General features: G+C 52.7%; 106 protein-coding genes, 1 tRNA gene, 1 other RNA gene, 1 pseudogene and 1 other annotated feature (2 of these 110 running past the window's edge). Of the genes and pseudogenes, 55 read left to right on the top strand and 54 right to left on the bottom strand.

Going from position 1 to position 115,343, the window contains the following annotated elements:
* A protein-coding gene (gene rclA / locus OGV89_RS18330) for a reactive chlorine resistance oxidoreductase RclA (protein WP_174501072.1) crosses the window boundary here: on the bottom strand, positions 1 to 68 show its 5' portion. The gene continues 1,258 nt to the left of window position 1, outside the view; 68 of the gene's 1,326 nt are visible here — the first part of the coding sequence; it begins with the start codon at positions 66 to 68; its stop codon lies off the left edge, out of view.
* A 235-nt stretch (positions 69 to 303) separates the two neighbouring features.
* Here rclA and rclR point away from each other — a divergent pair, with 235 nt between their 5' ends.
* Positions 304 to 1,158 carry a reactive chlorine-specific transcriptional regulator RclR gene (gene rclR, locus OGV89_RS18325; protein ID WP_003847476.1) on the top strand — a complete coding sequence of 285 codons (855 nt, stop codon included), beginning with the start codon at positions 304 to 306 and terminating at the stop codon, positions 1,156 to 1,158.
* Positions 1,159 to 1,209: 51 nt separating this feature from the next.
* Here rclR and OGV89_RS18320 read toward each other — a convergent pair whose 3' ends face one another.
* The 4 genes from OGV89_RS18320 to OGV89_RS18305 all read right to left on the bottom strand — a co-directional run bounded on the left by OGV89_RS18320 (position 1,210) and on the right by OGV89_RS18305 (position 7,496).
* The gene (locus tag OGV89_RS18320) at positions 1,210 to 4,353 is read right to left on the bottom strand and encodes a CusA/CzcA family heavy metal efflux RND transporter (RefSeq protein WP_286559081.1); all 3,144 of its coding nucleotides are present in this window, start codon (positions 4,351 to 4,353) and stop codon (positions 1,210 to 1,212) included.
* Between the two features lie 11 nt (positions 4,354 to 4,364).
* Positions 4,365 to 5,657: an efflux RND transporter periplasmic adaptor subunit gene (locus OGV89_RS18315; RefSeq protein WP_286559078.1), complete on the bottom strand. Its 1,293-nt coding sequence runs from the start codon at positions 5,655 to 5,657 to the stop codon at positions 4,365 to 4,367.
* Positions 5,658 to 5,733: 76 nt separating this feature from the next.
* Positions 5,734 to 6,081: a cation efflux system protein CusF gene (gene cusF, locus OGV89_RS18310; RefSeq protein WP_003835715.1), complete on the bottom strand. Its 348-nt coding sequence runs from the start codon at positions 6,079 to 6,081 to the stop codon at positions 5,734 to 5,736.
* Between the two features lie 32 nt (positions 6,082 to 6,113).
* Complete coding sequence (locus tag OGV89_RS18305; RefSeq protein ID WP_286559076.1) at positions 6,114 to 7,496, bottom strand: efflux transporter outer membrane subunit; 1,383 nt, start codon at positions 7,494 to 7,496, stop codon at positions 6,114 to 6,116.
* Positions 7,497 to 7,691: 195 nt separating this feature from the next.
* On the opposite strand from OGV89_RS18305, the gene cusR reads away from it, so the two are divergent.
* The 5 genes from cusR to OGV89_RS18280 all read left to right on the top strand — a co-directional run bounded on the left by cusR (position 7,692) and on the right by OGV89_RS18280 (position 12,034).
* Positions 7,692 to 8,375 carry a copper response regulator transcription factor CusR gene (gene cusR / locus OGV89_RS18300; RefSeq protein ID WP_065944981.1) on the top strand — a complete coding sequence of 228 codons (684 nt, stop codon included), beginning with the start codon at positions 7,692 to 7,694 and terminating at the stop codon, positions 8,373 to 8,375.
* The gene (locus OGV89_RS18295; RefSeq protein ID WP_286559075.1) at positions 8,365 to 9,816 is read left to right on the top strand and encodes a Cu(+)/Ag(+) sensor histidine kinase; all 1,452 of its coding nucleotides are present in this window, start codon (positions 8,365 to 8,367) and stop codon (positions 9,814 to 9,816) included. The genes cusR and OGV89_RS18295 overlap by 11 nt, the downstream gene beginning before the upstream one ends.
* Positions 9,817 to 9,941: 125 nt before the next feature.
* Positions 9,942 to 10,268 (top strand): PcoE/SilE family metal-binding protein, encoded by a 327-nt coding sequence (locus OGV89_RS18290; RefSeq protein WP_003847480.1) that lies wholly within the window; start codon positions 9,942 to 9,944, stop codon positions 10,266 to 10,268.
* A 372-nt stretch (positions 10,269 to 10,640) separates the two neighbouring features.
* Positions 10,641 to 11,147: a hypothetical protein gene (locus OGV89_RS18285; protein ID WP_286559073.1), complete on the top strand. Its 507-nt coding sequence runs from the start codon at positions 10,641 to 10,643 to the stop codon at positions 11,145 to 11,147.
* A gap of 83 nt (positions 11,148 to 11,230) precedes the next feature.
* Positions 11,231 to 12,034 carry an MBL fold metallo-hydrolase gene (locus OGV89_RS18280; protein WP_016149743.1) on the top strand — a complete coding sequence of 268 codons (804 nt, stop codon included), beginning with the start codon at positions 11,231 to 11,233 and terminating at the stop codon, positions 12,032 to 12,034.
* Positions 12,035 to 12,106: 72 nt separating this feature from the next.
* Here the strand turns inward: OGV89_RS18280 and OGV89_RS18275 are convergent, their stop codons facing one another.
* Together OGV89_RS18275 and OGV89_RS18270 are read right to left on the bottom strand one after the other, a co-directional pair.
* On the bottom strand, positions 12,107 to 14,551 hold the full coding sequence (locus tag OGV89_RS18275; RefSeq protein ID WP_003021928.1) for a trimethylamine-N-oxide reductase 2: 2,445 nt from the start codon (positions 14,549 to 14,551) through the stop codon (positions 12,107 to 12,109).
* A gap of 20 nt (positions 14,552 to 14,571) precedes the next feature.
* Complete coding sequence (locus tag OGV89_RS18270) at positions 14,572 to 15,666, bottom strand: NapC/NirT family cytochrome c (RefSeq protein ID WP_003835730.1); 1,095 nt, start codon at positions 15,664 to 15,666, stop codon at positions 14,572 to 14,574.
* Between the two features lie 528 nt (positions 15,667 to 16,194).
* Here OGV89_RS18270 and uspF point away from each other — a divergent pair.
* Positions 16,195 to 16,623 (top strand): universal stress protein UspF, encoded by a 429-nt coding sequence (gene uspF / locus OGV89_RS18265; protein ID WP_003835732.1) that lies wholly within the window; start codon positions 16,195 to 16,197, stop codon positions 16,621 to 16,623.
* 478 nt (positions 16,624 to 17,101) lie between these two features.
* Here uspF and torD read toward each other — a convergent pair whose 3' ends face one another.
* The 3 genes from torD to torC are packed head-to-tail and all read right to left on the bottom strand — an operon-like array spanning position 17,102 to position 21,421.
* Complete coding sequence (gene torD / locus OGV89_RS18260; RefSeq protein ID WP_032936924.1) at positions 17,102 to 17,716, bottom strand: molecular chaperone TorD; 615 nt, start codon at positions 17,714 to 17,716, stop codon at positions 17,102 to 17,104.
* On the bottom strand, positions 17,713 to 20,253 hold the full coding sequence (torA, locus tag OGV89_RS18255; protein ID WP_286559071.1) for a trimethylamine-N-oxide reductase TorA: 2,541 nt from the start codon (positions 20,251 to 20,253) through the stop codon (positions 17,713 to 17,715). Before torA ends, torD begins: the two co-directional genes overlap by 4 nt.
* Positions 20,243 to 21,421: a pentaheme c-type cytochrome TorC gene (torC, locus tag OGV89_RS18250; protein ID WP_286559069.1), complete on the bottom strand. Its 1,179-nt coding sequence runs from the start codon at positions 21,419 to 21,421 to the stop codon at positions 20,243 to 20,245. The genes torA and torC overlap by 11 nt, the downstream gene beginning before the upstream one ends.
* Before the next feature lie 131 nt (positions 21,422 to 21,552).
* Between torC and torR the strand changes: the two genes are divergently transcribed.
* A complete protein-coding gene (gene torR, locus OGV89_RS18245) occupies positions 21,553 to 22,245 on the top strand; it encodes a two-component system response regulator TorR (protein WP_003021912.1) in 693 nt (230 codons plus the stop codon).
* Here torR and torT read toward each other — a convergent pair.
* On the bottom strand, positions 22,218 to 23,249 hold the full coding sequence (torT, locus tag OGV89_RS18240; protein WP_057063235.1) for a TMAO reductase system periplasmic protein TorT: 1,032 nt from the start codon (positions 23,247 to 23,249) through the stop codon (positions 22,218 to 22,220). The genes torR and torT overlap by 28 nt on opposite strands.
* Before the next feature lie 82 nt (positions 23,250 to 23,331).
* Here torT and torS point away from each other — a divergent pair, with 82 nt between their 5' ends.
* Positions 23,332 to 26,097 (top strand): TMAO reductase system sensor histidine kinase/response regulator TorS, encoded by a 2,766-nt coding sequence (torS, locus tag OGV89_RS18235; protein ID WP_286559067.1) that lies wholly within the window; start codon positions 23,332 to 23,334, stop codon positions 26,095 to 26,097.
* Between the two features lie 37 nt (positions 26,098 to 26,134).
* Here the strand turns inward: torS and OGV89_RS18230 are convergent.
* A tRNA-Arg gene (locus OGV89_RS18230) sits at positions 26,135 to 26,211 on the bottom strand.
* Positions 26,212 to 26,464: 253 nt separating this feature from the next.
* Between OGV89_RS18230 and fimW the strand changes: the two genes are divergently transcribed.
* From fimW to fimZ, 4 genes are all read left to right on the top strand, one after another.
* Positions 26,465 to 27,058, top strand: coding sequence for a fimbria biosynthesis transcriptional regulator FimW (gene fimW, locus OGV89_RS18225; RefSeq protein ID WP_044699458.1), 594 nt, complete (start codon positions 26,465 to 26,467; stop codon positions 27,056 to 27,058).
* A gap of 231 nt (positions 27,059 to 27,289) precedes the next feature.
* Complete coding sequence (locus tag OGV89_RS18220) at positions 27,290 to 27,493, top strand: hypothetical protein (protein WP_127785952.1); 204 nt, start codon at positions 27,290 to 27,292, stop codon at positions 27,491 to 27,493.
* A complete protein-coding gene (gene fimY, locus OGV89_RS18215) occupies positions 27,444 to 28,166 on the top strand; it encodes a fimbria biosynthesis regulator FimY (protein WP_003021904.1) in 723 nt (240 codons plus the stop codon). The genes OGV89_RS18220 and fimY overlap by 50 nt, the downstream gene beginning before the upstream one ends.
* Before the next feature lie 587 nt (positions 28,167 to 28,753).
* Positions 28,754 to 29,386 (top strand): fimbria biosynthesis transcriptional regulator FimZ, encoded by a 633-nt coding sequence (gene fimZ / locus OGV89_RS18210; RefSeq protein WP_003021902.1) that lies wholly within the window; start codon positions 28,754 to 28,756, stop codon positions 29,384 to 29,386.
* A 49-nt stretch (positions 29,387 to 29,435) separates the two neighbouring features.
* Here fimZ and sfmF read toward each other — a convergent pair whose 3' ends face one another.
* The 6 genes from sfmF to fimA all read right to left on the bottom strand — a co-directional run bounded on the left by sfmF (position 29,436) and on the right by fimA (position 35,505).
* On the bottom strand, positions 29,436 to 29,972 hold the full coding sequence (gene sfmF / locus OGV89_RS18205) for a fimbria assembly protein (RefSeq protein ID WP_003021899.1): 537 nt from the start codon (positions 29,970 to 29,972) through the stop codon (positions 29,436 to 29,438).
* Positions 29,965 to 30,972 carry a type 1 fimbria D-mannose specific adhesin FimH gene (fimH, locus tag OGV89_RS18200; RefSeq protein WP_003847494.1) on the bottom strand — a complete coding sequence of 336 codons (1,008 nt, stop codon included), beginning with the start codon at positions 30,970 to 30,972 and terminating at the stop codon, positions 29,965 to 29,967. The genes sfmF and fimH overlap by 8 nt, the downstream gene beginning before the upstream one ends.
* A gap of 4 nt (positions 30,973 to 30,976) precedes the next feature.
* Positions 30,977 to 33,598 carry a fimbrial biogenesis usher protein gene (locus OGV89_RS18195; protein ID WP_121539809.1) on the bottom strand — a complete coding sequence of 874 codons (2,622 nt, stop codon included), beginning with the start codon at positions 33,596 to 33,598 and terminating at the stop codon, positions 30,977 to 30,979.
* Positions 33,599 to 33,605: 7 nt separating this feature from the next.
* Positions 33,606 to 34,298, bottom strand: coding sequence for a type 1 fimbria chaperone FimC (gene fimC / locus OGV89_RS18190; RefSeq protein WP_003835750.1), 693 nt, complete (start codon positions 34,296 to 34,298; stop codon positions 33,606 to 33,608).
* A 41-nt stretch (positions 34,299 to 34,339) separates the two neighbouring features.
* Complete coding sequence (gene fimI, locus OGV89_RS18185) at positions 34,340 to 34,873, bottom strand: type 1 fimbrial protein subunit FimI (protein WP_003847496.1); 534 nt, start codon at positions 34,871 to 34,873, stop codon at positions 34,340 to 34,342.
* A gap of 77 nt (positions 34,874 to 34,950) precedes the next feature.
* Positions 34,951 to 35,505 carry a type 1 fimbrial major subunit FimA gene (fimA, locus tag OGV89_RS18180; RefSeq protein ID WP_003835752.1) on the bottom strand — a complete coding sequence of 185 codons (555 nt, stop codon included), beginning with the start codon at positions 35,503 to 35,505 and terminating at the stop codon, positions 34,951 to 34,953.
* A 571-nt stretch (positions 35,506 to 36,076) separates the two neighbouring features.
* Between fimA and folD the strand changes: the two genes are divergently transcribed.
* The 3 genes from folD (at position 36,077) to OGV89_RS18165 (ending at position 37,807) form a co-directional block, all read left to right on the top strand.
* Positions 36,077 to 36,943, top strand: coding sequence for a bifunctional methylenetetrahydrofolate dehydrogenase/methenyltetrahydrofolate cyclohydrolase FolD (folD, locus tag OGV89_RS18175; protein WP_003021887.1), 867 nt, complete (start codon positions 36,077 to 36,079; stop codon positions 36,941 to 36,943).
* A 1-nt stretch (position 36,944) separates the two neighbouring features.
* A complete protein-coding gene (gene ybcJ / locus OGV89_RS18170; RefSeq protein WP_003021885.1) occupies positions 36,945 to 37,157 on the top strand; it encodes a ribosome-associated protein YbcJ in 213 nt (70 codons plus the stop codon).
* A gap of 125 nt (positions 37,158 to 37,282) precedes the next feature.
* On the top strand, positions 37,283 to 37,807 hold the full coding sequence (locus OGV89_RS18165; protein WP_003835753.1) for a metal-dependent hydrolase: 525 nt from the start codon (positions 37,283 to 37,285) through the stop codon (positions 37,805 to 37,807).
* Positions 37,808 to 37,898: 91 nt separating this feature from the next.
* Here the strand turns inward: OGV89_RS18165 and cysS are convergent, their stop codons facing one another.
* On the bottom strand, positions 37,899 to 39,284 hold the full coding sequence (cysS, locus tag OGV89_RS18160) for a cysteine--tRNA ligase (protein ID WP_003831109.1): 1,386 nt from the start codon (positions 39,282 to 39,284) through the stop codon (positions 37,899 to 37,901).
* A 173-nt stretch (positions 39,285 to 39,457) separates the two neighbouring features.
* Here cysS and ppiB point away from each other — a divergent pair, with 173 nt between their 5' ends.
* The 5 genes from ppiB to mnmH all read left to right on the top strand — a co-directional run bounded on the left by ppiB (position 39,458) and on the right by mnmH (position 43,671).
* Positions 39,458 to 39,952: a peptidylprolyl isomerase B gene (gene ppiB, locus OGV89_RS18155; protein ID WP_003021875.1), complete on the top strand. Its 495-nt coding sequence runs from the start codon at positions 39,458 to 39,460 to the stop codon at positions 39,950 to 39,952.
* Positions 39,953 to 39,954: 2 nt separating this feature from the next.
* Positions 39,955 to 40,677: a UDP-2,3-diacylglucosamine diphosphatase gene (lpxH, locus tag OGV89_RS18150; RefSeq protein ID WP_048216735.1), complete on the top strand. Its 723-nt coding sequence runs from the start codon at positions 39,955 to 39,957 to the stop codon at positions 40,675 to 40,677.
* Positions 40,678 to 40,915: 238 nt separating this feature from the next.
* Positions 40,916 to 41,425: a 5-(carboxyamino)imidazole ribonucleotide mutase gene (purE, locus tag OGV89_RS18145; RefSeq protein ID WP_003835756.1), complete on the top strand. Its 510-nt coding sequence runs from the start codon at positions 40,916 to 40,918 to the stop codon at positions 41,423 to 41,425.
* Positions 41,422 to 42,489, top strand: coding sequence for a 5-(carboxyamino)imidazole ribonucleotide synthase (purK, locus tag OGV89_RS18140; RefSeq protein WP_003835757.1), 1,068 nt, complete (start codon positions 41,422 to 41,424; stop codon positions 42,487 to 42,489). Before purE ends, purK begins: the two co-directional genes overlap by 4 nt.
* A 96-nt stretch (positions 42,490 to 42,585) precedes the next feature.
* Entirely contained in the window at positions 42,586 to 43,671 is a 1,086-nt protein-coding gene (mnmH, locus tag OGV89_RS18135) for a tRNA 2-selenouridine(34) synthase MnmH (RefSeq protein ID WP_193339346.1), read from the top strand.
* Here the strand turns inward: mnmH and OGV89_RS18130 are convergent, their stop codons facing one another.
* From OGV89_RS18130 to ybbA, 6 genes are all read right to left on the bottom strand, one after another.
* Entirely contained in the window at positions 43,672 to 44,331 is a 660-nt protein-coding gene (locus tag OGV89_RS18130) for a methionine ABC transporter permease (RefSeq protein ID WP_003021866.1), read from the bottom strand.
* Positions 44,324 to 45,340, bottom strand: a complete 1,017-nt coding sequence (gene sfbB / locus OGV89_RS18125; protein ID WP_003021864.1) for a virulence-associated ABC transporter ATP-binding protein SfbB — start codon at positions 45,338 to 45,340, stop codon at positions 44,324 to 44,326. Before sfbB ends, OGV89_RS18130 begins: the two co-directional genes overlap by 8 nt.
* A 63-nt stretch (positions 45,341 to 45,403) precedes the next feature.
* The gene (locus tag OGV89_RS18120) at positions 45,404 to 46,234 is read right to left on the bottom strand and encodes a MetQ/NlpA family ABC transporter substrate-binding protein (protein ID WP_003021862.1); all 831 of its coding nucleotides are present in this window, start codon (positions 46,232 to 46,234) and stop codon (positions 45,404 to 45,406) included.
* A gap of 269 nt (positions 46,235 to 46,503) precedes the next feature.
* A complete protein-coding gene (locus OGV89_RS18115) occupies positions 46,504 to 47,637 on the bottom strand; it encodes a porin (RefSeq protein ID WP_003021860.1) in 1,134 nt (377 codons plus the stop codon).
* Positions 47,638 to 47,825: 188 nt separating this feature from the next.
* Positions 47,826 to 50,240 carry a putative ABC transporter permease subunit YbbP gene (gene ybbP / locus OGV89_RS18110; RefSeq protein WP_286559066.1) on the bottom strand — a complete coding sequence of 805 codons (2,415 nt, stop codon included), beginning with the start codon at positions 50,238 to 50,240 and terminating at the stop codon, positions 47,826 to 47,828.
* Positions 50,237 to 50,923 carry a putative ABC transporter ATP-binding protein YbbA gene (gene ybbA, locus OGV89_RS18105; protein ID WP_003847505.1) on the bottom strand — a complete coding sequence of 229 codons (687 nt, stop codon included), beginning with the start codon at positions 50,921 to 50,923 and terminating at the stop codon, positions 50,237 to 50,239. The genes ybbP and ybbA overlap by 4 nt, the downstream gene beginning before the upstream one ends.
* On the opposite strand from ybbA, the gene tesA reads away from it, so the two are divergent.
* The 3 genes from tesA to OGV89_RS18090 are packed head-to-tail and all read left to right on the top strand — an operon-like array spanning position 50,894 to position 53,229.
* Positions 50,894 to 51,517, top strand: a complete 624-nt coding sequence (gene tesA, locus OGV89_RS18100; RefSeq protein ID WP_032939314.1) for a multifunctional acyl-CoA thioesterase I/protease I/lysophospholipase L1 — start codon at positions 50,894 to 50,896, stop codon at positions 51,515 to 51,517. The genes ybbA and tesA overlap by 30 nt on opposite strands.
* Positions 51,507 to 52,316, top strand: coding sequence for an SDR family oxidoreductase (locus tag OGV89_RS18095; RefSeq protein ID WP_286559065.1), 810 nt, complete (start codon positions 51,507 to 51,509; stop codon positions 52,314 to 52,316). Before tesA ends, OGV89_RS18095 begins: the two co-directional genes overlap by 11 nt.
* Positions 52,317 to 52,374: 58 nt before the next feature.
* Entirely contained in the window at positions 52,375 to 53,229 is an 855-nt protein-coding gene (locus OGV89_RS18090) for a co-chaperone YbbN (protein WP_003847508.1), read from the top strand.
* 78 nt (positions 53,230 to 53,307) lie between these two features.
* Here the strand turns inward: OGV89_RS18090 and fetB are convergent, their stop codons facing one another.
* Together fetB and fetA are read right to left on the bottom strand one after the other, a co-directional pair.
* Positions 53,308 to 54,087, bottom strand: coding sequence for an iron efflux ABC transporter permease subunit FetB (gene fetB / locus OGV89_RS18085; RefSeq protein WP_003021842.1), 780 nt, complete (start codon positions 54,085 to 54,087; stop codon positions 53,308 to 53,310).
* The gene (gene fetA / locus OGV89_RS18080) at positions 54,074 to 54,751 is read right to left on the bottom strand and encodes an iron efflux ABC transporter ATP-binding subunit FetA (protein ID WP_003847509.1); all 678 of its coding nucleotides are present in this window, start codon (positions 54,749 to 54,751) and stop codon (positions 54,074 to 54,076) included. The genes fetB and fetA overlap by 14 nt, the downstream gene beginning before the upstream one ends.
* 134 nt (positions 54,752 to 54,885) lie before the next feature.
* Here fetA and OGV89_RS18075 point away from each other — a divergent pair, with 134 nt between their 5' ends.
* From OGV89_RS18075 to OGV89_RS18060, 4 genes are read left to right on the top strand one after another with little or no spacing between them, the layout of a single operon-like run.
* Positions 54,886 to 55,803, top strand: coding sequence for an SPFH domain-containing protein (locus OGV89_RS18075; RefSeq protein WP_003021835.1), 918 nt, complete (start codon positions 54,886 to 54,888; stop codon positions 55,801 to 55,803).
* Entirely contained in the window at positions 55,800 to 56,258 is a 459-nt protein-coding gene (locus OGV89_RS18070; protein WP_119174003.1) for an NfeD family protein, read from the top strand. Before OGV89_RS18075 ends, OGV89_RS18070 begins: the two co-directional genes overlap by 4 nt.
* A 19-nt stretch (positions 56,259 to 56,277) precedes the next feature.
* Positions 56,278 to 58,422: a PA5441 family protein gene (locus OGV89_RS18065; protein ID WP_119174002.1), complete on the top strand. Its 2,145-nt coding sequence runs from the start codon at positions 56,278 to 56,280 to the stop codon at positions 58,420 to 58,422.
* Positions 58,392 to 59,108, top strand: a complete 717-nt coding sequence (locus OGV89_RS18060) for a DUF3142 domain-containing protein (protein WP_003835804.1) — start codon at positions 58,392 to 58,394, stop codon at positions 59,106 to 59,108. Before OGV89_RS18065 ends, OGV89_RS18060 begins: the two co-directional genes overlap by 31 nt.
* On the opposite strand, the gene cueR is transcribed toward OGV89_RS18060, so the two are convergent.
* The gene (cueR, locus tag OGV89_RS18055; protein WP_003021822.1) at positions 59,105 to 59,515 is read right to left on the bottom strand and encodes a Cu(I)-responsive transcriptional regulator; all 411 of its coding nucleotides are present in this window, start codon (positions 59,513 to 59,515) and stop codon (positions 59,105 to 59,107) included. The genes OGV89_RS18060 and cueR overlap by 4 nt on opposite strands.
* A gap of 289 nt (positions 59,516 to 59,804) precedes the next feature.
* On the opposite strand from cueR, the gene OGV89_RS18050 reads away from it, so the two are divergent.
* The 10 genes from OGV89_RS18050 to ybaK all read left to right on the top strand — a co-directional run bounded on the left by OGV89_RS18050 (position 59,805) and on the right by ybaK (position 71,299).
* Complete coding sequence (locus OGV89_RS18050; protein ID WP_286559062.1) at positions 59,805 to 61,949, top strand: TonB-dependent receptor plug domain-containing protein; 2,145 nt, start codon at positions 59,805 to 59,807, stop codon at positions 61,947 to 61,949.
* 2 nt (positions 61,950 to 61,951) lie between these two features.
* A complete protein-coding gene (locus OGV89_RS18045) occupies positions 61,952 to 62,776 on the top strand; it encodes a heme/hemin ABC transporter substrate-binding protein (RefSeq protein ID WP_087879039.1) in 825 nt (274 codons plus the stop codon).
* A gap of 18 nt (positions 62,777 to 62,794) precedes the next feature.
* Positions 62,795 to 64,132 (top strand): heme anaerobic degradation radical SAM methyltransferase ChuW/HutW, encoded by a 1,338-nt coding sequence (gene hutW, locus OGV89_RS18040; RefSeq protein ID WP_048233199.1) that lies wholly within the window; start codon positions 62,795 to 62,797, stop codon positions 64,130 to 64,132.
* A gap of 12 nt (positions 64,133 to 64,144) precedes the next feature.
* Positions 64,145 to 64,639: a heme utilization cystosolic carrier protein HutX gene (gene hutX, locus OGV89_RS18035; RefSeq protein ID WP_003835812.1), complete on the top strand. Its 495-nt coding sequence runs from the start codon at positions 64,145 to 64,147 to the stop codon at positions 64,637 to 64,639.
* Positions 64,639 to 65,262: an anaerobilin reductase gene (chuY, locus tag OGV89_RS18030; protein ID WP_003021809.1), complete on the top strand. Its 624-nt coding sequence runs from the start codon at positions 64,639 to 64,641 to the stop codon at positions 65,260 to 65,262. The genes hutX and chuY overlap by 1 nt, the downstream gene beginning before the upstream one ends.
* A gap of 51 nt (positions 65,263 to 65,313) precedes the next feature.
* Positions 65,314 to 66,306, top strand: coding sequence for a FecCD family ABC transporter permease (locus tag OGV89_RS18025; RefSeq protein ID WP_071696862.1), 993 nt, complete (start codon positions 65,314 to 65,316; stop codon positions 66,304 to 66,306).
* The gene (locus OGV89_RS18020; protein ID WP_048233197.1) at positions 66,303 to 67,073 is read left to right on the top strand and encodes a heme ABC transporter ATP-binding protein; all 771 of its coding nucleotides are present in this window, start codon (positions 66,303 to 66,305) and stop codon (positions 67,071 to 67,073) included. Before OGV89_RS18025 ends, OGV89_RS18020 begins: the two co-directional genes overlap by 4 nt.
* 148 nt (positions 67,074 to 67,221) lie before the next feature.
* Positions 67,222 to 69,723 (top strand): copper-exporting P-type ATPase CopA, encoded by a 2,502-nt coding sequence (copA, locus tag OGV89_RS18015; RefSeq protein ID WP_286559058.1) that lies wholly within the window; start codon positions 67,222 to 67,224, stop codon positions 69,721 to 69,723.
* A gap of 100 nt (positions 69,724 to 69,823) precedes the next feature.
* On the top strand, positions 69,824 to 70,618 hold the full coding sequence (locus OGV89_RS18010; RefSeq protein ID WP_016149720.1) for a TraB/GumN family protein: 795 nt from the start codon (positions 69,824 to 69,826) through the stop codon (positions 70,616 to 70,618).
* Positions 70,619 to 70,819: 201 nt separating this feature from the next.
* On the top strand, positions 70,820 to 71,299 hold the full coding sequence (gene ybaK / locus OGV89_RS18005; RefSeq protein ID WP_003021794.1) for a Cys-tRNA(Pro)/Cys-tRNA(Cys) deacylase YbaK: 480 nt from the start codon (positions 70,820 to 70,822) through the stop codon (positions 71,297 to 71,299).
* Between the two features lie 107 nt (positions 71,300 to 71,406).
* On the opposite strand, the gene ushA is transcribed toward ybaK, so the two are convergent.
* On the bottom strand, positions 71,407 to 73,059 hold the full coding sequence (gene ushA, locus OGV89_RS18000) for a bifunctional UDP-sugar hydrolase/5'-nucleotidase UshA (RefSeq protein WP_171862243.1): 1,653 nt from the start codon (positions 73,057 to 73,059) through the stop codon (positions 71,407 to 71,409).
* 174 nt (positions 73,060 to 73,233) lie between these two features.
* On the opposite strand from ushA, the gene fsr reads away from it, so the two are divergent.
* Together fsr and ybaL are read left to right on the top strand one after the other, a co-directional pair.
* On the top strand, positions 73,234 to 74,454 hold the full coding sequence (gene fsr / locus OGV89_RS17995) for a fosmidomycin MFS transporter (protein WP_003021788.1): 1,221 nt from the start codon (positions 73,234 to 73,236) through the stop codon (positions 74,452 to 74,454).
* Between the two features lie 225 nt (positions 74,455 to 74,679).
* Positions 74,680 to 76,359 carry a YbaL family putative K(+) efflux transporter gene (gene ybaL / locus OGV89_RS17990; RefSeq protein ID WP_003835904.1) on the top strand — a complete coding sequence of 560 codons (1,680 nt, stop codon included), beginning with the start codon at positions 74,680 to 74,682 and terminating at the stop codon, positions 76,357 to 76,359.
* A 91-nt stretch (positions 76,360 to 76,450) separates the two neighbouring features.
* On the opposite strand, the gene gsk is transcribed toward ybaL, so the two are convergent.
* A complete protein-coding gene (gene gsk / locus OGV89_RS17985) occupies positions 76,451 to 77,755 on the bottom strand; it encodes an inosine/guanosine kinase (RefSeq protein WP_003021781.1) in 1,305 nt (434 codons plus the stop codon).
* A gap of 152 nt (positions 77,756 to 77,907) precedes the next feature.
* On the opposite strand from gsk, the gene aes reads away from it, so the two are divergent.
* Entirely contained in the window at positions 77,908 to 78,867 is a 960-nt protein-coding gene (aes, locus tag OGV89_RS17980) for an acetyl esterase (protein ID WP_193339486.1), read from the top strand.
* Here the strand turns inward: aes and hemH are convergent.
* From hemH to OGV89_RS17940, 8 genes are all read right to left on the bottom strand, one after another.
* Entirely contained in the window at positions 78,864 to 79,826 is a 963-nt protein-coding gene (gene hemH / locus OGV89_RS17975; protein WP_003021775.1) for a ferrochelatase, read from the bottom strand. The two genes, aes and hemH, sit on opposite strands and share 4 nt — an antisense overlap.
* A gap of 163 nt (positions 79,827 to 79,989) precedes the next feature.
* Positions 79,990 to 80,634: an adenylate kinase gene (adk, locus tag OGV89_RS17970; RefSeq protein WP_003021773.1), complete on the bottom strand. Its 645-nt coding sequence runs from the start codon at positions 80,632 to 80,634 to the stop codon at positions 79,990 to 79,992.
* A 232-nt stretch (positions 80,635 to 80,866) separates the two neighbouring features.
* On the bottom strand, positions 80,867 to 82,741 hold the full coding sequence (htpG, locus tag OGV89_RS17965) for a molecular chaperone HtpG (protein ID WP_003021770.1): 1,875 nt from the start codon (positions 82,739 to 82,741) through the stop codon (positions 80,867 to 80,869).
* Positions 82,742 to 82,851: 110 nt separating this feature from the next.
* On the bottom strand, positions 82,852 to 83,457 hold the full coding sequence (recR, locus tag OGV89_RS17960; protein ID WP_003021767.1) for a recombination mediator RecR: 606 nt from the start codon (positions 83,455 to 83,457) through the stop codon (positions 82,852 to 82,854).
* Entirely contained in the window at positions 83,457 to 83,786 is a 330-nt protein-coding gene (locus tag OGV89_RS17955) for a YbaB/EbfC family nucleoid-associated protein (protein WP_003021764.1), read from the bottom strand. The genes recR and OGV89_RS17955 overlap by 1 nt, the downstream gene beginning before the upstream one ends.
* Positions 83,787 to 83,843: 57 nt before the next feature.
* Positions 83,844 to 85,775, bottom strand: a complete 1,932-nt coding sequence (dnaX, locus tag OGV89_RS17950) for a DNA polymerase III subunit gamma/tau (RefSeq protein ID WP_003847532.1) — start codon at positions 85,773 to 85,775, stop codon at positions 83,844 to 83,846.
* Positions 84,447 to 84,511: a sequence feature (DnaX frameshifting element), on the bottom strand. (Overlaps the previous gene by 65 nt.)
* A 210-nt stretch (positions 85,776 to 85,985) precedes the next feature.
* Entirely contained in the window at positions 85,986 to 86,537 is a 552-nt protein-coding gene (gene apt, locus OGV89_RS17945) for an adenine phosphoribosyltransferase (RefSeq protein WP_003021759.1), read from the bottom strand.
* Positions 86,538 to 86,730: 193 nt separating this feature from the next.
* Entirely contained in the window at positions 86,731 to 87,108 is a 378-nt protein-coding gene (locus tag OGV89_RS17940; protein WP_003847534.1) for a DUF454 family protein, read from the bottom strand.
* A gap of 69 nt (positions 87,109 to 87,177) precedes the next feature.
* Between OGV89_RS17940 and priC the strand changes: the two genes are divergently transcribed.
* Positions 87,178 to 87,705, top strand: coding sequence for a primosomal replication protein N'' (gene priC / locus OGV89_RS17935; protein WP_003021753.1), 528 nt, complete (start codon positions 87,178 to 87,180; stop codon positions 87,703 to 87,705).
* Positions 87,706 to 87,719: 14 nt separating this feature from the next.
* Positions 87,720 to 87,881, top strand: a complete 162-nt coding sequence (gene rsmS, locus OGV89_RS17930; RefSeq protein ID WP_003021750.1) for a pleiotropic regulatory protein RsmS — start codon at positions 87,720 to 87,722, stop codon at positions 87,879 to 87,881.
* A gap of 75 nt (positions 87,882 to 87,956) precedes the next feature.
* Here rsmS and mscK read toward each other — a convergent pair whose 3' ends face one another.
* Both mscK and acrR read right to left on the bottom strand, forming a co-directional pair.
* Positions 87,957 to 91,322, bottom strand: coding sequence for a mechanosensitive channel MscK (gene mscK, locus OGV89_RS17925; RefSeq protein ID WP_003835917.1), 3,366 nt, complete (start codon positions 91,320 to 91,322; stop codon positions 87,957 to 87,959).
* Between the two features lie 126 nt (positions 91,323 to 91,448).
* Positions 91,449 to 92,099, bottom strand: a complete 651-nt coding sequence (acrR, locus tag OGV89_RS17920; RefSeq protein ID WP_003021744.1) for a multidrug efflux transporter transcriptional repressor AcrR — start codon at positions 92,097 to 92,099, stop codon at positions 91,449 to 91,451.
* 141 nt (positions 92,100 to 92,240) lie between these two features.
* Here acrR and acrA point away from each other — a divergent pair, with 141 nt between their 5' ends.
* The 6 genes from acrA to OGV89_RS17890 all read left to right on the top strand — a co-directional run bounded on the left by acrA (position 92,241) and on the right by OGV89_RS17890 (position 99,035).
* Entirely contained in the window at positions 92,241 to 93,434 is a 1,194-nt protein-coding gene (gene acrA / locus OGV89_RS17915) for a multidrug efflux RND transporter periplasmic adaptor subunit AcrA (protein ID WP_003835922.1), read from the top strand.
* A gap of 22 nt (positions 93,435 to 93,456) precedes the next feature.
* Positions 93,457 to 96,606 carry an efflux RND transporter permease AcrB gene (gene acrB / locus OGV89_RS17910; protein ID WP_003021736.1) on the top strand — a complete coding sequence of 1,050 codons (3,150 nt, stop codon included), beginning with the start codon at positions 93,457 to 93,459 and terminating at the stop codon, positions 96,604 to 96,606.
* Positions 96,607 to 97,094: 488 nt separating this feature from the next.
* Positions 97,095 to 97,469: an Hha toxicity modulator TomB gene (tomB, locus tag OGV89_RS17905; protein WP_003021733.1), complete on the top strand. Its 375-nt coding sequence runs from the start codon at positions 97,095 to 97,097 to the stop codon at positions 97,467 to 97,469.
* 27 nt (positions 97,470 to 97,496) lie between these two features.
* On the top strand, positions 97,497 to 97,715 hold the full coding sequence (hha, locus tag OGV89_RS17900) for a hemolysin expression-modulating protein Hha (RefSeq protein ID WP_002892050.1): 219 nt from the start codon (positions 97,497 to 97,499) through the stop codon (positions 97,713 to 97,715).
* Between the two features lie 181 nt (positions 97,716 to 97,896).
* Positions 97,897 to 98,448 carry a maltose O-acetyltransferase gene (maa, locus tag OGV89_RS17895; protein WP_003835924.1) on the top strand — a complete coding sequence of 184 codons (552 nt, stop codon included), beginning with the start codon at positions 97,897 to 97,899 and terminating at the stop codon, positions 98,446 to 98,448.
* 116 nt (positions 98,449 to 98,564) lie between these two features.
* A complete protein-coding gene (locus tag OGV89_RS17890) occupies positions 98,565 to 99,035 on the top strand; it encodes a YlaC family protein (protein ID WP_003021724.1) in 471 nt (156 codons plus the stop codon).
* A 78-nt stretch (positions 99,036 to 99,113) separates the two neighbouring features.
* Here OGV89_RS17890 and ykgO read toward each other — a convergent pair whose 3' ends face one another.
* Positions 99,114 to 99,254: a type B 50S ribosomal protein L36 gene (gene ykgO, locus OGV89_RS17885; protein WP_005125190.1), complete on the bottom strand. Its 141-nt coding sequence runs from the start codon at positions 99,252 to 99,254 to the stop codon at positions 99,114 to 99,116.
* A gap of 1 nt (position 99,255) precedes the next feature.
* On the bottom strand, positions 99,256 to 99,516 hold the full coding sequence (locus OGV89_RS17880; protein WP_003835926.1) for a type B 50S ribosomal protein L31: 261 nt from the start codon (positions 99,514 to 99,516) through the stop codon (positions 99,256 to 99,258).
* Positions 99,517 to 99,704: 188 nt separating this feature from the next.
* Between OGV89_RS17880 and pdeB the strand changes: the two genes are divergently transcribed.
* Positions 99,705 to 101,258, top strand: a complete 1,554-nt coding sequence (pdeB, locus tag OGV89_RS17875; RefSeq protein ID WP_003835927.1) for a cyclic di-3',5'-guanosine monophosphate phosphodiesterase PdeB — start codon at positions 99,705 to 99,707, stop codon at positions 101,256 to 101,258.
* 51 nt (positions 101,259 to 101,309) lie between these two features.
* On the opposite strand, the gene OGV89_RS17870 is transcribed toward pdeB, so the two are convergent.
* Together OGV89_RS17870 and yczE are read right to left on the bottom strand one after the other, a co-directional pair.
* On the bottom strand, positions 101,310 to 101,663 hold the full coding sequence (locus tag OGV89_RS17870) for a DUF1428 domain-containing protein (RefSeq protein ID WP_003831033.1): 354 nt from the start codon (positions 101,661 to 101,663) through the stop codon (positions 101,310 to 101,312).
* A 64-nt stretch (positions 101,664 to 101,727) separates the two neighbouring features.
* Entirely contained in the window at positions 101,728 to 102,357 is a 630-nt protein-coding gene (gene yczE / locus OGV89_RS17865; RefSeq protein ID WP_003835929.1) for a membrane protein YczE, read from the bottom strand.
* Between the two features lie 87 nt (positions 102,358 to 102,444).
* Between yczE and yczR the strand changes: the two genes are divergently transcribed.
* The gene (yczR, locus tag OGV89_RS17860; RefSeq protein WP_286559051.1) at positions 102,445 to 103,872 is read left to right on the top strand and encodes a MocR-like transcription factor YczR; all 1,428 of its coding nucleotides are present in this window, start codon (positions 102,445 to 102,447) and stop codon (positions 103,870 to 103,872) included.
* A 59-nt stretch (positions 103,873 to 103,931) separates the two neighbouring features.
* On the opposite strand, the gene OGV89_RS17855 is transcribed toward yczR, so the two are convergent.
* The 3 genes from OGV89_RS17855 to ffs form a co-directional block, all read right to left on the bottom strand.
* Entirely contained in the window at positions 103,932 to 104,150 is a 219-nt protein-coding gene (locus OGV89_RS17855) for a hypothetical protein (RefSeq protein ID WP_003021701.1), read from the bottom strand.
* Positions 104,147 to 104,398: a hypothetical protein gene (locus OGV89_RS17850; protein ID WP_003021699.1), complete on the bottom strand. Its 252-nt coding sequence runs from the start codon at positions 104,396 to 104,398 to the stop codon at positions 104,147 to 104,149. Before OGV89_RS17850 ends, OGV89_RS17855 begins: the two co-directional genes overlap by 4 nt.
* 199 nt (positions 104,399 to 104,597) lie before the next feature.
* Positions 104,598 to 104,694: signal recognition particle sRNA small type (gene ffs / locus OGV89_RS17845), an RNA gene on the bottom strand.
* 84 nt (positions 104,695 to 104,778) lie between these two features.
* Between ffs and OGV89_RS17840 the strand changes: the two are divergent.
* Positions 104,779 to 105,168, top strand: a pseudogene (locus OGV89_RS17840) (MGMT family protein).
* A 31-nt stretch (positions 105,169 to 105,199) separates the two neighbouring features.
* On the opposite strand, the gene OGV89_RS17835 reads toward OGV89_RS17840, so the two are convergent.
* Positions 105,200 to 105,769: a YbaY family lipoprotein gene (locus OGV89_RS17835; protein ID WP_003021666.1), complete on the bottom strand. Its 570-nt coding sequence runs from the start codon at positions 105,767 to 105,769 to the stop codon at positions 105,200 to 105,202.
* Between the two features lie 212 nt (positions 105,770 to 105,981).
* On the opposite strand from OGV89_RS17835, the gene tesB reads away from it, so the two are divergent.
* Complete coding sequence (tesB, locus tag OGV89_RS17830; RefSeq protein WP_286559049.1) at positions 105,982 to 106,842, top strand: acyl-CoA thioesterase II; 861 nt, start codon at positions 105,982 to 105,984, stop codon at positions 106,840 to 106,842.
* Positions 106,843 to 106,892: 50 nt separating this feature from the next.
* Here the strand turns inward: tesB and amtB are convergent, their stop codons facing one another.
* From amtB to OGV89_RS17805, 5 genes are all read right to left on the bottom strand, one after another.
* Entirely contained in the window at positions 106,893 to 108,179 is a 1,287-nt protein-coding gene (gene amtB, locus OGV89_RS17825; protein WP_003835936.1) for an ammonium transporter AmtB, read from the bottom strand.
* A 31-nt stretch (positions 108,180 to 108,210) separates the two neighbouring features.
* Positions 108,211 to 108,549: a P-II family nitrogen regulator gene (gene glnK, locus OGV89_RS17820; protein ID WP_003021657.1), complete on the bottom strand. Its 339-nt coding sequence runs from the start codon at positions 108,547 to 108,549 to the stop codon at positions 108,211 to 108,213.
* A 256-nt stretch (positions 108,550 to 108,805) separates the two neighbouring features.
* Positions 108,806 to 110,584, bottom strand: coding sequence for a SmdB family multidrug efflux ABC transporter permease/ATP-binding protein (locus tag OGV89_RS17815; protein ID WP_003021654.1), 1,779 nt, complete (start codon positions 110,582 to 110,584; stop codon positions 108,806 to 108,808).
* Positions 110,577 to 112,349, bottom strand: a complete 1,773-nt coding sequence (locus tag OGV89_RS17810) for a SmdA family multidrug ABC transporter permease/ATP-binding protein (protein WP_016149705.1) — start codon at positions 112,347 to 112,349, stop codon at positions 110,577 to 110,579. The genes OGV89_RS17815 and OGV89_RS17810 overlap by 8 nt, the downstream gene beginning before the upstream one ends.
* 44 nt (positions 112,350 to 112,393) lie before the next feature.
* On the bottom strand, positions 112,394 to 112,852 hold the full coding sequence (locus OGV89_RS17805) for an Lrp/AsnC family transcriptional regulator (protein ID WP_003021649.1): 459 nt from the start codon (positions 112,850 to 112,852) through the stop codon (positions 112,394 to 112,396).
* 116 nt (positions 112,853 to 112,968) lie between these two features.
* Here OGV89_RS17805 and OGV89_RS17800 point away from each other — a divergent pair, with 116 nt between their 5' ends.
* A complete protein-coding gene (locus OGV89_RS17800) occupies positions 112,969 to 114,024 on the top strand; it encodes a PLP-dependent cysteine synthase family protein (protein ID WP_219619315.1) in 1,056 nt (351 codons plus the stop codon).
* Between the two features lie 50 nt (positions 114,025 to 114,074).
* On the opposite strand, the gene cof is transcribed toward OGV89_RS17800, so the two are convergent.
* The gene (gene cof, locus OGV89_RS17795) at positions 114,075 to 114,893 is read right to left on the bottom strand and encodes an HMP-PP phosphatase (RefSeq protein WP_003021643.1); all 819 of its coding nucleotides are present in this window, start codon (positions 114,891 to 114,893) and stop codon (positions 114,075 to 114,077) included.
* A 100-nt stretch (positions 114,894 to 114,993) separates the two neighbouring features.
* Between cof and OGV89_RS17790 the strand changes: the two genes are divergently transcribed.
* Positions 114,994 to 115,343: the beginning of an SgrR family transcriptional regulator gene (locus OGV89_RS17790; RefSeq protein WP_032936972.1), read on the top strand. 1,351 nt of this gene lie beyond the right edge of the window; 350 of the gene's 1,701 nt are visible here — the first part of the coding sequence; the start codon lies at positions 114,994 to 114,996; its stop codon lies off the right edge, out of view.

Below are 115,343 nucleotides of genomic sequence, written 5' to 3'. Positions count from 1 at the left end.
GCCAGTGTTGCCGCCAGCGTTTTACCCGCTTTACCAAATCCGATAACAATCGCCTGATACTGATTCATGCTGTCTCTCCGCCATGTCACTGTTCATTTGTTGAACTGAATTATAGGTTTAGCGATGCAAGACCAATGTATCCATAACGCGCCAATTACTGTCAGATCGTCTAAAAACCACTCTTCCCCTTCCACTCAACTTATTGAGTAATTAAACTAATACCATAAAATTATTAATAAAATTATGTGTAATAGCATTGTTTTCATCTCAATTAGCATTAGCAAAAACTGCCCAGGAGTCTTCATGGACGCACTTAGCCGATTACTTATGCTTAACGACCCGCAGGGCTCGATTGATCAAAACTGCCTGTTGAGCAGGGACTGGCAACTACCGCATGCGGCGGGTGAACTGTCCGTTATTCGCTGGCATACGGTAACCCAGGGATTCGCTCAACTGGATATGCCTGACGGAACATCTTCCACATTACGCCCTGGAACAATAGTCATTCTGCCGCAAAACTCCGCGCATCGTCTGTGCCAGACAGGGGAAGAACAAACGCATATTGTCTGCGGGAGCCTGCGATTACAGGCATCTTCACGCTATTTTTTAACCGCGCTTCCGGAAGTATTATTACTGGCGCCTGAGGAGAACAGCCCCGTCAGCCATTGGCTGAAGGCCATGATTGCGCTAATGCAGGAGGAATACATCAACGACCTGCCTGGCTCCAGCATCGTTTGCAGCCAGCAATGCGCTACGCTGTTCGCGTTAACCGTTCGCGAGTGGCTCGCCCAGTCGACACCCGCTAAAAATGTGCTGAATTTACTGCTGCACCCCAGGCTTGGATCCGTTGTATTCATGATGCTGGAGTCACCGGCTTTTGCCTGGACCGTCGAAGAACTGGCAAAACGAGCACATATGTCGCGGGCCAGTTTCGCACAGCTATTCCGTGAAGTATCAAACTCCACGCCGCTGGCGGTGTTAACCGCGCTGCGCCTGCAGTTCGCAGCCCAGATGCTATCGCGCGGTACACAGCCGTTAATCGTTATTGCCGAGTCGGTGGGTTACGCCAGCGAATCGTCGTTTCATAAAGTCTTTTTACGAGAATTTGGCTGCACGCCGGGCGAGTACCGCAAACGCGTGAAAGCGTTGGCGGTATAACGCAACGCCTGCTTCGGCAGTAAAACCGAGGCAGACGAGCGCTTCAGGGCATTACTTTTGGTGGCGATGCCTGTGCAGCCACATCAGCTTATAAGCGGCCGGAATAATGAACAGAGAGAGCAATGGTGCGGTGATCATGCCGCCAATCATCGGCGCGGCTATGCGGCTCATGACTTCTGAGCCAGCTCCCGTCCCCCACAATATAGGTAACAGACCTGCAATAATCACCGCCACGGTCATCGCTTTCGGGCGCACGCGCAGCACAGCACCGTGATATAACGCTTCATCCAGCTTATCCGCCGTAAAGGTTTGCGGATTTTCCAACGCAGGTTCGGCTTCAATAGCGTGGCGCAAGTACATCAGCATCACCACGCCAAACTCCGCAGCAACACCTGCCAGGGCGATAAATCCGGTTCCAGTTGCAACCGACATATGGAACCCCATCCAGTAAAGGAACCAGATGCCGCCCACCAGCGCAAAAGGCACACTGGTGATAATCAGCAGCGCTTCACCAAAGCGACGGAAGGCCAGATAAAGCAGAACGAAGATTATCATCAGCGTCATCGGCACCATCAGTTTGAGCTTATGACTGGCGCGCTCAAGCAGCTCGAACTGCCCGGAAAACGCCACGCTGGTCCCCGGCTTTAACTGTACGTTTTCAGCGATCGCTTTTTTCAGATCGTTCACCACTGAGACCATGTCACGATCGCGGGCGTCGATGTAAATCCAGCTGGTTGGTCGCGCATCTTCGGTTTTCAGCATCGAAGGCCCCGAAACCACCGTCACATCGGCGACATCCGCCAGCGTGATTTGCTGTTTCATGGGCGTCAGAATGGGCAGATTACGCAGCGCTTCCGGGCTATCACGATAGCTCTGCGCATAGCGAAGGTTAATCGGATAACGTGCAATCCCTTCCACCGTTTCGCCGACCATTGCGCCTCCGACCGCAGAGGTGACAAACAGTTGCACCGCGCCGACGGTCATTCCGTACCGGGCCGCTTTCTCCCGATTAATATCCACATTAATATAGCGCCCCCCGACCAGGCGCTCAGCCAGCGCCGAAGAGACGCCCGGCACGGTTCTGGCCACCTCTTCAATTTGCTCCGCCGTGGCGTCGATATCTGCCAGAACGTTACCTGACACCTTAATGCCAATTGGGCTTTTGATCCCCGTAGAGAGCATGTCGATACGGTTACGAATCGGCGGAACCCACAGATTCGCCAGTCCCGGCAAGCGTACGGTTTTATCCAGCTCGGCAATGATTTTGTCCATCGTCATCCCCGGACGCCACTGGTCCTGCGGCTTCAGTTGGATCGTCGTTTCAACCATTTCCAGCGGTGCAGAGTCTGTTGCGGTTTCTGCCTTACCGGTTTTACCAAACACGCGCGCCACTTCCGGAACGGTCATGATCAGCTTGTCGGTTTTTTGCAGCATGTCCGCTGCCTGCGCCGCTGAGATCCCCGGCAATGTCGAAGGCATATACAGCAGGTCACCTTCGTTAATCTGCGGCAGGAATTCGCCACCGACTTTTTTCAGCGGGTAGATAACCGTCAGTATTGAAAGCACCGCCACCAGAATGGTGGTCTTGGGCCAGTGCAATACCTTCAGCAATAGCGGATGGTAAATACGGATCAGGAAACGGTTAAGCGGGTTGCTGCTTTCTGCAGGTATTTTTCCGCGGATCCAGAATCCCATCAGGATTGGAATAACCACGATGGCCAGAAACGCCGCACCTGCCATGGCATACGTTTTGGTGAACGCCAGCGGCCCGAACAGTCGCCCCTCTTGCCCCTCAAGCGTGAAAATAGGGATAAACGACAATGTGATAATCAGCAGGCTGATGAACAATGCCGGGCCGACTTCTACAGAGGCGTCAGTAATGACCTTCCAGCGCGTTGCGTTATCCAGCTTTTCATGCGGATGCTGATGCCCCCACTCTTCCAGCCGCTTATGGGCGTTTTCAATCATCACGATGGCGGCGTCGACCATCGCCCCGACGGCAATGGCAATGCCCCCCAGCGACATGATATTGGCGTTCAGCCCCTGGAAATGCATCACGATGAACGCGATACACAGCCCCAGCGGCAGGGAAATAATCGCCACCAGCGCAGAACGCAGATGCCACAGGAACAATGCACACACCAGCGCAACAACGATAAACTCTTCCAGCAGCTTGTAGCTCAGGTTATCAATGGCGCGGTCAATGAGCTGACTGCGATCGTATGTTGTAACTATTTCTACGCCTTCCGGCAGGCTACTTTTCAGCGTATCGAGCTTGGCTTTAACCGCGGAGATCACCTCACGCGCATTTTTACCGGACCGCAGAATAACCACCCCGCCCGCCACTTCGCCTTCGCCATTCAGTTCGGCGATCCCACGGCGCATTTCCGGCCCAATCTGTACGCGCGCCACATCGCGCAGGTAAACAGGTACACCGTCGGCCCCTGTTTTCAGGACGATGTTATTGAAATCATCGAGAGTTTGCAGATATCCACTGGCGCGGACCATATATTCCGCTTCAGCCATCTCAACAGATGAGCCGCCCGCTTCCTGATTCGACGTATCCAGCGCTGATTTCACGTCCGCCAGACTGATGCCATATTGCGTCAGCTTCATCGGATCAATAACGACCTGATACTGTTTAACCACGCCGCCTACCGAGGCGACTTCCGCCACGTTGGGAATCGTTTTTAACTCATACTTTAAAAACCAGTCCTGAAGAGAACGTAATTCCGCCAGATCGTGTTTCCCGCTGCGATCCACCAGCGCGTACTCAAATATCCAGCCGACACCCGTGGCGTCCGGTCCCATTTCCGCGCTAACGCCAGCCGGCAATTTTCCCTGAACCTGGTTGAGGTACTCCAGTACGCGCGAGCGCGCCCAGTAAGGATCGGTACCATCTTCGAAAATGACGTACACGTAGGAATCACCAAACTGCGAGAAACCACGCACAGTTTTCGCGCCCGGTACCGACAGCATGGTGGTGGTCAGCGGGTAGGTCACCTGATTTTCAACAATTTGCGGCGCCTGACCCGGATAGCTGGTTTTGACGATCACCTGAACATCAGAGAGATCGGGCAGCGCATCAACCGGGGTATTGATGATGGTCCAGGTTCCCCAAATACTGAGAAACAGCGCCCCCATCATCACCAGAAAACGGTTTGCCACCGAGCGGCGGATAATCCATTCAATCATTTATCATATCCTCAGTGTGAATGGGTCGCCTGGGCTGGCATGGCGGCTGCGTCTTGCGTCTTACTGTTCTGGGCGCGCATACGGTCCAGTGCGCCAGAGATATTCGCTTCGGAATCAATCAGGAACAGACCGCTGGAAACCACTTTTTCGCCTTCGGTCAGGCCGGAGCGGATAGCCGTCAGTCCTTGAGATTCATGGAATACCGCAACCTGTTTCGGCACAAATCGGCCTTCGTTATCAACGGTGATTACCCGCTGCTCGGTACCCGTATCAATTAGCGCTTTAGACGGGATCAGCAGCATTGGCTCGCTTTGTGTTTTCAGTTGCAGGTAAGCATTCATCCCGGGCTTGAGCGCCTCGTCAGGATTATCGACCTGTAAACGGAGCTGGAGCGTACGCGTGGTAGCATCAACGCTGGGTAAGATACTCCACTTGCTGATGGTGAAAGGCTTATCCGGCCAGGCGGGCACGGTGATGGTAAATTGCGAGGCATCTTTAATCAGCCAGGCGATAGATTCCGGGACCGACGCGCTGACCCATACCGGGTCCATACCCTGAATTTTCGCGACCACATTGTCTTTGGAAATGTTCATACCAGTACGCAAATCGAATGCGGTGATCACCCCATCAATAGGCGCTTTCAGGGTAAAGCGGGTCTGAATTTTACGCGTCGATTTTAAACGCTGAATATCCGCTTCAGGCATTCCAGCCAGACGTAATCTCTCCAGAATTCCTTCCACCTGCGTCGCGCTGCCGCCAGTTTCCCGCAGCAATAAATATTCGCTCTGCGCCTCAACCCAATCGGGGATAGTCAGGTCGATCAGCGGCGCGCCTTGCTTAATTTTGTCCCCCACGGTCAGTGGGTAAACCTTCTCGATAAAGCCCGCTGCGCGTGCCTGGACAATAACAAACTGGTATTCGTTATAACTAACGTTGGCCGGGAAAGTTTGCGCGTAGTGCAGTGGTCCACGACGCACTGGCTCTGTTTTCAGCCCCAAGTTCTGGGTTTGTGTAGGATCGATGCGCACGCCTGGTGATGACGCGTTCGCGGTCTCTTCATCGGCATATTTCGGGATCAGATCCATATCCATAAATGGCGATTTACCCGGTTTTTCAAAACGCGTGTTTGGGTACATGGGGTCGTACCAGAACAACACTTTTCTGGCTTCTTTTGGCGAAGCCTGCCCGGTTTCAGCCGTTGCTTTTGCGGATGAATAATAAGTATAAATACCGACAGAAATAACCCCACCGGCAATCATGCCAGCAAGAATAAGCGCGGTATTTTTAATATTTAAAGACGCCATAGTGATTTCCATTGCGCGATAGTCTCACCCGCGTTCGCAAAAACCCGGGCAAGAATAAAAGAGACCAACGAGAACGTTATTTACTGATGTGAATATCGCGTAACACAGAGAGATTTCCCTGCTGAACAAACGTAAACGCGACCTTATCGCCTGGCTTAATATCATCAGCCTTCGTATCGGCAACCCGTGTAAAACGCATCGTCATGGCTGGCCAGTTCACCGCAGGAATAGGATCATGCTTGATCGTAATCTTTTTACTTCCCATATCAACAGCTTCAATCACCCCGGTAGCGCTAATGAGTTGTTCCTGTTGAGCCGCTGGCTGCATATTCATCATCTCACCATGCTGATGCTCATTGGCCTGAGCGTTAAACATGATCATAGAGAAAAGACTAAACAGCACAGCTTTGGCGGTCGTATTCATAATTGATGCTCCTGAAAGATTAATATTAAGGATTACTCCACCCAACCGCCGCCTAAGGCAGCAAACAGCTTAATTTCATTAACCTGTTGGGCGTAATTAAGATCGAGCAGCGATTGCCGCGTAGCGAATAAAGAACGTTCTGCGTCTAATACTTCGATATAGCTAACTGCACCATTCTGATAAAGCGCTCTGGCGCGTTGTAGTGTGATTTGCAATGAATCCAGATAACGCTGCTGCCCGCTAATTTGATCGGCAATGCTTTGGCGCAACACCAGTGCATCCGCCACTTCTTTAAACGCGTTCTGAATTTTTTGTTCGTAATTCACTACCGACTGTTGCTGGCGAATTTCTGCCAGGTCGAGATTGGACTGATTACGTCCGGCGTTAAATATTGGAATATCTATTTTGGGGACAAAATTCCACATGCCGCTGGCGGCATTAAATAAACTGGAAAGATCGCTGCTGCTACTGGACACGGAACTGGTTAACGTTATAGACGGAAAAAATGCCGCCCGCGCAGCACCGATATTGGCATTTGCCGCCAATAATCCGTGCTCAGCTTCCATAATATCCGGGCGCTGCAACAGTATTTGCGACGAGAGCGATGGCGGCAGCGTTACCGGTTTAATATCCCCAGGGCTGCGCGCGTGGTCATCAGGTAATTTCCCGTATGTACCCAGCAACAGCTGCAGCGCGTTATTGGCCTGCGCCAGATCACCTTTACGCTTGGCAATTTCGCTACGCGTACTTTCGATCACTCCGCGCGCTTGTTCCAACGCCAGTACGTTGGTGCTACCGGTTACCAGTTGCTTCTCTACAAAAGCGTAAGAGCGCTGGTAGTTTTGCAGCGTTTCTTCAGCAACTTGCAACTGCGCGTAAGCCAGACGCTGATTAAAATAACTTTGCGACACGTTGGAGATTAATGAGATATGCACCGCCCGACGCGCTTCTTCGCTGGCAAAGAAATTCTGTCGCTCAGCTTCACTCATATTTTTTAGCCGCCCAAAGAAATCCAGGTCGAAACTAAGATTGAGTCCAGCTTCGAATTCACGATCGGTGCTGCTATCACCTTTTAATTTACCGCTGTAAGTACCACTGGAGCCTGCCGTGAGCTGCGGGTAGCGGTCAGCGTCCGTGACGCCATATTGAGCTCTCGCTTCCTGAACTTTTAGCACAGCCATACGTAAATCGCGGTTATTAACCAACGCCTCGCCAATCAGCGCCTTTACCTGGGAGTCAACGAAGAAGCTCCGCCAGCCCGTGTCCTGATATTCACCAGGAGCCGCTACCAGGGCATTCTGGCTTAAAGAAAATTGCTGCGGCACCGGCAAAGCCGGGCGCTGATAGTCCGGCGCCAATGAACAACCGGCGAGCACGAATATAGCGCTGAGGGTAAGAAGCTTAAATTTGCTCATAGTTCTTCTCGTCCTGACCGGACTGATGTCCCTAAAATGTGTAGGAATTTATAGTGCAGTACTTTAACCAAGTGACTCTGTTTAACCGGTGACAGGAAAATGACAAAACTGTCATTTTCCCAATAACCGATTGCTATCCGATCCCGCTTCCCTAGAATTGAAAGTCCGCACAACCCGTGCGTGAAGGAGAATGCGATGAAGGTTTTGATAGTCGAAGATGAGAAAAAAACCGGTGAATATCTGACAAAAGGCCTGACGGAAGCGGGTTTTGTCGTGGATTTAGCGGATAACGGCCTGAACGGGTATCACCTGGCGATGACCGGCGATTACGACCTACTCATACTCGACATCATGCTGCCGGATGTAAACGGCTGGGATATCGTGCGAATGCTGCGTTCCGCCAACAAAGGAATGCCCATTCTTCTCCTCACCGCACTGGGTACCATTGAACATCGAGTTAAAGGTCTGGAATTGGGTGCTGATGATTACCTGATTAAACCGTTTGCCTTCGCCGAACTGCTGGCACGGGTCAGAACGCTGTTGCGTCGAGGCGCGGCGGTGATTGTCGAAAGCCAGTTTCAGGTCGCGGATTTAATGGTCGATCTGGTCAGCAGAAAAGTTACCCGCAGCGGTACGCGCATCACTCTGACCAGCAAAGAGTTTACGCTGCTTGAGTTTTTCCTGCGCCATCAGGGGGAAGTTTTACCCCGCTCGCTGATCGCCTCCCAGGTCTGGGATATGAATTTTGACAGCGATACTAATGCCATCGATGTCGCCGTTAAGCGTCTGCGCGCCAAAATTGATAACGATTATGAGCCGAAACTGATTCAGACCGTGCGCGGCGTGGGATATATGCTTGAGGTTCCTGATGGCCAGTAAACGATGGCGGCGCCCTTTTTCACTGGCGACACGACTAACCTTTTTTATCAGTCTGGCGACAATTGCGTCATTTTTCGCCTTTGCATGGATAATGATCCACTCCGTGAAAGTCCACTTCGCCGAGCAGGACATCAATGATTTACAAGAGATTAGCACCACGCTGGAGCGGATTATTAACCAACCTAACGAGCCAGAATCACGCCGACTGGAAACGCTAAAAAATGTGGTGGCGGGTTACTCGAACGTCATTATTTCTCTGGTAGATAGCAACCAGAAGGCCATTTTTCATTCGCCCAATGCGCCGGATCTTCGGCAATTTATCGCCAGCGCAAGGCCGGATAAAAATGCTCATGCCAGCGACGTTTTTATTATCTCAGGTCCTACACTGCAAACCTCCAGACATATCCACGGACAGAAAACATCGTCTAACTGGCGAATGATTCGTCTGCCAGTAGGAAAGCTTGCCGATGGAAAACCAGCATATACGCTGTATCTGGCGTTATCGATCGATTTTCACCTGCACTATATTAACGATCTGAAAAACAAGTTAATTATGACGGCTTCGCTGATTAGCATCATGATTGTTTTTATCGTGCTGTTCGCCGTATACAAAGGCCATGAACCGATCCGTAATGTTAGTCGTCGCATCCAAAATATCACCTCGAAAGATCTCGATGTCCGTCTCGATCCGCAGGCTGTGCCTATTGAACTGGAACAACTGGTTAGTTCGTTTAATCACATGCTCGAACGCATCGAGGACGTATTTAAACGTCAGTCGAACTTCTCGGCGGATATTGCCCATGAGATCCGCACGCCAATAACTAACCTCGTCACCCAAACGGAAATTGCGCTCAGCCAGACCCGCAGCCAAAAAGAACTGGAAGATGTGCTGTATTCCAATCTCGAAGAGTTTGGCCGTATGTCGAAAATGGTGAGTGATATGCTGTTTCTGGCGCAGGCAGATAACAATCAGCTGATCCCAGAAAAAAAAGCGCTCAATCTGGCTGATGAGGTCGGTAAAGTGTTCGACTTTTTCGAAGCCTGGGCAGAGGAGCGTGAGGTTGGTTTACGGTTTGAAGGACGCGCATGCTGGGTTTCAGGCGACCCATTAATGTTACGCCGGGCAATGAGTAACCTGCTGTCAAATGCCATGCGCTATACGCCAAAAGGTGAGTCGGTAACCGTGCGGGTGAAAGAGGCGGATGGTCTGGTCCAGATAGTCGTTGAGAATCCCGGCCCCCCCATTCCCCCGCATCATCTTCCGCGACTCTTTGACCGCTTTTATCGCGTGGACCCTTCACGACAGCGTAAGGGCGAAGGCAGCGGTATTGGTCTGGCGATTGTGAAATCGATTGTGATTGCCCATCACGGAAAAGTCTCGGTAACTTCCGATCCTTATTTCACTCGCTTTATTCTGACGCTTCCCAAGCACGCGATGTAATTTATGGTGATGACGCTTATACCTGTCATCACCTATTCTCTGACACAACCGTCATAATCCTGTCACGCCACTGACAGTCCCCATTAATTATACTTTCTTCCGTAAACCCAAACAGGAGAAATATGATGAATAAGATGTCCTCTTTTTTAGCTATCGCGTTTTTTATTTCAGTTGGCGTTAATGCGGCAGAAACACCTAAAATGCATCAACAGGCCGCAATGGCTCATGAAATGATGAATAACAGTCATGCCTCTGCACATCAACAAATGGCGCAGACACACGCCTCGCAGGCAAATAATTCATCGTCAACACCAACCAATGCGCAATCATTTTCACAAATGAATGAACATGAAAAAGCAATGGTTGTTCACCAATCAGTAAATAACGGCCATTCATTTGCTCATGAGATACAGGCCGAGCAGCACCGCGCACAGATCTCCACTCAAGGGTAAAGACGAGCTATATTGACGACAATATCCATAAATACGCTAAGTTTGAATATTGTGGACTACTCTCCCCGTGCAGGCCTGTTTATATACAAGCCTGCATCCTTGTTCATCGTTAATGTCAATATTAATAATTCATTAAATCTTCCATTAAAAAGTAAAAACCTTTTAACTCTTTATTCAGATTGTATGAAAATCGTAAATCAACTACTTATTATGTTGCGTATCACAACATTTATCACCTCACCCTAATTATAAATTAGGATTTCCCCTGGTATGCGTCGTTAATATTTAATGGGAGACTGCCATCGTCGTAAAAATGACAGCCAAAAAGTTCGTGTTCCTATAAATAAACTTAATGATGATAGTGAGTGAAAAATGAATAAACGTCTGCTGACCCTCCTGGTCCTTGGTCTGACAACGGCCACAACGGCATATGCAATTACCCCGGCAATGCAGAAAAAATATGAACGTTCAGGTTGTACGCAAATGAGCGAACTCAATGGTTGTGATGTGAACAAATCCTATCAGTGGAACCACGATCATGGCTTTATCGAGAGCGATAACAGCCAGCAAAATCGTCATCATCGCCATGGTGAAGAGCAGCAAAATACCACAGGCCGGGATAACCACGATAATGCGGGTATTGATGGCAAATTCAGCGGAAATTACGTGGCCAAATTTGCCAATGGTCAACGCAGCGTTGATATTCACGTCGAAGGTTCCGGCGTTTACGTCAATGGTAAGGAAGTACGTGACGTAAATACCTATAAGGATACGATGACCTTCCGCGTCGGTTATGCCACTTACACCATTAAAACAAATGGTCGCGGTAGCTGGAATGACAGCGATGCAGGAAACGCTGGCAAAATTGTGCGTGAATAACAGATACCGCTAAAGAGCGCTGCGATCACAGCACCCTCAACAGCCATGCATTACAGTATGCCGTTTTAATACTGGAGTCAGACATGGCTTTGACCCTCACGGTGCTGCTTGAAAACCGACGTGCTGCTGGCGCTGGAAAAACATTACTGGCAAAGCCTGGATTAAGTCTGTTAGTTCAGGATGAAACGACCACAATATTGTTTGATACCGGGCCGGATGGCAGCTTCATGCATAACGCTGCACAAATGGGCGTGGACCTGACGCACTTAACCGCCGTGGTGCTGTCGCACGGCCATTACGATCACTGCGGCGGCGTGCCGTGGCTTGCGGATAACAGCCGTATCATTTGTCATCCCCAAATAGCCTGTGAACGATACGCCTCAGTTACGGTTGCGGGAACACCACGAAAAATTAAAAAACTCTCGCATGATAACAACTACTCTCGATTCATCATGGAATACACCCGCGAGCCGCTGGCTATCAGCGATCGCTTTTTGTGGTCCGGGGAAATTAGCGTCCCCACGCCACAGTCCTATGGTGTGATTAGCGAGAAAACACTCCAACCAGATTACATCAGTGACGAAGGCGTGTTGATCTATAAATCTGAACGCGGGTTAGTCATCATTACTGGTTGCGGGCATCGGGGAATAGAGAACATCGTACGCCATTGCCAGAAAATCACAGGGGTTAACCAAATTTATGCCCTGGTCGGTGGGTTTCATTTACGTGCTGCCTCCCCCGCTAAGCTATGGCGGACCCGACAATTTATTAAGCAACAACAACCCGAAAAACTACTCGGCTGTCATTGCACTGGTTCATGGGGTCGATTGTGGCTACCGGGAACTGACGCACCGGCAACGGGAGATGTGATTGAACTGGCTGAGTAACAACAGTAAAACGTTGCCCAAACAGTAATAAAAAACGGGAGCCTTACGGCCCCCGTTTATCAGCCATCATCATTACATGGTGACAATTGCTGGCTCATCAAAGACGGTGAGTTTTGGCGCTTCACCGGTGAATTTTTCTGCATATACCAGGCTGGTATTCCCCGCACAGCCATTCGCCAGCCGTGAGGTTGGGATATCCGCCGTCAGCACGTTCGCACCGCCATTTTTACAGATACCGTTTTCAATATCCGGCCATGCGCCTTCATGGATACAGATGATTCCCGGTTTGATACCGTCGCTGACGTGCGCCCCCACCAGAACCTGTCCACGAGCATTCCATACACGAACCAGATCGCCCTCGACAATCCCTCTGGCTTTCGCGTCATCCGGATGAATCGTCACCGGTTCACGATTGGCAATCGCGTATTCTTTACGCAGCGACGCGTAGTTCAGCTGGCTATGCAGACGATGTGCCGGGTGCGCCGTCAGTAGCTGCAGCTGATCTTTATCCGCAGTTCCTTTCCATTCATCCGGTTCAATCCAGGACGCATGCGGCGGACAGTCTTTATACTGATAACCTTCAATCGTTTTCGAGTAGATTTCTATCTTGCCGCTCGGCGTTCCCAGCGCATTCATCACCGGATCGCTGCGGAAATCCGCGTAGCGCACATATTTGTTATTCTTTTCATTCTCACGCATTTCGATCAGTTTATTCTGCTGCCAGAACGCGTTGAACTGAGGCATGGCGACACGCTGGGCGCGGGCGGCTTTTTGCGCGACGTCATAGAACTGCTTCAGCCACGCCATTTCGTCTTTGCCTTCGGTGTAGACCGCCTTACCACCCGGCTTGAGCATCTCAGCCAGATCGGCAAATACGTCAAAATCACTACGCGCTTCAAACTGCGGCGCGATGACCTGCTTCATAGGCACCAGATGCTGGTTACTGTAATCACCGGTCATGGTCAGATCATTACGCTCAAACGAGGTGGTGATTGGCAGAACGATATCGGCGTGTTTGGCCGCTGCGGTCCAGTAACACTCAGAGATGACAACCAGTTCAGGCTTCTGCCAGGCTTTGATTAAGCGGTTGGTATCCTGATGATGGGTAAAGTTAGCGCCACCCGCCCACCAGATCATTTTGATATCCGGGAAGGTTTGCTCTTTACCGTTATGCTGATATTTGCCGCCTGGGTTTTCCAGCGCCTCGACAATTCGCGCTACCGGCAGGCTGGTCACCGCATCGGAAACCGCCCAGTCGTTGCCAGCAGATGATCCCCCCTCAATTTTGGCGGAAATTGCTGGCAATACCCCACCGGTGCGTGTTGGGTTACCGCCGTTAGAATAGTGATAAGAGAACCCGAAACCACCGCCTTCGGTACCAATTTGCCCCAGCATCGCCGCCAGAGTCACCAGCATCCAGTGTTTTTGCTCACCGTATTGCTGACGCTGAATCCCCCAGCCTGCCATGAGCATGGTTTTGTTGCTGGAGAAAATTTCCGCCAGCTTTTCCAGTTGCTCAGCAGGCACGCCACACACGCCAGATGCCCACTCGGCGGTTTTCTCAATTTTGTCGCTCTTGCCGAGCAGGTACTCTTCAAACTGCGGATATCCAGTGGTGTATTTTTCCAGGAAGGCTTTGTCGTGAAGATTTTTCTTCACCAGCGTGTGGGCGATCCCTAACATCATCGCCACATCGGTCCCCATATGTGGCGCAATCCAGGTCGCATTATCACCAAAGAACTCGATGGTTTCAGAACGCATCGGATCGATGGCGATGACGCTTTTCCCTGATTTTTTCAGCAGATTAAAGTATTCAATCCCCTGTTCATCCGTGCTGCTCCAGGCAATTTTGAGGGTATTGAGCGGGTTCATCCCCCACAGCACCACGACCTGACTGTGCTCTAGCACCATCGGCCAGGTGGTTTGCTGCTCATAGACTTCAACCGATCCCACAACGTAAGGCATGATCACCTGCGCGGCCCCGGTTGAATAATCTCCGGTATGACCGGCATAACCACCGGCCATGCTCATATAGCGTTGCAGTAGGGTTTGCGCCTTATGCAGAACGCCGCTGGAGCGCCAGCCATAGGAACCGGCAAATATTGAGGACGGGCCATAGCTGCTACGGATCCGGCTATGCTGCTCGTGAATGAGCTTCAGCGCTTGTTCCCAACTCACACGCACGAAAGGATCGTTACCACGTTTACCATCCGCTTTACCCGGGTTTTCCAGATAGCTTTTGCGCACCATCGGATACTTAACGCGGATATTGGTATGAACCTGATCCGGCGCGGTTTGCTGTAATGAATTCGGCACCGTTTTCGGCAACGCACCTTTTGAGGAAACCACTTTGCCGTCTTTTACTTCCACGTATACCGCACCCCAACGTGCTGCCGTCAGGATTGCCCCGCCATTCTGGCCTTCGGCCCAGGCCGGCATTGGGATCACCGAAGAAATCGCCATTGTCCCGGTTGCCGCGCCAGCCGTCTTGATAAAGTCACGTCTTGTGAGTTTCATGATTTCTCCTGATTTATCGCTTATTTGTTCATGTCTTTCGCGTTGTACTGGAAGTAACGGCTCAGGATATCCAGTTCGTTTTCACTGATATTGGTACGAGCACCCATCCCTTTTGCCACAGAAGGCCAGGCGTTGAGCGTGAAATGATTCGCCGGAATTGGCGCATGACAACCCGCGCAGTACACATTGTCGAGTTTGCGTGCGTAATCCCACATGGGTTCGCGGCTGGCGAGAGCGGAACCGCTCCATTCGCCCTGCAGCACGACATCTCGCCACGCATTGCCGTAGTCATCTTTTTTCCAGTCGGAGAGGATCTTCAGCGACTGCTGACCTTTTTCACTCAGGCTGGCAAGAATCAAACGCTGCCCTGCTGCGTAGTAAATAACCTGTTCACTTCCTTGCATCTGGCTACCGCGAATCTCGACCAGTCGTGCGTTGTCCGTTGTTTTCAGAACCTGCATTTTTGTTGCCGGGTAAACGGTTCCCAGATCGCCAAGCGCGGTATTGCTTACGGCATAAAGCTCAGTTGCTGAGGCTGGAGTAGAGGCTGACTGCGCTTCAAGCCCTTTAAGCGCACTGTCATCCATTTTTATTTCAGGTGGGAAATGGGCGACGCCTTTATGGCAATCAATACAGGTTTGCTTTTCCGCGATGCCCATTTTGTGCATCTTCTGGGCATCCGCGCTTTGTGCAGCAAGATCCATGGCGTCCATACTGTGGCAGCTACGGCAGGTCGCAGAATCACTCGCCTTGAGCTGTGCCCAGACGGTTTGCGCCATCTCCAGACGATGTTCTTCAAATTTTTCCGGGGTATCGATTTTTTTGGTTATGAACTGGTGATAAACATCTTTTGAGGCCCGCAGCTTAGCCACCAGATAATCCAGCCCGCCCTCCGGGATATGACAGTCCGCGCACTCTGCACGAATGCCTTTCTGATTCTGGAAGTGAACCGAGCCGGTATATTCCTCGTAAGGTGCCTGCATCGTATGGCACGACAAACAAAATTCCGTGCTCGAGGTTTTGTGCAATGTCCATTGCCCTGCCAAAACAATAACTGCACCAAGAACAATGCACAGCAGCATCGTCCATATGATAGTTTTATTTATTTTTCTCATCTTATATTTCCATCAGACGAATACCCTTTTAGAGGTAGACAATAAATATACTAAAGCAGCTACTTATTGATATTCATCAAGCGAAGAGAGAAATAAGAATCAGCCAACGGGTAAGTTTGAAGGGGCTCGCATAATTAATGAGAACGAAATGTAAATATCAAATTTCGTTTAAAATTAGAATTTTAAACCAAACATAAAGTTTAATTAACTATTAATCACACAAACATCAGAATAAAAGTTTGATAACGATTAAAAGCTGCTGAAATTAATCCTTTGGCGACAATCGTTATATAATTAAATATATAATGAAAACACATAAAAAAGAACCCTTTTCTGTTTTTCGATTACACGTATTAATGAAGATATCTGTCTTACAATTTTGCTCACATATACATATACGGCCAGACATGCGACACACACATTTCATTGACGCACATTTATGCACGTAACCTTGATCTGGTCACTTATTATACAAAGACAACTTTCGCTACACTCAGAGTAGAGGTAAACAAACAGGAGGTAGTGAATATGTATCGCTCAATTCTGGTGCCCATTGATATCTCTGAAACCGATTTGACTCGCCATGTTGTTCCACAGGTTCAGGCGCATGCCAAAACCGCGAAGGTTCACTTTTTAGCCGTTATTCCTACCGTTCCGTTCTATGCCTCGCTGGGGCTGGCCTACTCTACCGAATTCCCGGACAGAAGTGGTCTGCAGGCCAAGGCCAGCGAAAAACTCGAAGAGATTATTAAGCAGTTCAATATTCCTGCAGGCAGGAGTCAAACTCATGTCGTTTACGGCCCGCCAAAGGATCAGATCCTCAAACTGGCGGAATCAGTAGACGCCGAGCTTATTGTCATCGCCTCACATAAACCCGGTTTTAGCACTTATCTGCTGGGTTCAACGGCAGCAGCCGTGGTACGCCACGCGAAATGTCCGGTGCTGGTTGTACGGTGATAGGGTTAAAACGGGAGCGAATGTGCTAATGCCATTCAGTTCACGAAGATGAAAGACCATGGAAATAACTGGGAGTGGAACAACCATAGCGAGGTCATCGCTTCAACGCCCTAATTTCCAGTTAAATCTGTTTTGCTGTTCAGCGATTTTCAAATAAAAGCGCAGGAGGTCAAGTGTGGACTGGTCCGGCTGAAAATTGCCGACGTGTTTCCGTAAGGCCGGGAGAACCCACAGGGATGCGGGTTCAGGGCGCGTTTTACAGGGATGTTGCCTCGCGCCCGGCCCGGTAGCCTGAAGGAATAAGCGGAGAGTATTGCGCAGCAACAATTTTCCCGCCGGGAGCCGGGATTGTTAAGGGTACGGCGATAGTACCCTTAACACGTTCACAGACAGTATCGTTTCAGAGAAGTGAAAAACATAAGGTGAACGTAGCAATACGACGGAGGCAACAGATTCATTACTGCCGGATGTGCTGCTCTCAGCGCTGATTATCCAGTCTGACCAAAGCCAGCAACAGCTGACTTAGCGCGCCGTAAAAACCAAAGTCATCATACCGACAGCATTTAGTGGTGAACTCCGGTAACCAGCGTAACAGCCCTGCCAGCGTTTCTCTGCGCAACGCATCCACCTGCTGATGACGCGGTCCTGCCTCTGCCAGGGAAAAATGCAGATGGCTCAGCAGTTCGATAAAAATCGCCAGATGATCGGCTGACTCGCTAAACGTATCGCTTACCTGCATGCCCGCATCAGATAATAGTTGTTTAATGACCCCATAGTTTGGCCCTCCTTCAAGATGAGCCGATGCATAGGGTAACGCCGCGTGTTTATCCGACATCAGGAACAGGCTGCAAAAATCAGCCGCCAGTTCCAGGGTAGCGTCTTCCCGCACCTTGAGCGCGGCAATTTTCGCCTCTAGCAGAAGGACCTGCGCCTCAAGCAGAGGCTCGCCTTTGAGCACCGCGAACCACTCAGCCATTTCGCTGGACTGCAAAAGCCCCAGGCTTTCATCGTCACGCTCCCGGGAAAACAACTGCGCCAGCCAGGCGTACACGCAGGCCATTTGTTCTTTTGTCAGGGAGGTGTCTTTCATCATGACTTCACCTGCTCAGCCGGGACATATTCACACTGCGCCACCATTTTTATCGGGCCACTGAACGCCGTCACGTTATCCACCTTGCCGGTATACTTCTCAATTTCCACCAGCGTAGTATGGGCGCTGGTTGCCTGCGCCAGCTGAGACGTGCCGATATCTATCGTTAACACGTTCGGATTGCCGTATTTACACAGCGATCCGGTTTCTCCACCGTTATCAGGGTCGTACCAGGCACCTTCATGGATGCGCGCCACGCCCGGCGAGTAGAGATCGGAGACAACCGCCCCGGCCAGCACTTGTCCACGCGCGTTAAATACACGAACTATATCGCCGTTGCGAATGCCCCTGGCGTTGGCATCCTGTGGGTTAATAAACACCGGCTCTTTGCCACCTACCGCGTAATGCTTACGCAACGCTTCGGACTCGCAGAGCTGTGAATGCAGACGGAAATCCGGGTGGACGGATTGCAGATGCAGCGGCCAACGTTGCGACCCTGGCCCACCGTGTGAACGTTCGATTTTCTCGAACCACATCGGATGCCCCTGGCAATCGTCATATTGCATATCGGCAATGGTTTTCGAATATATCTCGATCAAACCGCTTGGCGTCCCCAACGGTTCAAGGTCGGGATCTTCGCGGAAGGCCTGATGACGAACAAACATCTGCGGATGTTCGAATTCAACGTACTCTTGCTGATTCCAGAAAACGTCGAAGGCCGGAAGATGAACGCCGCGTCCCTTCCCTTGCTGACTTCCTTCCTGCCAGATGCGCTTCAACCAGCCCATCTCATCCAGCCCTTCAGTGAACGCTTCTTCACGGTTAAAGCGGCGGCAAAGATCGCGGAAAATATCGAAATCATTACGCGCTTCAAACTGCGGCTGCACCAACTGCTTCATGGCGATAATTCCGCGGTTGGAGTGGTTGCCATATTGGTCAAGATCGTTACGTTCAAACTGGGTCGTCGCCGGCAATACGATGTCGGCGAATCGACAGGTCGACGTCCACTGATTATCGATGGCGATGACGGTTTCCAGCTTACGCCATCCCTCAATAATGCGATTAATCTGCTGGTGACGATGAAAAGGGTTGGTCCCGGCAAAAACGCACATCTTCAGCGGCGGTAACTTAACGGTTTTGCCGTTCCAGTTAATGATTTTGCCCGGCTCCAGAATCGCATCGATAAAACGCGCGATCGGAATAGTACTGCTGTAGCCCTTATAATCGGTGCTGTCATGCACAGGAGGTACGGTGGTGGAGCCAGAAAAACCGCTCAGGATAATCCCTTTACGCCCCGGGGTGCCCGCACCGTTGTAATGCCAGCCAAAGCCAAAGCCGCCGCCGGGTAAACCGATTTGTCCGAGCATCGAGGCCAGCACCACGATCATCCACGCCCACTGTTCCCCATGCTGCATACGCTGGACGCACCAGCCGGCAATAATTTGCGTTCTGCCGCCCGCCATCTGCCGCGCCAGTTCACGAATCGTATCTGCATCAATTCCGCAGATTTTTTCCGCCCACTGGGCATCTTTAGGCTGTCCGTCACTTTCGCCCAGCAGATAAGGTAGAAATTGCTCAAACCCAACGCTGTAGTTATCGAGGAAATGCTTATCGTAGAGCTTCTCGGTATACAGCGTGTGTGCCAACGCCAGCTGTAGCGGCACATCAGCCTGCGGGTTCACGGCGATGTGCTTAACCTTGTCGCGGCCCAGATAGTCATGCGTTGAGGTGACGACCGGGTCAACGCTGATGACCGAAATCTCACCCCGCGCCACTTTATCCTTCAGTTGCTCGTAGTATTCGTAGACATCATGATCCGGACACCACCAGTTCGCCTGCTGGTTTTTGATGAGATCGGAACCCCACAGCACAATGGTTTTGCTGTTTTCTAGTACCAGCGGCCAGGAGGTCTGCTGTTCATATACCTCCATTGACCCTACCACGCGCGGCAGAATAACCTGAGCGGCGCCGGTGGAATAGTCTCCCCCGGTACTCACGCTGTTGCCATGCAGCGCAATGGCACGTGCCAGCATCCCGGAAGCATTGTGGAACATCCCGGTCGATTGCCAGCCGCTGGCAGTCAGCAGCGCGCTCGGACCATAGGTCTTCTGAATGCGTTCCAGCTCCTGGTAGAAGAAGTCCAGCGCTTCATCCCACGAAACGCGTACAAAACGGTTATCTCCGCGCTGAGTGGTATCGCTCTGATGGCGCTTACGCAACCAGTCCACGCGGACCATCGGGTAGCGAATACGCGCTCCACCGTGTACGTGATCCGGGAGTCCAGCGATCATTTTTGACGGGTATTTATCATGCTCAAACGGTTTGGCCTCAATAAAACGACCATCAACCACGGTGGCACGGATAGCCCCCCAGTGAGAACCGGTCAGAATCCCCTCTTTGACGCCAGTGCCCTGGACTTCTGCGGCGTTGGCGCTACGCGGCGTGAGCAGCGAAGGCCCTAACATACCAGCTACGGTCAAGCCCCCCAACTGCATTAGAAAACGTCGGCGAGATGCCTGAAAGAGATCGTTACTTTTCATTGTTTTCTCCCTTATCGCCATGCGGCTTATCCGTAGTGTCAGAGGCATTCATCTGCAAATATTTCAGTAAGGTACGTTCTTCACGTTTATCCAGACTGGTAAAGCCAATCATGCCGTTCAACGTGCCAATCCAACCGTTAGCATCAAAGTGATCTTTCTCTGGCGCGCCGTGGCATTGGTTACAGGTTCCGTTATAGAGCGAGTCGGCATAAGCCCAGATAGGTTTGATGTCGTTGACCATATCGCCCTTCTGCATCCAGGCGGTGGCCTGCAATTTACTCCATGGCGTATTCGTTTCCGCAACGGTGGTTTGCTCCAGCGTCTTCACGTGCTGCTGGATGTCGCCACGAATGGAAGCCACAAAAATGCGCTTGCCCGGCAGTTGCGCCAACACGCGCTGACGCCCATTACTCTCGGTCCAGCCCACAATTTCAATTTGCAGCCAGTCACCGTCACGCTTTAACACTTTCACTTCAGAAGCGGGCAGCAGTGAGCCTGCAGGTTCTTTATCACCTTTGGCGGCATAAATAGGTTTGATGTCCAGAGAGTAGAGCGTCTCGCCATCATCGTTTGCATTGGCGCGTAACTGGTCAAACTGCTTACGGAAACCGCTGCTCATATCGGGAAGCTGGTGCGCGATTCCTTTATGGCAGTCGATACAGGATTGGTTGTCCTTGGCCGCAATCTTCATCTGCCGCGCAGCTTCAGGATGCTGTTTAGCGTGGTCCATCGCATCATAGTCATGACAAGAACGACAGGTCGCGGAGTTGTTCTCCTTCATTCGCGCCCATTCGCGCTCCGCCAGCTCAGCGCGTTTGGCTTCGAATTTCTCTGGAGTATCAATAGAGTGGGCAACAAAGGTTTGGTAAATATCGTTGCTGGCCTCCAGCTTACGTTTCACCATGCCTGGAATATCGGATGGAATGTGGCAGTCATGACATTCTGCGCGTACCCCGGAGGCATTCTGAAAATGCGCAGACTGTTTATATTCTTCGTAAACCGGCTGCATACTGTGGCAGCTCACGCAAAACTCGGTAGAACTGGTTAATTTAATACCAACGTGCGGCAAGACGATCAGCGCAATACCGACCACAATCCCGATAACGACCAGCGCCAACACTGACCAACGTGCGCTCGGTCTGAGCAGCGCCCTCCATAGTTTCCGCATAATAGCCCCTGTAATCTTATGGTTTAGTTACAGAGGATCTTATTTCTCAAATGTGAACAGCAACACTGGTCAGGATGAATGACTTACGGCACAATGTGAACAGATATGAACAGAAAGAGCACGCCATCAGGATGTCGCATCACATTGTAATTGTTGAAGATGAACCCGTCACCCAGGCGAGGTTACAGGCATACTTTGAACAGGAGGGTTACCACGTCTCGGTCACCGCCAGCGCTACAGGCCTACGTGAAATCATGTCACAACATCCTGTCGATCTTATTCTGTTGGATATCAACCTCCCGGACGAAAATGGCTTAATGCTGACCCGTGCCCTGCGCGAACGCTCAACGGTAGGGATCATTCTGGTGACGGGTCGTAGCGATCAAATTGACCGGATCGTTGGCTTGGAAATGGGTGCTGATGATTATGTCACCAAGCCGCTGGAGCTACGTGAACTGGTGGTTCGGGTTAAAAATTTGCTCTGGCGTATCGATCTTGCCCGCCAGGCACAGCCGGAGACCAAAGATAACTGCTATCAGTTTGCCGGATACTGTCTGAATGTCTCCCGGCATACCCTGGAGTTGGGCGATGAGACGATCAAACTCACCCGCGCCGAGTATGAAATGCTGGTCGCCTTTGTCACCAATCCGGGGGAAATTCTCAGCCGCGAACGTTTACTGCGTATGCTTTCGGCACGACGGGTAGACAATCCAGACTTACGCACCGTGGATGTATTGATCCGCCGTTTGCGCCATAAGCTACGGGCTGATTTACTGGTGACGCAGCACGGCGAAGGTTATTTTTTAGCGGCCGACGTGTACTGATACAGATAAACCGGACGGAACCCGCCAGGAGAAAGTGAGCGCTGAACATGCTGGCTGTCGGCATTTTTCGGGGTGAGCACCAGGATCGGCGGACTGATATTTTCCGGTACCGGTTGCCCTTGTAATACTCTGATAGCCTGTTGAATCGCCAGTTCACCTTGCCAGACCATTTGATCGCTGGCAGCCATAATGATTCTTTCGCGTTTAAGTCCGCGATACACCTGATGCGACAGATAAAAAGAGACAACGGTTAGCGGCGTCCCCTGATTCCGCTTCTCTCCCATCGCTGCTTCCGCTGCAATTGCTGTACCGGCAACCACATCGACATCCGGGTGACGTTCAAGCATCTCTTGTAACAGGTTGCGCTGAACTTCAATATCATTATCCCCCAACGCCACATCCACGATGTGCACCTGACTACCGGCAATCGCCTGACGGAATCCTGCCACCATTTCGCGGCTGCCTCCGGCGTCATCAGGTCCGGGCAATAATAAAACCTTTAACGGTTTTCCCGCGCTCCACTTAACCAGATAGCGGCCTGGCTGGTAACCCATCTGGAACCATGGAACTCCGACCCGTGCTTTCACCGTCGGATCGTGTATCGCATTCACTACCTCAATGACCGGCAACGTACCAACCTGCGCCTGCAAATCCGGAAAAGTCGTTGTGCTGCTGCCCAATAAAATGGCATCCGCTCCCCACTGCTGGCACTGGGCGATTTGTGTTTTTTGCGTGGTGAACTGACGATACCCTCCCGCCTCAAACACCTTCAGGCTTACTCCATATTTTTTTGCTGCCTCAAGCATGCCGTAATTCACTGAAAGCCAGTAGGAATCCTTCAGGCTGGGATACAACGCGCACAGTTTCCAGACTTTGCTTGCAGTAACGTCCGTCTGCGGCACCGAGACTGACTGCCGGGTATCCTGCCAGCGCAGCAGTGCAGACCCGGCCGCGTGACTTAAGCCGGGAAAAAGTGTGATAAGCAGGAAAACCAATACGCGCATGATAGCCTCAACATTGATAAGGCTTTATCCTAGTTGCTTTCCTCTTTTGGACTCAACCTTTTTAATCTGTGGCGACCAGACAGTGAATTTATCTCTGACCAAACGACTGTGGATAGGCTTTGCGCTGATGGCGGCACTGACTCTTATCAGTACGCTGACAGGCTGGTATAACCTGCGTTTTGTCAGCCAGGTTGAGCAGGCCAATACCCAGGCGCTAATTCCAACCATGGATATGGCACGCCAGCTCAGCGAGGCCAGTGCCTGGGAACTGTTTTCAGCACAAAATCTAACCACTGCAGACAATGAAAATATGTGGCTGGCTCAGGGGAGAATGCTAACCGCCCAGAGTCTGAAAATAACCACATTACTCAAAACTCTTCGTGAACAGGGCTTTGATACCTCGGCCATTGAACAACAGGAAAAAGAGATCGCCCAGTCGTTAAGCCATCAGGGGGAGATGGTTGGCGAACGCCTGAAATTACGCGCTCAACAGCAACAACTTAGCCAGAAAATTATTGAGGCCACCGCTGACGTTGCCGAAATGGCGCGCGGCCAGGCCAGCAATGCAGCTACTTCGGCGGGCGCCACGCAGGCAAGCATTTATGATTTAATTGAGAGTCATCAGGGGCAAGCGGCTGAACACGCGTTGGACAGGCTCATCGATATCGATCTGGAATATTATAACCAGATGAATGAGCTGCGCCTGAGCGCGCTACGCGTGCAGCAAATGGTGATGAATCTGGGGAATAACCAGGCGCAGAATAACCTGGCTGCGCTGGAAAGCCAGTTGAATGCCGCCGTCAGAGTGCTTCACCGCCGACAAATACGTATTGAAGATCCAGTGGTGCGCACTCAGGTGGCCGACACCGTCAATACGATTAGCCGTTATATTGAGCTGCTGTCCCTGTATCGCCAGGATAATGACTTCACGACCCAATTGCAGATCTTATCGCAGAATAATATCGAACAATTTACCCGTTTCAGTAGCGAAGTCAGCCAGTTGGTGGAAATCATCGGCCAACGCAATCAAAGCGGACTCGCGCATCTCAAACAGGCCAGCCAGCGCGGGCAACACTTGCTGCTGCTGTTAGGTGGCGTGTCATTATGTTTGCTGATTCTTATACTTTGGCGTGTGGTTTATCGCTCAGTCACACGCCCACTGGCACAGCAAACCCAGGCGTTGCAGCGTCTACTTGAGGGGGATATTGACTCCCCCTTTCCGGAAACCGCAGGCGTTCGCGAGCTGGATACCATCGGGCGGTTGATGGATGCCTTTCGCAGTAGCGTTCACGCCCTCAATAACCATCGCAAACATCTGGCCGCACAGGTTAAAGCTCGCACCGCCGAGCTGCATTCTATGGTATCTGAACACCGGCAGGCCCGTGCAGAAGCTGAAAAAGCTAACCAGGCAAAATCGGCGTTTCTTGCCGCCATGAGTCATGAAATACGCACTCCGTTGTATGGTATCCTCGGCACTGCGCAGTTGCTCTCAGACAATCCAGCCCTGGCACAGCATCGGGAAAATCTACGCGCAATCACCGACTCGGGCGAGTCTCTGCTGACCATCCTCAACGATATCCTCGACTATTCCGCCATCGAAGCCGGTGGAAAGAATGTGGCGATAGGCGATGAGCCTTTTGAACCCAAACCCTTGCTGGAAAGTACGCTTCAACTCATGAACAGCCGCGTTAGCGGTCGCCCGGTCGTGCTGGTTGCGGATTTTGCCGATGACGTTCCCGCTTCCCTGCGTGGCGATCCGCGCCGTATCCGGCAAATCATTACTAACTTATTAAACAACGCACTACGCTTTACCGATCGAGGACACATTATCCTGCGTAGTCGGCGTGAAGATCAGGACTGGTATATTGAGGTTGAGGATACAGGATGCGGAATTGACCCTGCCCGTCAGCACGATATTTTTCAGCCGTTCGTTCAGGTAAGCGGTAAACGCGGAGGAACCGGGCTCGGACTCACCATCAGCGCCAGTCTCGCCAAGGCAATGCAGGGAGAGCTAAGCGTTACCAGCACACCCGGCGTCGGGAGTTGTTTCCAGCTGCGTCTGCCATTGCGGGCAACCACAATGCCCGTCATTAAACCCGCACAACGCTCCATATCGTTACAGGGCTTACGCTTATTGCTTATCGAGGATAATCCTCTTACGCAGCGCATCAGCACAGAAATGCTCACTCTCAATGGCGCACAGGTCACCGCTGTCGACTGTGCCGAGGAGGCGTTAAGCCTGTTGCGGGAAGATGCCAGCTTTAATGCTGCTCTGGTTGATTTCGATCTTCCTGATATCGACGGGATCACGCTGGCACAGCAGTTAGCCCACGACTATCCGGCACTTAACCTGATCGGCTTTAGCGCACACGTCATCGACGAAACACTAAACCAAAGAACCAGCACCCTGTTTCTCGGCATTATTCAAAAACCGGTTCCCCGGGATGAACTCAGTCGACTTATTACGCATTATCTGCACGCCAACGAGTCTCTCCCGCTTGCATCAGACAATAACAACAAACGGTTAGATTTTCAGCAATTGGCTGGGGATATCCAGGTCATGGGATGGCAAAAGGTGCACGAATGGTTAGCGCTCTTTAAGCAACACGCCCTTCCTTTATTAGATGAAATTGACACGGCGCGAGATTTAAATAAGCGCGAGCAGATAAAACGTCTGGCACATCAGCTCAAAAGCAGCTGCGCCAGCATGGGAATGCGCTCAGCCAGCACGATGTGTGTAGCACTTGAACAGCAGCCGTTGGGTGATTTTTCACTCAGAGAGGAGATCCAACAAAGTCTTTATGAGGTAGAACGTTGGCTGGAAGCAGAAAAACCGTCCCGCGCGTAACGGTGCGTTGAAGCTGAGCATAGGGACTAACTTTGAATGGTACGCCCTGTAGGATTCGAACCTACGACCTACGGCTTAGAAGGCCGTTGCTCTATCCAACTGAGCTAAGGGCGCATTGCGAAGTGATTACTTCATGCAGATGAAACGCGTGAATTATACGGTCAGCGCCTGCTGAGTCAATGCCTTTTATTTCAGTTGCTGGCGAAGTGTACGAATGTTGATTTTTTCTGCTTGTTCAAGGGTATCCAGGAAATCACCTGGTAACAACTCAGCCCACGAAACGCCAGATTTAAGGATACATGTATTTAGAATATTTATGATTTTGCTTAACATTCCCTTACCCCTCCAGTGGTTCAGGAACTCTTTAATGTTAAGTATCGCCATCAAGGAAGAAAACAGTCACTTCGAACATGGACTGAAAATCATCATCTCCCATCTGTCAAATCAGTGGCATCAGGAGATCTGCTTTTTACCTGTCGAGAATATCGATCGCGCTGACATCGCGTTTATCTCCCTGGATGAAGATTGGCTCAGCGCCGATTGCTATCAGATTCCGATCCATACCCGCCGCCAACACCGGGTTGTCATCTGCAACAGAAATGATAAAGATAAGCTGATGTTCCGGCCCTGCCTGTACATGTTGCCGTTGATCTATCGGGAAGATGACGTTGAGGAAATGACTAAAAAATTAGTCCCCATCCTGCAAAAACGTGCGCTGCGCAACAACGTGCCTGCAACTATCTGCCATTACTGCACTACCCGCAACTTTTCTGTCGACGAACGCAAGTTTTTAATGTTTCTCGCCAGCGGGTATACCTTAGCCGAAACGGCTCACCTACTCTCAATAAGCGATCTTCAGGCCAAAGCGACCCGCCGCGGCATAATGAAAAAGCTGCATGTGAAAAACGATCAGCAATTCTTAAGATACATCCGCGCCCATCTGAATTTTCTACAAAATTAGACGGGGTATCTCTGCCTAATTTTTATTGAGAAATATCTCATCCTCGATTAAGTATCGACTCCTACTGTACCTATCCGCAGACTGCCAGAATAATCCAGCCATACTATTTCCGGGGTAACAGAAAGACACACCCGGTAATATTTTATCTAATATCAGAGAGAGGTTGAACTGGATAAAACGATCTTTTGGGCATTGAGTAAGACATCAGAAAACTTCCGGCAGATTATTCTGATGGGATACGCAATTGCCAGTCTGATGATTGTTGAAGTACTGAAACCCAACGGCACAAGGACATTGACCTTTACGCTGGCAAAAATTTGGGTCAGGGATGTTTATAGTCAGCAATTTATCCAGACCTGCCGCAACAGAAATGGAATGGAAAAGGATGCACAGCGCAAAACGCCGGGACCGCTATCGCCGCATACGAAACACTAACTGTACCTGGCAATATCCCCACTGTACCTCACAAGTATTTGACAGGCTCGAGTATCTGGCGCAAAAACTCGAATACACATTACCGGACGACACTATATCTCAGGCGATAATTACAACAGACTACTACCTGGCCTATGCGTTAAGTCGACATTTATTCTCAGGCACACGTACGGCGGTCTTCCAGAGCGTTGAGTCGGCCTTACCCAGCATGCAAGAACCAGTAATTAGCCAGTTAGTGATTGACATAGAAAGCTTAACACTCCCCTATTTCGATATACTTGAACGTTTGCGCCAGCTAATTAAGCAGCGTAATGACATCCAGATCTTCATAATGCTTTCAAGTCGTGATGAAGACCTGACTACCTTTATTTCACTATCCGGTCCATTTTATATCCTATCACGCAATTTACGCCTTCCGGAGGTGCGTCACGCCTTATTATCGCCGGTTCCTGACTATATTCATTCCAGACGCATAAATCAGCTCGATTGGGAGATGATTGCCTTACTTTTACAAGGTAACTCCTTAAAAAAGATTGCATTGTTACAAACACAACCTTACCACCGTATCATCTATCGCCTGAACCAATTGATTACGCGCCTGGGGTTACCCAGCAGACAACGCTTTTTGCATCTGATACACCGCCTCAACGTTACCTCTCTTCATTTAATTTAACACCATAACCCTATGTGCGATAAGATTTTTTAGGAAACTACTTATTCTTGAATAAGAAAAAAGATCTAATTTTTACAAATATTTAATATTTACAACTATTCCTGGTATTATGCTTGGTGCCACTGTCACACTTAACCTTACTGATTCTGTGCATTTCAATATAAAAAAGCCTAATTGCAGCCTTAACAAAACCTAAACAATTGGTTTATTGTATCGTTTTTACTATTTAAAAAAAATTTTCAATCTGCCATAATTCGAACTGCAGATAAATAATACCAATAGTCATTAACACATCTGGATCTTTCAGAATATCCTAACTGACATTAACAACCGGGATGTTGTAAGTCTTTTCCGAAAGAACAGAGCAGGTATAATCCCCACAGTTTCCTGATTAATTGTTAGTTTTCCCGGTGTGAAATGGATTTTCCACAAATTCATTGTTCTGCAGAAGAACAACCGAATAAACAAGGATGAAATAATATTTATTCGGTTTTCCCGCAGAACAACTCTTGGCTATTTGACAATATTATAACGCCTGATGTTTTATCAAATTCGCAAGATACGCAAACAGTTTGAGGCATACAACAATGAAACCAGCATCCGTTATCATTATGGACGAACACCCTATTGTCAGAATGTCGATAGAAGTACTACTCGAGAAAAACAGTAATATTCAGGTAGTATTGAAAACCGACGACAGCCGTACGGCAATAGAACACCTGCGCACATACCCGGTCGATCTTGTCATCCTGGATATTGAACTACCTGGTTCGGATGGATTTACATTACTCAAGAGAATAAAGTCTCTGCAGGAGAAAACTCGGGTGCTGTTTCTCTCTTCCAAATCGGAGTCTTTTTATGCCGGGCGTGCTATCCGGGCCGGTGCAAATGGTTTTGTCAGTAAACGAAAGGATCTCAATGATATCTACAATGCAGTAAAAATGATTTTATCGGGATATTCTTTTTTCCCGTCGGACACCCTTAATTTCATTAACAATATAAACGCACAAAAAGGTGTGCTGAATGACATGCCGCTCTCTAACCGCGAGGTTACGGTTTTGCGTTATCTGGCAAACGGTCTGTCCAATAAGGAAATTGCTGAACAGTTGTTACTCAGCAATAAAACGATTAGCGCTCACAAGGCGAATATCTACTCCAAGCTCGGGTTGCACACCATCGTTGAGCTGATCGATTATGCAAAAATGCATGAGTTAATGTAATAACACTCCCGGCGAGATGTCGTTCGGGAGCGTTTTGTCAGCTTATTGATTAGTTATAGTTAATCATAAACGTGGCATCAGCCCTGGCGACGCCAGGCTGAACTCCATCGGCTAACGCGATATAGTTGGCGAAAAAGGTCAGCGTGGCATTGCCGTTCTCATCAATCCCCACGGCCTGGCTCGCCTGTTCGAGCGGTAATCGCGTACGATCGCTGTCGTGCAGTTCAATCGCCACCTTTTGCGCCATGACCGCATCATCAAGCGCCAACAGCGTCGTGCCCGGAGCCGGAGTACCGGAAAACGTTATCGATGCGGATCCCGGCGGGCAACCTTCAAGCTTCAGCGTAAACGCGACCGGTTGAGTGGTATCTCCGCTGGTCTGAAGCTGCTTTGTCGGCCAGGTCCCCAACTCCACCGACTTATTGCTGTCGCTGGCAATCACCGCACAGGTAAAGTCCACCACGTTGCCACGCAGCTCAATATTGATTTCCCCCAGCGACGAGGCGGCATGGCCCAACGAACTGAATGTTAGCAGGGACACCATCGCCAGAAGCGCCCCTGCGAATGGCGTTTGCTTGTTAGTCATAATCCACTCGCAGATAACCACGAGCCGTAAAAGGCCCTTCGGTAGGTTTATTCCCCGTCACGCTGACCGGCCATGCCCGAATACCGACCCTGGCTGCGGCGTTATCATCCAATTGAAATGGGATATTGCTGGACAAATTGTTAGGCGTCAGCGGGTTACCACTGCTATCGGCGACGATAAAACCTAAATCCGGGTTGTCAGAAACCATCATTTGTCCGGTGGCTTTCTCAGCCTCTACACGCATGGTCAAGTAGGCCTGTGCGGCGACGTTGGTGCATTTTATCGCCACGGTTTTGGTCTGCGGATTAATGCCTTCGGGCCGGTTTCCTGCCCCCGCCTTGCTAAACAACGATGCGCCAATATCGCCAAAATCAAACTCAACAATCTGCCCGGCGTTCACTTCACAGTTTTGTGGAACCTCCACCTTACCGCTGTAGCTGATGGTGTACACCGGCGTGCTTAGCGCATCTCCGGTACTGGTCGTGACATAGACGCTGAACATCGTCTGACGCGGAATCGGAACCATGTTAATAAACGAGCGGATCACTTTGAGTTTAAACACCAGCTTTGAATCCATTACGCCAAAAGGCTGCTGCTTAGGTACGTTGGGGTGAGTCCCCATACGGATATAGCTACGCGGAGGATAAAACAACCCGGCATAGCTGTCGGTGATGCTCATGGCTCCCAGCAGGTAGTCATTGAGCTTCAGATACTGAAAACCGCCCTCGGTACTTTGCACCGGAAGTTCAGTGACATAGCTTCGGTAGGTGTAATTCACCGACGTTCCGGCCGGACAGGTGGCATTCACGCCAATCCAGCCCGATTTTTCCGGTAACGTTACCACCTGTCCCGGCTGGTTGTTGCTGCTGTTAAAGACATTCGACAAATCGTAAAAAACATCCGTTGGCGTGCCATTCGAGTTATGGCAGACCGTCGCCCATGACGAATGGGCCATCAGCAGTAAAGCGCTTCCCAGTAACAAACCCGTTTGTCTTTTCATCGTATTATTCCTGTCGTGCCGTTGGAGATTCGCACGTCACATTCGTGAGCGTCACCGCCTGTTTCAGACTCTCCTCAGGCAAGGCATAGCGCGCCACGCAGCGAGCGTTTGCGCCTTCCCCCCATTGGATCAGCAACTCGCCTTTTAGCGGCAGACCACTGAGATAAATTTGCCCGTCTTCGCCCACCATACTGGCCACGCCACTGGTGTTTTCCCGCACAATAGAGCCAAACGGCACGGGTTTACCGGCATGTTTGGCGGTAATCAGCGCCCGCACACCGATTCGTGTATCAAACGCCGCTCGCACCAGCGCCCCTTGCGTTGGCACTACGCTGCTGACGTTATTTTCCACATCGGTATTGTTGTTCATGGAATTGGTGTCTAACGCGACACGGTTATAGCGATAGACGGTGGCATACGGCATCACCGCGTATCCACGCCAGTCGGTTTGAACGCCGGTCTGGTTTTCTATCCGCACACCCTGTGCGCCAGGCGCTTTAATCAGCACGTTGGTATCACCCAGAGGCTGACTGAGCGTAATGCCATCCGCATGCCCCACCACGCCGCCAGAGAGTTGCCAGTTGTAGTCATGCTGATCGCGATCGTAGTTGTATCCCACGCCCAGCGTGCCATAGGCCGCCTGCCAGTTGGCACTGGCGTTTCCGCTGTAGCCATTGGTGCTGCTGTGCCCCTGATTCACGCTGTAGCTCAGGTTGCGTCCATCCAGCAACGTACCGCCGATCCCGCTCTGCCAACTGTTTTGTCCATTGCTATTACGGTTAGCATTAAAGGTGGCGTAGGTGCGATCGAAGGCGCTATCTCGCGAGTAGCGCCGTCCGCTCAGCAGGCTGAACGGTATTGACATATTGAACGCGACAATACGGTCGGTGTCGGAGATGCCAACCGATTCATTCCACGACCAGGAGAGTGAATAGCTAATACCTTGCCAGCCGCTGGCATAGCCCAGTTGATACCAGGTATTGGTGTCTGAGGTATTCCAGTACGTTTGCTGACTACCCGAGACATACAGCGATCCGTAATCCCCCAGATTCTGCGAAATGTTTATCTGGAAACGGCCCTTTTTGCTGTAGCTCAGGTTGTGGTAACTCTTCACATCGGGCACATCGTGGCGATTGCCCTCACTGTCGTATTCGTACTCATAGCCTTCCATACTGCGATACGCCACATCGTCGAGGGTATAGAAACCACGCGTAGAGTAGCGATATCCCAACAACTGAAAGTTGGTGCCAAAATTGTTCAGCGATTTCGCATATAGAAAACGCAATGACTGCCCCTGGTGTGTACTGTCATCCGCCAGTTGGCTGCGGGCATGGGTCAGATCGACAGAAACCGCCCCCCAGTCCCCCAGGTTTCGGCCGGTGCCTAAAACCACCGCCGTGTAGCGTGAGGCCAACTGCGTACCGCCGTAAGCGGTGTAGCCTTCTGGTAACCCAGCAATTAATGTTCCCTGGAAAAAGAATGGAGAAGATTGTTGGCTATTGCCGCTGCGAAAATCCCCTGCGACCACGTCATATTTGAAACGCCCTTCTCGTTGTAACAAGGGAACCGTGGAGTACGGCACCGTATAGCGCTGTTGGCTGCCGTCCTTTTCGTCCACCGTCACCTCAAGGTCACCGCTGGATGACGTCGGGTTGAGATCGGTTATCGAGAAAGCGCCCGGTGAAACATAGCTTTGATAAATCACATAGCCATTCTGACGAATGGTTAGCTTTGCCGCTGTTCGCGCAATACCGCGAACGGTAGGCGCGTAGCCCTGTAAGCTGTCGGGATACATACTGTCTGAGGAATAGAGCCGCGCCCCGCGAAATCCGACGCTGTCAAAAACGTCGTTGCCGGTGTTGCTGTCACCCATCACCAGCTCGCCCTTCAGCGGGATAATCGCGCGCTGAAGCCATGTGCCGATGTTTTTCCAGCTTTGTGAGTGATATCCGTCACCTTTGGAATAGCTCCATGCGCCGTTATTTCTCAAGCGCCAGGGGCCATAGTTCAGGCCACTGAGCATACTTAAGAAATAGCTGTCCGTATCACTCCCGCGACTGCCGGTGAAACTGTAGTTAACCAGCGCGGCCGGGATGCCTTCATCCCACTCTTCCGGTGGAATATAGCCACGCGCGCTGTTTAACATCGACGCCTGCGGCAGGCTGACGTTTAGTCGCAGGGTAGAAAAATCAAACGCAATCTCGCTGCCTGGAATCGCCTCAGGTAGATTGATGCAGGTATCGTTCGCATCCTTACTGAGTGCCGGAAACGCGGCGATATTGACGCCAAGGCGCTTCACCCAGTCGAGCCCAAAGCACGGCATCAGCCCACCGGACTTCTCCCCGGATTTACCCGCGCTGGTCGTAAAACGAATATCCTGAGTAGCCACAAACTCATCATTGCGCCAGATATCCACGCGATAAACACCTTCAGGCTGGTGATTACCTTTCTCAAAACGTGATAAATCCGCCACGGTTGCCGTATCCGCAGATAAAAAGGCCGGATTAAAATAGCTTTCACCATGGCTTAAAGAGGGAAAGAGCGCCGCCAGCGTGGACAACGCCACCCCCGCCAGCGGTGGCGTAACCCCCGGAAACAGGCCAGGAAAATACGTTGTCTTATTCATCGTTATCTCAACGCACGCTAACCGTTTGGGCCGGGGTCACAGCGCCATAATCATTGACCGTCTGGAACGTAACGTTGCCCTGCACGCCTGTTGGCAACAGAACCTGCGCATCGCTTTTCGGTGCAACCATCACGTTATCGACCTTCGTTTTCCCCACGTTGAGATTGACCAACGTGACGTAATACGCTGACGGATTGTTAATTTTCAGGTGGTTGCCGGAACGGGAAAACGTCAGCATCCCCGGGGCATCTTCCGGGATTTGCGGCAAATTATTCGGACGGACGAAAAGCTTGATGCGGGACAGAATCGCCAGTTGCAGAACGTTTTTGCCCTCAAGACTGTTTTTATTGACTGACGGAATGGCTTTTACGTTCATCCAGAACAGCGACTCACGATCTTTGGGCAACGGAACACCTGCATAGATAATACGCAACGTGTTTTCGCTTTTGGGCTCGCTGACAAACAACGGAGGCGTAACCACAAACGATTTTTCTTTAACACCTGCGCTATTCTCAATCCATGAATTGACCAGGTAACGTTCTTTGGTATCACTATTGCTAATAGACAGTGACGTTTGTTTGGCATCGGCTGGATAAATAACTCGGGTAGCGCCTAATGCAATGCCTCCGGCAGCCTGAACACTGGCAACAGGAAATAAGAACAGTAAAAGGATAAAACCTGATTTTAGATAATTAAACATAGCTACAAATACCTTTGGTGTGATTATCGTTGGGAAATAAATCAGGGATAAACCAACGTAAACCACACGTCTGAACGAAGCGTTCCCGGCGTTATATTTTCCGAGACAGCCCGATAACGAGCAGTGAAATGAAACGTCATCTCTTGCGTTATAATCGGCGCATAATGAAGCGGCAGCGCGTTCGGAATAATTTGCCGTTGGCGCTGGTCAAATAACGCCAGGCCGATCCCCGAAGCCGCAGACGCATCTCCACTGGCAAGGAAAACCTGCGGATCTTCCGCTGGCGTCACGCCTGCAAACGCAATCCCAACGTGGTCATAAACATCGGAGCTGCATGACGTTAAGCGCAGTGAAAACGGCACGCTGGTAGAGGCAAAGCTCCCCGTCCCGGAGAAAGCATTGGTGCGATACTGCCCCATTTGCACCCGCAAATTTTGGCTGTCAGTAGCGACCGTGCAGGCACCATTGACGAGCTGCCCCCGTAAGTGAAGGCGGCCACTTTCCAGTATTACCGTATGTGCAAACACAGGCAGTACGCACAGCATTCCCGCCAGCGCCACGCCTTTCCCTATCATCTGCCGCATCCTTCATCATCCCCGGAAATTGCCTCATCCAGTGAGGCGAACGTCATCCTTGCGCAAATCAAAACGGCTTATTCGTACTTCATGATGAACGTCGCGTCGGCATTTGCCTGACCCGGCGTAGCGCTGGTGGCAGTGGCTTTGTAACGTGCAGAGAAACGCAGGGTGTTGGTCCCTTCTACCAGAGCCTGAGCGGTAGAGAAGGTGGCACCATCTGGCTTCAGCGCGGTGGACGTGTTGTCCAGAATTTCAATCCCGACACCGCTGGCAGTGGTACCGTTATCTGCAGAAGTGACAGCCAGCAGATTGTTGTTGGTAATATCGGATTGACCAGAGAAAGCCACAGCTGCGGTTGCGGCAACTTTCGGGTCACAGTCGTTCAGCACGATGGAGAACGGAATTTGTGCCGTTGTATCACCTACTGCGGCAAAACTGGCAGTACGATACTGGCCTAAGGTAACAACCTGATCGGATGACTGAGTACTGACTGCACAGGCTGCATTGACCAGTTCACCTTCAAAATGCACAGTACCGCCGCTCACGCTTACCGGATCGGCTGCAACCGCAGCACCTGCGACTAACATCAGGCTGGCAATAACAGAAGAGGTCATTAATTTACGTTTCATGGATTTCCCTTGAATTACACACATCCGGCTCCAGCATCCTGCGGGATCCGTTTTCATTATCGACATTAAATGTCAGGCTAATTATCTCTGCATCCTGTAAAGATATATATCGCAAGAGAATTAGCTAACCTTTTACCCCGACTCTCCTGAGTATTTGATTTACTAATTATCCTTCGCGAATATGACTATTCGTCACAGCGATAAATTAAACATTTCAATTAATGAAAAATACCTGCAAATCCTTTTAATAGCCCTGGCTAATTCTTAATGGGATCTAAGAAAAGTCTTGGTTAATATTACCTAAATGCCGCCGTAATAGTACGTAACAGTCTGGTTTATGAAGCATTACCCATAAAGAACCCAGGGTGATGAGATGTTTCATTCACGTTAATTTTAATTAGCATGCTTACTATTTATTCGTAAGGCTTCAGCCTTTGTGCTGACACCATTTGCAGCCCGTGACGGCCCTGGCGCACATAAAAACGCAAACGAAAACTGACAGCACGTCCCGCTTCTGACAAAATAGTGGCATCCCCTTCGATTTAACGTAACAGACGGAATCCTCTCTCTGATGGCAGCAAAGATTATTGACGGTAAAACGATTGCGCAGCAGGTGCGCTCTGAGGTTGCTCAAAAAGTTCAGGCGCGTTTAGCGGCTGGATTACGCGCCCCTGGCCTGGCTGTTGTGCTGGTAGGCAGCAATCCGGCTTCGCAAATTTACGTCGCGAGTAAACGCAAAGCCTGCGACGAAGTGGGGTTCGTCTCCCGCTCCTATGACCTGCCCGAAACCACGAGCGAGGCGGAGCTTCTTGAGCTGATCGATACGCTCAATGCAGATACCACCATCGACGGTATTCTGGTACAGCTGCCGTTACCTGCCGGTATCGACAACGTTAAAGTGCTGGAGCGCATTGCACCGGATAAAGACGTTGACGGTTTTCATCCATATAACGTCGGTCGCCTGTGTCAGCGTGCGCCGCGCCTGCGTCCTTGTACCCCGCGCGGTATCGTGACCCTGCTTGAGCGTTACAACATCGACACCTACGGCCTGAATGCGGTCGTTATTGGCGCTTCAAATATCGTCGGTCGCCCAATGAGCATGGAACTGCTGCTGGCTGGCTGCACCACCACCGTTACCCATCGCTTCACCAAAGATCTGCGTCGCCACGTTGAGCATGCTGACCTGCTAATTGTTGCCGTCGGTAAACCGGGCTTTATTCCTGGCGAGTGGATCAAAGAAGGTGCGATTGTGATTGATGTCGGCATCAACCGTCTGGAGAATGGTAAGGTTGTTGGCGATGTGGTCTTTGAAGATGCTGCCGCACGCGCGTCATATATCACGCCGGTCCCCGGCGGCGTAGGCCCAATGACGGTCGCCACACTTATCGAAAACACGCTGCAGGCGTGTGTTGAATATCATGATGTAAAGGACGTTTAAGATGGCCACATTTTCACTGGGTAAACACCCACATGTTGAACTCTGCGATCTGCTGAAGCTGGAAGGCTGGAGCGAAAGCGGCGCCCAGGCAAAAATTGCTATTGGCGAAGGGTTAGTGAAGGTCGATGGTGTTGTTGAAACGCGTAAACGCTGCAAAATCGTTGCCGGACAGACCGTGAGCTTTGAAGGTCACAGCATTAGCGTCGTGGCATGACCCTAAGTGCCGGATGAGGTAAACACCGTATCCGGCCACTTCTCCCTCTCGTTTTCAGATAATGACTTCATCCCCGCTTCACAGTGAACTGTTAGCATGTTGTTTTTCCACACGAAGCGATCATCATGCCCACTATTGTTACCCACGCAGCCGTTCCGCTCTGTTTAGGGTTAGGTCTCGGACTTAAAGTCATCCCCCCACGATTACTGTTTGCTGGCGTCGTTCTGGCTATGCTGCCAGATGCCGATGTGTTGTCATTTAAGTTCGGTGTCGCCTATGGCAATGTGTTTGGCCACCGGGGATTTACCCACTCACTGCTGTTCGCCTTCGTGGTACCGCTGCTCTGCGTATTGATTGGCCGACGATGGTTTAAGGCGGGATTGATTCGCTGCTGGCTATTCCTGACGGTTTCACTGCTGTCACACAGTCTGCTGGATTCCGTTACGACAGGCGGCAAAGGCGTCGGCTGGCTGTGGCCATGGTCGGATGAACGCTTCTTTGCACCGTGGCAGGTGATTAAAGTCGCCCCGTTTGCGCTATCACGCTACGCCACACCGTATGGGCATCAGGTAATAACTTCGGAGTTGATGTGGGTATGGCTGCCGGCCGTTATGATGATGGGTGTGCTGTGGTGGTACAAACGTCATTAATAGTGCCTGATGGCGCTACGCTTATCAGGCCTACCGATCATTCCATCGTAGGCCGGATAAGGCGTAAGCCGCCATCCGGCAATATAGAGAGTTACTTACGACGCCAGGTGGTGCCCTGCGGGCCGTCTTCCAGCACGATGCCCATCTCATTGAGACGGTCACGCGCGGCATCAGCCGCCGCCCAGTCTTTCGCTTTACGCGCATCCAGACGCTGTTGGATTAACGCTTCAATTTCAGCAACTTCACCGTCATCCGCCTGCGCCCCGCTTTGCAGGAACGCTTCCGGATCCTGTTCCAGCAGTCCCAGCACGCTGGAGAGCTTGCGCAGATGCGCAGCCATACCGTTAGCCGCCGCCATATCTTCACCCTTCAAGCGGTTAACTTCACGCGCCATATCAAACAGCACGGAGTAAGCTTCCGGCGTGTTGAAGTCATCGTCCATCGCTTCAATGAAACGTGCTTCAAAGGCCTCGCCACCCGCAGGGGCAACGGATTTGTCGGTACCGCGCAGTGCAGTGTACAGACGCTCCAGCGCAGAACGCGCCTGTTTCAGGTTCTCTTCGCTGTAGTTGAGCTGGCTACGATAGTGACCCGACATCAGGAAGTAGCGAATGGTTTCGGCGTCGTAGTATTTCAGCACATCGCGCACGGTAAAGAAGTTGCCCAGCGATTTAGACATTTTCTCGCGGTCAACCATCACCATCCCGGAGTGCATCCAGTAATTAACGTACTCACCGTCATGCGCACAGGTGGACTGCGCGATTTCGTTTTCATGATGCGGGAACATCAGGTCCGAACCGCCGCCGTGAATATCGAAATGGTTACCCAGTTGTTTGCAGTTCATCGCCGAACATTCGATGTGCCAGCCCGGACGACCTGCGCCCCATGGAGACGGCCAGCTCGGCTCGCCTTCTTTGGACATTTTCCACAGCACGAAGTCCATCGGGTTACGCTTCACATCAACCACGTCAACGCGAGCACCCGCCTGCAGCTGATCCAGATCCTGGCGTGACAACTGACCGTAGTTCGGGTCAGTCGGCACGTCGAACATCACGTCGCCGTTATCAGCAACGTAAGCGTGACCTTTGGCAATCAACTGCTCAGTGATTTCGATAATTTCAGCGATATGGTGCGTAGCGCGCGGCTCCAGATCCGGGCGCAGAATATTCAGCGCATCGAAATCGCTATGCATTTCCGCGATCATTCTGTCGACCAACGCGACAAAGCTTTCACCGTTTTCATTCGCGCGCTTGATGATTTTGTCATCAATATCGGTAATGTTGCGTACATACTTCAGCTTATAGCCGAGGAAGCGCAGGTAGCGCGCGACGACGTCGAAAGAAACAAAGGTACGTCCGTGGCCAATATGACAGAGATCGTAAACGGTAATACCACACACGTACATGCCGACTTCCCCGGCATGAATAGGTTTGAATTCCTCTTTTTGGCGCGTCAGTGTATTAAAGATTTTTAACATCGAAGATTCCGTGTAGACGTGTGTGGATAGTAAAGTCTGTATAATACCCATAATTTAGACCGGAAGCAGCACACTTTGCGAGGTGATCACAGCTTGCGGTTATGCTATAACACACCCCTAACTCTGACCCTTGACGGGGTCGAAGCACCAATCTATCGGAACAGGATGCAAAAATGGTTACTTTCCACACTAATCACGGCGATATCGTAATCAAAACGTTTGATGATAAAGCGCCTGAAACAGTTAAAAACTTCCTGGACTACTGCCGCGAAGGTTTTTACAACAACACCATTTTCCACCGTGTTATTAACGGTTTCATGATCCAGGGCGGCGGTTTCGAGCCAGGCATGAAGCAAAAAGCCACGAAAGAAGCGATCAAAAACGAAGCGAACAACGGTCTGAAAAACACCCGTGGTACGCTGGCAATGGCGCGTACTCAGGCTCCGCACTCCGCAACCGCACAGTTCTTCATCAACGTTGCTGACAACGACTTCCTGAACTTCTCCGGTGAAAGCATGCAGGGTTGGGGTTACTGCGTGTTCGCTGAAGTTGTTGAAGGCATGGACGTGGTTGATAAAATCAAAGGCGTTTCCACCGGTCGCAGCGGTATGCACCAGGATGTGCCAAAAGAAGACGTCATCATTGAAAACGTGACCGTCAGCGAGTAATCGTGGCGACACTGTTTATTGCAGATCTTCACCTCTGCACAGAAGAACCGGCGATCACCGCCGGTTTTCTGCGTTTTTTAGCCGGCGATGCACGCAATGCCGATGCGCTATACATTCTCGGCGACCTGTTTGAAGCCTGGATTGGCGATGACGACCCGAATCCACTGCATCATGAAATGGCCGCAGCGATAAAATCACTGGCTGATTCCGGCGTTCCCTGCTTTTTTATTCACGGCAACCGTGATTTTCTGCTCGGCAAGCGTTTTGCCCGTGCGAGCGGCATGACCTTGCTTCCCGAAGAAAAAGTGCTCGACCTGTATGGCCGCAAGGTGCTGATCATGCATGGCGACACCTTATGCACCGACGACGCAGGCTATCAGGCGTTTCGCGCCAAAGTACATCAACCCTGGCTACAGAAGCTGTTTCTCGCCCTGCCCCTGTTTGTTCGCCAGCGCATTGCCGCAAAAATGCGCGCCAACAGTAAAGCCGCCAACAGCAGTAAATCGCTGGAAATCATGGATGTGAATCCGCAGGCCGTGATTAACGAGATGGAAAAACATCAGGTCCAGTGGTTAATTCACGGACATACACATCGTCCGGCTGTCCACGAACTCACGGCCAATGAGCAACCCGCTTTCCGCGTGGTATTAGGCGCATGGCATACCGAAGGCTCAATGGTGAAAGTTACGCCCAGCGACGTTGAGCTGATCGCGTTTCCGTTTTAATTCTGCAGATATCCAGCTCCTCTTTACACAAAACTATTCGAGTTGCATCGAGGCGGCAAATCTGTGAGTCCCCAGGAGCTTACAAAAGTAAGTGACTGGGGTGAGCCGATACAGCCAACAAAGAGGCAGCTTGAAGAGTGAAGTGTAGATCGCGCAATCGTTTTCCTTGAAGGTTAATTATGCTATTCTCTGTGGCCTCAAAAGTCGAGTGTAGTGCACCACAGGAGTTTTCAGACGCATGTCTTCCCGCAATAATCCGGCGCGTGTCGCCATCGTGATGGGGTCCAAAAGCGACTGGGCTACCATGCAGTTCGCCGCCGAAATCTTCGAAATCCTGGACGTTCCGCATCATGTTGAAGTCGTCTCCGCCCACCGCACCCCAGACAAATTGTTCAGCTTCGCCGAAAGCGCTGAAGAGAACGGTTATCAGGTGATTATTGCCGGAGCCGGTGGCGCAGCGCATTTGCCTGGCATGATTGCGGCGAAAACGCTGGTGCCTGTTTTAGGCGTCCCGGTGCAAAGCGCAGCGTTGAGCGGTGTAGATAGCCTCTACTCCATTGTTCAAATGCCTCGCGGTATTCCCGTTGGAACACTGGCGATCGGCAAAGCGGGTGCGGCCAATGCGGCCCTACTGGCAGCGCAAATTCTGGCTACACACGACAAAGCATTACACCAGCGTCTGGACGACTGGCGCAAAGCACAAACCGATGAAGTGCTGGAAAACCCGGACCCGCGAGGTGCGGCATGAAGCAGGTCTGCGTACTCGGTAACGGTCAGCTAGGACGCATGCTGCGTCAGGCCGGCGAGCCGCTGGGCATTGCGGTCTGGCCCGTCGGGCTGGACGCTGAACCGGCTGCTGTCCCTTTTCAGCAAAGCGTGATCACCGCTGAGATTGAGCGCTGGCCGGAAACGGCACTCACCCGCGAACTGGCGCGCCACCCGGCATTTGTTAACCGCGACGTCTTCCCGATTATTGCCGACCGTCTGACGCAAAAGCAGCTTTTTGACAAGCTCGGTCTGGCGACTGCGCCGTGGCAACTGCTGGCAGATAAAAGCGAATGGTCTGCGGTATTCGACAAACTCGGCGAGCTGGCGATCGTCAAACGTCGCGTCGGCGGCTACGACGGTCGTGGGCAGTGGCGTTTGCGCGCAAATGAAACCGCACAACTGCCGGATGATTGCTATGGCGAGTGCATCGTCGAGCGGGGAATCAACTTCTCTGGCGAAGTCTCACTGGTTGGCGCTCGGGCGCATGACGGCAGCACCGTTTTCTATCCGCTAACCCATAACCTGCATCAGGACGGCATTCTGCGCACCAGCGTGGTGTTCCCGCAGGCTAACGCCAGACAGCAGGCACAGGCTGAAGCGATGCTCTCCGCCATCATGCAGGAGCTGGGCTATGTCGGCGTGATGGCGATGGAATGTTTCATCACCCCGGAAGGTCTGCTGATCAACGAACTGGCTCCGCGCGTGCACAACAGCGGACACTGGACGCAAAACGGCGCCAGCATCAGCCAGTTTGAGCTGCACCTGCGCGCCATTACCAACCTGCCGTTACCTACGCCGGTGGTGAATAATCCTTCGGTGATGGTAAACCTGATTGGTAGCGACCTGAACTACGACTGGCTGAAGCTACCGCTGGTACACCTGCACTGGTATGACAAAGAAGTGCGTGAAGGGCGTAAGGTGGGTCACCTGAACCTGAGCGACAGCGATACCGCGCGCCTTAGCGCGACACTGGAAGCGCTTATCCCCCTGCTGCCGCCGGAATATGCCAGCGGTATTATCTGGGCGCAGTCAAAGCTGAAATAAGCCATTAATGCCGGGGAATGGATTTTATCCTTCCCCGGCCCCTCTCCTGGCGCGTAAAATCCCCTCCATTGCTGTTTTGTATTTTCAGGATCAAACATGAACGATGGAACGGACTATCGCGCAATTCTGCTCGCCGGTACGCCTTTAATCGATGTACGCGCCCCCGTCGAATTTCAGCAGGGCGCCATGCCGGGCGCAATAAACCTTCCCTTAATGAACGATGACGAACGTGCTGCCGTGGGTACCTGTTATAAACGTCAGGGGCCTGAGGCCGCCCTCGCGCTCGGCCATCAACTGGTCTGTGGCGAGACTCGCCAGCAACGCATGAAGGCCTGGCTTAATGCCTGTCGTCAAAATCCTGCGGGCTACTTATGCTGCGCGCGCGGCGGCCAGCGTTCGCACATTGTGCAGCAATGGTTGCACGAGTCCGGTACTGACTACCCGCTAATACAAGGCGGTTATAAAGCATTGCGTCAGGCGGTGATTCAACTGACTGAAGAGTTGGTGCAAAAACCGATCGTCTTAATTGGCGGCTGTACCGGGAACGGTAAAACGCAACTGGTGCAACAGCAGCCAAACGGTGTGGATCTCGAAGGTCTGGCGCACCATCGCGGTTCCTCATTTGGTCGCACCGTTGAACCGCAGCTGAGCCAGGCAAGCTTTGAAAACCTGCTGGCGGTCGAAATGCTGAAAACCGACAGCCGTCAGGATCTGCGTCTGTGGGTACTTGAGGACGAAGGCCGCATGATCGGCGCTAATCATCTGCCCGAATGTTTGCGCGAACGCATGAGCCAGGCCGCTATTGCGGTGGTGGACGATCCTTTTGAGCTACGGCTGGAGCGGCTGCGCGAAGAGTATTTTGTGCGTATGCACCACGATTTCACTCACGCTTATGGCGAGAGTCAGGGCTGGCAGGAGTACAGCGAGTATCTGCACCACGGTCTGTTTGCTATCCGCCGTCGTCTGGGTTTGCAACGTTTTGCCGAGCTGACCACCCTGCTCGACGTGGCTCTGCGCGAACAGCAGGCAACGGGCAGCACCGACGCGCATATGAGCTGGCTGGTACCGTTGCTCAACGAGTATTACGACCCGATGTATCGCTATCAGCTGGAAAAGAAAGCCGCGAAAATCGTCTTTCGCGGCTCATGGCCGGAGGTGGCTGACTGGCTTAGCGTACAGTAATCAATGTCTGTCGCGCTTGTCTGCGCGTTTCGCCAACCAGTCGCCCAGCACCTGAACGACCTGCACCAGAATAATCAGCGCCACCACGGTGACGATCATGACCTGGGTTTCGTAGCGGTAATAACCAAAGCGAATCGCCAGGTCGCCGACTCCACCGCCGCCAACGATACCGGCCATTGCGGAGTAACCGATCAGACTCACCAGCGTTATCGTCAGCCCACGCAGCAGACCCGCGCTCGCCTCCGGTAACAGAACGGTGCAGATGATGCGCATCGGGCTGGCGCCAAACGCTTCCGCCGCCTCGATAATGCCTTTATCGACTTCACGTAGCGCGCTATCAACCAGACGGGCATAGAAAGCAATTGCTGCTACCGACAGCGGAACCGACGCCGCGATGGGTCCAATGGTATTGCCGAGCAAAAACTGGGTTAGCGGCAACAACAGAACCAGCAGGATCACAAACGGCACCGAGCGGATAATATTCACCAGCACGGAGCTGAGCAGATACACAAAACGGTTTTGCCAGAATAAATGCCGGTCGGTAACGAAAATAAGAAAACCGAGCGGCAGACCGCCAATAATCGCCAACAGCGTAGAGATGCTCAGCATCTGGAAGGTTTCATTAAACGCCAGCGTCAAATCAGGCAATAAATCATCCACGAATCACCTCCACCTGTGCAGTACGTTGACGAATATGTTCCACGGCGACATCCACCGCAGAAGGGTTATGCGGCGCGGTCAGTTGCACCACCAGAATCCCCAGCGCACGTTCGCCGATATATTCAATTTTGCCGTGCAGAATGTTCACCGCCACGCCAAATTTAACCGCCACTTCTGACAACACCGGCTGTTCTGCCGAATCGCCGATAAAAAGAATTTTCAGCAACTGGCCGGGCAGATGCTGGCGCAGACGCTCGGGTAGCGTCAGATTGAGGGTATGCGACACCAGTTGCTGAGTGAAAGCGTGCTGCGGGTGAGCAAAAACATCAAACACCTCACCAGACTCCACCACCTTGCCACCGGACATCACCGCCACGCGATCGCAAATGGATTTGATCACGTTCATCTCATGGGTGATCAGCACGATCGTGATCCCTAACTGTTGGTTGATCTGCTTAAGCAACGCCAGAATCGTGGCCGAGGTTTCGAGATCTAACGCGGAAGTGGGTTCATCACACAGCAGCACATCCGGGTGATTGGCAATTGCGCGGGCAATACCCACACGCTGCTTTTGCCCACCGCTGAGCTGAACCGGAAAACGGTTCGCCTTGTCTGACAGCCCCACCAGCGACAGGATTTCGCTCACGCGCGGGCCAATTTTACTGCGTTCCCATCCGGCAGCCTTCAGGCTAAAGGCGACGTTTTGCGCCACGGTACGGGTATGCATCAGATTAAAATGTTGAAAAATCATCCCGATACGCTGACGGGCTTTACGTAGATGCACGCCTTCCAGTGCGGAAATTTCTACGCCGTTCACCTTCACGCTTCCCTGGCTCGGACGCGTTAAGGCGTTCAGGGTGCGCAGCAGCGTACTTTTCCCCGCGCCACTGGTCCCGACAATGCCAAATATCTCACCTGCGCCAATGCGCAAGCTAACGTCATCAACCGCCCGGGTTGATGCTCCACGGCCTGCGCTAAAATCCACGCAAACTTTCTCAATCTCAATCATAGCTACCTCAGAAATGCGAAAAGGGCAGTCGTCGCTGCCCCTGTTAACCCTTGTGCGCAGCGATTATTGGGCTGCCGACATCCATTCCGGTTTCTGGAAGGCGCTGTAGATATTTTGCGGATCGTCGATCACCGCACGATACGCCGGAGATTTCACCGCCTCGACAATATCTTTCGCGAATGGTTTATCCGCATCTTCACTGCGTACCGCGATGATATTTTTCAGATTTTCGTCCAGGTGTTCCTGCTTGATGGCGCTGGCGAGATCCAGTTTTGCCGCTACGGCAAAGTTGCCGTTGACCAGCGCACCGGTCACACCGTCCAGCGTACGCGGCAGTTGTGCCGCTTCCAGCGGTTTAAACACCAGCCCTTTCGGGTTGCTGGCAATATCGCGCTCGGAGGCTTTAGTTGGATCGATGTTATCTTTGATGGTGATAAGGCCAATAGACTGCAGGAAACGCAGACCGCGAGCCAGGTTGGTGGGATCGTTGGAAAGCGTGATCACATCCCCTTTTTTCAATTCATCCAGGCTTTTGATTTTATGTGAGTAAAAACCCATCCCGGCCGTCGGGACCACAATCAGCTTGCTCAGCTTCAGGCCTTTATCGGCGGTGAATTTGTCAAAGTAGAGTGAATGCTGGAACAGGTTAGCATCGATGCTGCCATTGGAGAGCGCCATGTTAGGTTGCACGTAGTCGCTGAATTCGCGCACTACTACCTTATAGCCTTTCTCTTTCAGCGTAGGGGCAATGGCTTGTTTTACCATATCGCCGTACGGCCCAGGTGCGACGCCAAATACGATGGTGTGCGGATCACTGTTCGCATGAGCAAATTGTAATCCACAGGCCAGTAACAGCGCCCCGGTCGCGACGCGTAAACTCTGACGCAATCCCATAATCTCTCCATTTTAACGTTGTGGTGTCATGTCTCACGCCGTTCTTGCGGCGTTGTTCTTGTTGGCCTGTTAACAGGCTGATTGTTAACATGACACAGATCACAACCTGCTGTCCTTGAAATTATTTCATGATGTTGCAGAGTGTGTTTTTAAATGTGAGAAGGCATGAAAAAGCCGGATGTCGGCACAAGTGCCTTATCCGGCCTACAAATAACGCGATCCCCCTGCTCTCGTAGGCCCGATAAACGCATCGGGCGGCAGGCGTTCGATTAGAAGTCGTAACGCAGACGCACCAGGTTCATGTCGCCCAGATTGTCGGTGCTGGAGGTGAAGACGTGTTCGTAATCCACACGGAAACCGTAATCCAGCTGGAAGCTGATACCCACACCGTTGTCGGTACGCAGGTAGTTACGGCCATTCACGTATTCAATACGATCGCCCATAAAGTATGGCTGCACGGATTTCAGCGCATACTGGCCAACCGGGAAGGTGTATCCCGCAAAGTATTCCAGACCCCAGGCGTCACCGGCAAAATAGTCATTAACAGAGACTTTTTTGGTGGTCATGAAGTTTTGATACCAACCGCCGCCCAGCGAGAAGGTCCAGTTGTCCGGTTTCCAGCTCAGCGCAGTACCGACGATGTTTTGATCGTAGGTTTTGCTGGTGTTGCCACGCATTTCCGCGCGGGTGTAGTTCCACGCCGTACCCCAGGTCAGGTCATCGGTGATGTGATAATCCACACCCAGGGAGCCGCCGCCTTTACGTTTGTAGCGCAAACCGTTGTTCGGGTTGTAGTCATCGCTGAACAGATAAGACGCGTAAAGATCAACATCGCCTACCGTATTTTTATACTTCAGTGACTTACGTGTACGATAGGAACCGTCGTAGTCGCCATTGATACCGTTACCTGGCGCCTGGCCAATCATGTCGTAGTCCCAGATATCCGTTTTCGCACCCACCACATCATAGTAAATGCTGTTCTGTTGACCGAAGGTCAGCGTACCCCAGGTCGCGCTCTTCAGACCGGTGTACAGCATACGACGCGTAGTATCGTTGGCGCCGTTAGCATAGTGATTGTCCCAGTTGAACATCGCCGGGAAGTTAACGCCCAGCTCGTAATAGCTCACCCAGCTGATGTCATCAAACAGATAGTAGTCAGCAGCGAAGCGGAAACGCGTTCCACCGTCGAAGCCATTACGTTTGTAGCCATTCTTACCATCGTCACCGGCCATATTCTGGAACTGCGGACGAATACTCCCGCCGACGGTGAAATTAAGACGGCTCAGCGGGTTGCCCGCCTGCGGATCTTGTTTCAGGACCGTGATTTCCGCCTGGGAGGCGAAAGTCGTTAATGCCACTGCTGCGCCGATCGATACCGCCAGCGCCGTTTTTTTTATAGTCATTATTTGTACCTTGATAGATAGCCTGCCAATTATTCAGCATACAAATATTAACGTTTATTAATACACTCGTGTTGTCGGGTTTTTATTGTTCTGTGCTGTTAAATATCAATGAGTTATCATTTTGTGCTACATAGATAAAAAAACGCACCGATTTAAAAAAACCGGTGCGTAATCATCACGAATATGAATTAACTGCTGAACTGACGGAACAGCGCTTTGCCTTTAAGAAGACGTGAACCGAGCCATCCGCCGCAGAGAGAGAGCAGCAATGCCCCACAAAGCGGCAACACAACCCACAGCCGCCAGTCTGGCTCCCAGGGGAAATCAAACACGCGGGTTTGCAGCACCGCCAGCGCAGTTTCCGCCCCGATGGCCGCCACCAGTCCGGCGACCATCCCGAGCATCGCGAACTCGCACCACAGCGTGGTACGCAGCAACTTCTTACCCGCTCCCAGCGTGCGCCAGACCACCAGTTCCTGATGACGCTGACGCATCCCGACCTGCACCTGCGCCAATAGCAGCAACATACCGCAAGCGGTGACCAGCACTACCATCACCTCCAGCGCGCGGCTCACCTGCTCCAGCACCTGACTCACCTGTTTGAGAATGGCACCAATATCCAGCAGGCTGATAGTCGGGAATTCGCGGTTAAGCTGCGTCAGCATGCCGTTGCCGTTCTCCCAGCGAAAGCTGGTTAACCAGCTTTGTGGCTGAGCATCCAGCGCGCCGGAAGGGAAGATAAAGAAAAAGTTTGGTCGCAGGCTTTCCCAGTCCACTTTGCGCAGACTGCTGACCGTAGCGCTGAAATCCTGGGTATCCCCCATAAAGGTCACCCGATCGCCAAGCTTAACGCTCAGTCGTTTCGCCAGCCCCTCTTCCATCGACACTTCGCCCGCTTTTGGCGGCCAGCTCCCGGCAACGATCGGGTTATGATCCGGGCGGGTATCCTGCCAGGTCAGATTAAGCTCGCGGTTCAGCGCTTCATCCTGATTGCCTTCGGTCGATTTATCATTGATCGCCGTCAGACGGGCCCGCACTATCGGGTAGAACGACTCTGGGATCACCTGATGCTCAGCAAGGAAAGCCTTCAGCGGAGCCACCTGCTCAGTGGCAATGTTGATCAGAAAATAGTTTGGACTTTCCGGCGGCATTTGCTGCTGCCAGCGGTCGAGGAGATCGCCGCGCAGCACCAGCAACAGCGCCAGCAGCATAAAGGACAGCGAAAATGCCGACAGTTGACTCAGCGTTGACCACGGCTGGCGCAACAGCCGGCTGACCGCCAAACGCAGCGGCAGCGAGGTCAGCGTCAGACCACGCAGCAGGTTAAGCAACATCCAGCCCAACACGCCGCACAGCAGCGCCAGCACCACAGCCCCGGCCAGTACCGCCCACAGCAGCATACTTCCGCCCATCAATCCGGCCAGCAGCGCAACCACAACTATCGTTGCTACGGGCAGATAGACCTTAAGCGGCCAGACGTTTGCCACCACGTCGCGACGCAGTACCCGCAGCGGCTGCGTCGCCAGCAGCAAGCGATAAGGGCGTAGCCCCACCAGCAGAGAAATGACGGTCATCGTACCGAGTGCCCACAGCCACGGCCACAGGCTGGCGGGCGGTAGCTCACCGGGCAGAACTGGCTTCAGTAATACCACCAGCACCCGCTCAAATAACAGCCCGAACAGCCCGCCGGTCAAGCCAGACAGCGCCAGCACCATCAGCCACTGGCCAATAATCAGCTTGCGCAGCTGCGCCCTGCCCGCACCGAGCGTTTTTAATATCGCCACCAAATCGTAACGACTGCGACAGTAATGATTCATCGCCACGGCAACGGCAGCAACCGCCAGCAGTAGCGTTAACAGTGCCGACAGCAGCAGGAACTGTTGCGAACGCTCCAGTGATTTCCCCAACGCCCCTTCATCCTGCTCCAGCCCATACCAACGCTGTTCTGGCTTTAACTGCGGAAGCAGCCATTTTTCATAGGCTTCCAGTTGCTGTGGCGTACCACCAAATTTATAGCGCCAGGTCACACGGCTTCCCGGCTGGACCGCCGCCGTTTTTTCGACATCCGCCATGTTCATCATCAGGCGCGGCGCTATCTGGAAGGGATTAAAACCGGAATCCGGTTCCTGCACCACTTCTCCGGCGATGCGCAGGGTGGCATCGCCAACGTCGATGGAATCACCGATTTTTAAGTTGAGTAGCGCCATCAGACGCGGGGCCAACAGCACTGAGCCCGGCTGCGGTTTCAGCCCCGGCGGATTGGTTTGCAGCGTGCCGTACATCGGATACACATCATCCACTGCCTTGACGTTCGCCAGTTGAGGCGTATCCCGGGCAAAGGTCATGGTGGCAAAGGTTAGCTGTTCACCCACCTTCAGACCACGCTGTCGCGCCTCGTCAATCCACGCTTTCGGCACAGCGCGCGAACTTTGCAGCGACCGGTCCCCCGCCATAAACTCACGGCTTTGCTGGCTCAGCCCTTTTTCCATGCGATCGCTGATATTGCCCAGCGCCAGTACACAGGCCACCGCCAGGCTTAACGCCAGCCAGACAATCAGTAATGAAGGCGAGCGCCATTCGCGCCAGAACCAGCGTGCAATCATGCCTCCTCCTGCAACTGTCCGTTCACCAGGCGTAAACGCCTATCGCAACGCGCCGCCAGCTGCGGGTCATGGGTCACCAGAATCAGGGTGGTACCGTGTTCCCGGTTCAGAGAAAACAGCAGGTCGGCGATTTTGTCTCCGGTCTGGCGGTCCAGATTGCCCGTTGGTTCATCGGCAAACAGCACGTCAGGCCGTCCGTTAAACGCCCGTGCCAGCGCTACGCGTTGCTGCTCCCCGCCGGAAAGCTGGGCCGGAAGATGATCAAGGCGTTTTCCCAACCCCAGTTGCTCCAGCAGCGTTTTTGCCCCGTCACGACTTTTTCCGCTATTTTCGCCGCGTAGCAGCGCGGGCAGTTCGACGTTTTCCAGCGCGTTGAGGGTTGGAATTAACATGAATGACTGGAAGACAAAACCTACGTGTCGCGCCCGCAGCTGCGCCCGGGCTTCTTCGTCCATGGCGTGCAGCGCCTGCCCCACCAGGCTGACTTCACCGCTGGAGCCATCGTCCAGCCCGGCGAGGATCGCCAGCAGCGTGGATTTCCCCGATCCCGACTCGCCAATCAACGCAATGGTCTCGGCGCGTTTGACAACCAGTTCAACTCCGGTAAGGATGGATAGCTCTTGCTCACCCTGACCGACGGATTTCTTAAGATGATGAACTTCAACAATGTTTTCCGCTGGCATTGGCCTTTCCTGTTCCTGGTCCTGTTAACTTTCCGCGCCGCCGCTGCGGACACGTTATTAATTCTGGGTGACAGCCTGAGCGCCGGATACCGTATGTCCGCCAGCGCCGCGTGGCCTGCGCTACTTAATGATAAATGGCAAACCAAAACGCCAGTGGTGAATGCCAGCATTAGCGGCGACACCTCGCAGCAAGGTCTGGCCCGTCTGCCTGCATTACTCAAGCAGCACCAGCCGCGCTGGGTGCTGGTCGAACTTGGCGGTAACGATGGCCTGCGCGGATTTGCGCCTGCGCAAACCGAACAAACCCTGCGCACGATTCTGCAGGATGTGAAAGCGGCAAATGCCGAACCGCTGCTGATGCAAATTCGTCTGCCAGCAAACTATGGTCGCCGTTATAATGAAACCTTTAGCGCGATTTATCCAAAGCTCGCCAAAGAGTTTGATATTCCTCTGCTGCCATTTTTTATGGAAGAGGTTTATCTGAAACCCCAGTGGATGCAGGATGATGGTATTCATCCTAACCGTGACGCTCAGCCGTTTATTGCCGACTGGATGGCGCAACATCTCACACCTCTAGTAAATCATGAGTCGTAATGCTACGGAGATCCTGACAGGTAAAGTTATGCAAAAATCGGTCTTAATAACAGGATGTTCCAGCGGAATCGGTCTGGAAAGCGCGCTTGAACTAAAGCGCCAGGGTTTTCAAATTCTGGCAGGATGTCGCAAACCTGACGATGTCGCGCGTATGAACAGTATGGGATTCACTGGCATATTGCTGGATCTGGATTCACCCGAAAGCGTGGATCGTACCGCCGATGAAGTGATCGCCCTGACCGATAATCGTTTATATGGGATCTTTAACAACGCCGGATACGGTGTCTATGGTCCCCTGCCCACCATCAGCCGTGAACAGATGGAACAGCAATTTTCCGCCAACTTCTTTGGCGCACATCAGCTTACCATGCGCCTGTTGCCCGCTATGCTCCCTCACGGCGAAGGACGTATCGTGATGACCTCATCGGTGATGGGATTGATCTCAACGCCGGGACGCGGCGCCTATGCCGCCAGCAAATATGCACTGGAAGCCTGGTCCGACGCGCTGCGTATGGAACTGCGCCACAGCGGGATTAAGGTCAGCCTGATTGAGCCCGGCCCCATCCGTACCCGCTTTACCGAAAACGTCAACCAGACCCAGAGCGATAAGCCCGTCGAGAACCCCGGCATTGCCGCGCGTTTTACGCTGGGACCAGAAGCGGTTGTCGCCAAAGTACGTCATGCATTTGAGAGCGATAAACCGAAGCTACGTTATCCGGTTACGCTGGTGACCTGGGCAGTGATGCTACTTAAACGCCTGTTGCCAGGCCGCATAATGGACAAAATTTTACAGGGTTGAGTTGAAGCACGCGCGTCAGCCCCCATGTAACAAGAAATCGACAAAAGAGAGTAACTCCATGTCCACACAGAATATTGTTAACATTAACGAATCGAACCTGCAGCAGACCCTTGAACAGTCGATGACCACGCCGGTCCTGTTCTATTTTTGGTCTGAGCGCAGCCAGCACTGCCTGCAATTGACGCCGGTACTGGAGAGCCTTGCCGCCCAGTACAACGGCCAGTTTATTCTCGCCAAGCTCGACTGCGACGCCGAGCAGATGATCGCTTCTCAGTTTGGCCTGCGCGCCATCCCTACGGTTTATCTGTTCCAGAACGGTCAGCCAGTGGACGGATTCCAGGGCCCGCAGCCGGAAGAGGTTATCCGCGCACTGCTGGAAAAAGTGTTGCCGAGCGAAGAAGAGCTGAAAGCGCGTCAGGCTATCGAATTCATCGAAGCCGGTAATCACGCGGATGCACTGCCGCTGCTGAAAGAAGCCTGGCAGATCTCCAACCAGAGCAGCGAAATTGGCCTGCTGCTGGCGGAAACGCAAATCGCCCTCAATCGTTCTGACGATGCCGAAGCGGTGCTGAAAACCATTCCGTTGCAGGATCAGGATACCCGCTATCAGGGACTGGTGGCGCAGATAGAACTGCTGAAGCAGGCGGCGGATACGCCGGAAATCCAACAGCTGCAGCAGCAAGTCGCCAGCAATCCGCAGGATGCGGCGCTGGCAACTCAACTAGCCATCCAGTTACATCAGGTCGGACGTAACGAGGAATCACTGGAACTGCTGTTCAGCCACCTGAAGAAAGATCTCACTGCTGCCGACGGTCAGGCACGTAAGACCTTCCAGGAGATCCTTGCCGCACTCGGAACCGGCGATGCGCTGGCCTCAAAATACCGCCGCCAACTGTACGCACTGTTGTACTAATCCGTTTGATTTTGCCCGATGGCGCTTGCGCTTATCGGGCATACAAATTCTACCAATACCGATCCCTCCGGCATCACATCACGTCTTCTTCAAATGCGTTACGACTAATTGGTGGCGCGAATTATAGAACTTCCGATAGGTCAGGTAGCAGGCAATAATGGTCGACAGGCTGGCGGTAGAAAGCAGCATAAACGTCACCATAATCTGATACTTAATCGCTTTTACTGGATCAATACCCGCGAAGATCAACCCGGACATCATCCCCGGTAAACTCACCAGCCCTACCGTTTTTGCAGAGTCGATCGTTGGGATCAGCGAGGCGCGAATGCTGTCGCGAATCAGCGGCGCGGAGGCCACTTTCGGCGTCGCGCCGAGGCTGAGTTTTTCCTGAATTTGCTGTTGTTCGCTGTTAAACCGCTGCCCCAGATTGTTGTAACACAGTCCCACTGCCACCATCGCATTGCCTGCAATCATGCCGGAGATCGGGATGACCTGCATCGGCGTGAACTCGATAGAGCCAGACAAAACCAGCACCGAAAGCGTTAGCCCCGCCCCCACCGTGATAGCGATAAACGACGAGAGGAAAGCTTTATCAATATATTTACTGCGCTTTTGTGCGTTATAAGCCGCGTTAAAGCAGATAAACAGCACCATCAGTAAGGTCAGAATACTGTGGTTAACGCCAAAAATATATTTCAGCACATAGCCGACGATAATCAGCTGAACCACTGCCCGGCAAACGCTCCAGAGAATATCTTTCTCCAGCGCCAGTTTTTCTTTGTGGCTAATCAGGATCGCCACCACCACCAGCATCATCGCTAATGCCAGGGACTCATTGGTAATATTATGCTCGTTCATTGCGTGCTTCCTGCATTTCTCCGGCGTGCGGTTGAAGGGTTATGACATTATCCGCATGCGTAATTTCATCTTTGTCGTGCGTCACCCACAGCACCGCAATATTCTTATCGCGAACATAGTGGTGAATTAATTCGTTCACATTACGTTTATTAGCCTCATCCAGCGCACTGGTGATTTCATCAAGCAGCAGAATTTTGGGCAGAAACTGCAAATTACGAATTAGCGAGATGCGCTGCTTCTCGCCACCGGACAGCTCATTTATGCTTTTTCTGAGGATCGTCTCGGGGAGATCAAAACGGGCCAGATCGCTCAGAAACGCATCCGGCTCCGGACGTTTGTTACGGATTTGCCAGGGGAAAATGAGGTTGTCGTAAACGGTGTCACCAAACAAAGCAGGCGTTTGCGCACAATAGGAGACCTGCTGGCGATACGTTTCCGGCTTGAGGGTATTGATCTCCTTGCCTTCAAAGAGAATTTCACCGGCAGTCGGACTCATTAATGACGCCACAATCTTGAGTAACGTACTTTTCCCACAGCCGGACTGGCCGGTAATCAACTTAAATTCTCCGGCGCGGAGATCAAAACAGATGTTATTGAGAACCTGCGTCTCACCTGCCTGCCATGCGACATTTTTTAACTGAAGCAAAATACTGCTTTCTTCCATTACATATCCCTTTTTTACCTCTTTCGTGCAGACAGTCTATGCCTGTAATTTATTATAAGGGAGCCCACCTTGATAAATCGGGTATAATTTGATTAATGAGGCAGTAAAGGACAGCACAACAGGAGGTTTCATCAATGCTCATTTTTATTCCTATTCTTATTTTTGTCGCGCTGGTGATCGTCGGCGCTGGCGTCAAAATCGTCCCGCAGGGATATCAGTGGACGGTAGAGCGTTTTGGCCGTTACACCAAAACCCTGCAACCGGGTTTAAGCCTTGTTGTGCCGTTCATGGACCGCATTGGTCGTAAGATCAACATGATGGAACAGGTGCTTGATATCCCTTCTCAGGAAGTCATCTCCAAAGATAACGCCAACGTCGCAATTGATGCCGTGTGCTTTATTCAGGTGATCGATGCGCCGAAAGCAGCCTATGAAGTCAGCAACCTGGAACTGGCGATTATCAACCTGACCATGACCAACATTCGTACCGTTCTCGGTTCGATGGAACTCGATGAAATGCTCTCCCAACGCGACAACATCAACACGCGCCTGCTGCATATTGTTGATGAAGCCACGAATCCCTGGGGCATCAAAATCACCCGTATCGAGATCCGCGACGTGCGTCCTCCGGCAGAACTTATCGACGCGATGAACGCGCAGATGAAAGCCGAACGTACCAAGCGTGCCTACATTCTTGAGGCCGAAGGGATCCGTCAGGCAGAAATCGTCAAGGCCGAAGGTGAGAAACAGTCGAAGATCCTTAAAGCGGAAGGTGAACGCCAGTCCGCGTTTTTACAGGCTGAAGCGCGTGAACGTTCAGCAGAAGCCGAAGCTCGCGCAACGCAGATGGTGTCTGAGGCCATTGCCGCTGGGGATATTCAGGCAGTGAACTACTTCGTGGCGCAGAAATACACTGAAGCGCTGCAGCATATCGGCTCGTCGAATAACAGCAAAGTGGTGATGATGCCGCTGGATGCCAGCAGCCTGATGGGCTCTATTGCCGGGATCGCCGAACTGGTTAAGGACAGCGCCAGCGAGCGGAAAAAATCATGATAGCGATGATTCTGGTGCATCCGCACATCTTCTGGCTCAGCCTCGGCGGTTTGCTACTCGCCGCCGAGATGCTGGGCGGTAACGGCTATCTGCTGTGGAGCGGCGTAGCGGCGGTAATTACCGGTCTGGTCGTCTGGCTCGCTCCGCTAGACTGGGCGTGGCAGGGGGCGATGTTCGCCGTCCTCACCCTGCTGGCGGCGTGGCTGTGGTGGAAATGGCTGGCAAGGCGCGTTCAGGAGCAGAAACCCGCCGACAGCCATCTTAACCAGCGCGGACAGCAGCTGGTTGGCCGACGATTTATTCTGGAAACCGCCCTGGTCAATGGTCGCGGACACATGCGCGTCGGCGACAGTTCCTGGCCCGTTAGCGCCAGCGACGATTTGAGCGCCGATACGCAGGTTGAAGTCATTGCCGTTGAAGGGATAACCCTGATTATTAAAGCGGTATCACATTAAAAAGACAGGAAATAAGACTATGGTCAGGAAGACACCCCTTGCCTTTGCCCTTTGCACATTACTGACCGCCGCCCCGCAGGCATTCGCCTCTTTCGATATGGAAGACTGCAAATGGAGCGACGACAGCTGCCTGCTGAAAGGCACGCCGACCTTCAACCCTGAAAACGACAGTCGCGACAACCTGCTGCGGCTGCTGAGCCAGGAAAAATCATTTGCTCTGCCGGTGCAATCAATGCCAGCGGATATCACCCGCTCCCGGGATTTCTATTTTGCCTATCACCCGCAATGGGATGAGGCAACCTCGCAGCCAGCCGCTGCTCCGGCATCCGCCGCAGACAGCCCACTCTCCCGACAGATGGCCGAACTGAACATTAGCGCAGACGAAATAAACGTCAACGACGCTGAGCTTGAGAACCGTCATGTTTCGAATAACACCGAGAGCGTCAGCGCATTTTTTGCCGCACTGCTGGCCGACTCGACGTTAACGGCGGAACAGCGCCAGGCCTTAGCCCAGGCGCGTACAGGGCTGCTATCCGGGGCAACCCGCGAGCAAATTGAGTCTTCACTTGCCACCCTCCCGGCTGATTCACCGGCTCAGTCCTATAAAAATTATCTGGCCGCAGCTGCCAGTTTCTATGCCGGTGATTATGCCAGCGCCGAACGGGATTTCACTCAGCTTGCCAAAAGTGAGCGCCCGTGGCTGGCAGAGACCGCGCAATACATGCTGATGCGTGCGGCCTTGAACAAGAGCAGCCAGAACAGCGTAGGCGAGTACGGCGATTTTGATATTGCAAAAATTAACCGCGAGGACGCGACTCAGGCTCAGACGCAGGCACAAGCCTACCTGCAACGCTTCCCGCAAGGCCTGTATGCCGACTCCGCGCGCGGTATGCTGCGTCGCATCAACTGGTATTTACAGGCGTGGCCGCAGCTGGCCGGGTTGTATGAGCAGACGCTCCAGCAGTCGGCTGACGCTCGGCAACTGCGAGAAATAGTCATCGAATACGATAATGTCTACGGTATGGCGTTCTACGAACAGTCCGTGGTGGAAGCATTCCCCGATGCGCCGCTTGTCAGCTATATCGAACTGCTGCGCGCGCTGCGTCTGGATAACAACAGTAAACCCACGCTGACCCAGGCGCAGCTCGATGCCAGCAAACCGGTGTTTGAGCAGAGCCAAAAATTGCCGCTATGGCGCGATCTGCAACTGAATCTGTGGCTGGCGACGGAGAACTACGCGGCGATTATTCAGGCAGTTACGCCAGCGCAGAAACTTGCCGTTCACGATACCCTCGCCTTCAGCAAACAAGTGCTGTACGGCGAAGCGCTGATGGGCCAGAAGAACTGGAGCGCGGCGCGTGATTTCTGGCTGCAGTTGCTAAAACTCAGCCAAGACAACGAACAGCAGCAGTATGTACAGGCTAAGCTCGCCGCAACGCTGGTTTATAGCGGCGACGTGGCGGCGGTATTTGCCCCAGAAAGCGCAGTAACCAACCTGCGTTTTCGCTCGCAGATACTGAAAACACAGGCCTCGCCTGAACTGCTGCGCCAGCAGGCCGTCCATGGACCTAACAATGAAGAGCGTACCATCGCCCTGCATACGCTGCTGGTACGCGATCTTACCGAAAACCGCTTTGGCGACTGGTTGAATGACAGAAAACTGGCCAGCGCCATTACTCCGCCGGTTATTGGCGACGCGTTTGATGACGTTAATCTGAGTATTTTCGACTGGAACGGCGACGCTGCCGAGCGCGGTTACACCTGTCGCAGCCTCAATGAAACGGTAACGGTATTGAGCAAAAAAGCGGATGATGCCCACGCGCTGAACTGCTTAGGCGAATTCTTCCGCACCACGCAAACCCACGTCGATTTGTGGAAAAACAGTGCTGGCAACGACGTTCTTGAATCAGCAATATCGCGCAAGGAGCCGTTCGGTCAGTTCGACAGGCAACGCTACTATCAGCAGGTGATCACTTCGCCGAAAGCAGAGGTTGAAGACAAGAGCTTCGCGCTGTATCGCGCCATCATGTGCTATGCGCCGTCAGGCTCTAACGAGTGCGGCGGTGAGGAAGTGGATAAACTGCAGCGTAAAGGCTGGTTCACCCAACTGAAAACGCAGTATCCGGGAAGTCCGTGGGCGCAAAAACTCAAATACTACTGGTAACCGCGCTGCTGACAGGCCAGCCGCAGGCGGCGGATATCGTCGCCGCCCGTGAGCATCCGGCCTTCTGGCTGTGGTCAGGCGTGAAGGCCAGTGATGAGCTGAAAGACGCACAAACGGTCTATCTGCATCAGGGTGAGGTGTTGGTTCGTTCGGGTAACGTGGTTTTCCAGCGTCTCGGGCTGCCGGTCAGCCGCCTGTCTTTTCCCTCTATCTGGCTGACCGTGCGCTTTACCACGCTCGACGTACCGGAGGCGATCCCGGCTCGCATCATAAGATTGATGCAACGCTGGCAGACCGCCGGGAATCATGTGCTCGGCCTGCAGGTTGATTTTGACGCGGCGACCCATCAGCTTGCCGATTACGCCCGCTTTCTGCAGCAATTACGCCAACAGTTACCGGCCGAGTTTGCACTTGGCGTGACTGGACTGCTGGATTGGGCAAAAACGGGCGACGTCGCCACGCTGAATGCGCTGGCGGTCGATGAACTGGTGGTCCAGAGCTATCAGGGCCGTCATACGGTAACGAATTATCAGGCGTATCTGCCCGCACTCAGTCGTCTGCGCATTCCGTTTAAGCTGGGGCTGGTGCAAAACGGTAGCCGGGACCCGCAGGCTGAAGCGCAGCTTGAGAAATCCCCGTGGTACCGCGGCACGGTGGTATTTATGCTTAATCCCCCTCGCCGTTAAGCCTTCGCTTTATGGTGGCAGCAGCCGGAGAGGTTATCAATGATCGGGCATTCGGCGCTGTCATCGCCAGGGCAACTCTCCGCCAGTGCCAGCAAATGCAAGCGCATGGCCTGCAGCTCGCTGATATGCCGCTCAATGTCCGCGACCTTTTCTAAGGTACGCTTTTTCACATCTGCGCTATGACGCGCCGGATCGTTAAACAGATTCACCAGTTCGCCGCACTCTTCGAGATTAAAACCCACCTGGCGTGCCTGGCGCAGCAGCGTAAGTTCATTCAGATGCTGTTGGTTGTATGTGCGATAGCCATTTTCGCTACGCAGCGGCGGCGTCACTAAGCCTTTTTCTTCATAAAAGCGTATCGCTTTGCTGGTCAAACCGGTTCTTTTCGCAACATCGCTAATATTCACATTTCCCCCGCGGATCTTGTTGGTACTGAGCCCATTATAGCCCAGATTGTCCTAATGATTTACCCGTGAACCCTGCACATTCCCCACCCTCACCACGATGCACAAATCCTTTTAATTCACATTGTTATATCCGATTTAGATCACATTTATGCATTTAATGACTGCACGAAATTGACTCAAATCAAAAGATATATTGGTTCTACATCTTTCATCTTGAACAAAGGGAAACAATTTTATATATAAACGCGAATGATAATGATGATCATTTACATTCAATAAAGGTTCTCTTATGTTGCCACGGAATAACCAAAGGCCATTTATTCTTTCAGCCCTGACATTATGCATGTCCGGCGCCGCTTTTGCAGCTACCTCTCCAACACACGCTTCTACGTCCGACGAAGACACGGTTATCGTCACGGCTAACCGCACAGAAAGTAGTCTTTGGGATAGCCCGGCAACCATCCAGGTTATCGATCGCCAGACACTGCAAAACTCCACCAGCGTTTCTATTGCTGATGATTTACAAGATATTCCCGGCGTCGAAGTCACCGATAACGCCCTCGCAGGGCGGAAACAAATTCGTATCCGTGGCGAAGCGTCTTCGCGGGTGCTGATTTTGATCGACGGCCAGGTCGTCAGTTACCAACGTGCCGGACAAAACTACGGAGCCGGTTTGCTGATTGACGAATCCGCGCTGGAACGGATTGAAGTGGTCAAAGGCCCCTATTCTGTCCTCTACGGTTCGCAGGCGATTGGCGGTGTCGTAAACTTTATTACCAAAAAAGGCGGTGATAAGCCTCTCGGCGGCAGCGTTAAGGCTGTTTATAACTCCGCAACGGCAGGATGGGAAGAGTCGGCAGCGGCCTGGGGCAGCATCGGAAACTTTGACTACCGCATCAATGGCAGCTATTCCGACCAGGGGGACCGCGATACGCCTGACGGAAGATTGCCCAACACCAACTTCCGTAATAACGGCCAGGGCGTATGGCTGGGTTACAACTTCGATCGCCACAAAATTGGGCTCTCCCTCGATCGCTACAAACTGTCTACTCAAACCTGGTTTGACGATCCAGAGGGCCAGTTCGACGACTTTAGCGTCAAAATACCTAAGCTGGAACGCGAGAAAATCGGTCTTTTCTACGACTACGCGGCCGATGGGGATTACCTGAAGAACATCCATGTTGACGCATACAGCCAGACAATAGAGCGCAAATTTGAAAACCGGGTCAAAACGACCCAGGTTATCCCCAGCCCGATGATTAAAGCGCTGACGGTCAGCAATCAGACCAATACCAACGACAAACAGTATACCCAAGGGGTAACGCTACAGAGCAACTTCTCCCTGCCTGCTAACAACGAGCTGGTGATTGGCACTCAATATCAGCATGACAAAATAAAACAGGACACGGACGGCAGTACGCGCCAGACCGCAGCTACCGGCTTCTTCGATACGCAAACACGTACCCTGTCATACAACGAAGCGGAGCAAAGCAACACCTCATTGTTCGCGCAAAACGACTGGCGCTTTGCCGATGACTGGACGTGGACCGTAGGCGCACGCCAGTACTGGCTGTCTTCGAAGCTCAAGCGCAACGATACGCAAACCCTGCAAAGCAGCGGCAGCACCTGGCAATCCACCGGAGGAAATTCCGTTCACGATGATGAACTGGTGACCTCAACCAGCCTACGCTATTCCGGTTTTAAAGATCTTGAACTTCGGGCTGCATATGCCCAAGGCTATGTCTTCCCCACGCTGACTCAGCTGTTTATGCAGACGTCCGCAGGCGGCAGCGTAACCTACGGCAATCCAAACCTGAAGGCGGAACACTCGAATAACTATGAGCTGGGTGCACGGTATAAAGGGAATATGTGGCTGATTGACGGCGCCATTTATTACTCCGAAGCCAAAGACTATATCGCCAGCCTGGCCTGTTCAGGTCAACCCGTATGCAGCGGTAATACCACCTCTTCACGGGGCGGCTATTACTACTACGACAACATCGATCGGGCCAAAACCTGGGGCATGGAACTCACCGCAGAATACAACGGCTGGGCAGTTTCACCTTACCTGAGCGGTAATCTCATTCGCCGTCAGTACGAAGGCATTACCCTTAAAACCTGGGATACCGGCGAACCCACTCTGACCGGGCGCGTCGGCCTGAAACATACCTGGTTGATGAACGCCGCTAACCTGACGTCCGATGTCTTTATCCGCGCGGCGTCCAGCGCCAAAGATAATACCGGCACCACGGAAATCAACTACCCAGGCTGGGCCACGCTTAACCTTGCATTCAACACCGAGTTCGGTCCGCAGGATCAGTATCAGGTCAACCTCGCGCTCAACAACCTGACCGACAAGCGTTACAGAACCGCGCATGAATCTATTCCAGACGCTGGTTTCAATGCCGCCGTTGGCTTTGCGTGGAATTTCTGACGATGAAAAAACTCTTGATTGGCTTACTGAGCCTCGCCTGCGTTTTCAGTGCCCAGTCCGCCGACCGCCTGGTGGTGGCGGGCGGCTCTCTTAGCGAACTGATATACGCCATGGGCATCGGCAACCGGGTGGTCGGCGTTGATGAAACCACCTCGTATCCACCCGAAACTGCCGCACTCCCGCATATCGGCTACTGGAAGCAGTTAAGCAGCGAGGGCATTTTATCGCTGCATCCGGACAGCTTTATCACCTGGCAGGATGCTGGCCCTCAAATCGTGTTGGATCAGTTGCGGGCGCAAAAAGTTAACGTCGTGACGTTGCCGCGCGTACCGGCCACCGTCGAACAGATGTACGCCAACATTCGGGAACTGGCTCAAACCCTGCGCATTCCCGAACAAGGTGAGACGTTGATCGATCGCATACGTCAACGTCTGGATCGCGTTCAGCACAACGTGGCAGCGAAAAACGCGCCGGTCAAAGCCATGTTCATTCTCTCCGCTGGCGGCAGCGCGCCACAGGTCGCCGGAAAAGGCAGCGTTGCCGATGCCATTATGACCCTCGCAGGCGCACAAAATGTCGCCACCCATGCGCAGTATAAAAGCTACAGCGCGGAATCGCTGATCGCCGCCAACCCAGAGGTGATCGTGGTGACGTCGCAAATGGTGGATGGCGGTCTGGCTCGCCTGAGCACGATTGCCGGGATTACCCACACTGCGGCCTGGAAAAACCAGCGCATTGTGGCGATTGACCAGGCGCTGATTCTGGGTATGGGGCCGCGCGTCGCCGATGCGGTTGAAGCCCTGTACCAGCAATTCTGGCCTCACTAACTGGATTTATAAAGAACAATGAAAACTGAACACTCGCTGGATCTCACCGCGCATTTTGCGCTCGAGGGAAGTCAGCCATTTAAGGATCGCCGCGCCACGATGCCCTGGCGTGGGGCGATCCCGGTTGCCAAAGAGCTATTGTCACAAACCTGGCTGGAGGTCATCAGCCAGCCAACCCCACCGCGGAAACGGTTGGTGTACTTGCATATCCCTTTTTGTGCAACACATTGTACTTTCTGCGGTTTTTATCAAAACCGCTTTGAAGAGGATCACTGCGCCCGCTACACCAACGCGCTATTACGCGAAATAGAGATGGAAGCCGATAGCGCATTGCATCAGTCGGCCCCGATTCACGCCGTCTATTTTGGCGGCGGTACACCGTCTGCGCTGTCGGCACGGGATCTGGCCAGAATCATCACCGCACTACGTGACAAGCTACCGCTGGCGCCGGACTGCGAAATCACCATTGAGGGGCGGGTACTCAATTTTGACGATGCGCGAATAGATGCCTGCCTTGACGCTGGCGCCAATCGATTTTCGATCGGCATTCAGTCATTTAACAGCCGGATCCGCAAGAAAATGGCGCGCACTTCGGACGGCCCGACCGCGATGGCCTTTATGCAGGGGTTGGTAAAACGGGATCGAGCCGCCGTGGTCTGCGATCTGCTGTTTGGTCTGCCAGGACAAGACGCAAAGGTGTGGGGCGAGGATCTGGCGATTGCCCGCGACATCGGCCTCGACGGCGTAGATCTTTATGCTCTGAATCTGCTCCCTAATACACCGCTTGGCAAAGCGGTTGAAACCGGGCGCACAACGGTTCCCTCTCCTGCCGAACGTCGCGACCTCTATCTTCAGGGCTGCGATTTTATGGACAGCGCGGGCTGGCGCTGCATCAGCAACAGCCACTGGGCGCGCACCACACGGGAACGCAATCTGTACAACCTGCTGATTAAACAGGGCGCAGACTGTCTGGCATTCGGCTCTGGCGCAGGAGGGTCAGTCAATGGCTATTCCTGGATGGTCGAGCGCAATCTGACCACATGGCATGAATCCATCGCCGTCGGAAAAAAACCGCTCATGATGATGATGCGCACCGCCGAGCGTGGTTTCCAGTGGCGACACACCCTCCAGGCCGGTATTGAAACGGCCCGCGTCCCGCTGGATGAACTGACACCTCATGCACAAAAACTGGCCCCGCTACTGACCCAGTGGCATCACGCAGGACTGACGCGAGATGCCAGCACCTGCGTACGCCTGACCAATGAAGGGCGTTTTTGGGCGAGCAATATTTTGCAGTCTCTTGATGAACTGATTCAGGCACTTAACGCGCCGCGCATTGCGGTAGAGCAACCATAAAAGGAGTGAAGTATGAGCCATGTCTCTTTACAGGATTTTTTGAAAACTGAGCCGGACGGTACGCTGGAAGCTATCGCAGCCCAATACAACACCACGCTGCTGGAGGTGGTGAAAAACCTCCCCTCCCCGACGCTGGTTTCCGGCGATCAATTTGATACCGTCTGGGAAACCGTCAGCGAATGGGGCAAAGTCACCACCCTGGTCCATACTGCTGATGTCATACTGGAATTCACGGGTGAATTACCTTCAGGATTCCACCGCCACGGTTACTTCAACCTGCGCGGCAAAAAAGGCATGACCGGTCATATCAAGGCAGAAAACTGCACACATATCGCCCTGATTGAACGCAAATTTATGGGCATGGACACCGCGTCCATTCTCTTCTTTAACCAGGCGGGTAGCACTATGTTCAAAATTTTCCTCGGTCGGGATGAGCATCGTCAGCTACTGGCCGACCAGGTCAGCGCCTTTCACGCGCTGTCTTCATCCTTAAAGGAACATGCCTGATGGCTCCATGGCTCATTTTTGGTGCAGGTGGTAGCGGCGTCGGCGCGAAAACACTGGCACTCGCACTGGCGGAACAACGTCCGGTGATTGCCGTCGTTCGCAACGCGCAGGTCGCTGCCGGGTTGCAGGAAAAAGGTGTGCAGGTCTTCATTGGCGACGCCTGCGACAGCCAGGTCACCGCCTGTGCCTGTCGCGCAGCGGGTCAACATGCCACGGTGATCTCCTCCATGGGCGGTGCCCAGGATTATCTGGCGCACAGAACCGTCATTGATGAAGCAGAAAAAGCGGAGATCAAACGCATGATTCTGGTGACTTCGCTTGGCTGTGGCGACAGTTGGCCCTTTTTGTCCCCACGCGCCAGGGCCGCATTTGGTCAGGCGGTACGCGAAAAATCGTTGGCTGAAAGCTGGCTACAAACCAGTCAACTGGACTACGCCATTCTCCGCCCCGGCGGTTTGCTGAACGGTGCAGCCACAGGTCAGGCGCAACGGATACAGGCCGAGGAGTGCCATGGTTTTGTGATGCGTGCAGATGTTGCAAGGCACATTCACGAACTGGCTACAGCCCCGTCACTCAATAACCAGATTTACAGTTTGGTTGAGCCAGGACTGAAACCCGCGTAAACCCCTCGCGGCGCGGGAACTTCGCGCCGCAAAGACGTTATGGAGCGTTGCGTGCTTAAGGACTCGCTTTCTTCCGTCAGCATTCTGACGGGTCTTTCTCTGTTGTTGGTCGCTCTGATGCTCTTCGGAGCCAGCCAGGGGGCGCTGAACATTAGCTTCAGCGCGCTGTTCAACGACGAATACCGTGACATCTGGTTGAACATCCGCTTGCCCCGTGTGTTGCTGGCCGTTCTGGTAGGCGCAGCGCTGGCAACGGCAGGGGTTATCATGCAGGGGCTTTTTCGCAATCCGATGGCCGATCCTGGCCTGCTTGGTGTCAGTAGCGGCTCCGCGCTGATGGTCGGTATCGCGATAGTTATCCCCTTTTCGTTTCCCGTGGTGTTGGTGCTGTATGAGCAGATGATTTTTGCCGTCGCGGGCAGCATGGTGGTCTGCACGATTATTTTCCTGATAAGCCAGCGTCATAGCCACGGCGGAATGATGCAACTGCTGTTAGCCGGTATCGCTATCAATGCTTTGTGCGGTTCGGCTATTGGCGTACTGAGCTATGTGGGCGATGAGCAACAGCTACGTCAACTTACGCTGTGGATGATGGGCAATCTCGGCCAGGCCCAGTGGCCAACGCTGCTGGTTGCCAGTACCTTTGTTCTTCCAGCCATTGCTGTCTCCGTCTGTATGGCGGGCACGCTTAATTTGCTGCAACTGGGTGATGAAGAGGCGCATTACCTCGGCGTGAACGTCAAACGTAAGCGCCAGCAGTTACTGTTGCTCAGCTCGCTACTGGTTGGTGCTGCCGTTTCCGTCAGCGGCGTAATTGGCTTTATTGGCCTGGTGATCCCACATCTGATCAGAATGACTACCGGCGCCGATCATCGCTGGTTGATTCCCTGCTCTACGCTGGCGGGCGCCTGTCTACTCCTGATTGCCGATACGCTGGCCCGCACTCTGGTGCAGCCTGCCGAAATGCCCGTTGGTCTGTTAACCAGCCTGATCGGAGGACCGTATTTTCTGTGGTTAATACTGCGTAGCCGGAGGGTGTCATGATCGTTGCTGAAAATCTGGTTTACCACATTCAGGGCAGACGATTGACCGATGATGTTTCCCTGACGCTACCTGAAGGAGAGATTATCGCGATTCTGGGCCCGAATGGCGCCGGGAAATCAACGCTGCTCCGCCAGCTCACGGGTTATCTGCAACCTCACAGTGGGCGCTGTAGCTTATTCGGCAAGCCGCTGAACGAATGGTCAATCACCGAGCTGGCAAAAACCCGTGCCGTGATGCGCCAGAACAGTCATATGGCCTTCCCGTTTAGCGTGCAGGAAGTCATTCGCATGGGCAGGCATCCGTATCGCACGCGCAATACGGGCGATGAAACGGAACACATCATGACGTTGTGCGACTGCCAGGCGCTGGCCGCGCGCGATTACCGGCATCTGTCGGGAGGAGAACAACAGCGAGTACAGCTGGCACGTCTGCTGGTTCAGCTTTGGGAGCCCGTGCCTCGGCCCAAATGGTTATTTCTCGATGAACCTACCTCCGCCCTGGATATTCACCACCAGCAGCACCTTTTTCGTCTGCTGCGTCGCCTGGTGCGTGAACGGCAGTTTAGCGTCTGCTGCGTCCTGCACGATCTCAACCTCGCAGCGCGTTATGCCGACCGCGTGGTATTGATGGAACGCGGCAGGATTATTGATAACGGGTATCCGCAGGATGTCCTGAAGCAACGGGCGCTGAACGCGCTGTACGGTGCCGATCTCACGGTCATAAATGAACCGGAGCATCGAACGCCGCTTATCGTTCTCAATCAATAACAGACCGGGAACGCTCTGAGGTGACGTTCCCGTTTTTTTCCCCCTTCGCCCCTTTTTTCATCTTTTCTAAAAACACCCTTGACCTTCCCCTTGCTGGAAGGTTTAACCTTTATCACAGTCAGTTAAACCTGCAATGAAGGAGTTGGTTATGTCTCAAACAATCGATCTAACCCTGGACGGTTTGTCCTGTGGTCACTGCGTAAAACGCGTTAAAGAAAGTCTGGAACAACGTCCGGATGTTGAGCAAGCGGATGTTACCGTGACAGAGGCCCATGTTACCGGGAGCGCCAGCGCAGAAGCGCTGATTGAAACCATCAAACAAGCCGGTTACGGCGCGGAGTTAAGCCACCCAAAGGCTAAACCGCTGACGGAGTCATCAATCCCGTCGGAAGCACTGGCAGCGGTCCCTTCCGAGCTTCCGGCAGCTACGGCTGATGATGACAGCCAACAGTTGCTGTTAAACGGCATGAGCTGCGCCAGTTGTGTGACCCGTGTACAAAATGCATTGCAAAGCGTACCGGGTGTCACCCAGGCACGGGTAAACCTGGCGGAACGCACTGCGCTGGTAATGGGCAGTGCCTCCGCCGCAGATTTAGTGCAGGCGGTGGAAAAAGCAGGCTACGGCGCAGAAGCCATTGAAGATGATGCTAAGCGCCGCGAGCGTCAGCAAGAAACCGCCGTGGCAACCATGAAACGTTTTCGCTGGCAGGCGGCCGTCGCGCTGCTGCTGGGTATCCCTGTCATGGTATGGGGAATGATTGGCGACAACATGATGGTGAGCGAAGACAACCGCAGCCTGTGGCTGACGATTGGTCTGGCAACGCTTGCGGTGATGGTTTTCGCGGGCGGTCACTTTTACCGCAATGCGTGGAAAAGCCTGATGAACGGCACCGCGACTATGGATACGTTGGTCGCGCTGGGTACAGGGGTGGCATGGCTCTATTCCATGAGCGTCAACCTCTGGCCACAATGGTTCCCGATGGAAGCGCGACACCTCTATTATGAAGCCAGCGCCATGATTATTGGTCTGATTAACCTCGGACACATGCTGGAAGCGCGGGCTCGCCAGCGCTCGTCCAAAGCGCTGGAAAAACTGCTTGATCTGACGCCACCGACCGCACGCGTCGTTACTGACGAAGGTGAAAAGAACGTGCCGCTGGCAGACGTTCAGGCGGGAATGTTGTTGCGCCTGACCACCGGCGACCGCGTGCCGGTCGATGGCGAAATCACCCAGGGCGAAGCCTGGCTGGATGAAGCTATGCTCACCGGTGAGCCGATTCCTCAGCAAAAAGGTGAAGGCGATAGCGTCCACGCCGGTACGGTCGTACAGGACGGCAGCGTGCTGTTCCGCGCCAGCGCCGTTGGCAGTCACACCACGCTGTCACGCATTATTCGTATGGTGCGTCAAGCGCAAAGCAGCAAACCGGAAATTGGCAAACTGGCCGACCGTATCTCCTCGGTGTTCGTTCCGGTCGTGGTCGCCATTGCGCTGGTCAGTGCGGCTATCTGGTATTTCTTTGGACCAGCACCGCAGATTGTCTATACGCTGGTCATTGCCACCACCGTTCTGATTATCGCCTGCCCTTGTGCGCTGGGTCTGGCAACGCCGATGTCGATTATTTCCGGCGTGGGGCGTGCCGCTGAGTTTGGGGTACTGGTACGCGATGCCGATGCGCTGCAGCGCGCCAGCACGCTCGATACTCTCGTCTTTGATAAGACCGGGACGCTGACTGAAGGCAAACCGCAGGTTGTCGCCATCAAAACGTTTGGCAACACCGATGAAGCGCGGGCAATTCGTCTGGCTGCAGCACTTGAACAGGGTTCCAGCCACCCGCTGGCCAGGGCGATTCTGGACAAAGCAGGCGATGTCTCGCTGCCGCAGGTCAACGGTTTCCGTACGCTGCGCGGGTTAGGCGTCAGCGGCGAGACCGAAGGTCATACGTTGCTGCTGGGAAATCAGGCACTGCTCAATGAACAGCAGGTAGATACCACTGAAATGGAGTCTGAAATCACCGCTCAGGCCTCCCAGGGTTCAACTCCGGTCCTGTTGGCGATTGATGGTAAAGCAGCGGCGCTGTTAGCGGTGCGTGATCCACTGCGTAGCGACAGCGTGGCAGCGCTCCAGCGCCTGCACCGCGCCGGGTATCGTTTGGTGATGCTGACCGGCGACAACCCAACGACCGCCAACGCCATTGCCAAAGAGGCGGGTATTGACGAGGTGATTGCGGGTGTTCTGCCGGACGGTAAGGCCGAGGCGATCAAGCGTCTGCAGAGCCAGGGGCGTCAGGTCGCCATGGTCGGTGACGGTATCAACGATGCGCCTGCGCTGGCTCAGGCCGATGTAGGGATCGCCATGGGTGGCGGCAGCGATGTAGCGATTGAAACAGCCGCGATTACGCTGATGCGTCATAGCCTGATGGGCGTTGCGGATGCGCTGTCTATCTCCCGGGCAACGCTACGCAATATGAAGCAGAACCTGCTCGGCGCGTTTATCTACAACAGCATCGGCATCCCGGTTGCCGCTGGGATTCTGTGGCCGTTCACCGGCACGCTGCTCAACCCGGTAGTAGCCGGGGCGGCGATGGCGCTTTCTTCCATCACCGTGGTGAGCAACGCGAACCGACTGCTGCGCTTCAAACCTAAAGAGTAACCCTTTGCCGGATGGCGCTATCAACTGCGCCATCCGGCAATTCACACATTGCGACTTTTCCGGCCACGCGCTAGCATGGTTCTCCACTTAGGGAGGTCGTATGGATTTGTTATACCGGGTAAAAGCATTATGGTCTGCACTGCGCGGCAACCACTATACCTGGCCTGCCATCGACATCTCTTTGCCCGGCAACCGCCATTTTCATCTGATTGGCAGCATTCACATGGGCAGCCGCGATATGGCGCCTCTGCCTGCCAAATTACTCAAAAAGCTCAAGCATGCCGATGCGCTGATTGTCGAAGCGGATGTTTCCGGTGACGACGCGCCGTTTGCCAACCTTCCGATCTTTGCCGCACTCGAAGAACGTCTCAGCCCGGAGCAGTTAGAAAACCTGCGTAAAGTCACCAACGAACTGGGCATTTCCCCATCCCTGTTATCTACTCAGCCGTTGTGGCAAATTGCCATGGTATTACAGGCAACGCAGGCACAGCAGCTAGGGCTGCGAGCGGAATACGGGATTGATTATCAACTGTTGAATGCGGCTAAACAGGCGCATAAACCGATAATCGAACTGGAAGGCGCATCCAGTCAAATCGAGCTGTTATGTCAGTTGCCTGATAACGGACTGGCCCTGTTGGACGATACTCTGACGCATTGGCATACCAATGCCAGACTGCTCCAGCAGATGATGGGCTGGTGGCTTGAAACGCCACCGCACAATAGCGAACTGACGCTTCCCAATACCTTTAGCCAGTCGTTGTATGACGTATTGATGCATCAACGCAACACAGCCTGGCGCGATCGGCTCAGAGCGATGCCTGCTGGTCACTACGTCGTGGCCGTTGGCGCGCTGCATTTATACGGAGAAGGAAATTTGCCGGAGATGTTACGGTAAAAAAAATGGCCAATATCTCTATTGGCCCGTCAAAGAGGAATTTCATCATTATTATGATCCCGGCGCTTAAAGCGTCGGTGTAGTTCGATTGTCGCTCAAAGTCATCATCCTGCCAATACTATTGCGCAAGATGGTACTATTTTTTAGACAGACATCAGGCGTATGCTTGAGTCGTATTTTGTCTGGGCCAGGAAAATTGCTATGACACCCGCCGTTAAATTACTCGAAAAAAACAAAATTTCTTTCCAGATCCACACCTACGATCACGATCCGTCCGAGACGAACTTTGGTGATGAAGTGGTGCGAAAGTTAGGTCTGAACGCGGACCAGGTTTACAAAACGCTGCTGGTTGCCGTGAATGGCGACATGAAGCATCTGGCGGTCGCCGTCACACCGGTAGCAGGTCAACTGGATCTCAAAAAGGTTGCCAAAGCATTGGGTGCCAAAAAGGTCGATATGGCCGATCCCATGGTCGCGCAACGCACTACCGGCTATCTGGTAGGCGGTATTAGCCCGCTGGGGCAGAAAAAAAGATTGCCGACGCTTATCGATGCGCCTGCCCAAACGTTTGACACCATTTATGTTTCCGGCGGCAAACGCGGGCTGGATATCGAACTGGCAGCGAGCGATCTGGCGAAAATTCTGGATGCGAAATTCGCCGATATCGCCCGCCGGGATTAAGCGGTTATAGAATGAATGCCTGATGGCGCGCAGCTTTAAGGCCTACAAATCGCACTGACCTGTAGGCCGGATAAGGTGCCAGCACCGCCATCCGGCACTCCGCCCTGTTACTGCCAGCTCACCTCACCCTTCGGCTCATACGCACTGGCATCCAGCGGTGAGTTCTTCTGTACGTACTCTTTCAGCACTTCCGCATCAATAAACCCGGTATTCACATAGCCTGGTTTGTTATCAATGCGCGGATAGCCATCACCGCCGGTGGCGTTGAAGCTCAGCGTTGCCATACGATAGGTTTTGGCTGGGTCAACAGGTTCGCCTTTGATTTTCAAATCGTTAAGTTTGCCGTCTTTCGCTACAAAGCTGACGTTGGCAAACTGCGGGTAGGCTCCGGAGTCCGGCTTCATTTGCGCCACCGCGGTCAGATAATCAATCACTTCTTTCCCGCTCATATCGGCATACACCACGATGTTGCCAAACGGCTGTACCTTCAGCACGCCCTTATAGGTGATATCGCCACCTTCGATGGAGTCACGGATACCGCCGCCGCTCATCACGCCAAAATCAGCGCTGGTTCGCGCCATTTGCGCAGCCAGCAGCAAGTGCCCCATATTGGTTTGCACGAAACGGACTTTGCTACGGTCGCCTTCGAGGCGCGCATTGACGCTACCGATTTTCACGTCGAGCTGCGCTTTACCTTTATTCTGGAACGGCGTCAGCAGCGAAAGCATTTGCTGATTTTCAATAATCTCCGGGGTGTAGAGTACGCGCTCACTTTTACCGTTGTCCCAGGTCACTTTTTTCTTCAGATTAACGGGAATGAGCTGGTAGTTAACCATTTTCATTTCGCCGTTACGGAACTCAAAGTCCGCCCGGCCCACGTATTTGCCCCACTCGTGTGCCTGTACAATCCAGATCCCATTTTGTTTATCTGGCGCACACGGCGTACCCGGTACGTAATCAACCTGCTTCTTATTTTCCGCAGCCATACACACCGGATCCTGCGAGTGGCCACCGACAATCATCGCCAGTGAACCTGCTGGCAGGCTGCGCGCCATTTCGACATCGCCAGGGGCGTTTGAGCCGTGGTTGCCGTTGTCATAATGTCCCATATGGGTGGTCGCGATAATGATGTCTGGCTTTTCACCCATATTCAGTTCCTGAATAACCAGTTTGGCTTCATCAGCAGGTTTACGGAATTCGATATCGGTAAAGAACTCGGGGTTGCCAATTTTCGCCGTATCGTCAGTGGTTAAACCAAGTACGGCAATTTTTAAATCCTGGCGCTTAAAGATGGCCCACGGTTTAAATAAACGCTCGCCGGAGCTTTTCTGATAAATGTTGGCCGAGAGAAACGGAAATTTGGACCATTTTTCCTGCTGGCGCAATACGCTAAGCGGATTATCAAACTCGTGGTTTCCGACCGCCATCGCATCATAGCCAATCAGGTTCATCCCGCGAAAATCAGGTTCCGCATCCTGCAGATCGGACTCCGGTACGCCGGTATTAATATCACCACCAGAAAGCAGCAGTACGCTGCCCCCTTCCTCAGCCACCTCTTTACGAATACCGTCCACCAGCGTTTTTTGCGCCGCCAGTCCGTATTCCCCATATTCGCTACGCCAGAAGTGACCGTGATGATCGTTGGTATGCAGAATGGTAATTTTGTAGGTTTTATCTTTTTCGTACGCTTGCGCTGGCTGACCTGCCAGCGTAAATGCGGCTAATAACGCCAGCGCCACGCCCCGTTTTAAAAACTTCATATTTCTCTCCCTGAGCCAAAATCAACGACTGAAATTACAATGATATGAAATAATAGTCGAAAATGTTTTCAGAAATGAGACTTCCTTCAAACACCTTCCGCAGGTATGTTAGTCAGGTAATAATAACAAATTAGATTACCCTCATAATCGCAACCCAAACAGAAGTGACTTTCTATGGCAATAAGTGAACCAACCCAGCCTGTGGCTGGCGCGTCAGCGTCGGTTGCTAAAGCACGCACCTCATTTGGCATTTTAGGAGCGATCAGCCTCTCCCATTTGCTAAACGATATGATTCAGTCGCTGATCCTGGCGATTTATCCGCTATTGCAGTCAGAGTTCTCGCTGACGTTTATGCAGATCGGGATGATCACCCTAACCTTCCAGTTAGCTTCTTCGCTGCTGCAACCGGTGGTGGGTTACTGGACGGACAAATACCCGATGCCGTGGTCGCTGCCCATAGGAATGTGCTTCACGCTGAGCGGGCTTGTTTTGCTGGCCATGGCCGGCAGCTTCCATATGGTGCTGCTCGCCGCGGCGCTGGTTGGCACCGGCTCTTCGGTATTTCACCCGGAATCGTCCCGTGTGGCGCGTATGGCCTCCGGCGGTCGCCACGGCCTTGCCCAATCGATTTTCCAGGTTGGCGGCAACTTCGGCAGCTCACTGGGACCGTTGCTGGCGGCTGTCATCATCGCGCCATATGGTAAGGGTAATGTGGCCTGGTTTGTTCTGGCTGCGCTATTAGCGATTGTCGTCCTGGCACAAATCAGCCGTTGGTATGCCGCGCAGCATCGGATGAGTAAAGGAAAGCCGAAGGTCGCTATCGTTAATCCGTTGCCGCGTAATAAAGTGGTGCTGGCTGTAAGCATCCTGCTGGTACTGATTTTCTCCAAATACTTCTATATGGCGAGCATCAGCAGCTATTACACCTTTTATCTGATGCAAAAATTCGGATTATCGGTACAAAACGCCCAGTTTCACCTGTTTGCCTTCCTGTTTGCCGTCGCGGCCGGGACGGTGATTGGCGGACCATTAGGCGATAAAATTGGCAGAAAATATGTTATTTGGGGGTCTATCCTCGGCGTTGCGCCATTTACCCTCGTTTTACCCTACGCAACGCTGGAATGGACCGGGATTTTAACCGTGATCATTGGTTTTATCCTCGCATCGGCGTTTTCTGCCATTCTGGTTTACGCACAGGAGTTGCTTCCTGGGCGTATCGGCATGGTTTCTGGGTTATTTTTCGGTTTTGCCTTCGGCATGGGTGGCTTGGGAGCCGCGGTGTTAGGGCTGATTGCCGACCATACCAGTATCGATTTGGTCTACAAAATATGTGCTTTCCTGCCACTTCTGGGGATACTGACCATATTCTTACCTGATAACCGACATAAAGCCTGATTTTCTGACGGCCAAAGGTAAACTTTGGTCGTCATCACTTACAGTGACCATCAGCGTTTGCCTCAAACATCCCCTCGTAGTTTTCCGATCCGTGCTTTTTTTCCTTTAAAATCCTGTTTTCTTCAAAATTCAATAATTATTCATAAACATAAACATTAAAATTGTCATAAACTATTACTCGCAGTTTGGGTTTTTAGGATCATCACAGCAACCAAAGGAGACGGAATGCATCACGCCACCCCGCTTATCACCACCATTGTCGGCGGCCTTGTACTCGCTTTTATATTAGGCATGATTGCCAATAAACTACGTATTTCTCCTCTGGTGGGATATCTGTTAGCGGGCGTTCTGGCCGGTCCATTTACACCTGGTTTTGTTGCTGATACTAAGCTCGCGCCTGAACTGGCCGAGCTTGGCGTTATTCTGCTGATGTTCGGCGTCGGGCTGCACTTTTCCCTGAAGGATTTGATGGCGGTAAAGTCAATCGCCATTCCCGGCGCGATTGCCCAGATAGCAGTGGCAACGCTGCTGGGTATGGCGCTTTCAGCTGTATTAGGCTGGTCGCTGATGGTGGGGATCGTGTTTGGTCTGTGTCTTTCAACCGCCAGCACCGTGGTGCTACTGCGTGCGCTTGAAGAACGACAGCTCATTGACAGCCAGCGCGGGCAAATTGCCATTGGCTGGCTGATTGTCGAAGATCTGATGATGGTACTGACGCTGGTTCTCCTGCCAGCCGTCGCCGGAATGTTGGAAAAAGAAGATGTCGGCTTCGCTTCTCTGGCTGTCGATATGGGCATTACCATCGGTAAGGTGGTGGCGTTTATCGCGATTATGATGCTGGTGGGTCGTCGCCTGGTACCGTGGATTATGGCCCGCAGCGCCGCAACCGGTTCACGCGAACTGTTTACCCTCTCAGTCCTCGCCCTCGCCTTAGGTATCGCCTTCGGCGCAGTAGAGCTGTTCGATGTCTCCTTTGCACTGGGCGCGTTCTTCGCCGGTATGGTGCTGAATGAATCTGAGCTGAGCCACCGTGCGGCGCATGACACCCTGCCGCTGCGCGATGCGTTCGCCGTGCTGTTCTTCGTTTCCGTCGGAATGCTGTTCGATCCGTTAGTCCTGATCCAGCAGCCGTTGGCAGTACTGGGCACGCTGGCGATTATCATCTTTGGTAAATCCCTTGCCGCCTATTTCCTGGTGCGCATGTTTGGTCACTCTCAACGCACGGCGCTCACCATTGCCACCAGTCTGGCGCAAATTGGTGAATTTGCCTTTATCCTGGCGGGTCTGGGAATGGCGTTAAACCTGCTGCCGCAGGCCGGACAGAATCTGGTGCTGGCAGGGGCAATCCTGTCCATAATGCTCAACCCGGTGCTGTTCGCGGTGTTAGAAAAATATCTCGCCAAAACAGAAACGCTGGAAGAGCAGACTCTGGAAGAGGCTATCGAAGAAGAGAAGCAAATTCCGGTGGATATCTGCAATCACGCCCTGCTGGTTGGCTTTGGTCGCGTCGGCAGCCTGCTGGGTGAGAAATTGATGGCTGCCGGGATCCCGCTGGTGGTTATCGAAACCTCACGTACCCGGGTGGATGAACTGCGCGAGCGTGGGATCCGCGCGGTGCTGGGAAATGCCGCTAACGAAGAGATTATGAATCTGGCGCATCTGGATTGCGCACGCTGGCTGTTGCTAACCATTCCGAATGGCTATGAAGCGGGTGAAATTGTCGCTTCCGCTCGTGAGAAGTGCCCGTCGATTGAGATTATCGCCCGCGCACATTATGACGATGAGGTGGAATATATTACCGAGCGCGGAGCCAATCAGGTCGTCATGGGCGAGCGTGAAATCGCCCGTACCATGCTGGAGCTAATTGAAACGCCGCCTGCCGGTGAAGTTGCTACCGCCAGTTAATGTTACGTGCCGGATGGCGGCGTAAAACGCCTTATCCGGCCTGCTATTGCTACGCGTAGGCCCGATAAGCGTAGCGCCATCGGGCAAGAACTCAGCGATCCCAGTACGACTCTTCGAGACTGTCTTCACGTTCCGGCAAACCGCGCGTCAGGCGCGGTGAATGCTGGTTCAGCACCTGGTAACTCACGCGGTTAGCATATTTACACACCTGGGCTAGCGACGAATAGGTCAGCCAGGTGAACTTGTGCTTGCTGGAGTTAGGCACGTTACTGCGGTGATAGCTGTTGGCAGTAATATCATGCAGCAATGCCGCCAGCGCGCCGTCGCCAGCACCGTTGGTATTCATTATCTTTTCTGGCCCGCCCATATACGGTGCAATGTGCGAATACACACGCAGCGGATTGGTACAGTCTTTATGGCGCATGGCGCGGCTGAATTCGTACTGATTGAATTCGGCAATCGCTCCAGGCAGCAGCGGATGCTGGGTTTTACGTTTGACTTCTTCTTCCGTAAAGCCCGCCATATACAGACCCGCCGGACCCGCAGTGCACAGCACCAGATCCACCCAGTCCAGCGCCTTGTCAGACGCCAGCAGCGGATCGTTCTCGCCGGTCAGCGCTTCAGCCTCTTCTTCATTCATCGCCAGAATAGAGACATGCTCTTTGAGGAATGCCTGCCACCACTGCGGGTTATCGGCAATGACGAATTTGGTGCCCAGCGTCAGTACCACCGGCACATTGTGTTTTTTAGCGTATTCAATCGCCTTCATGGTCGCTTCCGGCATCGGCTCGCCCGGCTCGCAGCGCACCAGATAGGACGTCAGCACCAACGCGGACGCTCCGGCAATCACCGACTCAGGGATGCTATCCGCCCGTAGCTTATTCATATGCCCAGGGCTGATTGCGAAGGTACGCTCTCCGGATTCACCAATCAGCGTAAAGCAACGACCAATCGGTCCATTAACGCCTTGCAGGTAGTTCAGATCGGTACGGCTGGAGGTATTGCATAAATAGCGGTACGCATAGCTGCCAATCTCGATATTGCTGCACATCACGCCCAGCAGCACCGAGCGGTCATCCGCCAGCACGGAGTAGTTGTGCATCGTGTTACCGATCGTACCGCCCGCAAACTGATGGGTGATCAAATTTTCACGCACCAGTTCCTGATAGAGCGCTTCCGCGACATCATCGGCAATCACCAGAGAATGCCCGGCGCTTAATCCATAACGTTTTACAAAGTCATCATCCACTTTGGCTTCAATATCCACCAGCGTCTGGTCGATGCCCACCACCCAGGCTGCGCTGGTTTCATTTTCTGGCTGAATTTGTTGCAACAACGGATCGCGCGCGCTGACGGGAAAATAGTGTTTGGATTTACGTTTACCGGGAAATTTCATGGTCGATTTTACGGGTGGTTAACTGAGCGATGCATGGTAGCACATTCCCTGCAGCGCATGCGATGCGACGCTGAGTTTCAATATCGGACGGTGAGATCGCAGTTTATCCGGGATTAATTTCTACAATAACTCACCTTCACAAGGAGCGTTTTATGAAGCCGGAAAACAAAATCCCCGTACTCGACAAAATTTCGGATGAAATGAAAAGCGTGGTGAATTTTCATCGCGACGATTTGCCGCCGTGGCCCGCTGCCGATGACTTCGTGGCCCAGCGCCAACACTACATTCATGAGCGGCGACTGTGGAATGCCGATGCCCCGCAGATGCATACCCGAGAATGCGTGATTTCTACCGCGTGCGGCCCCGTTGCCACACGCATCTACGCTCCGCAGCCCCAAAGCCAGGCCACGCTGTATTACCTGCACGGCGGCGGTTTTATTCTCGGTAATCTGGATACCCATGACCGGATTATGCGTTTACTGGCGCACTACACCCAGTGCACAGTTATTGGCATCGACTATTCGCTGTCGCCGGAAGCGCGCTACCCACAAGCCATCGAAGAGATCGTCGCCGTTTGCCAGTACTATCATCAACATGCTGGCGACTATTCCCTCAATATCAATACGATTGGTTTTGCGGGCGATTCCGCCGGAGCCATGCTGGCGCTTGCCAGTGCGCTGTGGCTGCGGGATAAACGCATTGCTTGCGGCAAGGTGGCTGGCATACTGTTGTGGTATGGGCTTTACGGGCTACAGGATTCACTGAGCCGACGGCTGATGGGCGGAGCGTGGGATGGGTTAACCCGCGAGGACTTGCAGATGTATGAAAACGCGTACCTACGTAGCGCTGACGATCGCGAGTCACCGTACTATTGCCTGTTTAATAACGACCTGACGCGTGACGTGCCGCCGTGTTTTATCGCCGGCGCGGAGTTCGATCCACTGATTGACGATAGCCGCTTATTATTCCAGACGTTACAGGCGCATCAGCAGCCCTGCCAGTACAAAATGTATCCCGGTACGCTGCACGCCTTCCTGCACTATTCGCGGGTGATGAAAACCGCCGATGAAGCTCTGCAGGACGGCGCGCGTTTCTTTAAGCAACAGCTTTAGCGGTAGGCGGCGGTCAGTTTAACCATCATTTCGATATGTTCCGGTGTGGCATTCAACGCCGGAATATACTCATATTGCTTACCGCCAGCCTCAAGGAAAATCTCCCGGTTTTGCACCGCTATCTCTTCCAGCGTTTCGAGGCAATCAGCCGCGAAGCCCGGACACATAACCTGGATATGTCGGGTTCCTTTCTCCGCCAGCATTTTTAACGTTTCGTCGGTATACGGCGTCAGCCATGGTTCGCGGCCAAAGCGAGACTGGAAGGTCATCATGACTTTTTCCGGCGGCAGACCAAGCGCTGAAACCAGCTCACGCGTCGTATCGCGACAGCGCTGCGGGTAGTCATCGCCTTCATCGGCGTAGCGCTGCGGAATGCCGTGGTAGGAGAGCAGCAGTAAATCAGGTTCGCCATGTTGAGCGAATGAATCCCGGGCACTCTTGGCCAGCGCATCAATGTAGCTGCTGTCATCGGCGTAATCACGAATAAAAGAGACGCCGGGAATACCACGTTTACGCGCTAAGATGCGCGCCAGCTCGTCCCAGACTGCTGCAACCGTCGAACAGGAATATTGCGGGTACAGCGGTAACACCACCATGTGTTCCACTCCGCTTGCCAACAGTTCATCGACCGCGCTTTCGAGCGATGGCGAACCGTAGCTCATCCCCAGCGCGACAGGGGTATCAGGCAGACGTTGTGCCAGCGCCTGCTGTTGCGCCTTGCTGTAGACCATCAGCGGGGAACCGTCTTCCATCCAGATTGACTGGTACAGCTTTGCCACACGCGGCGCTCGCAGCGGCAAAATCACACCACGCAGCAGCGGCCACCACAGTGCAGGGGACGTATCAACTACGCGTGGATCGCTTAAAAACTGGCGCAGGTAGCGCTTAACGGCTTCGGGAGTTGGGGCATCGGGAGTGCCGAGGTTTGCCAGCAGGATACCGGTTTTCGTCTGACGCATTACCGCCTCTTATCGATTCAAATTGTTGATAATTGTAGCGGAAAAGCGGTAAAGAAGAACTAATTGCTGTGAAAGGTAAGACGAGAATTTGCCTGATGGCGATGCGCTTATCAGGCCTACGAGATAATGGCAGACCTGATAAGAGGTTTATTACGCGAAAAAATTAGCCGAGGATTTTTTCCAGCGCTGCGCGCACGTCAGCCACGGCCTGAGTGCCGTCAACTTTCGCGTATTTGGTGTTACCCGCCTGCGCTTCTTTAGAGTAGTAGCCGATCAGCGGTGCGGTCATCTGATGGTATTCCACCAGGCGCTTACGTACGGTCTCTTCCTGATCGTCTTTACGGGTGGTCAGCTCTTCGCCGGTCACGTCGTCTTTGCCTTCAACCTTAGGCGGGTTGAATTTGATGTGGTAAACGCGGCCAGAAGCAGCGTGTACGCGGCGACCGACGATACGGTCAACGATCAGTTCGTCAGGTACGTCAAACTCCAGAACGTAGTCCACGTTGATGCCCGCTTCTTTCATGGCGTCTGCCTGCGGAATAGTACGCGGGAAGCCATCAAGCAGGAAACCATTACGGCAGTCTTCCTGAGCAATACGCTCTTTTACCAGCGCGATCACCAGCTCATCAGTCACCAGCTTACCGGCGTCCATGATGTCTTTCGCTTGTTTGCCCAGCTCGGAGCCAGATTTCACGGCGGCACGCAGCATATCACCGGTGGAGATTTGCGGAATACCATACTTCTCCATGATGAACTGAGCCTGAGTTCCTTTACCCGCGCCCGGAGCGCCAAGCAGAATGATACGCATTACGAAAATCCCCTTAAAGGTTGTCGATATTTTTTAAAAAGCGCTAAACGATACCACCATCACGCAATTGGCTCAAGGAAGGTAGTCTGCGCTGAAACGGTTAATGGCGGGAAAATTGAAAATAAGGAAAGAAATTGCCGGATGGCGGTGTAAACACCTTATCCGGCCAACGATCAAAAAGATGTTGTAGGCCGGATAAGCGTTAGCGCCATCCGGCATTACATTACAGGTATCAGGATACCAGCAACTGGTTCATACGACGAATGAACTGGTTCGGGTCTTCCAGCGTGCCGCGCTCGGCAAACAGCGCCTGATCCAGCAGCAGCTCAACCCACTCTTTGAACTGTGCTTCGTCCTGAGTATCCGCCGTGCGTTTTACCAGCACGTGGTCCGGGTTCAGTTCAAAGATATATTTCACTTCCGGTACGGCCTGGCCCGCAGCGGCAAACAGTTTCGCCATCTGGGTGCTCATTTCATCCGCATCGGTGGTAACGATGGCTGGCGTGTCGGTCAGACGGTGAGTCAGACGCACTTCTTTCACGCGGTCACCCAACAGGGTTTTCACACGCTCAACGAACGGCGTCAGCGCTTTTTCCGCTTCTTTTGCCGATTCGTCAACTTCATCCGCCAGCTTGTCGATGGACTCGTCAGCTTTAGCAACGGACTGGAATGCCTTACCGTCGAACTCGGTCAGGTAGTTCATCATCCACTCATCGATGCGGTCAGAAAGCAGCAGCACTTCGATGCCTTTCTTACGCAGCAGTTCCAGGTGCGGGCTGCTCTTCGCCGCCGCATAGCTGTCTGCAGTGATGTAGTAGATTTTCTCCTGCCCTTCTTTCATTCGCGACACGTAATCTTCCAGCGACACGGTTTGCGCGGAGGAGTCAGTGTGCGTAGACGCGAAGCGCATCAGTTTAGCGATCGTTTCCTGGTTGGCGTGGTCTTCCGCCGGGCCTTCTTTCAGCACCAGGCCGAACTGCTTCCAGAAGGTCTGGTATTTTTCCGCGTCGTCTTTCGCCAGTTTTTCCAGCATCTGCAGTACGCGTTTGGTCAGCGCGCTGCGCAGGTTACGAGTGACGGTGCTGTCCTGCAGGATCTCGCGAGAAACGTTCAGCGGCAGATCGTTAGAATCTATCAGACCGCGGACAAAGCGCAGGTAGTTCGGCATGAACTGCTCGGCATCGTCCATGATGAAGACACGCTGGACGTACAGTTTCAGACCATGCTTGTGATCGCGGTTCCACATATCCCACGGCGCCTGCGACGGGATATACAGCAGGCTGGTGTACTCCTGCTTACCTTCCACACGGTTGTGGCTCCAGGTCAGCGGGTCAGTGAAGTCGTGGGCGATGTGCTTGTAGAATTCGTTGTACTCGTCGTCTTTGATTTCCGACTTGTTACGGGTCCACAGCGCCTGCGCCTTGTTGATTTTTTCCCAGGAAACCACGGTCTCGCCGTCTTTCTCTTCGGATTTTTCGATCTCTACCGGCAGCGCAATATGGTCGGAATATTTGCTGATGATGGAACGTACGCGCCAGTCATCGAGGAACTCGTCTTCGCCTTCACGCAGATGCAGAGTAATTTCGGTACCACGGTCTTCTTTGGTAATATCAGCAACGGTGTACTCACCCTCGCCCGCAGACTCCCAGAACACGCCGTTTTCCGGTTTATCACCCGCAGCACGGGTACGCACGGTGACTTTGTCCGCCACGATGAAGGCAGAGTAGAAACCAACCCCGAACTGACCAATCAACTGGCTGTCTTTCGCCTGATCGGAGCCCATGGATTCGAGGAAAGATTTGGTGCCGGATTTCGCAATGGTCCCCAGATGATCGATAACGTCATCACGGTTCATCCCCACGCCGTTATCGGCAATGGTCAACGTACGCTTATCTTTATCGAAGGAAACACGCACACGCAGCTCACCGTCACCTTCATACAGGTCCGGGTTAGACAGTGCGCGGAAACGCAGCTTGTCTGCCGCATCCGAGGCGTTAGAGATAAGCTCACGCAGGAAGATTTCTTTATTGGAATACAGAGAATGGATCATCAGGTGCAGAAGCTGTTTTACTTCTGACTGAAAACCACGAGTTTCTTGTCCTTTCATGTAGATCTACCTCAACAATGCCATATTCAATGGTAAAAACACGTTGAGGGTGAAATGGGGACAAGCGGGAAGGATTTCAAGCGGAAGCCGCCGTCGCGGCCTCCGTTTGTTCAGAATTTAATCTTGTGTCGTCCTGCCAGAGAGTGCGACAGCGTGGTGCCATCGACCATTTCCAGCTCGCCGCCTACCGGAACGCCATGGGCGATACGGCTGGCTTCAACGCCATATTGCATGCAAAGCTCAGCAATATAGTTGGCGGTCGCCTCTCCTTCGACCGTGGGATTGGTCGCCAGAATCAGTTCGTTGATTTGCTCAGACGCCAGTCGCTGTTCAAGACGATCCAGCCCAATATCATCAGGCCCGATACCGTCCAGCGGCGACAGGTGTCCCATCAGCACGAAGTAACGTCCGGAAAATTGCCCGGTTTGCTCAATGGCGTAGATGTCCGCCGGACTCTCCACCACGCAAATCTGACCGTTTTCCTGGCGACGCGGGTTCGAACAGATGTTGCAGACGTCCTGCTCCGTGAAGGTGCGGCAATCGGCACAGTGGCCGATTTCCGACATCGCCTTCGTTAACGCCTGCGCCAGACGCATCCCGCCGCTGCGATCGCGCTGAAGCAGCGTGAACGCCATGCGCTGCGCCGACTTCGGGCCAACGCCCGGCAGACAGCGCAGTGCTTCCATAAGCTGAGTTAACAGCGGGCTGGTTTGCATCAGAACGGCATCTTAAAGCCAGGCGGCAGCTGCATTCCGGAAGAAACAGAGGCCATCTTCTCTTTCTGCGTCTCTTCAATGCGACGCGCCGCGTCGTTGAATGCCGCAGCAACCAGGTCTTCCAGCATCTCTTTGTCGTCTTCCAGCAGGCTTGGATCGATCTCCACGCGACGGCAGTTATGCGCGCCGTTGATGGTCACTTTTACCAGACCCGCGCCAGATTCGCCGGTCACCTCCAGCTTGGCGACTTCTTCCTGCATCTGCTGCATTTTTTCTTGCATCTGCTGGGCCTGTTTCATCAGGTTACCCAGACCGCCTTTACCAAACATAGGCTTCTCTCTCAATCACGTTAAGGGATGACGACCGTCAAACCATTAGGCTGACGATCAAATGGGGCGAATACTCTCTTCGTCCAGCTCCGCATCGAAAAAACGACGCAGCGTCTGGATGTTATTATCCGCAATAATCGACTCACGCGCCTGCGCGAGCTTCTCTTCATAAATGGCCTGACGCCACTCCAGCGGCGTGCGCACCGCAGGATTATCATCTTCAACGATGGTCAATTCAACCGTTGACCCCGTTAAGGAACTCAGTGCTTCGGCCAGTTTTTGCTGCGCGCCGCTGGAATTAAGGTGTCGCTGCGTGGAACGCAGGTGCAGGCAAACCACGTTGCCATTCTCTTCTTTCCAGGCATTAAGCGCCACCTGCTCCACCAGTTTAGGCAGCGAGAGCTGGCTCACCTGGGCGGCCCACGGGTCGCGTTCAATGGCTTCAGCCGCAAGCTTTGCCGCCAGTTCCGGCGTTTTTTCATGCTCGAGCGCTTTTTTCAGCGCTTTCGGCGTGGCGACGACTTCTTTGACTTCTGCAACAGGATTGGTCGCTTTCCAGCGATACGCTTCTTTCTTCGCCGGTGCTTTTTCCAGCGCAGAGACTGCCGGACGCGCCTGAACACGTTCCGACACCGAAGCCAGTCTTTCCAGCGCAGCATTATTCACCGGCCGCGCGCGGGAAGCGGCTGCCGGTTCACTCTTTTTTGCTTTGGTTGCTCCCTGAGCACGTTGCAGTTGACTGCGCGCCGCCAGCACCTGACTGGTGGCATCGGAAAGCGGCACATTCTGTTGCTGTTGCGCTGGCGCAGGTTGCTGCTGTGGCACCTGCGTCGGGGTCATCACCGCTGTGGGTGCGACCGGGGCAAACGACTGGCGCGGGACTTCAGGTTCCGGGAGCGGCATGCGCGGATGAAAAGCCAGCGCACGCAGCAGCGTCATTTCGACGCCCATTCGCCTGTCCGGCGCATACGGCAGTTCTTTGCGCCCGATTAACAGGGTCTGGTAGTAAAGCTGCACATCGGTAGGCGGTACAATTCGCGCCAGTTCACGCATACGCAGTTCAATGGCGGCCATATCGCTACCGAGCGCGGCAGGTGAAAGCTGAACCATCGCAATACGATGCAGCAAAGCCGACATCTCAACCAGCAGCGCTTCCCATTCGATACCACGCGCGGCGGCGTCGTTTACCAGCGTCATCACGCGTTCGCCGTCCGCAGCCACAACCGCTTCAACAAGCGAGAGCGCCTGGTCGTCGTCCAGCGTGCCGAGCATGGTGCTGACCGCGTCGGTCGAGACCTGACCATCGCCGCTGGCAATCGCCTGATCGGTCAGGCTTAGCGCATCGCGCAGGCTGCCGTCTGCGGCGCGAGCCAGCAGTTGCAGCGCACGGGGTTCATGGGCGATATGCTCTTCTTTGAGAATATGCTCAAGCTGATGGCGAATCTGTTCGACATCCAGCGCTTTAAGATGGAATTGCAGACAGCGCGACAGGATGGTCACCGGCAGCTTCTGCGGATCGGTGGTCGCCAGCAGGAATTTGACGTGCGCGGGCGGCTCTTCGAGCGTTTTCAGCAAGGCGTTAAAACTGTGGCGCGACAGCATGTGCACTTCGTCGATCAAATAGACCTTAAAGCGACCGCGCGCGGGCGCATACTGAACGTTATCCAGCAGATCGCGAGTATCTTCGACTTTGGTGCGTGAGGCGGCATCGATTTCAATCAAATCGACAAAACGCCCCTGCTCAATTTCCCGGCAGTTATCGCACACGCCGCACGGCGTAGCGGTGATGCCAGTTTCACAGTTTAATCCCTTCGCCAGCAAGCGGGCGATAGAGGTTTTTCCGACGCCACGGGTGCCGGAAAACAAATAAGCATGATGAATACGCCCTAACGACAAGCCGTTCGCCAGTGCCGTCAGCACATGTTCCTGGCCGACGACGTCAGCAAAGGTTTGTGGGCGCCATTTTCGGGCTAAGACCTGATAACTCATTGGCAGGCTCTGAAAGGCTGGAGGGTGGATTCACAGGAGGGTAATGCTAACACAACCTCGCAGCAACGGCGAGGTTGACACGTTATATTCGGGCGTTATCGTTGCAGTCAGTTTGGTTTCGGGCAGCGCACAGAAACCGGAGCGTACACGCAGTACGTGAGGATTTCGAGCACTGACCGGGGCCAAAATGGCAAAAAAGATAGCCCTAAATTAGTGGCCCGGGAATGGAACCAGGCTATAACAGGTCAGCCCCTGCTTTTCCAGACGCTGCTCGCCGCCCAGATCAAACAGGTTAATGATAAAGGCAGCATCGGTCACTTCGCCACCCAGGCGGCGGATCAGCTTCACGGTCGCTTCAATCGTGCCGCCAGTTGCCAGAAGATCGTCCACAACCAGGACTTTATCACCCGGTTTGATGGCATCAACGTGGATTTCCAGCTGATCGGTGCCGTACTCCAGCTCATAGGTCTCAGCAATAACTTCACGCGGAAGCTTACGCGGTTTGCGTACCGGAACAAAGCCGACGCCCAGCCCCAACGCTACCGGCGCGCCAAACAGGAAGCCACGCGCTTCGGTGCCAACCACTTTAGTGATCCCCGCATTTTTGTAGCGCTCAACCAGCAATTCAATGCTGAGGGCGTAGGCTTTCGGATCTTCCAGTAAACTGGTGACATCACGGAAAAGAATGCCCGGTTTTGGGTAGTCGTGGATGCTTTTGATGCTATTTTTGAGAAACTCAAGCTGCTGTGCAGTCGCGGTCATAAGTTTGTGCCTGATTAATACAGTATTACTTCACGGCGCACTATACACTTCATCCTCGACGTATCTTGAATGATTTTGTGTCTATATTAGGGCCAAGGTTACACTTGGTTAACCTTTGACCATCTGCGCCTGTGCTCGAAAACGGTCGAATTTACTGGCTGCGAGAGACAATTGCAACAGCGATTATTGCGCTTTACTGCTTTTGTTGTTTTTCATCAATCACCGGGATCCGCCACATAAAAATCAGTAAACAGGCGAGAATAACCAGCAGCAGGCCGCGTACCCACATCATATTGACCAGCCAGAGGGAAATAGCAAACGTCACCAGAATCAACAAAATAGCGCGCGGTTTTGCTCCCGGCGGCATCGCGCGATGTTTTTGCCAGTGACGCAGATACCCGCCGAACCACGAACGGTAAAGCAACCAGTCGTGAAAACGCGGCGATGAGCGGGCAAAACACCAGGCGGCCAGCAGTATAAACGGCGTCGTCGGCAACAGAGGCAATACTACGCCCAGCGTACCTAGCACTACCGCTATCCAGCCAATGATGATTAGAATAATGCGTTGCATAATATCAGTACTTAACACAGAGAATCGCTACTTTAGCATAACAGTTCTCATTTTCATCGGAGTGTTGTTGTGAAAACCGCCATGCTGTTACAGACGCTCGAAAACCAGCTTAACCGCCTGCGACAGCGTTGTGCTCCGCTGGCGCACCACACAACGCTTAGCGCCCGCTTTGACAGGCATCTGTTTCACACGCGCAGCACATTGCTGCAGGCCTGCCTGGATGAAGCTGACGATAATCTTACTGCCCTACGTCGCGCCGTTGAGCAGCAACAACTACCACAAATCACCTGGCTTGCGGAACACCTTGCCTCACAGTTAGAGGCGATTTCACGTGAAACTGCCAGTTGGTCGCTACGCGAGTGGGACAGCGCATCTCCAGGTCTGGCGCGCTGGCAGCGCAAGCGGGTCCAACATCAGGAGTTTGAACGCCGTCTGGTTGAAATGACGCGTGAACGCAAAGAGCGTCTGGCTCAGGCTACCGGCTTTGCAGAACAGCAAAAACTGCATCGTGAAGTAGAAGCATTCGAGGCGCGACTGGCGCGCTGCCGTCATGCTCTGGCAAGAATAGAAAACGTGTTGGCGCGTTTAACCCGTTAATCCCCGGAGAATTTATGTCATTAGAGAACGCCCCGGACGAGGTCAAACTGGCCGTCGATTTGATTGTTTTACTTGAGGAAAATCAGGTTGCACCTGAAACCGTACTGAAGGCGCTGGAGATTGTTAAACGGGATTACGAAAAGAAACAGCTCTCTTCTTCAAAAAACGCGCTATAGCTGAAATGCCTGATAGCGTTGCACTTACCAGGCCTACGAATGAATCGAAGCTCGCAGGCCTGATGAGTTTTTCTATTAACCTACCGAAGGCGTCGGATCATCACCTTTAATGATGTCACGCTTAACCTCGGTCACGGTGTCGCCCTTCGCGTTGTGCAGGTGCACTTCAAGCTGGTTAAAGGCGATATCAATGTCGTTTTCACGGCACAAACGATCGACCGCACGGTTCAGTTCATCAACCGTGTGACTACGATCGCGCAGTTCACGCACGTATAAACGCAGTTCATGATCCAGCGTGCTGGCGCCGAAGGCGGTAAAGAACACAGCAGGCTCCGGATCGTGCATCACTTTCGGGTGTTCCATCGCCGCCTGCAGCAGCACTTTCTTCACTTTGTCCAGATCCGAACCGTAGGCCACGCCGATGCGGATCACCAGACGCGTGGTGGTATCGGAAAGCGACCAGTTGATCAAACGCTCCGTCACAAAGGCTTTGTTCGGGATGATCACCTCTTTGCGATCGAAGTCGGTAATGGTGGTGGCACGGATACGGATCTTGCTGACCGTTCCTGAGAACGTACCGATAGTCACGGTATCGCCGATGCGGACCGGGCGTTCAAACAGAATAATCAGACCCGAAACAAAGTTACCGAAGATTTCCTGCAAACCAAAACCAAGACCAACCGACAGGGCTGCTGCCAGCCACTGTAGCTTATCCCACGAAACACCGAGCGATCCGAAGACCGTCATCGCGCCGATGGCGATGATCGCGTAGTTAAGGATCGTGGTGATCGCATACGAAGCGCCCTGACGCATCTTCAGTCGCGAGAGCACCAGCACTTCCAACAGGCCGGGTAAGTTACGGATCAGCGCCCACGCGACCATTGAGGCAATAATCGCAAACAGCAGGCTACCCATGGTGACGTCTTTCACCACTGCCGCACCCGCTTCGGTACCGTTGTAATGCCAGAGCGTAATGCTGTCGAGATAGCTGAACACGGTGATCAAATCAGACCAAATGGCCCAGAACAAGACACCAAACAGGGCAACCATCACCAGCATAGTTATACGCAGCGTTTGCTGGTTAACCTGCTCAAGCGCGATGGTCGGTTCTTCCTGCGGTTCGGCACCTTCCGCTCCTTCTTTCACCAGGTTCTGACGACGTGCCAGCGCGCGACGCCAGGCGATACGGCGTGCCGCGACGCTCAACCCACGCAGCACGGTCTGGTACAGCAGGTTCCAGAGAATGACCAGATAAACCGTTTCAATCCAGCGTCCCGCCAGGCGCAGCGTGGTGTAGAAATAGCCGGTCGCCGTCAGCACCATTAATGCTATCGGGATAATAGACAGCACGGTAATCGTCACCAGACGCAGACCATGCGACTCTTTATCACGCCAGCTTTCGCGGCACATTGGCCATACCAGGAAGGCGATCAGCAGCAGGTTGAGGAAAATCACCACCTGACCCAGCACATCGTCCATCAGATTGAGCGGTGACAGTTCAGCAATGACCGACCAAAAATTAAGCGGCAACAGCGCCAGGCTAATACGCACGATTTGGCGGCGCCAATGGCTAGTTTGTTTTGCTGGCATACCAAAATGACGAATTGCCACGCCATCTTTTTCCAGCACCTTCCAGCACAGACCAAACACCAGCCAGAAGACGGTCATCTTCTTACTGAACGCCCACAGCAGGTCGCTGATATTCAACTGCATGGTAAGCAGAATCAGACCTACCGCGAGGATAATCAGGCACGCCGGCAAGGCTCTGATGAGATCGATCAGAATCGCTTTTGGCGTGTTGAGCTGACTGTCATTACGCAGGTTACCCACCGCAGCGGCTAATTTCGCCTGATACTCTTTCAACCATTTCAGACGCCAGCGGATTAACCCGGCAATGAGCAGCAGCGGCAATCCCGCCAGGAACGCAATAAATACTGCGGGCCACGCTTTTTCCCAGTTCACCGTGATTTTCATCGACTTAAACTGGTCTTTAAGCGTTTGCGGGAAAGCTTTGATCCAGTCCCAGTCCATCGGACGGTTACTGTTAACCCAGAAAATCTGCTGCGTGAGGATCCCTTTCAGGTTTTTCGACACGCTCATTAACTGCTGCTGGTTAATTTGCAGATTAATCGCCATCATCAGCTGGTTGCCCAGTTGCTTATTGAGCTGATCCAACAGTTCACGACGCATATCCACAACCTGCAGTAAGGCATCATGGACTTCGCCGTTAACTTCGTTGCTGTGCCCTTCTTCCAGTTTGGCGACAAACGCATCATTCTGGAACAGCGCGTCGCGCTGCTGGTTGACCTCGAACTGCTCCAGACGCAAGTCGGCGATCCGGTTGGTCATATCGGCAAGTTCATCCGCCGACGGCAGCGTTTGTTGTTGCTGATACAGAATACGCGACAGCAGCAGACTGCCTTTCAGAACGGCGATCTGTTCTTTAATGTTGCGTTCGGATTGCAGCGCGCGGTCAAGCCAGTTTTTGACTTTGATATTTTGCTGCATCAGGCTGTTGCCGTTTTCGGTCGCGGCAATCAGACGCTGGCTGAGCTGATGGTTAACATCAAGCTCCTGCTTCACTAACGGATTGGACTGAATACGCTCGGCTTCATCCGGCGTGACTGCTTCCTGCGCCGTTTTTTCGGTTAACGTCAGTCGCTTGCTGTTCACCGCTTCCTGCAGGAGCTGGAGCTGATGCTCAAGGCGGTTACTGTTCGCCGTCACGTAATCACGTTGTTTTTGCAAGGTATCTTGCAAAATCGTATTACCTTCAAGGCTCTTACGCTGTTGGTCGATCTGCGCATTCAGCAGCGCCTGCTGCGCCTGTAACAGCACCTGCTGGCTGGGGCGTAAAGCACCTTCGCCTACATTAGTGCCATCAAGTCGGTTGCGGATTTGCTGCATCTGCTGCGACGCGGTGTACATCGCATTTTGTACGCGCTCTGGCTGAGTCTGGAGCGACACCAGCTGGCTGTTATACGTGGCCAGATCGTTTTGCGAGCTTTGCAGGTCATCGAGCACCTGCGCGACGCGTGACTCAAGCTGTCGTAAGGAAAGCGTGCTCAGCGTTTTTCGCGTTTCGTCGTCATTGTCGACATCGCTGAGCGAATTTAGCGCATCCGTCGCCTGGCGCATTTTCTCCGGCGCCTGGGCCACTTTCTGGCGAAGCTGTACGGTCTCATCTTTCACGCGATCGATTTTATCCAGCGTGGCGATAGTATCGATGAGATCCTGTTGGACCAGCTTATCCTGCGCGGAGAGATCTTTTTGTTTACTCAGTGCGTCCAGTTGGCTCTGAATATCTGCTTTCGTCGGCAGTTCACCACTCTGTTGCGCCCGCGCAAATGCAGATGACTGGCAGGATAACAATAGAATGAAGAAAAGTATGCTAATAGCAATTACATGCTGTGAACGTTTATAGAGCTGCAACATAGTCATGAGAATGAATGTTTCTGAACCGGGAAAGTGACCGGAAATAGTCAAGCGGCAAGAATATCACGGCTGTGACCGGCAGAATAGCAGCAGGCAAAACGACCAGGAGAATTCCTGGTGCAGAATGGCAAACTAGCTTGTCTCTCCTGCCTGCAGGCGCAAGCTTGGGCAAAGCAGACACATCTCCAGCAGCACCGCCACGTACTGACGAGCCTCATTCTTCAGATCAAACGATTCGGGAGCAAATAACCAGTTCTCCATGATCCCGGAAATATAGCTACGCATTAACACCGCTACACGACGTGTGTTCAGGTTTTCCGGCAACATGTTGACATCCATACAGTGGCGTAACGTTTTTTCTATACGGTCATAGTTTTCCAGACACAGGCTACGTTCGACTAACTGAACTGATGCTATTTCCCCGACAAATTCGCATTTGTGGAATATAATCTCCATCAATAAACGTCGGCGTTCTTCTGTCACGGTAGTTTCAAGAACGTAAATTAAAATTTCTCTTAATACTGATAGTGGATCGTCAGGGAATTTTGCCTGATACTCAGTCTCTAACTCATCAATGTTAGGTTTTGCTAGCTCCCAGATTTCACTGAATAAATCCGATTTGTTTTTGAAATGCCAATAGATTGCACCGCGCGTCACACCAGCGGCTTTTGCGATCTCAGCCAGCGAGGTGGATGAGACCCCTTGTTGCGAAAACATACGCAGAGCGACATCAAGAATGTGTTGTCGTGTTTCCTGTGCTTGTTGTTTGGTTTTTCGTGCCATAGGTCAGTGAATTTACAGGCGTTAGATTTACATACATTTGTGAATGTATGTACCATAGCACGACGATAATATAAACGCAGCAATGGGTTTATGGGCTTTAAGCCATTGATCAATTTGAAATCGGACACTCGAGGTTTACATATGAACAAAAACAGAGGGTTAACGCCTCTGGCAGTCGTTCTGATGCTCTCAGGCAGCTTAGCGCTAACAGGATGTGACGACAAACAGGCCCAACAAGGGGGCCAGCAAATGCCAGAGGTTGGAGTTGTTACGCTCAAAACTGAACCTCTACAGATCACAACCGAACTTCCGGGTCGCACCAGTGCGTTTCGTATTGCTGAAGTTCGTCCTCAGGTTAGCGGGATTATCCTGAAACGTAATTTCACGGAAGGTGGTGACATCGAAGCGGGTGTATCTCTCTATCAGATTGATCCTGCTACTTACCAGGCCGCTTATGAAAGTGCAAAAGGCGATCTGGCTAAAGCACAAGCCGCAGCAAACATTGCTCAACTGACGGTGAAACGTTATCAGAAACTGTTGGGTACTAAGTACATCAGCCAACAGGACTACGATAGCGCGTTGGCTGACGCACAGCAGGCAAACGCCGCCGTTGTTGCCGCGAAAGCCGCGGTAGAAACTGCACGCATCAATCTGGCTTACACCAAAGTGACGTCACCGATCAGCGGTCGCATTGGTAAATCATCCGTTACGGAAGGCGCTCTGGTGCAAAACGGTCAGGCGACCGCACTGGCGACCGTTCAGCAGTTGGATCCCATCTATGTAGACGTGACGCAGTCAAGCAACGACTTCCTGCGCCTGAAACAAGAGCTGGCCAACGGCACGCTGAAGCAAGAAAACGGTAAAGCGAAAGTCGAACTGGTGACCAATGACGGCATTAAATACCCGCAGTCCGGTACGCTGGAATTTTCTGATGTGACGGTAGATCAAACCACTGGGTCGATTACGTTACGCGCAATTTTCCCGAACCCGGATCATACCTTACTGCCGGGTATGTTCGTCCGCGCACGTCTGGAAGAAGGGATTAACCCAACTGCATTATTGGTTCCACAGCAAGGCGTTACCCGCACACCGCGTGGCGATGCCAGTGCATTGGTTATCGGTGCAGACAACAAAGTTGAAACTCGTCAAATTGTCGCCGCACAAGCGATTGGCGACAAATGGTTAGTCACTGATGGACTTAAGCCGGGCGACCGCGTGATTGTTACTGGGCTGCAGAAAGTACGTCCTGGCGCGCAGGTAAAAGCGCAGGAAATCACCGCTGATAACAACCAGCAAGGCCAAAGCGGTAGCCAGCCTGAACAGTCCAAGTCTTAACTTAAACAGGAGCCGTTAAGACATGCCTAATTTCTTTATCGATCGCCCAATATTTGCGTGGGTGATCGCCATTATCATCATGTTGGCAGGGGGGCTCGCGATCCTCAAATTGCCGGTAGCGCAATATCCGACTATTGCACCGCCAGCAGTGACGATCTCCGCGACCTATCCTGGCGCTGATGCCAAAACAGTACAGGATACTGTTACGCAGGTTATCGAACAGAATATGAACGGTATCGATAACCTGATGTACATGTCCTCAAACAGTGACTCCACGGGTACCGTGCAGATCACCCTGACCTTCCAGTCTGGTACTGATGCGGATATCGCACAGGTACAGGTGCAGAACAAACTGCAGCTGGCCATGCCGTTGCTGCCTCAGGAAGTACAGCAGCAAGGGGTTAGCGTTGAGAAGTCATCCAGCAGCTTCCTGATGGTTGTCGGTGTTATCAACACCAACGGCACCATGACGCAGGAGGATATTTCCGACTACGTTGGCGCCAACATGAAGGATGCCATTAGCCGTACTTCAGGCGTGGGCGACGTTCAGCTGTTTGGTTCTCAGTATGCGATGCGTATCTGGATGGATCCGAACAAACTGAACAACTTCCAGCTGACACCGGTTGATGTAATCAGCGCCATCAAAGCGCAGAACGCCCAGGTTGCAGCCGGTCAGTTAGGTGGTACGCCGCCGGTGAAAGGTCAGCAGCTTAACGCATCGATCATTGCGCAAACCCGTCTGACCTCCGCTGATGAGTTCGGCAAAATCCTGCTGAAAGTGAATCAGGATGGTTCCCAGGTTCGTCTGCGTGACGTAGCGAAAGTGGAACTGGGCGGTGAGAACTACGACATCATTGCGAAGTTCAACGGTAAACCGGCATCCGGTCTGGGTATCAAGCTGGCAACAGGTGCTAACGCCCTGGACACCGCAAACGCTATCCGCGAAGAACTGAAGAAGATGGAGCCGTTCTTCCCGTCAGGTCTGAAGATCGTTTACCCGTATGACACCACGCCGTTCGTGAAAATTTCTATTCACGAAGTAGTGAAAACGCTGGCAGAAGCAATCATCCTCGTGTTCCTGGTAATGTATCTGTTCCTGCAGAACTTCCGCGCGACGCTGATTCCGACTATCGCCGTGCCGGTGGTACTCTTGGGTACGTTTGCCGTCCTGGCGATTTTCGGCTTCTCAATAAATACCCTGACGATGTTCGGGATGGTGCTCGCCATCGGCCTGCTGGTGGATGACGCCATCGTTGTGGTCGAGAACGTTGAACGTGTAATGGCTGAGGAAGGACTACCGCCGAAGGAAGCAACGCGAAAATCGATGGGCCAGATTCAGGGCGCATTGGTGGGTATCGCGATGGTGCTGTCAGCGGTATTTATCCCAATGGCGTTCTTCGGGGGGTCGACCGGTGCAATTTACCGTCAGTTCTCCATCACCATTGTTTCCGCGATGGCGCTGTCTGTACTGGTGGCATTGATTCTGACCCCTGCCCTGTGTGCGACCATGCTCAAACCGATTGCTAAAGGCGATCACGGAGAAGGCAAAAAAGGCTTCTTCGGCTGGTTTAACCGCATGTTCGATAAGAGCACGCATCATTACACCGATAGCGTGGGCGGTATTCTGCGCAGCACTGGTCGTTATCTGGCACTGTATCTGATTATCGTTGTGGGCATGGCCTATCTGTTCGTTCGTCTGCCAAGTTCGTTCCTGCCAGATGAAGACCAGGGGGTATTCCTGTCTATGGCTCAGCTGCCAGCGGGTGCGACGCAAGAGCGTACCCAGAAGGTACTGGACGAAATGACGGATTACTACCTGACCAAGGAAAAAGCGAACGTTGAATCGGTGTTTGCCGTTAACGGTTTCGGTTTTGCTGGTCGTGGTCAGAACACCGGCATCGCGTTCGTTTCTCTGAAAGACTGGAGTGAACGTCCTGGCGAAGAGAACAAGGTTGAAGCGATTACTCAGCGTGCAATGGGCGCATTCTCGCAGATTAAAGACGCAATGGTCTTTGCCTTTAACCTGCCAGCGATTGTGGAGTTAGGGACCGCAACCGGTTTTGACTTCCAGTTGATTGACCAGGCGGGTCTGGGCCATGAGAAGCTGACTCAGGCGCGTAACCAACTGTTTGGTGAAGTCGCGAAGCATCCTGATCTGTTGGTCGGTGTTCGTCCTAACGGTCTGGAAGATACGCCGCAGTTCAAGATCGATATCGATCAGGAAAAAGCGCAGGCTCTGGGCGTTTCCATTAGTGATATTAATACAACGCTGGGTGCAGCATGGGGCGGAAGCTACGTGAATGACTTCATCGACCGTGGTCGTGTGAAGAAAGTTTACGTCATGTCTGAAGCGAAATACCGTATGTTGCCGGAAGATATTGGAAACTGGTATGTCCGCGGTAGCGATGGACAGATGGTACCGTTCTCCGCCTTCTCAACCTCACGTTGGGAATACGGTTCGCCGCGTCTGGAACGCTATAACGGTTTGCCTTCCATGGAAATCTTAGGCCAGGCCGCTCCGGGTAAAAGTACCGGTGAAGCCATGGCGATGATGGAGCAACTGGCCAGCAAACTGCCATCCGGTATCGGTTATGACTGGACCGGTATGTCCTACCAGGAACGACTGTCCGGCAACCAGGCTCCTGCCTTGTATGCCATTTCACTGATCGTCGTATTCTTGTGTCTGGCAGCGTTGTACGAGAGCTGGTCAATTCCGTTCTCCGTAATGCTGGTTGTACCGCTGGGTGTTATCGGTGCATTGCTGGCAGCAACGTTCCGCGGCCTGACCAACGACGTTTACTTCCAGGTAGGCCTGCTTACAACCATTGGGTTGTCGGCGAAGAACGCGATACTTATCGTCGAATTCGCCAAAGACTTGATGGATAAAGAGGGTAAAGGTCTGATAGAGGCGACGCTGGACGCAGTACGCATGCGTTTACGTCCAATCCTGATGACGTCACTGGCCTTTATTCTGGGCGTAATGCCGCTGGTCATCAGCTCCGGCGCAGGCTCCGGTGCGCAGAACGCCGTTGGTACTGGCGTAATGGGTGGGATGGTGACGGCAACCGTGTTGGCGATCTTCTTTGTTCCGGTGTTCTTTGTGGTGGTACGCCGCCGCTTTAGCCGCAAAAATGAAGATATTGAGCATAGCCACTCAGTAGAGCATCATTGATACATCTCTAAAGATAAGGCCGCGCAAGCGGCCTTTTTTCTGGAAAAATCATAAAAATCACTTATTGCCATTCCGTTTATTTTCTATCGGGTAAATAAGCGATATAATCCTTGCAGCCTTAAAGGCTATTCTTAAAAAAACAGCGAGAGTTCTTATTTACGTTAATAAATATTAAGATTAATCCTATCCACTGGTTTTCATTGTCGGTTGTTGCCTTTCGTTGCTAAACCTAAACAAGATAACCCGATGATTGCCCGAAGAATAAAGAAATTGTCCCATTTCGAATTGCGGCATTTATCTGTTAAAATGTAAAAATGACGTAGCATCATAATTTTACATAATTGTAATTTTTCGTGATATGACGATGAAATCTTTTTTAGAGTAGATTATAGTTAAATCATCAGGAGTCGCGGGCAAGTTCCAGGTAGTTGTTGTATCCATCCCGAAAGGTGTTCGGTTAGTTTAAGCCACTAAGAAGGGGATGCGTTATGGATGAATACTCACCCAAAAGACATGATATCGCGCAGCTTAAATTTCTCTGCGAAACTCTGTATCATGACTGTCTTGCAAACCTTGAACAAAGTAACCATGGCTGGGTTAATGACCCTACCTCTGCAACCAGCTTGCAGCTCAATGAACTGATAGAGCATATTGCAACCTTCGCACTTAATTATAAAATTAAGTACAATGAGGACAATAAGCTGATCGCGCAGATAGATGAATACCTGGATGACACTTTTATGTTGTTCAGCAGTTATGGTATTAATACGCAGGATCTGCAGAAATGGCGGAAGTCAGGTAATCGACTGTTTCGCTGTTTTGTCAATGCCACCAGGGCTAATCCTGTTAGTTTGTCTTGTTAAAAATTATTACAATCATAGGTAAGAGTTATGTCCGATAAACCATTAACTAAAACAGATTATTTGATGCGCCTGCGACGTTGCCAGACTATTGATACGCTAGAGCGCGTTATTGAAAAAAATAAATATGAATTGTCCGACAACGAACTGGCTGTATTTTACTCAGCAGCAGATCATCGCCTTGCTGAATTGACCATGAATAAGCTTTACGACAAGATTCCAACTTCTGTTTGGAAATTCATTCGCTAATTGCACTCAAGGTTAAGTCAGGTATAGCGGCACAGTTGTCTGGCTAACCATTTTCGTATTTACAATGGTTATTTAATTCAAATCACGTGACTATGATCACAGCAAAGAAGCGGGAACGTTCCCCTTGCTTGCATTACGTTTTACTGTGCTGAAATAATCTTCAGTACACAGGGAAATCGTAATGCGTAATGAAAAGCAAAAAATGATCGCCGGCGAATACTATCGCCCGGCAGATGAAACGCTGCGCAGTGACCGACTACGCGCTCGTCAATTGATCCATCGCTACAATCTCACCGCTCCCGATGAAAAAAATGAGCGTCAGGCAATCCTGCATGATCTGTTAGGTCAGAGTGAGGGTGCCTATATTGAACCCTCTTTCCGGTGTGATTACGGTTATAATATCTATCTTGGTAAAGACTTTTACGCTAATTTCGACTGCGTTATGCTCGACGTCTGTCCAATTCATATTGGCGACAACTGCATGCTGGCACCTGGCGTTCATATCTATACCGCGACCCATCCGCTGGATGCTACCGAGCGCAACAGTGGCCTGGAGTTCGGAAAGCCCGTGACTATCGGCAATAATGTCTGGATAGGTGGCCGTGCAGTGATCAATCCTGGCGTCACGCTGGGCGATAACGTGGTTGTGGCATCAGGTGCAGTAGTCACTAAAAGCGTTCCAGCGAACACCGTGGTTGGGGGCAATCCCGCAAGGATCATCAAAACGCTGTGATCTTAAATGTAACTGTTATGCTAAATTACGGTTAATCTGTTACTTTCTTCAAAGGGTATCCCCTTTTAAAATAGGGCGATCCCTCCTGAATTTTGCAGATATCACGAAGGCAAGAGATGACAGAAATACAGCGCCTGCTTACTGAAACAATCGACGACTTAAATATTCGCGAGAAGCGCGACAACAAACCGCGCTTTAGCATCAGCTTTATTCGCAAACACCCTGGGCTGTTTATCGGCATGTATGTTGCCTGGTTTGCCACGCTGGCGGTGATGCTACAGTCAGAAACGTTAGTCGATTCAGTATGGCTGCTGGTGGTACTGTTCGTTGTACTCAACGGCTTTTTCTTTTTCGACGTTGCGCCACGGTACCGCTTTGAAGATATCGACGTTCTGGATTTTAGAGTTTGCTATAACGGAGAATGGTACAACACGCGCTTTGTCCCCTCCTCGCTCATCGATACTATCCTGCACTCACCGTCCGTGGATAGCGAACATAAAGCACAGCTGCAAAAGATGATATCGCGCAAAGGCGAACTCTCGTTTTACGATGTCTTTACGCTTACCCGCGCCCAGACCACCCAGTAACGGCATCTCAGCGCAGATAAAAAAAGTGCGTTCCTGCCCAGGCAACGCACTTTAATCCCTGAAATGCTGGCAAAGAAACTAACGTCTCTTTTTACGCCCCTGTACTGCTTTAAAGCGCGGATTCGTTTTGCAGATAACGTACAAACGCCCTTTGCGTTTTACTATCTGGCAGTCAGGATGGCGCTGTTTTGCGCTGCGAAGTGAATTGAGTACCTGCATTTTAACTCCGCTTAACGCCAATAAAATGACCAAAACGTTTTTGGAAACGTGCTGCACTACCTTCATTATCAAAGGTTTTTTGTTTCCCGGTATAATACGGATGCGATTTAGAAGATATATCGAGGGTCACGTACGGGTACATTTCCCCCTCAAACTCAATTTCACGCTCAGTCTTAATGGTCGAACCGACCTTAAAGAATTCATTGGCACTGGTATCGTGAAACACCACGGTACGGTAAAAAGGATGAATATCCGGTTTCATGGCAACCTCGATTTGTTACGTTATAACATAACCAACAAAATACACCACTCTTGTACAAACCACAACCTGATTTACGCTACAGGGAGTTAAACGGGATGATAAGTGGCCGTAAATATATGATGTCAATCGAATAGCTTTTCGGGGTTTCAGATATACTTTCCCTACGCTGTGTAAATAAGGATATCACTGTGACAACACGACATCTGATAAGCCTGGTGACTGGGGTACTGTTCCTTTCCATCCTCGCGCCTGTAGGTTTAAGCCTGTGGCTGGCACATCGTCAGGTCGAAACGAAATTTATCGATGAACTCGACATGTTCTCAACACGAGTCGCATTACGTACGGAACGCGTAGGCGAGCAGGCGAAAAAAGCATTACGCCATATTGAAGCATTTCAGGGGGTGCCTTGTAGTGATGAGCATCTGCTGGAAATGCGTCGTTTGTCATATAGCTATCGCTATATTCAGGAAGTGCTGTACCTCAAAGATAACGTTCCGCAATGCTCATCCCTGGAAAAAAGAAGCCAGGCAGACGCATTTCCACCCGCAATGAAAGTCACTCCTGATGGATATCGCGCATGGCTTACCACGCAAAATGATTTGGGCATCAAGCGCTTTATGGCAGCATTAGGGAGCGAACATTATATTGTGATGGTCGATCCGGGTTCTTTCATTGACGTCATCCCGTTTGGCTCATGGCCGATTGAAGTGACTATCATTGGCACCATGCGCAACGTCGTGGTTGCCAGTAGCGCCGATCTGCCATCGGACGTTTTGCAGCATATACAGCAAGAACGATCGATTACTCATTTTAACAAAGATGGCAGCATTTATAACGCCCGCCCCTTTCCTGAGTTGGGCATCACGATCGTAACCTGGGCGTCTACCCTACCATTGCAAAAAACCTGGCACCGGCAGGCACTGATCTGGCTCCCGGCAGGTATTCTTATCGGTTTGCTCACCGCCGCCTTTGTTTTGCGTATTTTGCGCCGCTTACAGTCGCCCCATCACCAGTTGCAGGACGCTATCCAGCATCGGGACATCAAAGTCCACTATCAACCAATTATCTCGCTCAAAACGGGGAAAGTGGTTGGGGCAGAGGCGCTGGCTCGCTGGCAGCAGGCCGATGGGAGTTATCTGTCACCTGAAATTTTCGTCGCGCTGGCGCATGAAACCGGGCTGACAGAGTCCCTCACCCGGTTGATTATTGAAAGCGTATTTGAAGATTTAGGCAAATGGCTGCGTCAGCATCCTGAGCAGCATATATCCATCAACCTTGAGTCAGCCGATCTGTCCTCCGAAACGCTTCCAGCCCTGTTAAGCCAGAAGGTGAACCACTGGCAACTTAAGCCTGCGCAAATCGCGCTGGAGCTAACTGAACGCGAATTTGCTGACCCAAAAAACAGCGCGCCGTTTATTGCCAAATACCGTCAGGCGGGTCATTCAATCTATATTGATGACTTTGGTACCGGCTATTCCAGCCTGAGTTATTTGCAGGATCTGGATGTAGACATCCTGAAGATAGACAAATCGTTCGTCGATGCACTGGAGTACAACAACGTCACGCCGCATATCATCGAGATAGCAAAAGCGCTGAAACTTGAGATGGTGGCGGAAGGTATCGAAACCGAGAATCAGGAAACCTGGCTACGCAAGCACGGAGTGCAGTACGGTCAAGGCTGGCTTTACAGCAAAGCGCTGCCGAAAACGGAATTTATACTGTGGGCAGAAAAACGGCTTTAACATGGCTGTTGATGTTGAGATGGCTGGCGGCACGCCGCACAGCCAGTCACATCACTCTTCCATAATGGGCGCAAATCCACCGTAGATCATTCGCTTGCCATCAAATGGCATAGATTCACCGAATTCCTTCATACGGGGATCGGACATCATCTTCTGATTCGCCGCGTCGCGGACCTCTTTGGAAGGGTATTCAATCCAGCTGAATACCACTTCTTCATGATCCTGCGCTTTCACAGCCATGCGAAAATCGGTCAATTTGCCGTCGGGGACATCATCTGCCCAGCACTCCACCACGCGCAATGCACCGAATTCCTTGAAAAGCGGAGCTGCTTTTGCCGCCATCGCAATGTACGCCTCCTTGTTTTCAGCGGGTACGGCAACCACAAAGCCATCAACATACTTCATGAGAAAAACCTCCGAAGTGTACTGCGCGGCAAGCCGATTCCGGCCGCGTCAGTCGAGGTTAAGTTTAGTCGCCAGCAGGCGATCGCGCCCCAGGCGTATTCTTGATGCGAATACGTGCCTGCGGCTGATGGCGAAACCACGGCAAGCAAAGCTGAATGAGCGGTCCGATAGCCAAGGCATACAGCACCGTACCAACCCCCACTGTTCCTCCCAGCAACCAACCGATAAGCAGCACCGACACTTCAATTGCGGTTCGAATTCGTCGTACTGGCCAGCCGGTACGTGCGTGGATACCGGTCATCAGACCATCACGCGGACCGGCGCCAAAACCGGCACCAATGTACAGGCTGGTTGCTAACGCATTCAAGATCACCGCTGACACCAACAGCCCGCTGCGCGCCAGCAGGGATTCAAATCCCGGAATCACCAGCAGCGCGGCATCTGCCGCCAGCCCGATCATAATCACGTTGCTCAACGTGCCAAACCCTGGACGCTGGCGCAGCGGTATCCACGCCAGCAGTACCAACACACCCACGGCAATAATCACCACGCCGATATTCATCGACAATAAATTGGCCACGCCCAGGTGAAATACGTTCCACGGATCGGCCCCTAAATCGGCACGGACAAACATCGCCGTCGACACACCGTACAGCGTCAGCCCGATAAACAGCTGAAGTAAACGACGCAGCATGCTTTTCCCCTCTCACTCTCAGATAACTTTCATCATCACCGCAATTGGCACTATGATTAATGTCCAGTTTTCAAAAAGTGGACTGCTATGTCATCACGCCGTTACGGAAGCCAGTCTTTGCAGCGCCTGCTCGGACACTGGCAGGAAAACCCCTCACGAACGCCCATCTGGCGACAGCTGGCAGAAGCGTTACGTCTGCTGATCCTTGATGGTCGACTGGCGCTGGATAGTCGCTTACCCGGCGAACGCGAGCTCGCTGCCGTTCTGCAAGTGAGCCGAACCACCGTCGCCAGCGCCATGGCGCAACTGCGTGAAGAGGGATATCTGGAAAGCCGTCATGGGAGCGGCTCACGGGTGATCCTGCCGGAACACATTCGTCATGTGCCTACACGAACCAGTACCGGTACAGCGCTGGATTTGTCCACGGCGGCGCTGAGTGCCGGTCCCGAAATTCACCATGCTTACCAACAAGCGCTGTTTGCGATGCCGCAGCATTTGCTGAGTTCCGGGTATCTACCACAGGGACTGGCGGTTTTGCGTGAATCCATCGCCCGGCATTATTGCGAACGCGGACTCCCGACGCAGCCCGATGAGATTATGGTCGTGAACGGCGCGGTCAGTGGCCTGGCGCTGATCCTGCGTTTACTCACCGGCCCTGGCGATCGCGTGGTGGTCGATCATCCCACGTATCCGCTGGCGATTGCCGCGATTCAAGGTGCATCATGTCGTCCCGTCGGTGTGTCGCTGCCCGAACACGGTTGGGATACGGCAGGTCTGGTCGCCACCATCGCGCAAACCGCACCGAGAATGGCCTATCTGATGCCGGACTTTCACAATCCGACCGGGCGTTGCATGGACGCTGCAACTCGCCAGGTCGTGGCAGATATTGCTGAAAGGACCCGCACCACGCTGGTGATTGATGAGACCATGGTGAACCTGTGGTATGACGCCCCGCCACCACCGCCGCTTGCCACATTCAACCGCGATGCGCCGATCATCCTGCTGGGATCTGCCGGGAAAAGCTTTTGGGGAGGATTACGTCTGGGCTGGATTCGGGCGTCGGCGCGAACCATTGCGGCGCTGGTACAAACTCGCGACACCTTCGATTTAGGCTCCCCGGTGCTTGAACAACTCGCCACCAGCTGGCTGCTGGATAATGCCGCCGACTTTCTTCCTGACAGAAGACGGCTACTCACATCGCAGCGAGATCTGTGCTCGGATCTGATGAACGCACATTTCCCGGAGTGGCAGTTTACCCAGCCACAGGGAGGACTCTCTTTTTGGGTTGAACTGCCCGATACGCTGGCAACGCTATTCGCTACGCGCGCCGAAATCGCAGGCATTCAGTTGGGAACCGGTACGCGTTTCGGTCTTGATGGTGCATTTGACCGCTTTTTGCGTATGCCCTTCACATTACCGGATGACACAACGCGTGCCGCCTTCCGGGTGTTGCAACCCATTTGGGATAACCTGCGTTTGCAGACCAGCAGCGGGAAAATACGTAAAATAATCTAAACGACGAGTCAAAGGACTCGTCCTTGAATGCCGTGATGGACGAGGATGTCCCGGCAATATTACCGCTGAGGAGGAACCGGAAACCCCTTCAGAGAAATCACGAAATTCTCACCGTCTTTCTTAATTTTTGCCCCGGCATCACACCAGTCGGAGGCAATACGGAAGAACTCATCGCTGCCGACGTTCCAGCTCAGACGAACATGTTTCACATAACCGGAACGCAGCATTTCACAGGCTTCGCCATAATTACAGGCGGTTGAGAGCGGTTGTTGTTTCATTTTTTCTTCTTCAGTAGTCTTCGCAATGCTTTGATTTCTTTAGGAGTCAGTGCTTCAACCACGGATTCTTCCGTATGCTGGCTATCGATATCCTCAGCGGAGACTCCCGCCTCTTCAACGGCGGAAAACGCGATCAGCAGTAGTTTTTCCGTCGCGATACTTAAATTTTCACTATGCACTTCAGCGTAATGGCGAAGCTTTTCTTTTAGCGCCTCATCAATTTTGACATTCAATACAGCGGTCGACATCGTAGAAAATCCTTGTGGTCAGCCAAAACACACCGAATGTAAGACCCCTGTCGTTACAGTGCAATGGCGGCGGCAAAAGCATCAAATAACATCCCCGAAACACATTGACAGCATTTGATGACATTAAAATGACAATACGATGACAAAGAAAAGAAGATAAGCAGAAGGAAAATTGCCGGACGGCAGAATTGGGTGGGGGCCCTGCCAGCTACATCCCGGCACACACGTCATCTGCCTTGGCTGCTTCCTTCCGGACCTGACCTGGTAAACAGAGTAGTGTTGCGGGAGAACCAACAGAGCCCCCATTGAGAGCGTTGTTAACCAACGCGCAGGCGCATTATCACTGCTGCACCCTGTAATTGCAACCCATCCAGCATCGGATGCTGTTTTCTTGTGCAATGCGGCTTCACTCCTTCGCCGTTCAGCATTATGCTGGAGGATTAGCGCAGGAATAAATGATGGATATACAAGACACTTTCCCCCAACGCGTCTGGCAAATCGTCGCGTCAATCCCCGAAGGTTTCGTCACCACCTATGGCGATGTTGCCAGGCTTGCCGGTTCGCCGCGTGCTGCGCGCCAGGTAGGCGGCGTGCTTAAGCGTCTCCCCGAAGGCAGCACTTTGCCCTGGCATCGGGTGGTTAATCGTCATGGTGCCATTTCGCTGACAGGCCCGGACCTGCAACGGCAGCGCCAGGCGTTGCTGGCTGAAGGAGTAGTGGTTTCAGGAAGCGGACAGATCGATTTACAGCGCTATCGCTGGGTGTACTAACCCTCTCTGGGCGGAGAGGGTTACGACTGCCTTAGTACTGTGTGGGAGCAGGGACGGCAGAAGACGGATTCACCTGGGTTGGTGACGTTGACGGCACCGTGGTGGCAGCCCCACCGCTCGCCTGAACCGGTACTGCCGTTTGCTGTACAGGGACCAGCGTCAGGTCAGCTTTTGTCCCCCCCTGATTAATGACCGTCTGCACGGTATCAGTAATGAAGACCAGTTTGTCATTAACCGTAATTGCCGCACTTAGCAGAATACGGGCGTTAGGTTGAATATCAGCCGGGTTAAACGGTAATACGAAGCTGAATGGCGCCTGTTTACCCTCAGTACGGACCGCTTTTTGCGACAGCACTTTTGACGGTGCATCGGCCAGTGAAGCATCTGACAGCGTTACGGTCAGCACCGCATCAGGTGGCAAGGCCACTTTCTGGCGGATCCATACTGTACCGGAGACATTAGGCTGCTGAATTTTAGACTGTGTGTCAGCAATTGACGTATTAGGGCTTGGCGCAGGTGTCTGAATATCCGCGCTTTTATCGGCGCAGGCTGCCAGAGCGACCGCAACCGCTAAACCACTTACCATGTGCACGAGTTTCATTAAATTCTCCTTTTCATCTATGCACCAGCGAGAACTTTCCTCGCCAGAAGAGTGGTTAACAAAAACATAACGTGACTAAGTGTGGCACAAGATAGCTGTTTTTGCCTGTAATAGGCCTTTAATTCAGACAATTGCACCCATCGGACCACTTTCAAAATTGCGTTATACTCTGCCTACCTCGCTGCGAGAACGATATAACCTGGAGAGCACGTATGAGTCTGGCGCTGAAAAATTTGCTGACATTGTTAAATCTGGAAAAAATTGAAGAAGGACTCTTTCGGGGCCAAAGTGAAGACTTAGGGTTACGTCAGGTTTTTGGGGGACAGGTTGTCGGTCAGGCGCTGTATGCCGCAAAGGAAACCGTACCAGAAGAGCGTCTGGTCCATTCCTTTCACAGCTACTTTTTACGCCCCGGCGATAGCCAAAAGCCCATCATCTATGATGTAGAAGTCCTGCGTGATGGTAACAGCTTCAGCGCGCGCCGCGTTGCCGCAATCCAGAATGGTAAACCTATTTTTTACATGACAGCCTCTTTCCAGGCGCCGGAAGACGGATTTGAACATCAGAAAACCATGCCGGATGCGCCGAGTCCCGATGAGCTTAAATCAGAAACAGAAATTGCCCGCTCAGTGGCGCATTTGCTGCCGCCGCTGTTGAAAGAAAAATTTATCAACGATCGTCCATTGGAAGTGCGTCCGGTTGAATTTCATAACCCCTTAAAAGGTCACGTCGCACCTCCGGCGCGCCAGGTTTGGATCCGCGCAAACGGCGAGCTGCAGGACGATCTGCGCGTCCATCAATATCTGCTGGGTTATGCTTCAGACCTGAACTTCCTGCCTGTTGCGCTGCAGCCGTACGGAATTGGTTTCCTGGAAAAAGGGATTCAGATCGCCACCATTGACCACTCCATGTGGTTCCATCGTCCGTTCAATATCAATCAGTGGTTGTTGTATAACGTCGAGAGTACTTCGGCCTCCGGTGCCCGGGGTTTTGTACGCGGGGAGTTTTATACGCAGGACGGCGTGCTGGTCGCCTCTACCGTGCAGGAAGGGGTAATGCGTAATCGTAATTGAGAATTACCGGATGGCGGCGCAAAAGCGTTGCCATCCGGCAGATTGAAACATCAAGCGTTGTAAGCGTTCTCGCCGTGGCTGTTCACATCCAGACCTTCGCGTTCCTGCTCTTCCGGTACACGCAGACCCACCGTCATATCCGCCAGCTTATAGCCAATGAAAGCCACCACACCGGACCAGACGATGGTAATCGCCACGCTTTCCAGTTGCACCAGCAGCTGATGCCCCATGGTCACGCCCTCGGCAAAGCCCACGCCGCCCAGAGAGCTGGCAGCGAACACCCCGGTCAGGATGCAGCCGACAATGCCGCACACGCCGTGCACGCCAAACACATCACACGGATCGTCCACGCGCAGAATACGCTTCAGGATGGTCACACCCCACAGGCCAGCCAGTCCCGCAACGACACCAATAATCAACGCGCCGCCGACACCAATATAGCCACATGCCGGTGTTACCCCCACCAGACCCGCAATAGCGCCAGAACACGCGCCCAGCAGGGACGGTTTGCCACGCAGCGCCCATTCACCGAAGATCCATCCGAGGATGGCTGCGGCGGTGGCGACCACCGTATTGACGAAGGCCAGTGCAGCAATCTCATTCGCCGTTCCCGCTGAACCGGCGTTAAAGCCAAACCAACCAATATAGAGAATAGCGGTACCGGTGAAGACCATCGGCAGGTTATGCGGTTTAAAGGCTTCTTTGCCAAAACCGACGCGTTTGCCAATCAGATACGCCCCAACCAGACCGGCAATCGCCGCGTTGATATGCACAACTGTTCCGCCGGCAAAATCCAACGCACCGTGGGAAGCCAGCAAGCCGCCGCCCCAGACCATGTGGGCAATGGGGATGTACGACAACGTTAACCATACCACTACAAAAATCAGCACCGCAGAGAAGCGAATACGTTCAGCCAGCGCCCCAACAATCAGCCCAACGGTGATGCAGGCGAAAGAACCCTGAAAAGCAACGTGAATGTACTGGTAGAAGCTCCCCGTGACCGCCGTCAGCGCGATGTTCTTCAGCAATACCCAGTTGAAGTTGCCGAAGAAATTATTCCCTTCGCCAAAGGCCAGTGAGTAGCCATAAACCACCCATAGAATACAAACCAGAGCGAATGTCACCGTCACCTGAGTCAGCATCGACAGCACGTTCTTACCGCGAATCAAACCGCCGTAGAACAACGCAATGCCAGGGATAGTCATAAACAGCACCAGCGCGGTACAGATCATCATAAAAGCGTTATCTGCTTTATCCGCAACCGCCGGTGCCGCCATTGCCAGTCCCGGCAGTAGCGCCAGTGAAGCAATACCTGTTTTCATCGTTGCTATCTTCATTTTTTGGTTTCCTATCACTGTGTGCCAGAAGTTACAGTGCGGCTTCGTCGGCTTCGCCGGTACGAATACGAATCACACGTTGCAGCTCGGCGACGAAGATTTTGCCGTCGCCAATTTTTCCGGTGTATGCCGCTTTACTGATGACATCAATCACGCCATCCAGTTGGTCGTCGGCAATCGCCACATCAATCTTCACCTTTGGCAGAAAATTGACGCTATATTCAGCCCCACGGTACAGCTCAGCATGACCTTTCTGTCGGCCAAAGCCCTTCACTTCGGTGACGGTCAGCCCCTGAATACCAATAGACGACAGTGCTTCACGGACGTCTTCCAGTTTGAACGGTTTGATTACCACGGTAACCAGCTTCATAGATCCCCTCCAGTCAGAATTCAGTAGTGGCTGCAGATACACGAGAGGAATATTGCAAGGGGTGTGCCAGGAATGAAAAACGCGGAATAATTCAGGCTTGCAGGGTATTGCTGGGGGAGAAAAAGAAAAAACGCACTATGACGGTGCATAGTGCGTTACATTTTTGCACCAGATTGTTGATTGCCGGATGGCGGCGTAAACGCCTTATCCGGCCTACAAAACCGCGTTGACCGTAGGCGTGATAAGCGCAGCGCCATCAGGCGATAACCGAATCCTCATGTGCGCTGGCCGCCAGCTCTTCACCCGCCAGTTGCAGCTGATACATCTGCCAGTAACGGCCTTGCGCCGCCAGTAGTTGCTGGTGCGTACCACGCTCAACCGCCTGCCCGCGATGCAGCACCAGAATGGTATCCGCATCGACAATCGTCGATAACCGATGCGCAATCACCACCAGCGTGGTGTGTTCACGTACCGCCGCCAGCGCGTGCTGAATGGCCTGTTCAGTACCGGAATCAATACTGGCCGTGGCTTCATCGAGGATCAGTACCTGCGGCGTTTCCACCAATACCCGCGCCAGCGCCAGCAGCTGTTTCTGCCCAACGGAGAGATTATTGCCCTGCTCGCCCAGCCGGGTATGGATCCCCTCGCTCAGCCCCCGCGCCAGTGCTGCCAGTTGCACAGTCTCCAGAGCCTGCCATACCCGCTCTTCTGAGATATCACGACCCAGCGTGACGTTTGCGAGGAAGGTATCCGCCATCACCACCGGATCCTGCTGCACCATCGCGATGCCCTGACGTAACGCACTGTGGCTCAGAGAAGACAGCGGACGTCCGTCAAGGCGGATTTCGCCCTGCGTCAACGGGTAGTAACCCATCAGCAGACTGGCCAGCGTACTTTTGCCGCTACCGGTGTGTCCGACCAAGGCTACAAAGCTGCGCGAAGGCACGGACAGACTGATGTTTTGCAGCACCAGATTGTCGTCACGATAGGCAAATGAAACGTTATCCACCTCAATGTCCCCGCTCTTCAGCGGTCGATCATCGTCACCATAGCGCTGACGAGGCCCGTCCATCAGTTCGAACACTCGCTCGCCGGCGACAACCGCCTGCTGCAGCATTGATTGCTGGGTGGTCAGCTCGATCAGCGGCTCGTTCAAACGGCCGAGGTAGCTGATAAACGCGTACAGCACGCCAACCTCAATGGAGCTGCCAGAGGTAAAGCTGAACAGCATCAGCAAACCGCAGAGGATCAGCGCCGAGAAAAGGCTCAGCAGCGGGCGCAGCAAAAAGCCATCCAGTCGCAGGGTTTGCATACGCGCCATATAGTGCGAGCGGCTGGCCTCCCCCATTCTCTCGCCAAATCGCGCCTGCTGGCGGAACTGCTGGATAACGCTCATGCCGTTGATGACTTCGTTAAAGCCATCGTTAATATCCGCCAGATAAGCGCGCACCCGACGCACAATCGGGGTGCTGTAGCGTTGATAAATCACCATCACCACCATCACCGCCGGGAAAATGGCCATCGCCACCAGCGCCATACGCCACTCGAGGCTGAACATCGCCACCAGCATCGCGCCGATTAAGGCCGCGCTGCGCAGGACCGTCGCGACCACCGTCACGTACAGGTCGCGAATAACTTCGGTGTCATTGGTCACGCGGGAGATAAGCTGCCCGACGGGCTGAGTATCAAAGGCGCTGAGCGGCTGGCGCAGCGCAGCGTCCATTACGTCAGTGCGTAACTGTTGTACGACGCCAACCGCCGCCTGGTTAAACAACAACGACTGCGCGTAATGCAGACCTGCCGCCAGCAGTTGCAGACCGACATAGGCCGCAACCAGCCCGACAACCATCGCCAACGGCAGATTGTTCTTCGCCACCATGTTATCGATAAAATAGCTAATCAACAGCGGACCGCTGACTTCCGCCGCAGCCGCCACCCACAGCATAACTACCGCAATCGCCAGCTGTTTTCGCCATGGTGAACCATACGCCAGCAATCTTTTCAGGGTCGGCCATAGTTGCCCAAAACTACGCATTAGCCGCCTCCTCGTTTATTTCTGGCGCATCAGACAGCGCCGCTTCCAGTTGCTGATAGCGGTACATATCGCGATACCAGCCGGGCTGTTGCACTAAAGATTCATGCTCACCGCGCTGGGCAATATGCCCATGCTGCATCACGATAATCTCGTTGGCTTCCGTCAGAGCCGATAAACGGTGGGCGCTGATAATCACGGTTCTGCCTTCGCCCCACTGACGCAGGTTATGCAGGATCTGATGCTCGGTACGACCATCTACCGCCGACAACGCATCATCCAGAATCAGGATTTCAGCGTTCAGCAGTAGCGCCCGGGCGATAGAAATACGCTGTTTTTGTCCACCAGACAGCATCACCCCGCGTTCGCCCACTTCGGTGTCATAGCCCTGAGGAAGACGTAAAATATCCTCATGAACGCTGGCAAGGCGCGCCACATGCTCGATCTCTGCCTGGGTGGCCTGCGGGCGTCCTAAGGCGATGTTATTGCCGACGGTATCGGAAAACAGGAATGGCGTCTGGCTGACAACCGCCAGCCGGCTGCGCCAGCTATCCAGCTGTAAGCGCGTTAGTGGGATATCATGAAAGCGTACATCGCCTTGGGTGATATCAAAATGACGCTGGATCAGCGACAGCACCGTACTTTTCCCCGCGCCGGTCGGACCACAGATGCCCAGCATCTGCCCTGGTTTAAGCTGAAAATTCACATTTTCCAGCGCCGGGTGGGTGGTTTGCGGGTAACAAAATTCGCGAATCGCTACCGCCAGCTCGCCGCGTCCTTCCGGCACCAGTTCAGTACCGTCATCCACTACCGGCGCTTCTGCCAGCATGGCGCGAATTCGGCTATACGCGGCGCTGCCGCGCTCGACGATATTAAACATCCATGCCAGCGCCAGCATCGGCCAAATCATCAGACCGAGATACATCATAAAGCTGGTGAGCTGGCCTAGCGTCAGCGAACCGTGAACCACCATCCAGCTTCCCCCGGCAATCGCCAGCAGGTTAGCCATCCCAATGGCGATATAAATCGTGGGATCAAAGCGGGCGTCAATGCGCGCCACGCGCAGGTTTTTCTTACCTGTATCTTCAGCATCAGCGGCAAATAATGCCGACTGCCGATCCTCCAGACCAAAGGCCTTGATCATACGAATACTGGTCAGGCTTTCCTGAGTACGATCGTTGAGGCTGGAAAACGCCGCCTGCGCCAGCTTAAAGCGGTTATGGAGTCGATCACCGTAACGTTTGATCATTATCGCCATCACCGGCATCGGCAGCAGCGCAATCAACGTAAGTTGCCAGCTTATCTGCGTTGACATCACGATCAGCACCGCACATCCCATGACCAGCGAATCTACCAGCGTCAGTACGCCTTCCCCGGCGGCGAATACCACGCGGTCAACATCGTTAGTTGCACGCGCCATCAGATCGCCCGTGCGGTGACGCAGATAAAACTCTGGATGCTGACGACTCAACTGACGGTAATAATCTTCCCGCAGCTCAACTGCCAGTTGGTAGGATGCGCCAAACAGCAGCACGCGCCAGACATAGCGCAGTAAATAAACTACCACGGCGATCAGAGCAATGGTTCCCACCCACATCAGCAGCCGCTCGGTGGTGAAGCGTTGTGTCGTTACGCCATCCACAATGATCCCCACCACTTTCGGCGGAATAAGCTGAAGGATAGCGATGATGATAAGCAGGGCCACCGCCCCGAGGTAGCGACGCCACTCCCGGCGGAAGTACCAGCTTAATTGAGCAAATAATCGCACGCGTTATGTCCTGACAAAATTTCCGGCAATAAGCGCCGGGAGAATTATTCAATAGGGAGAGCAGTTGTGTATTTAATCTGTTCCATGGCAAAGCTGGAGGTGACGTCAGACAGGCCCGGTACGCTGTTCACCAGGCGCTTATAAAATTCATCGTAGCTTTTCATATCAGCGACCTGCACTCGCATCAGGTAATCATACTCCCCTGCCATACGCCAGAACCCCAGAACCTCGGGCATTCCGGTCACTTCAGTGACAAAGCGGCAATACCATTCGCTGCTGTGATGCTGAGTTTTGATCAGCACAAACGCGGTTAAGCCCAGCCCCAGTTTTTCCGGATCCAGCAAGGCGACTCTGCCCAGCAGAACACCATCATCCTCGAGCCGTTTGAGGCGTTTCCAACAGGGAGTGGTAGTCAGATTAACGGCATCTGCTAACGCCTGCAAAGAAAGGGTGCAGTCCTGTTGCAGTAAGCCAAGCAGCTTACGGTCAATTTTGTCTAGCATATCCACTCCACAGAGAAGAATTTTCTACTTACATTCTATTTTAAAGGCTAAATGGCAACAATTTTTTCCGTGCTTTTCGCTATTCTGGGCACAAAATGACAAACGGATATCTATTAATGATGAATAGCTCCTGGGTTAAAAACGCCATCAATGAAATCAACGCGGATTATCAGCGTTCTGCAGATACACATCTCATTCGTCTGTCGCTACCGGCGTTTCCGGGCATTCAGATCTATTTAAAAGATGAAAGCACGCATCCGACCGGGAGCCTGAAGCATCGTCTGGCGCGCTCACTGTTTCTGTACGGGTTGTGCAATGGCTGGATCAAAGAAGGCACCACCATCATTGAATCATCGTCCGGTTCAACGGCGGTATCTGAGGCTTATTTCGCTCGACTGTTAGGGCTGCCGTTTATTGCCGTCATGCCTTCCTGTACGGCGAAACGTAAAGTTGAACAGATTGAATTTTACGGCGGTCGCTGTCATTTCGTGCAAAGCGCCTGCGAAATCTACGCGGCCTCTGAACAATTGGCGCGTGAACTGAACGGTCATTACATGGACCAGTTCACTTATGCTGAGCGCGCCACCGACTGGCGTGGCAATAATAATATTGCCGACAGCATCTTTCGTCAGATGCAGTGCGAGCCCAATCCCGTTCCCCGCCATATCGTGATGAGCGCCGGCACCGGCGGCACCTCAGCAACCATTGGCCGCTATATCCGCTGTCAGGGCTACGATACTCGCCTGATGGTAGTGGATCCGGAGAATTCGGTTTTTCTGCCCTTCTGGCAGTATCGCGATGCGACATTGCGCAGCCCGGTAGGAAGCAAAATTGAAGGTATCGGGCGTCCGCGCGTAGAACCCTCTTTCATTCCTGATGTGGTCGATGAAATGCTGCGCGTGCCGGATGCCGCCAGCGTGGCTACCGCGCACTGGCTGGAAACGCAGTTGGGTCGTAAAGTCGGCGCCTCAACCGGCACCAACATGTGGGGAACGCTGCAACTTGCCGCGCGCATGCGCAATGCCGGAGAAACCGGTTCACTGGTGACGCTGCTCTGCGACAGCGGTGAACGCTATCTGGAAACCTACTACAACCCGCAATGGGTTGACGCACACATCGGTGATTTAACGCCGTGGAAAGCGGAACTTGCCCAGTTGCTGAATACACACTAAGCAGACAAAAAAAAGCCAGACGCGAAGTCTGGCTTGCTGGAAGGGATCTCTCATTCGGGGGAATAAGGTAGATGCGGATTGTCCAGCCAATGCGTCAAAAAGTGTGACACCGCCTGATTACGGCAATGTCCAATCACCGATAAATGAGGCAGTTCAGCCATCAGTTGCGGCATTGCGTTACCCATAATCAGGCCGCGCCCAACGCTGCCTAACATTTCGCGATCGTTCATAGCATCGCCAAACGCCATACACTCGGACATTGAATATCCTAAGTGGTCACTCAATACCGCCAGCGCGGATCCTTTGTTACAGCCCAGCGGTAGTACCTCAAGGCAATCAACCGCGGAGAAACAGAGATTCGCCTGTTCTCCCAGCGCTTCATTCAGTTGAATGCGCAACTGGATCAGAGACTCATGATCGCCGCAGAAACAGATCTTCGTTACCTGATGAGCCGGAATACGTTTCACATCGACGATCTGGTAGCGAAATCCGCTATACACATGCGCCTGTAGCAGCGAGGGGATCTCTTGTCCGGTAAACCAACCGTTGTCATTAAAGACATGCATGCTGGCGGTGGTATCCCATTTCTGATGTAACACGATATCCGCAACATTCGGATCCAGATCCTGACGGTGCAACACATCGCCCTCAAGAGAGTGAATGCGCGTGCCGTTACCGGTGATCAAAAAGGCGTCCAATGAAATAGAACCCAAAATGTGGCGCATTTCCAGCACATGGCGGCCAGTGGCAAATGTCAGGGTGATATCGCGTTCACGCAGGCGCGCCAGCGTTGAAAGCGTTTCGTCACCTAAATGGTGATTCGGCATCAAAAGGGTGCCATCCATATCAAATGCAGCCAGACGAGCCATTTCTTTCTCCACACTGTGACGCGGTTAACTTGTGATTCAGTATCACCTGAGATATACGGAAGTAATAGTGAATAGATAAAATGAATTGTTCCGGGTTTATATGAGATTGTTGAATCGCCTGAACCAGTACCAACGCCTGTGGCAGCCTTCGAACGGCGAACCGCAGTCGGTGACCGTCGGGGAACTGGCCGAACGCTGTTTTTGCAGTGAGCGCCACGTGCGTACCCTTCTGAAGCAAGCGCAGGATGCTGGCTGGCTGGAGTGGCACGCCCAGTCTGGGCGTGGGAAACGCGGGCAATTACGCTTTTTGGTGACGCCGGATTCCCTACGCAACACCATGATGGAACAGGCGCTGCAAAAGGGAGAACAGCTTAGCGTGCTGGAACTCGCTCAGTTAGCACCGGGAGAATTAAGAACGTTGCTACAACCGTTTATGGGCGGCCAATGGCA

Source organism: Citrobacter sp. Cf125, from assembly GCF_030333935.1.
Taxonomy (GTDB): domain Bacteria; phylum Pseudomonadota; class Gammaproteobacteria; order Enterobacterales; family Enterobacteriaceae; genus Citrobacter; species Citrobacter freundii.
This window is presented reverse-complemented; position numbering and strand designations above follow the sequence as displayed.

Coding starts and splice junctions, on each gene's coding strand:
- yczE (WP_003835929.1), bottom strand. CDS start 102,357: ATGCTGCGTCGTTTACTTCAGCTGTTTATCGGGCTGACGCTGTACGGT.
- OGV89_RS18285 (WP_286559073.1), top strand. CDS start 10,641: ATGAATAAACGTCTGCTGACCCTCCTGGTCCTTGGTCTGACAACGGCC.
- cusR (WP_065944981.1), top strand. CDS start 7,692: ATGAAGGTTTTGATAGTCGAAGATGAGAAAAAAACCGGTGAATATCTG.
- OGV89_RS17890 (WP_003021724.1), top strand. CDS start 98,565: ATGACAGAAATACAGCGCCTGCTTACTGAAACAATCGACGACTTAAAT.
- OGV89_RS17815 (WP_003021654.1), bottom strand. CDS start 110,584: ATGCGTAGTTTTGGGCAACTATGGCCGACCCTGAAAAGATTGCTGGCG.
- OGV89_RS17870 (WP_003831033.1), bottom strand. CDS start 101,663: ATGAAGTATGTTGATGGCTTTGTGGTTGCCGTACCCGCTGAAAACAAG.
- amtB (WP_003835936.1), bottom strand. CDS start 108,179: ATGAAGATAGCAACGATGAAAACAGGTATTGCTTCACTGGCGCTACTG.
- maa (WP_003835924.1), top strand. CDS start 97,897: ATGCGTAATGAAAAGCAAAAAATGATCGCCGGCGAATACTATCGCCCG.
- fimZ (WP_003021902.1), top strand. CDS start 28,754: ATGAAACCAGCATCCGTTATCATTATGGACGAACACCCTATTGTCAGA.
- OGV89_RS18045 (WP_087879039.1), top strand. CDS start 61,952: ATGAAAAAACTCTTGATTGGCTTACTGAGCCTCGCCTGCGTTTTCAGT.
- OGV89_RS18270 (WP_003835730.1), bottom strand. CDS start 15,666: ATGAGAAAAATAAATAAAACTATCATATGGACGATGCTGCTGTGCATT.
- purE (WP_003835756.1), top strand. CDS start 40,916: ATGTCTTCCCGCAATAATCCGGCGCGTGTCGCCATCGTGATGGGGTCC.
- fsr (WP_003021788.1), top strand. CDS start 73,234: ATGGCAATAAGTGAACCAACCCAGCCTGTGGCTGGCGCGTCAGCGTCG.
- OGV89_RS18020 (WP_048233197.1), top strand. CDS start 66,303: ATGATCGTTGCTGAAAATCTGGTTTACCACATTCAGGGCAGACGATTG.
- fimH (WP_003847494.1), bottom strand. CDS start 30,972: ATGAAAAGACAAACGGGTTTGTTACTGGGAAGCGCTTTACTGCTGATG.
- OGV89_RS18195 (WP_121539809.1), bottom strand. CDS start 33,598: ATGAATAAGACAACGTATTTTCCTGGCCTGTTTCCGGGGGTTACGCCA.
- OGV89_RS18290 (WP_003847480.1), top strand. CDS start 9,942: ATGAATAAGATGTCCTCTTTTTTAGCTATCGCGTTTTTTATTTCAGTT.
- OGV89_RS18220 (WP_127785952.1), top strand. CDS start 27,290: ATGGGATACGCAATTGCCAGTCTGATGATTGTTGAAGTACTGAAACCC.
- cysS (WP_003831109.1), bottom strand. CDS start 39,284: ATGTTAAAAATCTTTAATACACTGACGCGCCAAAAAGAGGAATTCAAA.
- OGV89_RS18070 (WP_119174003.1), top strand. CDS start 55,800: ATGATAGCGATGATTCTGGTGCATCCGCACATCTTCTGGCTCAGCCTC.
- OGV89_RS18115 (WP_003021860.1), bottom strand. CDS start 47,637: ATGACTATAAAAAAAACGGCGCTGGCGGTATCGATCGGCGCAGCAGTG.
- OGV89_RS18280 (WP_016149743.1), top strand. CDS start 11,231: ATGGCTTTGACCCTCACGGTGCTGCTTGAAAACCGACGTGCTGCTGGC.
- fimI (WP_003847496.1), bottom strand. CDS start 34,873: ATGATAGGGAAAGGCGTGGCGCTGGCGGGAATGCTGTGCGTACTGCCT.
- fetB (WP_003021842.1), bottom strand. CDS start 54,087: ATGAACGAGCATAATATTACCAATGAGTCCCTGGCATTAGCGATGATG.
- ybbA (WP_003847505.1), bottom strand. CDS start 50,923: ATGCCAGCGGAAAACATTGTTGAAGTTCATCATCTTAAGAAATCCGTC.
- yczR (WP_286559051.1), top strand. CDS start 102,445: ATGTCATCACGCCGTTACGGAAGCCAGTCTTTGCAGCGCCTGCTCGGA.
- OGV89_RS17880 (WP_003835926.1), bottom strand. CDS start 99,516: ATGAAACCGGATATTCATCCTTTTTACCGTACCGTGGTGTTTCACGAT.
- hemH (WP_003021775.1), bottom strand. CDS start 79,826: ATGCGTCAGACGAAAACCGGTATCCTGCTGGCAAACCTCGGCACTCCC.
- OGV89_RS18275 (WP_003021928.1), bottom strand. CDS start 14,551: ATGAAACTCACAAGACGTGACTTTATCAAGACGGCTGGCGCGGCAACC.
- ppiB (WP_003021875.1), top strand. CDS start 39,458: ATGGTTACTTTCCACACTAATCACGGCGATATCGTAATCAAAACGTTT.
- OGV89_RS18010 (WP_016149720.1), top strand. CDS start 69,824: ATGGATTTGTTATACCGGGTAAAAGCATTATGGTCTGCACTGCGCGGC.
- ybaK (WP_003021794.1), top strand. CDS start 70,820: ATGACACCCGCCGTTAAATTACTCGAAAAAAACAAAATTTCTTTCCAG.
- copA (WP_286559058.1), top strand. CDS start 67,222: ATGTCTCAAACAATCGATCTAACCCTGGACGGTTTGTCCTGTGGTCAC.
- OGV89_RS18050 (WP_286559062.1), top strand. CDS start 59,805: ATGTTGCCACGGAATAACCAAAGGCCATTTATTCTTTCAGCCCTGACA.
- OGV89_RS17805 (WP_003021649.1), bottom strand. CDS start 112,852: ATGCTAGACAAAATTGACCGTAAGCTGCTTGGCTTACTGCAACAGGAC.
- acrB (WP_003021736.1), top strand. CDS start 93,457: ATGCCTAATTTCTTTATCGATCGCCCAATATTTGCGTGGGTGATCGCC.
- ykgO (WP_005125190.1), bottom strand. CDS start 99,254: ATGCAGGTACTCAATTCACTTCGCAGCGCAAAACAGCGCCATCCTGAC.
- uspF (WP_003835732.1), top strand. CDS start 16,195: ATGTATCGCTCAATTCTGGTGCCCATTGATATCTCTGAAACCGATTTG.
- tesB (WP_286559049.1), top strand. CDS start 105,982: ATGAGTCTGGCGCTGAAAAATTTGCTGACATTGTTAAATCTGGAAAAA.
- glnK (WP_003021657.1), bottom strand. CDS start 108,549: ATGAAGCTGGTTACCGTGGTAATCAAACCGTTCAAACTGGAAGACGTC.
- apt (WP_003021759.1), bottom strand. CDS start 86,537: ATGACCGCGACTGCACAGCAGCTTGAGTTTCTCAAAAATAGCATCAAA.
- tomB (WP_003021733.1), top strand. CDS start 97,095: ATGGATGAATACTCACCCAAAAGACATGATATCGCGCAGCTTAAATTT.
- OGV89_RS18065 (WP_119174002.1), top strand. CDS start 56,278: ATGGTCAGGAAGACACCCCTTGCCTTTGCCCTTTGCACATTACTGACC.
- OGV89_RS18095 (WP_286559065.1), top strand. CDS start 51,507: ATGAGTCGTAATGCTACGGAGATCCTGACAGGTAAAGTTATGCAAAAA.
- fimW (WP_044699458.1), top strand. CDS start 26,465: ATGTTAAGTATCGCCATCAAGGAAGAAAACAGTCACTTCGAACATGGA.
- torA (WP_286559071.1), bottom strand. CDS start 20,253: ATGAAAAGTAACGATCTCTTTCAGGCATCTCGCCGACGTTTTCTAATG.
- hha (WP_002892050.1), top strand. CDS start 97,497: ATGTCCGATAAACCATTAACTAAAACAGATTATTTGATGCGCCTGCGA.
- sfbB (WP_003021864.1), bottom strand. CDS start 45,340: ATGATTGAGATTGAGAAAGTTTGCGTGGATTTTAGCGCAGGCCGTGGA.
- sfmF (WP_003021899.1), bottom strand. CDS start 29,972: ATGACTAACAAGCAAACGCCATTCGCAGGGGCGCTTCTGGCGATGGTG.
- fimC (WP_003835750.1), bottom strand. CDS start 34,298: ATGTTTAATTATCTAAAATCAGGTTTTATCCTTTTACTGTTCTTATTT.
- mscK (WP_003835917.1), bottom strand. CDS start 91,322: ATGACTATGTTGCAGCTCTATAAACGTTCACAGCATGTAATTGCTATT.
- cusF (WP_003835715.1), bottom strand. CDS start 6,081: ATGAATACGACCGCCAAAGCTGTGCTGTTTAGTCTTTTCTCTATGATC.
- OGV89_RS18120 (WP_003021862.1), bottom strand. CDS start 46,234: ATGGGATTGCGTCAGAGTTTACGCGTCGCGACCGGGGCGCTGTTACTG.
- fimY (WP_003021904.1), top strand. CDS start 27,444: ATGCACAGCGCAAAACGCCGGGACCGCTATCGCCGCATACGAAACACT.
- OGV89_RS17800 (WP_219619315.1), top strand. CDS start 112,969: ATGATGAATAGCTCCTGGGTTAAAAACGCCATCAATGAAATCAACGCG.
- hutW (WP_048233199.1), top strand. CDS start 62,795: ATGAAAACTGAACACTCGCTGGATCTCACCGCGCATTTTGCGCTCGAG.
- OGV89_RS17855 (WP_003021701.1), bottom strand. CDS start 104,150: ATGAAACAACAACCGCTCTCAACCGCCTGTAATTATGGCGAAGCCTGT.
- adk (WP_003021773.1), bottom strand. CDS start 80,634: ATGCGTATCATTCTGCTTGGCGCTCCGGGCGCGGGTAAAGGAACTCAG.
- OGV89_RS17940 (WP_003847534.1), bottom strand. CDS start 87,108: ATGCAACGCATTATTCTAATCATCATTGGCTGGATAGCGGTAGTGCTA.
- ushA (WP_171862243.1), bottom strand. CDS start 73,059: ATGAAGTTTTTAAAACGGGGCGTGGCGCTGGCGTTATTAGCCGCATTT.
- purK (WP_003835757.1), top strand. CDS start 41,422: ATGAAGCAGGTCTGCGTACTCGGTAACGGTCAGCTAGGACGCATGCTG.
- recR (WP_003021767.1), bottom strand. CDS start 83,457: ATGCAAACCAGCCCGCTGTTAACTCAGCTTATGGAAGCACTGCGCTGT.
- torR (WP_003021912.1), top strand. CDS start 21,553: ATGTCGCATCACATTGTAATTGTTGAAGATGAACCCGTCACCCAGGCG.
- mnmH (WP_193339346.1), top strand. CDS start 42,586: ATGAACGATGGAACGGACTATCGCGCAATTCTGCTCGCCGGTACGCCT.
- OGV89_RS18295 (WP_286559075.1), top strand. CDS start 8,365: ATGGCCAGTAAACGATGGCGGCGCCCTTTTTCACTGGCGACACGACTA.
- aes (WP_193339486.1), top strand. CDS start 77,908: ATGAAGCCGGAAAACAAAATCCCCGTACTCGACAAAATTTCGGATGAA.
- OGV89_RS17835 (WP_003021666.1), bottom strand. CDS start 105,769: ATGAAACTCGTGCACATGGTAAGTGGTTTAGCGGTTGCGGTCGCTCTG.
- fetA (WP_003847509.1), bottom strand. CDS start 54,751: ATGGAAGAAAGCAGTATTTTGCTTCAGTTAAAAAATGTCGCATGGCAG.
- torC (WP_286559069.1), bottom strand. CDS start 21,421: ATGCGGAAACTATGGAGGGCGCTGCTCAGACCGAGCGCACGTTGGTCA.
- torT (WP_057063235.1), bottom strand. CDS start 23,249: ATGCGCGTATTGGTTTTCCTGCTTATCACACTTTTTCCCGGCTTAAGT.
- OGV89_RS18090 (WP_003847508.1), top strand. CDS start 52,375: ATGTCCACACAGAATATTGTTAACATTAACGAATCGAACCTGCAGCAG.
- OGV89_RS18320 (WP_286559081.1), bottom strand. CDS start 4,353: ATGATTGAATGGATTATCCGCCGCTCGGTGGCAAACCGTTTTCTGGTG.
- OGV89_RS18315 (WP_286559078.1), bottom strand. CDS start 5,657: ATGGCGTCTTTAAATATTAAAAATACCGCGCTTATTCTTGCTGGCATG.
- hutX (WP_003835812.1), top strand. CDS start 64,145: ATGAGCCATGTCTCTTTACAGGATTTTTTGAAAACTGAGCCGGACGGT.
- acrR (WP_003021744.1), bottom strand. CDS start 92,099: ATGGCACGAAAAACCAAACAACAAGCACAGGAAACACGACAACACATT.
- fimA (WP_003835752.1), bottom strand. CDS start 35,505: ATGAAACGTAAATTAATGACCTCTTCTGTTATTGCCAGCCTGATGTTA.
- ybcJ (WP_003021885.1), top strand. CDS start 36,945: ATGGCCACATTTTCACTGGGTAAACACCCACATGTTGAACTCTGCGAT.
- torD (WP_032936924.1), bottom strand. CDS start 17,716: ATGATGAAAGACACCTCCCTGACAAAAGAACAAATGGCCTGCGTGTAC.
- htpG (WP_003021770.1), bottom strand. CDS start 82,741: ATGAAAGGACAAGAAACTCGTGGTTTTCAGTCAGAAGTAAAACAGCTT.
- acrA (WP_003835922.1), top strand. CDS start 92,241: ATGAACAAAAACAGAGGGTTAACGCCTCTGGCAGTCGTTCTGATGCTC.
- ybaL (WP_003835904.1), top strand. CDS start 74,680: ATGCATCACGCCACCCCGCTTATCACCACCATTGTCGGCGGCCTTGTA.
- tesA (WP_032939314.1), top strand. CDS start 50,894: ATGAACTTCAACAATGTTTTCCGCTGGCATTGGCCTTTCCTGTTCCTG.
- dnaX (WP_003847532.1), bottom strand. CDS start 85,775: ATGAGTTATCAGGTCTTAGCCCGAAAATGGCGCCCACAAACCTTTGCT.
- ybbP (WP_286559066.1), bottom strand. CDS start 50,240: ATGATTGCACGCTGGTTCTGGCGCGAATGGCGCTCGCCTTCATTACTG.
- folD (WP_003021887.1), top strand. CDS start 36,077: ATGGCAGCAAAGATTATTGACGGTAAAACGATTGCGCAGCAGGTGCGC.
- gsk (WP_003021781.1), bottom strand. CDS start 77,755: ATGAAATTTCCCGGTAAACGTAAATCCAAACACTATTTTCCCGTCAGC.
- OGV89_RS18165 (WP_003835753.1), top strand. CDS start 37,283: ATGCCCACTATTGTTACCCACGCAGCCGTTCCGCTCTGTTTAGGGTTA.
- OGV89_RS18075 (WP_003021835.1), top strand. CDS start 54,886: ATGCTCATTTTTATTCCTATTCTTATTTTTGTCGCGCTGGTGATCGTC.
- cof (WP_003021643.1), bottom strand. CDS start 114,893: ATGGCTCGTCTGGCTGCATTTGATATGGATGGCACCCTTTTGATGCCG.
- OGV89_RS17955 (WP_003021764.1), bottom strand. CDS start 83,786: ATGTTTGGTAAAGGCGGTCTGGGTAACCTGATGAAACAGGCCCAGCAG.
- rsmS (WP_003021750.1), top strand. CDS start 87,720: ATGTCATTAGAGAACGCCCCGGACGAGGTCAAACTGGCCGTCGATTTG.
- chuY (WP_003021809.1), top strand. CDS start 64,639: ATGGCTCCATGGCTCATTTTTGGTGCAGGTGGTAGCGGCGTCGGCGCG.
- OGV89_RS17850 (WP_003021699.1), bottom strand. CDS start 104,398: ATGTCGACCGCTGTATTGAATGTCAAAATTGATGAGGCGCTAAAAGAA.
- OGV89_RS18305 (WP_286559076.1), bottom strand. CDS start 7,496: ATGAGCAAATTTAAGCTTCTTACCCTCAGCGCTATATTCGTGCTCGCC.
- rclR (WP_003847476.1), top strand. CDS start 304: ATGGACGCACTTAGCCGATTACTTATGCTTAACGACCCGCAGGGCTCG.